This is a genomic window from Pseudomonas sp. NPDC077451 (genome assembly GCF_044543345.1).
Lineage (GTDB): Bacteria > Pseudomonadota > Gammaproteobacteria > Pseudomonadales > Pseudomonadaceae > Stutzerimonas.
On record NZ_JBITVX010000003.1, the window covers coordinates 230685 to 346027 of the forward strand.

The following is a 115343-nucleotide window of genomic DNA, read 5'->3' on the forward strand; positions in this document are numbered from 1 at the left end:
GTAGCCGAGCATCTCGACTTCGTTGCGCTGCTGACCGTCGCCAAGCAGTGCGGCAACCGGCACGTTGAGGTGCTGGCCGAGCAGATCGAGCAGCGCCGACTCGATCGCCGTGATGGCGTGGATGGCGATGCGCAGGTCGAAGGTCTGCAAGCCGCGGCCCGCGACGTCGCGGTCGGCGAATGCTTTGCGCGCCTGGTTCAGCAGCCCATTGAAATTGCCGACCGATTGCCCGATTAGAATGGCGCGAGCGTCATCCAGCGTCTTGCGGATCGCCTCGCCACCGGGGACCTCGCCGACACCTGTGTGGCCGGCGCTGTCTTTGAGAATGAGGATGTTGCGGGTGAAGTACGGACCATGAGCGCCACTCAGGTTGAGCAGCATGCTGTCTTGCCCTGCGACCGGAACCACTCGAAGTTCGGTGATGACCGGAGCACCTTGATTCGTAGAATCGTTCATATGCGTCTCTCTTTTGTTCTTATGGTCCGCGTTGCGGTGTAGCGATCTGTTTGCCGCCGACGCGAACCGCCGAGCCGCTGAGCGACTCGGACGGATTGCGCGTCATGGATGACTCGGCCGATCAGCCGATGTAGGTGGTCTTCACCGTGGTGTAGAACTCCTGGGCGTAGCGACCCTGCTCGCGTGGGCCGTAGGACGAGCCTTTGCGACCGCCGAACGGCACGTGGTAGTCCACGCCAGCGGTGGGAAGGTTGACCATCACCATCCCGGCCTGGGAATGACGCTTGAAGTGATTGGCGTACTTCAACGAGGTGGTGCAGATGCCCGCCGACAGACCGAACTCGGTGTCGTTGGCCATGGCCAGCGCTTCGTCGTAGTCCTTGACTTTCACCACGTTGGCGACCGGGCCGAAAATCTCTTCGCGGCTGATGCGCATGTCGGCGGTGCTGTCGACGAACAAAGTCGGCGCCAGGTAGTAACCTTCAGTGCCGCAGCTGACGCGCTCGCCGCCGCAGGCCAGGCGTGCGCCCTCTTGCTTGCCGATCTCGATGTACTTCAGGTCCTGATCGAGCTGCGCCTGCGATACCACCGGGCCGACGTCCACGCCCTGCTCCAATGCCGAACCGACCTTGATCTTCTTGATCCGCTCGATCATGGCCTCGACGAAACGGTCGTAGATGCCTTCGGTGACGATGATGCGGCTGGATGCGGTGCAACGCTGGCCGGTGGAGTAGAACGCGCTTTGCGCCGCCAGCTCTACGGCAGTGTTGAGGTCGGCATCGTCCAGAATGATCTGTGGATTCTTGCCACCCATTTCCAGCTGAACCTTGGCCTGACGCCCGACACAGGTCGCCGCGATGCCACGGCCAACGCCGACCGAGCCGGTGAAGCTGACGCCATCGACGCGCTTGTCGTTGACGATGGCTTCGCCGACTTCCCGGCCCTTGCCCATCACCAGGTTGAACACACCAGCCGGGAAGCCGGCGCGAGAGATGATCTCGGCGATGGCCCAGGCGCAACCGGGCACCAGATCGGCAGGCTTGATCACCACGCAGTTGCCATAGGCGAGCGCTGGAGCAATCTTCCACGCCGGAATGGCGATCGGGAAATTCCACGGGGTGATCAGGCCGATCACACCCAGCGGCTCGCGGGTAACTTCGACGCTAACACCCGGACGTACCGACTGCAGCGTCTCGCCTGCCTGACGCAGGCATTCGCCGGCGAAGTATTTGAAAATATTGCCGGCACGGGACACTTCACCGATGGCTTCCGGTAGCGTCTTGCCTTCTTCACGAGCCAGCAGTTTGCCCAGCTCTTCGCGGCGAGCCAGGATTTCCAGACCTACTTTTTCCAGCGCATCGGCACGCGCCTGGATGCCAAACGTGGCCCACGCCGGAAAGGCTTTGCGTGCCGCGGCGATGGCGGTTTCAACCTGTGATGCGTCCGCCTGGGCATATTCGCCGATGACGTCCGACAGGTCGGATGGGTTGATGTTGGCCTGGTAGTTTTTGCCGGCTACCCATTGGCCATCGATGTAGTTGTCATAACGCTGTGCGTCTGCCACGTAACGCTCTCCTTCGTGAGGTCCGCCGCCGGTGCTCGACATAAGCGAGGGCACCCTTTTAAGCGACGGGTGGGGCGAGTGATAGGTCGGGCGTGCTGTTATTGCGCGCCCTGCTTCTTGATCAGCTCGGCGAGCATCTCGTACTCGTCCGGAAGCAGGTCGGTCAGCGGTGCGCGGACGGGGCCGGCGTCATAACCGGCGATCTTCGCGCCAGCCTTGACGATGCTGACCGCGTAGCCTTTGCAACGGTTGCGGATATCAAGATAAGGCAGGAAGAAATCATCGATCAGCTTGCCGACGGTTTCGTGGTCATCGCGAGAAATGGCACCGTAGAAGTCCATGGCCAACTTCGGCACGAAGTTGAAGACGGCCGATGAGTACACGGGTACGCCCAGCGCTTTGTAGGCCGCGGCGTAGACTTCTGCAGTCGGCAGGCCGCCAAGGTAGGTCAGGCGCTCGCCCAGGCGACGACGGATGGAAACCATCAGCTCAATGTCGCCTAGGCCATCTTTGTAACCAATCAGGTTCGGGCAGCGCTCGGTCAGCTGCTCGAGCAGCGGCGCGGTCAGGCGGCAGACGTTGCGGTTATAGACCACGACGCCGATGTTGACCGACTTGCACACCTCTTCCACGTGCCGAGCGACGCCTTCCTGGCTCGCTTCGGTCAGGTAATGCGGTAGCAACAAAAGCCCTTTCGCACCGAGGCGTTCAGCCTCTTGAGCGTAGGCGATCGCCTGACGGGTCGGACCGCCTACACCCGCGAGGATGGGCACCTGACCGGCACAGGTATCGACGGCAGTCTTGATAATGTCCGGGTATTCCTGCGGGGTCAGCGAGAAGAACTCGCCCGTACCGCCCGCGGCAAACAGCGCTGTCGCGCCATAAGGTGCCAGCCACTCGAGTCGCTTGATGTAGCCGGCACGGCTGAAGTCGCCCTGCTGGTCAAAGTCAGTGACCGGGAAGGACAGCAAACCAGAAGAGAGGATGGCCTTCAGTTCTTGTGGGTTCATTGTTCGAGCATCCTGTGAAGCTAAGAGTAGATGAAGTAGGGCCTTGGCCTTGGAGATACGTTATCGTACAACTTATGGCTGCGCTACCTCTTTATCGAAGATTATTGCCCCGCCGTCTCGTTCCTCATGTGTCTCAGGCTTCTTTCTTGCGCTGCCAAAGCTAGCCGATGAAATGCCACGATGTGGATCTGGCTCGACCCTATTGAAACAAATAAATGACCGGCCGGTCATACGGGGCCGATTAGTTTGTTTCACCGATTTGACAACGATGAAACGCGCTGATAAAAATCTCAGCAAGTCATACGACAACGTATGACATCTACAACAACCAGAGCCTGAAAGCCATGGATCAATCAGCGGTATGCCGCCTTGCAAACTCCCCGCTCTGCCGCACCCTGGTGCATTCATCGAACGTAGTCGGCACGGCGGCCGGTCAGCGTCACCGCGCCGTTGTCTTCGACCGCAGCCGCTGCAGGCCGCGGCACCCGCGACCAAACCCTCCCTTCGTTGCGGGTCTGTTGATCATGATCCGCCAGCCTGAGCAGGCCATCGACCTTTAGAGAACCCGTCCCGCCGATAGGCGCTGATACCTACATTCGCTCATAAAAACAATCAGGAGCAAGACGACAGATGCAAGACACTCGAACGGCGACGTCACCAGTAGTGAGGGAGATGCAAGTCATCCCGGTTGCGGGTTACGACAGCATGCTGCTGAACCTGTGTGGTGCCCACGCGCCCTACTTCACTCGCAATCTGGTGATCCTCAAGGACAGCGCCGGCCGCAGCGGTATTGGCGAAGTGCCGGGTGGCGAAGGCATCAGGCAAGCCTTGGAGCGAACCAAGGGTCTGGTTATTGGCCAGCCGATCGGCCGCTACAACGGGATACTCAACGCATTGCGTCGCGGCATTGCTGGCGGGTCAGCGACGGGCCCGCAGGCTACGCAACACGAGGTGACCTCCGAAGCGGAAGCGGCAGTCCTCAAGCAGCCGCATGAGATCAATCTGCGCCTGGACAATGTCATCACAGCGGTGGAAGCCGCCCTTCTCGATCTGCTCGGTCAACATCTCGATGTGCCGGTCGCCGAGCTGCTCGGCAGCGGCCAGCAGCGCACCAGCGTGCCAATGCTGGCGTACCTCTTCTATATAGGAGATCGCAACCGTACCGACCTGCCCTACCTGGCCGGTACCGGTTCGGCGGATGACTGGTACCACATTCGTCATCAGGAAGCGGTGACTCCGGCCTCCATCGTCCGGCTGGCTGAGGCCGCTACCGCGCGCTACGGTTTCAAGGATTTCAAACTCAAGGGCGGTGTAATGCGTGGTAGCGAAGAGATGCAGGCGATTGCCAGCATCAAGTCGCGCTTCCCTGATGCCCGCGTCACGCTTGATCCCAATGGGGCCTGGTCACTGGCCGAAGCCGTTGAACTGTGCAAAGGCCAAGGCCATATCCTGTCCTACGCAGAAGACCCGTGCGGCGCAGAGAACGGCTACTCCGGTCGCGAGATCATGGCCGAGTTCAAGCGCGCTACGGGCATTCCCACCGCCACCAACATGGTCGCCACCGACTGGCGTCAGATGGGCCATTCGCTGCGCCTCGAAGCGGTCGACATCCCATTGGCCGATCCACATTTCTGGACCATGCAGGGTTCGGTACGACTGGCGCAAATGTGCGAGCAGTTCGGCCTGACCTGGGGTTCGCATTCGAACAATCACTTCGACGTCTCGCTAGCGATGTTCACCCATGCTGCGGCCGCAGCACCGGGCAACATCACGGCCATCGACACCCACTGGATCTGGCAGGAAGGCCAGGAGCGTCTGACCCGTGAACCGCTGCAGATCGTTGGCGGCGCGGTTCAGGTGCCGGACAAGCCGGGCCTTGGCATCGAACCGGATATGGACCGGATCATGGCCGCCCATGAACTGTACAACAAGGTCGCGACCGGCGCCCGAGACGATGCCATGGCCATGCAGTACCTGGTCCCTGGCTGGAAGTACGACCCCAAGCAACCAAGCCTGGGCCGCTAACAAGAAGATCAAAGAAGCGCCGCAACCCCAACCACCGGAGAGACATACAATGAAAAAAGCTATCAGCGCCTCCCTCGTTTCCGCCCTTCTCGCCACTGCCGTCAGCAGCGCCTTTGCTGCTGAAACCGAATGGCCCACTCGCCCGGTACAGGTCGTCGTCATCGCCAACGCTGGCGGCGACACCGACTTCAACGCCCGCACCATGGCCAAGTACTTCACCAAGCTCACCGGCAAGGCGATGGTCATCACCAACGTCGCTGGCGGTGGCGGAACGCTCGCAGCCGAACAGGTCAAGCAGGCCGATCCGGATGGCAACACCATCCTTTTCACACATACCGGACAGATGATCGTCAATGAGGTAGCCGGCCTGACCGAGGACAGCCTGGACGCCTTCGATATCTGCTGTATCGCGGGTGTGGACAAAGGCACCGTGTTCGTTGCGTCGAAAAGCTCAGGCCTGAAGACGCTAGAAGACCTGATCTCCAAATCCAAAGCCGAGCCGAGCAGCGTCACCTACGGCACCGAGATGGGCAGCTACTCCCACCTGCAGGGTCTGATGTTCGAAGGCCTGACCGACACCAAGCTGAAAATGGTCGACGCTGGCACAGTTTCCGAGAAAGTCGTCGCCCTGCTGGGTAATCGTATCGACCTCGCTGCGATCAGCTACGGCTCGGTGCAGGATTATGTGACCAGTGGCGACATGGTTGCCCTGGGCCAGCCCAACGAGGAGCGCAATCCACTGCTCGGTGACGTGCCGACGTTCAAGGAGCAAGGCGTCGACTTCGTCATGGAGAAGCCCTACATCGTGGCGTTCCCGGATGGTACTGATCCGGCAATCATCGAGAAGATGTCAGGCATCGTGAAACAGATCACCGAGATGCCTGAGTACGAGGAAGAGCTGCGCAAGACCTTCAAGCAGCCGGTCAGCTATTTCGATACCAACCAGTCAATCGACCGCCTGACGAACACCCGCGAAGACTTCATGAAGTACAAGGACGAACTGCGTCAGAGCAAGTAACGCCCGCGGCACGATGCCGGGCGTAGCCGCTGCGCCCGGCAGCCTTCCCTCTGAATCGAGAGCAGTCCCATGGATACCTACAAGAGAAAGGAGTTACTGGTCGGAGCCCTGATGCTGGGTGCCGGCCTGTTCTACCTGTTCCTGACGATCAATCTTCCGCGCAAAGGTTTTATCGACGCCTCCACCGTTCCCTATGTTCTATCCGTTGGGCTGTGCCTGCTGGGCGCGCTGCAGTTGCTGACCGCGACCAAGGCAACCCAGCTTCCCGCTGATCCCGATGCGGATGCTGACTCATCGGCTGCAACGCCGCCGGACTATCCAACGGTATTCAAAACGCTCGGATTGATCGCGGTCTATGTTGCCCTGCTGCAAAAGGTCGGCTTCCCGATCATGACCGTGCTCTATCTCTACGCGCAGTTCATCGTCATCACACCGCGCGAGCAGAAGGTCAACCACATCACCTACATCATCATCGCGGTGGTGACCTCCGCTTTGATCTTCTTCACCTTCCGGCAGGGCTTCGATCTGATGCTCCCGACCGGCTTTCTGAAAATCTAGGAGGCGGCCATGTTCGAATTACTGCAGGCCGGCTTTGGCGCGGTTTTCTCGCCCTATATCTTTATCCTGATTACCCTTGGCGTTGCCGTGGGCATCGTCTTCGGTGCGGTTCCTGGGCTCTCGGCTACCATGGCGATCGCGCTGTGTTTGCCGCTGACTTACACCATGGGCCCTGCTGCGGGCCTGTCGTTATTGGTGGCCTTGTTCATCGGCGCGACCTCCGGCGGCCTGATCTCCGCCATCCTGTTGAAGATTCCCGGCACGCCCGCCTCCATCGCGACGACGTTCGACGGCGCCCCGATGATGGAAAAAGGCGAAGGGCTGAAGGCGCTGGGCGTCGGTGTCGTGTTTTCCTTTCTCGGCACCATCTTCAGCATCGTCGCGCTGATGTCCATTGCGCCCTCGCTGGCAAAAATTGCCTTGCGCTTCGGGCCCCATGAATACTTTTCCATCGCAATCTTTTCACTGACGCTGATCGCCACGCTGTCCACCGGCTCGCTGCTTAAAGGCATATACGCTGGCACGCTTGGCTTTGCGTTCTCGACCGTGGGCATCGCCCCGGTGGACGCCATCCGCCGCTTCACATTCGATTCACCGAACCTCAACGGCGGTTTCGCCATGCTGACGGTGATGATCGGTATGTTTGCCGTGGCGGAAGTGATCAAAATCGCCGAGACCGGCAGAGCGGCACACAAAAGCAAAATCGCCTCGGTGAGCATGAAAGGCGTGAAAGGCTTTGGTTTCTCCCTGAAGGAGTTCTTCGGGCAGATTCCCAACGCGTTTCGCTCTGGACTGATCGGTATCGGGATTGGCATCTTGCCGGGCATCGGTGCGGGCACCTCGAACATCGTGTCCTACATCATCGCGAAGAAGCGTTCCAAGCATCCCGAGCTGTTCGGCAAGGGGGCCGTGGAAGGGGTCGTCGCCAGTGAAACCGCCAACAACGCGGGCATCGGTAGCGCCATGATTCCGCTGATGACGCTCGGCATTCCGGGCGACACCGTGACCGCGATTCTCCTCGGCGGCTTCATGATCCATGGCATCCAACCGGGCCCGCTGCTGTTCATCAGCCAGGGTGCATTGGTGTACACCATCTTCGCCGCGCTGATTCTCGCCTCGGTGATGATGCTGGTTCTGGAGTTCTACGGCCTGCGCATCTTCATAAAGCTACTGGCGGTGCCCAAGCACATCCTGCTGCCGATCATCCTTGTGCTTTGCGTCGTGGGTGCGTTCGGTCTGAGCAGCCGGGTGTTCGACGTATGGACCATTCTGCTGTTCGGCCTGATTGGTTACGGCTTCGTCAAGGGAGGGATGCCGGCCGCGCCGTTCATTATCGGCTTCATCTTGGGGCCAATGGCTGAAACGAATCTGCGGCGTGGCCTGATGTTGTCTGACGGCAACTTCATGGGCTTTCTCAGCAATCCCATTTCCGCGACATTCCTGTTCCTGGCGCTGGCGTCGGTGGCCTGGCACCTGTTCAGCGCACTGCGTAGCCGAAAAAATACTGCGGCCAGGCTGCAGGAAACCTGAGTCAGCGCTGCCTAGCCCGCTACGCTGGGCTAAGCGGTACTCAAGAGGTTTCGAGACCGCGCCTGAGGGCGCGGTGTTTCGTTCAGGCGCGCTTGCCGATCTCCACTTCAGCCAGCGTCCAACCCGCGATCTGGTCGCTCAGGCTCAACCCCAAACCGGGTCGGTTCGGGACGATCATTTTCCCGTCGCGGATCTCCAGACGCTCATTGAATGCCGGCTCCAGCCATTCAAAGTGCTCCACCCAGGTTTGGTGCTCATAGGCAGCCGCAAGATGCAGGTGAATTTCCATGACGAAGTGTGGGGCCATAACCATGCCGCGCTGCTCGGCCGCATGCGCCACCTTGAGAAACGGCGTGATGCCGCCCAGGCGTGGGGCGTCATGCATGATCACGTCCACCGCGCCGGTGTCGACATAGCCCAGCGCTTCGGTAGCGCTTGTGAGCATTTCGCCCGTACCGATCGGCGTGTCCAGCTGTGCAGCCAATGCGGCGTGACCGGCGACGTCGTGCGCATCTAGCGGCTCTTCGATCCATTCGAGCTGGTACTGCTCGAGCTCGCGCCCCATTCGCAGTGCAGTGATGCGGTCCCATTGCTGGTTGACGTCAACCATCAGCGGTACGTCTTCGCCTAGATGCTTACGTAAGGCCTCGACGCGCTGCAGATCCAGACGTCGGTTCGGCTGGCCGACCTTCATCTTAATGCCGCCAATGCCGCGCTCCCGCGACTGGGTAGCCTTGTCGAGCACTTCATCGATAGGTGCCTGCAGATAGCCACCCGAGGTGTTGTAGCAAGGCACGGCATTGCGGTGCGCGCCAAGCAATTTGGACAGTGGCAGCGCTGCACGCCGTGCCTTCAAATCCCACAGCGCCGTGTCGATTGCGGCAATCGCCTGCGCCGCAACGCCGCCACGACCAACCGATGCGCTGGCCCAGATCATTTTGCTCCAGAGTCGGGAAATGTCGTTGGGGTCTTCCCCGAGCAGAAGCGGCGCGATTTCCTGAGCATGGGCATATTGCGCCGGGCCTCCCGTACGCAGGCTATAACTAAAGCCGAGCCCGCGATGCCCCTGGCTGGTTTCAATTTCCGCAAACAGCAAGCTGACGGACTCAAGGGGCTTCTGCCGCCCGGTCAAAACCTTTGCATCGCTGACGGTCTTGCGCAGCGGCAAGGTTACTGTCCTCAGCTTGACCCAGCAGATGCCATCATCCGCCAGCACCGTGTTCGGTTGAATAGCCATCGGTTGTCCTCGTTCAGGTTCGGAATGCTTGCCAAACGTGCCCCTTCGCACTGCGTTCCACTCTAGAGGACGGTCAGGCTAGCGTCGCAATGTCATCATACAACTTCAATCCCTGCGGCTGTCAGGCTCGGCCCCATTAGTGAACGGCGCCACACTCGACTTTAGTGGTATGTGAATAGACCCACGGGCTCGCTAGCGTGACCTTTTCATGGCGCTAAATAAGTACTTTAAGCGGCGAAACCAGTGGCTTTGGGGGCTATTTCCAGACTCGATACCGCCGAGTAAAACGACTTGCGCAAGCTCGAAACAATCGACTTGTCAGGTTGACAAAAGCCCATAACCGCAGAAATAATCGAGTCAAGTCATCTGACAACCGATGACACCAAAAACAATAAGCGATGGGCAGACCTCAATGACAAGCACGACGACCGCTCCCACACCCTTGAATCGCCTCCTGCTGACAGGCGCCGCAGGAGGATTGGGCAAGGTATTACGTGAAACGCTTCGCCCCTATGCCAAGATCATCCGCCTCTCCGATATCGCCCCCATGGATGCTCCCACCGGCGATCACGAAGAAGTGGTGCAGTGCAATCTTGCAGATAAAGCCGCTGTGCACGCCCTCTGCGAAGGCGTTGATGCAATCGCCCACTTCGGTGGCGTTTCGGTAGAGCGTCCTTTCGAGGAAATTCTCGAAGCTAACATCAAGGGCGTATTCCATATCTACGAAGCGGCACGCAAGCACGGCATCAAGCGTGTGGTCTTTGCCAGCTCCAACCATGTGATCGGGTTTCACAAGCAGACTGAAACCATCGATGCCAACGCTCCCCGTCGTCCTGACAGTTATTACGGGTTGTCCAAATCTTATGGCGAGGACATGGCGAGCTTCTACTTCGATCGCTACGGCATCGAGACCGTCAGCATCCGCATCGGCTCCTCGTTCCCCGAGCCACTCAACCGCCGGATGATGGCCACCTACCTCAGCTATCGCGATCTGACCAACCTGATCGAGCGCTCGCTGTTCACCCCGAACGTGAAGCACACCGTTGTCTACGGCGCCTCGGCGAACCGTGACCTGTGGTGGGACAACCACATGGCCACGCACCTGGGTTTCGAGCCGCAGGACACCTCCGAAGTGTTCCGCGAAAAAATCGAACAGCAACCGCCCTATGCGCCCAATGATCCAGCCCTGATTTACCAGGGTGGCGCCTTCTGCGAAGCAGGCCCGTTCGACGACTGATTCCCGCCACGCCGCGAAAATAACAAGAGAATCGCCATGGCAAACTCAGCAGAACTGATAGTCGACGCACAGAACGCAACGGGCGAGAGCCCGGTCTGGGTGGCCTCCGAGCAGGCGCTCTATTGGGTTGATATACCCAACAGGCAGCTGCTTCGCTGGAAGGCCTCAGATGCTTCTGTGACGCGCTGGACCGGTGATCAGATGATCGCCTGTATCGCTCGCCGCGAAGGAGATGCGAATCGTTGGGTTGCCGGTATGGAAGACGGCATTTTCGAAGTCGCCCCGCAGAATAACGGCACACTCGGCAGCACTCGCCTTGCTGGCGTGCAGCATGGCGCGAGCAACATGAGATTCAATGACGGGCGCTGCGACCGTCAGGGCCGCTTCTGGGCTGGCACCATGGTTATGGATATGGCCGCTGGCACTCGAACCGGCGCGCTCTACCGGATCGATGGTTCGACTGGCCGCGAATCGCTCGAGGCTCAGCTGCAGGATTTCATCGTACCCAACGGGCTGGGATTCAGCCCCGACGGGCGCACCATGTACCTTTCCGACTCGCACCCCAGCGTGCAGGCCATCTGGGCCTTCGATTACGACATCGACAGTGGCACGCCGAGCAACCGCCGGCTGTTCGTCGACATGAACCAACATCCCGGCCGACCCGACGGCGCGGCGGTTGATGTTGATGGCTGCTACTGGATTTGCGGTAACGACGCCGGCCTTATCCACCGTTTCACCCCGGATGGACGCCTCGATCGCTCGCTGGAAGTGCCAGTGAAGAAGCCAGCCATGTGCGCCTTCGGTGGCTCCGGCCTGGACACCTTGTTTGTCACATCCATCCGCCCGGGCGGTGATCTCTCCGATCAACCCTTGGCAGGTGGTGTATTCGCCCTGCAACCCGGCGTCGCCGGACTGGAGGAGCCTCGCTTCCGATAACGCTTCACCCACAAGGACGGGCACCCAGTGTCCCGGTCTTGTCGCTTGCAACGCTGCATACCAACAAAAACAAGACGGAGATTCACATGGACTTCAAACGCAAGTTGCTCATCGCTGCACTCCCGCTAGCCTTCTGCCTGTCGAGCACCGCCTACGCGGAGATGACGCTGAAAATCGCTGAGATCCACCCTGCCGGTTATCCGACCGTGGTCGCTCAGGAAAACATGGGCAAGAAAATTGAAGAAGCCACCGACGGTGAGCTCAAGTTCCGCATGTTCTCAGGCGGCGTGCTGGGTTCGGAGAAAGAAGTCGTCGAACAGGTTCAACTCGGCGCGGTGCAGATGACCCGTGTCAGTCTGGGCACACTCGGCCCGGTCGTTCCGGACGTCAACGCCTTCAACATGCCGTTTGTGTTCCGCGATCACGAACACATGCGCAAAGTTATCGATGGTGATATCGGCCAGGAAATCCTCGACAAGATCACCAACTCCGATTTCAACATGGTCGGCCTGGCATGGATGGACGGTGGCGTACGCAACCTCTATACCAAAGAGCCCGTGCGGAATCTTGAAGACCTCAAGGGCATGAAAATCCGCGTTATGGGCAACCCATTGTTCATCGATACGCTGAACGCCATGGGTGCCCAGGGCGTTGCGATGAATACCGGTGAAATCTTCAGCGCCCTGCAAACCGGTGTGGTCGATGGTGCTGAGAACAACCCGCCAACCATGCTTGAGCACAATCACTTCCGTGCTGCGAAGAACTATTCGCTAACCGGTCACCTGATCCTTCCCGAGCCGATTGTGATGTCGAAGACGACCTGGAACAAGCTCACCCCGGAGCAGCAGGAAATCGTCATGAAATACGCCAAGGAAGCGCAGATGGAAGAGCGCAAGCTGTGGGACGAGAAGACCGCTAGCAGCGAAGCCAAGCTCAAGGAAGAAGGCGTCACCTTCATCGAAGTCGACAAGAAGCCCTTCTACGATGCGACCGCCCCGGTTCGCGAAAAGTACGGCGCACCTTACGCCGAGCTGATCAAGCGAATCGAAGCCGTTCAGTAATCCGTTCCCTCTGAAAAACCTCGCGGCGACGAGCTTCGCTCGCCGCCGCGCCTGTGGTGAAGTCTGATGAAAAACACGCTGCTGCGCGTCAACGACGCGATCTACAAGACCTGTGTTTGGGTCGCGGGGCTGGCCATCGTGGTCATGTCCATGATCATCCCCTGGGGGATCTTCGCGCGCTACGTGCTGGGCTCTGGTGGCGGCTGGCCTGAACCCGTGGCCATCCTGCTTATGGTGATCTTTACCTTTCTCGGCGCTGCGGCGAGCTACCGCGCCGGCGCGCATATGGCGGTGACCATGTTCACCGACCGCCTGCCTGAGCATCTGCATCGGCATATCGAACTGCTGGTACAGATCCTGATGGGCATCATCTGCCTGTTCATGACCCTCTGGGGCATCAAGCTGTGCATCGCGACCTGGAATCAGTTCATGAGCACGCTGCCGACCCTTCGTGTTGGCATTACCTACTCACCCATCCCAATCGGTGGCGCTATCACGCTGTTGTTTGTCATCGAACGCATTATCTTCGGCGACCAGAGCCACCGGCGTGCGGTCAATTACGAGCTGGTCGAAGACAGCAAGGAGGCCGTGTAAATGGACGCGCTGATTCTACTCGGCAGCTTTGCCGTACTCTTTCTTCTGCGGATGCCAGTGGCATACGCGCTGGGCATGTCAGCGCTGATCGGCGCCTGGTGGATTGATATCCCGTTCGATGCGGTGATGATCCAGGTCGCTGGCGGCGTCAACAAGTTCTCCCTGCTGGCAATTCCATTCTTCGTTCTGGCCGGTGCGATCATGGCCGAGGGCGGAATGTCCCAGCGACTGGTGGCTTTCGCTGCGGTACTGGTTGGCTTCGTGCGCGGCGGCCTGTCCTTGGTGAACATCATGGCGTCGACCTTTTTCGGCGCGATCTCCGGCTCGTCACTGGCGGACACTGCTTCGGTAGGTTCGGTGTTGATCCCGGAAATGGAGAAAAAGGGCTACCCTCGCGAGTTTTCCACGGCCGTTACGGTCAGTGGCTCTGTCCAGGCGCTGCTGACTCCACCCAGCCACAACTCGGTGCTGTATTCGCTGGCCGCTGGCGGTACCGTTTCGATCTCGTCACTGTTCATCGCGGGTATCGGGCCTGGTTTGTTGCTCAGCGCCGTGATGATGACCATGTGCCTGATCTTTGCCCGGATACGCAACTACCCTAAGGGCGAGGTCGTCCCGCTCAAGCAGGCGTTGAAGATCTGTGTCGAAGCGCTGTGGGGCCTGATGACCATGGTCATCATCTTGGGCGGCATTCTTTCGGGTGTATTCACGGCAACCGAATCAGCGTCCATCGCGGTGGTATGGGCCTTCTTCGTCACCATGTTCATCTACCGTGACTACAAATGGCGCGAGCTGCCAAAGCTGCTGCACCGCACCGTTCGTACCCTTTCGGTGGTGATGATCCTGATCGCGTTCGCGGCAAGCTTCGGCTACATCATGACGTTGATGCAGATCCCGTCGAAGATCACCACAATGTTCCTGACCCTGTCAGACAACCGCTATGTGATCCTGATGTGCATCAACATGATGCTGCTGGTCCTTGGCACGCTGATGGACATGGCGCCGCTGATCCTGATCCTCACGCCGATTCTGATGCCTGTCATCACCGGTATTGGTGTCGATCCAGTGCACTTTGGCATGATCATGCTGGTGAACCTCGGCATCGGTCTGATCACACCACCGGTAGGTGCGGTACTCTTCGTCGGCGCCGCGATCGGCAAGGTCACCATCGAGAACACCGTCAAGGCACTGCTGCCCTTCTATGTGGCGCTGTTCATGGTGCTGCTCGCGGTTACCTATATCCCCGCGATCTCGCTCTGGTTGCCCAGCGTGGTGCTCTGATAGGCCCGTAACGCAAACTTCGACGCCGCCCACCCGGGCGGCGTTTTTGCTTTGCAGGCCCGAACGATCAAGCAATGAAACAACTGCCACTGCCGTTGCAGACGGCGCCCGAACACCGTGATGCTGCTTAACACAGGATTGACCCGATGCAAGCTGCTACACCGTTTCCACGTCATATTGCCGTACTGATTCTGGCCACCTTGGCTTGCTCGTTCGCTGCCAACCATATCGCCGCGCGCATCGCGTTCGATCACGATACTGGTCTGTTGCTGGCCATGCTCTGCCGCGCCGGCGTGACACTGCTGGCTTTGGCTGCGCTTGTATTCTGGAGGCGCGAGTCCCTGCGCTTGAGTCGCACCACGTGGCGTTGGCAGATCCTTCTTGGGCTTCTGATCACGGTTCAGAGTTTTTGCATCTACTCAGCGGTGGCGCGCATTCCGGTTGCGCTGGCTCTGCTGGTCGTCAATCTCTCGCCCATCCTGCTTGCACTGCTCACATGGGCGCTGGGCGGTCCGAGACCGACACGCCACGCGTTGGCGATCATGGGACTGATCCTGGTCGGCCTGGTACTGGTTCTGGACGTTCCCACACGTCTAATGACCAGCGAGGCGCCTGACGCTCAATGGATCGCTGGCATCCTGTTCAGCCTTACCGCAGCCGGGGTATTCGCGCTGGCGCTATGGGTCACCGAGCATAAGCTATCGGGCATGGCCGGCTCGGTGCGAAGCATGCTGACACTAGTTGTGGTGTTTGGCGCCTCCGCCCTGCTCGGCGCAAGCGGCGTTATACCAGGTGGCCTGGGCCTGCCCAGCGCAACGGCTGGTTGGATCGCATTGGGTTGCCTGGTGCTTCTCTATGGCGCGGCGTTTTCCACGCTCTTCATCTGCATGCCGCGGCTTAACATTGCTCGCAATGCACCCGTCATGAACATGGAGCCGGTCGCTGGAATGCTGCTTGGCTGGTTGGTGCTTGGCCAGTTGCTGGCCCCCATGCAGATACTGGGTGGCCTGATTGTGGTCGGAGGTATCGTCCTGCTGGCGTACCGCAAGAACTGAGCAAGCCAACCCGAGGTGAGTTGGCGCACTTGCGCCAACCGGTGACGTTCAATCAACAAAGCTCTATTGGCAGAGTCCGAAAGCGAAGCACGAGGTCGGCGGCAGGTTCGGATTCTGAGAGTCGGTGTCAGCTGACCTTGTCCGTCTCCGCCTCTTCATGAGCCTGACGCAGTCGCTCGCGGCTATTGGTCAAATGCAGACGCATTGCAGCTCGAGCTGACTCTGCGTCCTGACGAGCGATAGCGTCGTAGATCTGCTCATGTTCGCGGCCCAAGCGCTGCTGATAGTGCGGTTGGTCATCATGAGCCAGGCGCGCGGAGTTGAGCCGGCTGCGAGGAATGATCGCCGTGCCCAGGTGATTCATGATGTCCGTGAAGTAGCGGTTGCCGGTTGCTTCAGCAATCTGCAAATGGAACTGGAAATCCGACACGGCCGCTTCACTGGAAAGCGCTGCACTTCGCTGTAGTGAGTCCAAAAAGTCGCGCATTGCCGCCAATTGCTCGGGCGTCCGTCGCTGTGCCGCCAACCCGGCGGACTCGACTTCTAGGCTGATCCGCAGCTCCAGTATCGACAATACGTCGCGAAGCGTCCCGATAGTGGCTGGGTCGATGCGCAGGCCGGTGGTGCTCGGAGTATCGAGCACGAAAGTGCCAATGCCATGGCGAGTCTCAACCAAGCCAGACGCCTGAAGACGCGAGATTGCCTCACGCACAACCGTCCTGCTCACGCCCTGGGCCTGCATGATCGCTGACTCAGTCGGCAACTTGTCGCCGCGCTTGATGACGCCGTCGCGGATCTGCTGCGACAGCTCGGTCACAAGTTCCTGTGCGAGGCTGCGGTGCTTACGGCGAACGCGTGGCTGAGCGATCTCGTTTTCCATGGACACATCGATCTCTATGAAGCGGACTGGGACATATCATAGCCCAGCAGTTGTACGATAACTATCGCAACGCTCACCAATTGAGCGCTCCACAACCTTATATCGAAAAGCCGCACGGTTTCCACACCGCTCCTATACTCACGACTGCCACTCAACCGGAGATAAGATAATGCGCCGCTTACTCTTATTCATCGCAGCAGCCGCTCTTGCTGCGCCAGTCTGGGCAATGCACTGCCCAATGGACATGGCCAAGATCGACAAGCAATTAGAAAGCAATCCGCCAAGCGATCCGGCAACGCTGGAGAAGGTAAAGGAATTACGAGCGGAAGGAGAGCAGCTGCATAAAGCGGGAGATCACACCCAGTCACTCCAGGTTCTTGAACAAGCACAGGCGTTGCTCGACTCTGCTCAGTAATCGTCGCTAGTGAATGGCCAGCCCATGTGCTGGCCGTCTTCGCTACGGCGGGTTGACGCCGCCTAGGCATCTGACTCGCATTTCCTTTCGTTCAAAATCTTCCTCACTGCTGAGCGTGTCGTAGCCTCCTGGGCAGATTTCATCCGCGCGAGTCCTGCAGCCTGCTTGGCCGGCCTTGTCGCAGGCGAAAACGTACTCATCGGATGGCTGCGCTGGCGATACGGTCTCAAAACCACTGCAGCCAACCAGTGTCAGTACGGTTCCTACGGTAAGGCAGATGCGAACAGTGTTTTTGAACATTGGCTGAATGTCTCGCTCGATTTGCTACACCGATGCGTTGATCGCCTACTGCGCGTAAGCTTTGGCTGACCCACAGCGGTGAAGTTAGATGATTTCGCTTTGCACGTGCCTCCCCTACTCTGTTCACCAGTAGCGCAGGAGGCGCAGCGGGACAGGGAGGCCCTAAAAGGATCATTCGCAGGCATGCGAATCAAAGGACAACGGAACGACTGGCTAGACGCCTACAGCCCCGCCTCGTGCGGGGCTTTTTATTGCGCGATTACTAGCGTGGGTTCGGCGCGTCATCCAGTTCTGCACTATCTGGTTCGATGTCAGGCACACCGTCCATCACCTGCCCTTCCTTTGGATTGTTTCGTGGCGTGGTGCCGTCATTTTCCGGTAGCTCGTCCACTCCGGCTTCGCCGCCTGGGCTGACATCCGTCCGCTCGGATCCTAGTGGCGGTGGCGAGCCGGGGATGATTACGTCATCTGTGCCCGCACGTTCGGCTCTTGATGCATCGTTATTCTGGGTCGATAAATCATCTGGTTTGTTGCCCATCGCTTGATCTCCTCCGCGCAGCGAATGCTTACAGATAAGAGGAATGAGGCGGCCCTGCGTTCACGAAGATGCGTTGCCACTGGTCACATGCAATGCGCCAATGATGTCGAGGATTGAGGCTCAAAACGAAAAAACCGGCTGCGACGGCCGTTTAGATACCAAGGTATCAGTGTGTCCCGATGGTGCCCGGAGCGGGAATCGAACCCGCATACCCTTTCGGATGAGGGATTTTAAGTCCCTTGCGTCTACCAGTTTCGCCATCCGGGCGGGACGGTGATGCGCGATCACAATCGCGGCGCAGGACTATAACGAGGCTCTGGTCGAGGCGCAACCCGAACGGCACTACGGCGCGTCTATATAGGGCCTAGCGGGCACGGACCAATAGCTCAACGTCATCAATTCAATGCCGATGGCGATGGCGATGGCGAACACCGACGATTAGCCAGAACACCAATCCGAGTATCGGAAAGATAGCGATGCCCAGCGCCCATAGTGCTTTCGCCCCTACGCTTCTATCACTTTTGAATACACTGATGATTGCTAACAGATCCAGCACGATAACGATGCCGGCAAGCGCAATGGCGAGGTAGCTCATTACATCTGACATAGACGCCCCCTAAACAGACTCTCTATGTTTCAGTCACCGCCCGAGCCGCTACAGTTCCGAGTTAGAGCGGATGCGTTTCGCCAATGACACTAATCAGATAACGCGAAAGTTTTGGCGAGCCACAAATTGAGCGCATAAAAAAACCGCAAGCTTTCGCCTGCGGTTTCTTTATTACTGGAGGCCGATGTCGGAATCGAACCGGCGTACACGGATTTGCAATCCGCTGCATAACCACTCTGCCAACCGGCCTCAAACGATAACGCCGCATACAGCGGCGTCATCGTCAACAAACTGGAGCGGGAAACGAGACTCGAACTCGCGACCCCGACCTTGGCAAGGTCGTGCTCTACCAACTGAGCTATTCCCGCATCGTCTTGGTGACGGGCGCCATTTTATAGTTTCAGGACGCCCCGTCAAGCCCTTGATTAAAAAAGTTTTTATTTCTTTTCCGTAGGACTGAGATGGGGCCAGGCGGCCATCAGGTAATTCACCATCGACCACAGCGTCAGGCCCGCGGCGACTATGAGCAACGCATACCCCAATCCAACCCAGACGGTCGTCAGCGGAGGATTGGCGAGCAGGATGATGAGCGCCACCATTTGTGCTGCTGTCTTCCACTTGCCCAAATTGGACACCGCCACCTGCGCTCGAGCGCCCAGTTCTGCCATCCATTCGCGCAGCGCTGAAATCACGATCTCCCGGCCGATGATGATCGCGGCCGGCAGGGTCAGCCAAAGGTTCGAATGCTCTTCGACCAGCAGAACCAGGGCCACGGCAACCATCAGCTTGTCCGCGACCGGATCAAGAAAAGCGCCAAAGGGCGTGCTTTGTTGAAGTTTACGAGCGAGGTATCCGTCCAGCCAGTCAGTGACGGCGGCGATGGCGAAAACGGCGCTTGCCGCCAGATAACTCCACTGAAAAGGCAAATAGAACAACAGGATGATGATCGGTATCAGCAGTACGCGTAGCACGGTGAGAATGTTTGGGATGTTCATCGATACCACTGGTCCGCGGATTTAGGAGGGGATTCTACTCACTGTGCAGAGCGGCATAAATCGACTCGGCAAGCTTTTTACTGATACTTGGAGCCTTGGCTATTTCGTCAAGGCTCGCACGGCTGAGTTCTTGAAGACCACCGAAGTGCTTGAGCAGTTCTCGGCGGCGTTTCGGTCCGATGCCAGGCACACCTTCCAAAGTCGAGGTTGTACGCGCTTTTCCCCTCCGCGCTCTGTGACCGGTGATTGCGAAACGGTGGGCTTCGTCGCGCACCTGCTGGATCAGATGGAGCGCAGGTGAATCGCCCGGCAATGTAAATTCATGTGCTGCATCGTTCAGGTACAGCGTCTCGAGACCCGGCTTGCGGGTAACGCCCTTCGCCACACCTAACAAAATCAAGTCAGGCACTGCCAGCTCCTGTAGCACTTCGCGAGCCATTTTCATCTGGCCCTTACCGCCGTCCACCAGCAGGATGTCGGGCAGCTTGCCCTCCCCCTCGGCTGCTTTCTTAAAGCGGCGCGAGAGCGCCTGGTGCATCGCCGCATAATCGTCGCCAGCAGTGACGCCTTCGATGTTGTAGCGCCGGTAGTCGGACTTCAGTGGCCCTTCCGGGCCGAAAACCACACAGGATGCGACGGTCGCTTCGCCACTGGAGTGGCTGATGTCGAAACATTCCAGCCGGCTCGGCTGCTCATCCATATCCAACGCCTCAGCCAGTGCCTGGAACCGTGCAGCCAGATGCTGACGGCTCGCCAGTCTCGCGCCGAGCGCTTGTTCGGCGTTGGTCAGCGCCAGCTGTTGCCAACGCGCCCGAGTACCGCGAACTCGATAGGTGATGATCAAGTCGACGTCACGCAGCTCAGAAACCGCGCTAATCAGGGTTTCGAAGTCTTCATGTACCGCATTGACGATCAGCTCGGAGGGCAGATCGCGCTCCATGGAGCTGAGGTAATACTGCTCCAGGAACGCCTGGAGCACGTCGCTGACGCTTTCTTCGATGGCAACCTGAGGAAAGAAATTCTTGCTGCCCAGTACTCGACCGCTGCGCACGCTGATTAGATGAACGCAGGCGCCACCCGGGCTCACTACGGCGGAGACGATGTCAACGTTGCCGCTGCCACCCTCCATGCTCTGCTGGTCCTGGACGCGTCGCAGGATGCCAATCTGGTCCCGTATCTCCGCGGCACGCTCGAAATTAAGCTCCATAGCGGCCTTTTCCATGTTCTTGGAAAGCTCCTCCGCCAGGGCATTGCTGCGCCCTTCCAGAAACATGACCGAATGACGAACGTCTTCGGCATATTCTTCCGCGTCAACGAGGTTTACGCATGGAGCCTTGCAACGCTTGATCTGATACTGCAGGCATGGACGGGTACGATTTCGGTAATAGCTGTCTTCACACTGGCGTACGAAAAAAGCTTTCTGCAACAAGCTCAGGCTTTCACGAATCGCTCCGGCGCTGGGATACGGGCCGAAATAGCGGCCGATCTCTTTCTTGGCGCCTCGGTGGATGCTGAGCCGAGGAAAATCGCCACTTGAAAGAAATACATAGGGATACGACTTATCGTCGCGTAGCAGGATGTTGTATGGCGGCCGCCATTGCTTGATGAGCGTTTGCTCGAGCAGCAGCGCTTCGGTTTCGTTGGCCGTGATCGTTGTTTCGACCTGGGCGATCCTGGCCACGAGCGCGGCCGTTTTCGGCGCTTGCCCGACCTTACGGAAATAACTGGCCAGGCGCTTCTTGAGATTCTTCGCTTTCCCGACATAGAGCAGCTTGGCTTCGGCGTCGAACATCCGGTAGACACCGGGACGCCCACTGCAAGAAGCAAGGAACGCTGAGGAATCAAAGCCACTCATCAATTGATGGTGTCGACCATGCCGTGTCGAACAGCCAGCAACGCCAGCTCTACATCACTGGTGATCGAGAGCTTTTCGTAGATGCGATAGCGATAGGTATTGACTGTCTTAGGCGACAAACAGAGCTTGTCGGAAATAGCCTGGACCTTCTGACAGTTCGCGATCATCAGTGCGATCTGGATCTCCCGTTCGGACAGAAGGTCGAAAGGAGAACCGTTAACCTTGGGCTGAAAGGACTTCAGTGCAAGTTGCTGGGCGATCTGGGGGCTAATGTAGCGCTGGCCCGCAAAAACCATGCGAATCGCCTGGATCATTTCATCCAGCGCGGCACCTTTGGTCAGGTAGCCGGCTGCACCGGCTTGAAGCAGCCGTGTTGGAAACGGATCTTCCTCGCAAATGGTGACCGCTATGACCTTGATGTCCGGGTGGCTACGCAGTAGCTTGCGTGTCGCCTCGAGGCCGCCGATGCCTGGCATCTTTACGTCCATCAAAACAACGTCCGGCTTGAGGTCGCGGGACTTCTTGATCGCCACCTCACCGGATTCCGCCTGACCTACCACTTGCAGGCCGTCGATATCGGCAAGCATGCGGGAAATGCCTGTGCGTACCAGATCGTGGTCATCGACCACAAGCACCCTAATCAAGCAGACACCTCGTTCTGTACAAATCTGAAGCTGGCTGACTGCTCGCTTCGTAAGCGGCGAACTTTAACAAAAAATTTGCTGCGTTACCCAGACCATACATCGCAGAGTGGCACAGAGCCACCACCGATACCACCTAACGGCGCGACATTAAGGTGAACGTGTGCCGGTGGACCGAAGTCTGTCTTATTGATCGAAACCTTATCAATAGGCGAATCGCTCTTGATTAGCAGCTTAGTCGCAGCCTTCGTTTTGGCGTCCGTTCATGTGTTTGCTGGACGTCTGCGTCAGCTCAACCGTCTTCCTCGCAGCCGATGGCTCTCCATGGCTGGCGGAGTTTCGGTGGCTTACGTGTTTGTTCATCTGCTGCCGGAGCTGGCTCGTGGCCAGGAAGTGCTGGGCGGAAGCGACTGGTGGTTGCTCAGCTATCTTGAGCATCATGTCTGGCTGTTGGCGTTGCTTGGGTTGGCCACCTTCTATGGCGTCGAGCGTGTGATCAAGGTGCATCGCCGTCGTCTCCCTGCGGATCAGGAGCCGCATGCCGGTGTGTTCTGGCTACACATTGGCGCGTTTGCGATATACAACGGGTTGATCGGCTACCTGTTGATTCATGGTGAGAACAGTAGCCTGACGACACTGATGCTCTATTGCGTCGCGATGAGTCTGCATTTCCTAGTCAACGACTTCGCCCTTCAGAGTGACCATAAGGGTTTATTCAGGCGTCGCGGTCGCTGGCTCCTCGCTGCCATGCCGCTTGCCGGCTGGACGCTGGGCCTTGCTAGCGAGGTTTCGGAGCTTGCCGTTTCGGCACTGACGGCATTCGTAGGTGGATCGATCATACTGAACGTTCTGAAAGAGGAACTACCCGAAGAGCGCGACAGCCGCTTCAGTGCCTTCCTGCTCGGCTCGGTGGGCTATTCGGTCCTGCTGCTCAGCGTTCAGGGCAGCTAACTGTGGCTCAGACGGGTCGCACGACCCGCGAGGTAAGGAGGGAGAACGCTCAAATCAACCATGAGCAACTCCTCAGCTCAGCGAGCCTTCAGCAATCGCTCGATTTCCCCTGGTGTCAGCACCTTCCCCATCGACACCACTTTATCGTCAACGGCCAGGGCTGGAGTCGACATAACTCCGTGCGCGGCTATCTCCGCTATATCGGTGACCTTGACGATCTGTGCTTCGATCCCGAGGTTGCTGACGGCTTGGTGAGTATTTTCGGTGAGTGCAACGCACTTCTTGCAGCCGGTACCAAGGATTTTGATGATCATGGAATGATTCCTGGATGGGGTCAGAGGAGCAGGTAACTGAAGCTGTTGAAGAGATAGCCGATTAGCATAATTCCGACTATCACAATGCCGAAAAAAAGTGCCAGCAGCGGCGCCTTCACCACCTTTTTTAGCATGATGAGGGACGGCAGAGAGAGCGCCGTAACCGCCATCATGAACGCGAGCACAGTGCCAATTCCGACACCTTTACCGACCAGCGCCTCTGCAATAGGCAGGGTGCCAAAAATGTCGGCGTACATCGGCACACCGACGAGCACGGCCAGCGGCACCGACCACCAGTGGTCCTGGCCTATGGCGGCAGTGATCACGTCTGCTGGGATCCAGTTGTGTATCGCCGCGCCAACGCCGACCCCAAGCAGTACGTAAAGCCAGACTCTTTGAGCGATTTCGCTGACCTGATCACGTGCATAGGCGAGCCGATCGCGCAGTGTCAGTTGCTCTCCCGGAAGCTCGAGAACCTTGTGCTGGGTTACGAAGGCTTCGACGTACTGTTCCATCTGCGCCTTACCAATCAGCGTCCCGCCAACTACCGCCAGGATGATGCCGACCACTACGTAGGCCAGCGCGATGGACCAATTGAACACGCTTGCCAGCAGGATCATCGAGGCCAGATCCACCAGCGGCGAGGAGATGAGAAAGGAGAAGGTCACGGCTAGCGGCAGCCCCGAGCTGGTAAAGCCGATGAACAACGGGATCGAGGAGCAGGAGCAAAAAGGCGTGACCGTCCCAAGCAATGCCCCTGTGAGGTTTGCCTTATAGCCATGCATGCTGCCGAGAATCCGCCGGGTGCGTTCCGGTGGAAAGTAACTTTGTATCCACGAAATCAGGAAGATCAACGCTGACAGCAAGATGAAAATCTTGATTACGTCATATATGAAGAAGTGCAGGCTGCCGCCCACACGGCTAGCCAAGTCCAAGCCAAACACATCCTCGACCAATAAGCGCACCAGGTTGACTTCCATCAGCCTTATCCTTTAGCGCTGCGGCAACGCCCGTTCATACCAGCCACGGCTCTTGTTCACGGTACGAACCAGCCAAAGCATCACCGGCACTTCGATGAGCACACCGACGACCGTCGCCAGAGCGGCACCCGAGTTGAAGCCGTAAAGCACGATGGCGACCGCCACCGCGAGCTCGAAAAAATTCGACGCGCCAATCATGGCGGACGGCCCCGCAATGTCATGACGCACTTTCAGCTGTCGGTTGAGCCAGTAGCCCAATGCGGCGATCACGAGCGTTTGCAGCAGGATCGGCACGGCCAGCATGGCGATCACCAGTGGTTGTTCGACAATTGCTTCGCCCTGGAAAGAGAACAGCAGCACCAGCGTCGCCAGCAGTGCCATGATCGAGAACGGCTGGATCCGAGCCAAGGCTACCTGGAACTTGACCTCACCATGCCTGCGTAGACGGCTGCGAATGAGCTGAGCAATCGTCAGCGGGATGACGATGTACATCACCACGGAAAGGATCAGCGTGTCCCAGGGCACAGGAATCGAGGAGACGCCCAGCAGCAACGCCACGATGGGCGCAAAGGCGAACACCATTATCAGGTCGTTGACTGCCACTTGCGTAAGGGTGAAGTTGGCGTTGCCGTTACACAGGTTGCTCCAGACAAACACCATGGCCGTGCAAGGCGCCGCACCGAGCAGAATTAGCCCGGCAACGTAGCTATCGATCTGGTCTGGCGGTAGCCAGTCGGCGAAGACATGCCGCAGAAACAGCCAAGCGAGAAACGCCATGGTGAACGGCTTGATTGCCCAATTCACGAGTAAGGTCACACCCATTCCCGCGCGGTGCTCAAAGACTTCATGGAGCGCACTGAAGTCGATCTTCATCAGCATCGGGATGATCATGACCCAGATCAGCACCCCAACCGGGATGTTCACATTGGCCAGCTCCATTGCGCCAACCGTCTGCGAGGCCTCCGGGGCAAATAGACCAATGAGCGTCCCAGTGATGATGCAGAGAAAGACCCAAAGGGTTAGGTAACGCTCGAAGAAACCGATCGGCGCACCCGCGGCTTTTTTTCCTATGGTTTCGCATTGGGTAGACATGAAGCGTCTCTTTATCTCATTTGAGAGGGTTCTAAGGCACCGGCAGCAGGTAACGGCTCTGCCAGCATCTGATCAATCTGCTCGACGGTGGCTCGCGCATAGCGCGTCACCCCTATCAATGTGGCTGACGCGGGCCCTGTCCAGTCGCCATAACCCATTAGCCACAGGTTGGGTTGCTTCACCGATCGGGTTCCGTCTACCTCAACTCTGCCATCCGGTTCGATGACGCCCAGGCCGTCGAGGTGGGCTAACGCGGGTTTGAAACCGGTGCACCAAACTACCGCATCGATCTGCTCGTAATGCCCGTCATCCCATTCGACCCCGCTTGCCGTAAAGCGAGCAAACGGTCGCTGCGCCGCTAACACGCCCCGTGCGCGGGCGTCTTTGACCGGCTCGACCATGACAATCTCACCAAACCCGCCGGTTGGATCCTCAACGCTGCGACCTTCTTGCTGTGCTCTCCAGCGTTCGGTGGCGCGCTCGAACAGAACGCGTCCATCAACGTCATCAGGCAGGAATGCGGGCTCCTGCTGGGTAATCCATATCGTTTCGGCTACGAGCGATAGTTCGGCGAGAATCTGCGCGCCGGAATTGCCGCCTCCGACCACCATTACCCGCTTGCCCGCAAACGGCTCAGCATTCACATAACGGGCAGAGTGTATCTGCAGCCCCTGATACAGCTCTCGGCCCGCATATTCCGGCACAACAGGCTGGCGCCACGTGCCGGTCGCGCTGACCAGCGCTCGGCAGCGCCACGTTCGATCCTCAGCACGCACTTCGAGCTGATCACCGATCCTGGTAACCGATCTGACATGGACGGGGCGCACGATAGGAAATTGGTACCGCTGTTCATAGCGCGATAAATAGTCGATCACGTCGTCGCGGGTTGGTGTATCCGTCTGCGGGGTCGGCATCTGCCAGCCCGCAATCGAGCTCCAGGCCGCAGGCGAGAACAGCCTTAGCGACGACCAGCCATGCAGCCAGGCACCGCCAGCCCGCTCTTGGTCGTCCAGGATCAAGAACGATCGGTTCGTGCGGCGCAGGAAGTACGCTGTTGCCAAAGCTGACTGCCCGCCTCCGATCAGGATTACGTCAGGGCTGCTCGACGATGAGCCATCTGCCTCCATACCAACCACTCCTAATATTCGATTTCCCGAATATGAACCCATGAAATCCCTTCGGCAAGTATGTTTTTAAATCTCCTAAGCTAATATCTGCGAAGGATATATTCGCTTTACAGGATATTCGCTAAACAATATATTCGGCCTTCGTTTTTATGGAGGCTAGGCCAATGTCCACCAAGTCCCGCGTGCTGTTCGTCTGTGTCACCAATGCTGCACGCTCGCAAATGGCCGAAGCCCTTCTTCGGCATACCGCGCCCGATCAGTACGATGCATTCAGCGCCGGCACTAAGCCTGGTGCGGTGGACCCATACGCTCAATCGGCGCTGGATCAGCTTGGGGTCTCGACTGAGGGCTTACGAAGCAAGTCAGTCGATGAGTTTGCAGGGCAGACTTTCGATTTCGTCATCACGCTTTGTGATAAAGCGGCACTTGAGTGCCACGCTCTTCCAGGAGCCGGAGAATTCATCACGTGGAATTTCCAGGATCCAGCAGACAGCCCCCAACCCGACGCCTACCGGCACACCCTTCACGAAATTCACGAGCGGATCAAAATGTTCGTGCTCGTAAAGCGCAAGCGATAAACAACTGATGATCGAACATCTGACGCCAGACACGGTTTTCAAATGTCTTTCCGATGAAACCCGAGCGCGCATGACGCTGCTTATCGCTCGCGAGGGTGAATTATGCGTCTGCGAGCTAACCACCGCGCTTGAGGAAAGCCAGCCCAAGATTTCGAGGCATCTCTCCCAGTTGAGAAGCTGCGCGATCCTTGAGGATCGACGCAAGGGTCAATGGGTGTATTACCGCTTGCACCCGCACCTGCCGGACTGGGTACACGAGATGCTGCAGGTCACTCTGAATGCCAATAAACGATGGCTAAGTCCTGACGCTGACCGCCTTGAACACATGCGTGATCGGCCTGGCCGAGCGACAGCCTGTGGCTGAACTGGAGAGATCAATGAACATTCTCTTTCTGTGCACGGCTAACAGTTGCCGAAGCATTCTCTCGGAGGCTGTTTTCAATCACCGTGCGCCGGATGGCTTGCGCGCGTTCAGCGCCGGGAGCACGCCACGGGGAGAGGTCAACCCGCTGACGCTTGCTGCGCTGCGTCGTCATGGAATCAGTTGCGATGGCTTGGCCAGCAAATCGATCGACAGCCTGGTCGAACTGCACCCCGACATCGTTATCACCTTTTGCGATAAAGCTGCCGGTGAGGCTTGCCCCGTCTTCTTTGGAGCCTCTACAACGTCACATTGGGGTCTTGCCGACCCGTCAGAACTCGACGCGCCGGAAGCCGCAGTGGCGCGCGAATTCGACGACACGCTGTCGATCATCGAAGCGCGAATTGCGGCATTCCTCGCACTCCCCCTCGGCCAGCTCGATGCAAACGCCTTCAAAGATGAGCTGGCGCGTATCGGCACCCTGATGCGAGAACACACATGAACGACGATTTGCCCAATACCGATTCCGAGCGCCTCGACCTGCCCAGCCTGGATAAGCTCGGCCTGCCGAGCGATCTGGAACACAAGCCACGCATCCTGTTGCTGTATGGCTCGAACCGTGAACGCTCATTCAGCCGCCTGATGAGTCAGGAGGCCGCGCGCTTGTTGGAGGCAATGGGTTGCGAGACACGGATCTTCGACCCCTCCGGCCTGCCACTGCCTGACGACGTCCCGGAGTCTCACCCCAAGGTCCAGGAGCTTCGCGATCTGGTTGTTTGGTCCGAAGGCCAGGTGTGGTGCTCGCCGGAACGTCACGGGGCGATGAGCGCGGTCTTCAAGGCGCAAATAGATTGGGTGCCGCTTAGCATGGGGGCGGTCCGCCCGACGCAGGGCAAGACGCTTGCGCTGATGCAGGTCTGTGGTGGCTCGCAATCCTTCAACGCGGTGAATCAGATGCGCGTTTTGGGCCGCTGGATGCGGATGGTCACCATCCCCAACCAGTCATCGGTACCCAAGGCGTTTCTGGAGTTCGACGACGCCGGTCGAATGAAACCGTCGGCCTATTACGACCGGGTCGTAGACGTGATGGAGGAACTGGTCAAGTTCACGCTGCTGATACGTGGGCGCGGCGGCTACCTTGTCGATCGCTACTCGGAGCGCAAGGAATCGGCCGAGGCCCTGTCTGCACGTGTGAATCAGCGCTCGATTTGAAACAAGGAAAAGCAACCATGTCGCACCCCTATGACCTTCTCAATATCCCAGGTCACGCAGGCCGCTTAATGTTCACGCCATGCCCAGGCACCAAGGGCACCCGCGTAAGCGAAGCGCTGACCACAATCGAATCAGCCGGTGCGCAGGTGCTTGTCACGCTGATGCCGGACACCGAGCTGACAGCCAACCAGGCGGATGATCTTCCGGCGCGCTGCGCCGAACGTGGTATTGAATGGTTGCAGCTGCCGGTGGCCGACGAACAGGCCCCGCTGGCTGATTTCGATACTGCCTGGCGGCGCCACCGCGACACTATCCTTGCGCGGCTTGCCGACGGCGCCACGCTAGCGATCCACTGCAAGGGCGGTTCCGGACGCACCGGGCTGATTGCCGCGCGCATCCTCATTGAGCTGGGCATCCCCCGGGAGGCGGCCGTGAATCAGGTCCAGGCGCTTCGGCCCAAAGCCATTCAACACCCAGCTCATGTCGGCTGGCTCGCACAGTTTGGCGACTGATCTGATGCTGAAGACCTTTGGCTTGTTCGCCATCACGGCACTCGCCGAGATCGTCGGCTGCTATCTGCCATACCTGTGGCTTCGTCAAGGCAAAAGCGCCTGGCTGCTGGTACCTGCCGCGGTATCACTGATGCTGTTTGCCTGGTTGTTATCGCTGCACCCGACAGCCGCAGGACGCGTGTATGCCGCCTATGGCGGCGTTTACATCGGCGCTGCAATCGTCTGGCTGTGGATCGTCGACGGCATCAGGCCTACCGGCTGGGATTTGCTGGGTTCGGCCGTCGCACTGCTAGGCATGGCCATCATCATGTTCGCGCCTCGCGGCGCCTGACTTAGGGAATCACCATGACAATCAAAGTTGGTATCAACGGCTTCGGCCGGATTGGACGTCTGGCACTGCGCGCAGCCTGGGATTGGCCAGAGCTGGAGTTCGTCCAGATCAACGATCCCGCCGGCGATGCAGCCACCCACGCTCACCTGCTGAACTTCGACTCGGTGCACGGCCGCTGGCAGCACGAAGCGAGCAGTGACGGCGACTGCGTTGTCGTCGATGGCAAGCGCGTCCGAGTCACTGCAAACAAAGCCATTGCAGATACCGACTGGTCCGGCTGCGATCTGGTAATCGAGGCCAGTGGCAAGATGAAGACTGTGGCCGTGCTTCAGGGCTATCTGGACCAGGGAGTCAAGCGTGTTGTTGTCAGCGCGCCGGTCAAGGAAGCCGGGGCGCTCAATATCGTCATGGGTGTTAATGACGCGCTGTTCGATCCGGCACAGCACCGTATCGTCACGGCAGCCTCCTGTACCACCAATTGTCTGGCCCCGGTCGTCAAGGTGATCCATGAGCAGCTGGGAATTCGCCATGGTTCGATCACAACCATCCATGACCTGACCAACACCCAGAGCATCCTCGATCAGCCACACAAGGATCTGCGCCGCGCCCGAGCCTCGGGCATGAGCCTGATCCCGACTACTACCGGTTCGGCGACGGCGATCGCGGAGATATTCCCCGAGCTACGCGGCAAGCTCAACGGCCATGCGGTGCGGGTCCCGCTGGCTAACGCCTCACTGACCGACTGTGTTTTCGAAGTCGAGCGAGCCACCTCTGTCGATGAGGTCAATCAGCTACTGAGCGCCGCGGCCAGCGAAGGTCCGCTCAAGGGCATTCTCGGTTACGAAGAGCGCCCACTGGTTTCAATCGATTACCGCACCGACCCACGCTCCTCGATCATCGATGCCCTGTCGACCATGGTCGTCAACGGCACGCAGGTGAAGCTCTACGCCTGGTACGACAACGAGTGGGGTTACGCCAACCGCACTGTGGAGTTGGCGCGCAAGGTGGGCCTTGCTGGCTGAACCCGCACGAATGGCCAGATGGATGCCGCCAAAGCTTGCAAGCTAGGGTTGGCCGCCTAAACGGCGGCTGATCCGCTGCAGATGTTCGTGTGCCGACTTTTCTCACGCTGATCAAATTATCACGGGACTCGACCGATGAACGCCCTCTCCCGCCTGTCTCCGGAAGTTCGCCAATACCTGGTGGTGACTGCCAACTATTGGGCCTTCACCTTGACCGACGGCGCTTTGCGCATGCTCGTGGTATTGCACTTCCACCAGTTGGGGTATTCGCCGCTGCAGATCGCGATGCTGTTCTTGTTCTACGAGATCTTCGGCGTCATCACTAACCTGGTCGGGGGCTGGCTGGGGGCACGGTTGGGCCTGAATCGGACAATGAACATTGGTCTGGCGTTACAGGTCGTGGCGTTGCTGCTGCTCACCGTTCCCAGCACTTGGCTGGTGGTGCCGTGGGTGATGGCCGCGCAGGCGCTGTCCGGCATTGCCAAGGACCTCAACAAGATGAGCGCCAAAAGCTCGATCAAGTTGCTGGTCCCTGCTGATGCGCAAGGGACGCTCTACAAGTGGGTGGCGCTGCTTACTGGCTCGAAAAACGCACTCAAGGGCGTCGGCTTCTTTCTCGGCGGTCTGCTCCTGGTGTGGCTGGGGTTCCGTGGCGCGGTGTTGGCAATGGCGGCTGTGCTGGCGATGATTTGGATTGCCAGCCTGATACTGTTGAAAAAGGACCTCGGCAAGGCGAAAGCAAAACCGAAGTTCAAGGAGATGCTGTCCAAAAGCCGCGCTATCAACATTCTGTCGGCAGCACGACTGTTCCTGTTTGGCGCGCGAGATGTCTGGTTCGTGGTAGCGCTGCCAGTTTATCTGGCGAGCACCTTTGGCTGGGACCACTGGCGTGTGGGGGGCTTTCTGGCAGCGTGGATCATTGGCTACGGCATCGTGCAGTCCTTCGCGCCATTGTTCACCGGACGCGCGCAGGGCCAGATGCCGGATGGCCGTGCTGCGCTGGTGTGGGCTTTGCTGCTGGCTGGTCTACCTGCAGCCATAGCGTTGGGCCTGGGCACTTCGCTCTCGGCGCAATGGGTGTTGCTAGGCGGGCTGATGGTGTTCGGCGTGCTGTTTGCGGTGAACTCATCCCTGCACAGTTACCTGATCGTCTCCTACGCCAAGGAGGATGGCGTATCCCTTGATGTAGGGTTCTACTACATGTCCAACGCTATGGGCCGGCTGCTCGGCACTGTGCTGTCCGGCTGGATGTACCAGTCTTATGGCATCGAAGCCTGCCTCTGGGTTTCCAGTCTCTTCGTATCGCTCGCGGCACTCATATCGGTAGGCCTGCCGCGTCATATTCAGGCAGGTACTGCGGGCGGTTGAGCGTGCCGGAGGTAACACAACATCGGGGCCGGCACCGCGGGGGCGCCTCCATGGCCTCGCCCGCTAGCTGTCGGAGCTTGCGCGCGGGTCATTGAGCAAATGACTCAGAACTGATCGCAGCTTCCCGGCCTTGACGGGTTTGTTCAGCACCGGGACACCAAACCCTTGCAGCTGGCGGCGACATTGGTCACTGCGATCGGCCGTCACCATGACCGCTGGGATCACCTGCGCAAAGTGTTTCCTCAGCGCTGTGACTACGTCCCATCCCGTCACACCCTGATCAAGGTGGTAGTCGGCGAGAATCACCTCCGGCGGCGATCCGCCGAGCACCGCCAACGCCGCTTCCTGGTCGGTGGCTGTCAATACCTCGCAGCCCCACTGCCCTAGCAACGCGGCCATGCTGTGCAGGATGCTCAGCTCGTTATCCAGGACCAGCAAGCGACGGCCCGGTAACGGATTGCCAAGTACCGGCATCAACATTGGCGCTTCGGCAGGTGTCTGCTCAGGCATATCGGCCAGCGGCACATCAATGCTGAACACTGAGCCTCGCCCCAACTGCGAACGCACCTGAATCGGATAAGCCAGCATCGAGGCAATGCGATCGACAATGGCCAGGCCGAGCCCGACCCCAGCGCGTTCGGTGGCGCGCTGCACACCCAGCTGATTGAACTCGAGGAAGATCGACTGCATCTGATCTGACTCGATGCCTCGCCCCGTGTCCCAGACCTCGATTCGCAGGTGTTCGCCGCGCTTGCGCGCGCCTAGCAGCACTCGGCCTTGGTCGGTGTAGCGGCAGGCATTACTGAGGAAGTTACGCAAAATACGCGTCAGCAGCCGAAAATCGCTGCGTAGCGCATACGCTGGGATGTAATGATCGAAACCGAGGCCTGCGGCTTCGGCTACTGACTGGAATTCGGACACGAGTGGCAACAGCACTTCGTCGAGGCGATAAACCTCGATGTCGGGCTTGATCGCCTGTTGATCCAGTTTGGAGATGTCCAGCAAATCAGTCAGCAAGTCTTCGGCGCCCTCGAGTGCCTGATGTGCTCGCTCCACCAGGTTCGCTTCAGCATCCGGTAAGCTGCGCTCACGCAATGTCGAGATCAAAAGGCGCGCCGCATTGAGCGGCTGCAACAGGTCATGGCTGGCAGCGGCTAGGTATTTGTCTTTGCTGTGGTTGGCTTGCTCGGCCGCGTCGCGGGCCTTGCGCAGCTCGCAGGTGCGCTCGGCGACCCGGTGTTCCAACTGTTCGTTGAGCTGTAGCAAGCGCATCTGCGCCAACTTGCGCTCGGTGATGTCGGCAACGAAGCCTTCAACCAGGCCATCTTCATCCGGCTTGAGCAGCAGGTTCATCATGACGTCGATGGGACTGCCGTCCTTGCGCCGCAGACGGGTCTCATATCCGAACAAGCCTTGCTGGGTAGTCAGGGTACGCCGAATCTGCCGAAGCTCGTCTTCGCCACCAATGAACAGGTGATGTGACAGGTCGGTCAGGCGCCACAACGTTTCGTCTGGGCTTTCGTAGCCGAGCATCCTTGCCAGCGCCGGGTTGGCTGCGCGAATACCTTCCTGCAGGCTGGCCTGGAAAATGCCATGTACGGCGTGTTCGAACAGCCATTTGTATCGGTTGCGCTCGGCTTCCAGCTCTTCGAGGCGAGCGACCAGTTCCGGGTAGTGGCTTTTGCGGGCCGAATGAGTGCCTAACCCGAGCAGCCCGGCAAGAGCATCGTCCTGTTCAGAGTGCTTCGGCATAGACCACTTCGACGTCGCGCTGGGTCGACGAACGGGGATTAGTCAGAATGCAAGGGTCTTGCATGGCATGCTGCGAGAGGAACGGGATGTCAGAGAGATTCACCCCGTGCAAGCCGAGCGTTTCGCTGAAGCCAATGGCCTGCTTGAGGCTGATCAGATGTTGCATGAGTCGTTCACGAATCTGTCGATGGCTCAGCCCGCGGCTGTCTATGCCCAGGGTCTCCGCCACCACTTTGAAGCGATCCGGCGCCGAATCGTAGTTGAACGCCACTACATGTTCGACCAATACCGCATTGCACAGGCCGTGCGGCAGATCCAGATAACCGCCAAGGCTGTGAGACATCGCATGCACTGCGCCGAGAATCGCGTTGGAGAAGGCCAGGCCGGCCTGCATGCTGCCGAGCATGATCTTTTCGCGCAGTTGAATATCGGCCGGATTGGCGATCATTTCCACCAGATGGCCGTTGATCAGCCGCATCGCTTCCAAGGCGTGAGGATCGGTCAACGGGCCATGGCCCGTCGAAACAAAGGCCTCGATGGCATGCACCAGCGCATCAATACCCGTACAGGCAGACAGGAACGGATCCATGCTGAGGGTGGTTTCCGGATCGATCAGCGAGACGTCCGGTACGGCACCCTTGCTGACGATGGAGAACTTCATCCGTTCGGTCTGGTTGGAAATGATCACGAACTGCGACACATCGGCCGATGTGCCGGCAGTCGTGGGGATCAGGATCAGCGGCGGGCTGGGCACCCGTAACGTATCGACACCCTCGAACTCAACGATGTTGCGACCGTGGGCCACCGCGATGCCGATGCCCTTGGCGCAATCCATCGGGCTCCCGCCACCGACCGCCACGATGACGTTACAACCTTCGCTGCCATACACCTCGGCGCCGAGCATCACTTCCTCGGAGCGAGGATTGGCCGAGACCTGAGTGAACAAGTGAAACTCGATGCCCTGTCGTGCCAGGCTCGCCTGGACATCGCCGACCCATCCGGCAGCGACCACCCCCGGATCGGACACCAGCAGCACCTTGCGCGCGCCAAAATTCTTCGCATAGTTGCCGGCGCTATGCCGACAGCCTGCACCAAACACGATCTCGGGCGACACAAACTTACGGTGCAAGCTCAGATTAGGGCTCATACGGCGGCCTCTCGTTATTATTTGTTACTTTGGGCAAGCCTACTGCTTTCCCGCACCAAAGCAATCAACAAAAAGGCGCATGTCTCGACCATGCAGCGGGCACGGTCTTTCGATCAGCCAAGCAGGCCTTGATAGAAGCGACATTCGCGCTGCAGCGCATCGGACAGGTTGCTTGCCTGGCGAAAGCCGTGGCGCTCGTCTGGATAGAGGCAATACTCTACCCGCAGGCCCTGCTCGCGCAGCGCTGCAACCATTGACTCGGTCTGCTCAGGAAGCACCACAACGTCCTGACCGCCTTGCAGGAAGATCATCGGAACCCGAATCTGTGCCGCGTTGTTTAGCGGCGTGCGTTCCCGGTATCGCTGGGCGTCGCGTACCGGATCACCGATCAGCCAATCCAGGTAGTCCGCTTCGAATTTGTGGGTTACCCGACGCAACGCCAGTGGATCGCTGACCCCGTACAGGCTGGCGCCGCCAGTAAATCCGGCATCGGCGACCAATCCGCAGAGTGCGCTGTAGCCGCCGGCGCTGGAGCCACGAATGAAGGTCCGCGCGGGATCGATCTGGCCGCGCACGGCCAACGACTGCACCGCCGCGCAGGCATCCTCGACCTCCACCACACCCCAGTTGCCGCGCAAGCGCTGCCGGTAGGCACGTCCAAATCCGCTGCTGCCTCGGTAATTGATGTCGGCAACGGCAAAACCGCGTTGGGTCCAGTACTGAATGCGCGGATCGAAGACCGGATAGCTGGCCGAGGTCGGCCCGCCGTGCATGAACACAACCAGCGGTGGCTTCTCCCCGGGCAAGCCGCCGTAGTCCGCATTACAAGGCGGATAGAAGAAAGCATGCGCGACTTCCTCCTGCCCGGTGGCAAAACTGAACGGCTGTGCACGAGACAGCTGCTCGGTCGGCAATGGCTGCTCGCCGCCGGCCAGTATCGTGATCTCGCCGTTGAGACGGTTGATTGCCAGCACGGCGGGCGCCCGGTCCGGCGCTCCGGCAAGGCAATAGTAATGGTGGTCATCTACGGCCACTTGGCGACAACGGCTGTACTCGGGTGCGAGCTGCCGCTCGTTGCCCTCAGCGTCATGCTCGAACAGCAAGCCGTACCCGTCCACCAGTCGGGTCGACAACCAGCCACCTTCGGTTAGCGGAAGGTAGCTGACGGTCGCTAATTGCCAGGGCGCGGGAGCGTGGTCGAAGCGATGGCGGACAAAGCGCTCCACCGGCACCATTGAAAAGCCGTGGCTCTGCCAGGGTTGCCACCAACCGGCGCGGTCGGTCAGGCAAAACAGCGTGCCGTCACCGGCGAAGCGAGGCTGTTGCAGCGATTCCGTACCCTCGGCACCAGCCAGACACACCGGCTGATAGAGCCGCCCGTCAGGCAGGTAGTCGGCCATCCAGAGGCTGGTGGCCGTCCAGGGCTGCTCGGGGCGATGCCACTGAATCCAGGCCAAACGCTCACCAGAGGCATCTAGTGTTGGCGAGGCATAGAAGTCAGCACCCTCGGCAAGCAGCGCTTGTTCGCCTAGAAGCGAAACGCTCACCAGTCGATGCTCGACGCCCTTGTCATGGTGGGTTTCCTCCACCGCGACGATTGCACCTCGACGGTGGTCGTATTGCAGGTCGCCGTAACGGCAGCAAGGACGCGAGGTGAGCGCCATCGGCTGGCCAGCCCCCGTACCGGCAAGCGGTTGCAGATAGATCTGCTGGTCGCGTTCGTTAACGAAAGCAACACCTTCATCGGTGAGGCAAAGCGCACCGCCACCGTATTCGTATACCCGACTGCGCAGGGAAAACTCAGCGGGTGTCAGGCATTGCGCCGTGCCGTCGCGCCAGTACCAGAGGGTGCAACGCGCATCGGCGGGATCGTACTGGATCCAGAACAAGCCGCCATGCCCGGCACGCAGCTCTGCGAAGTCGCGGCTGGCCGAGGCGGCTTTTTCAGCGGTCCAGTCGCTACCCCAGAAGCCATACGGCGTTTCGGTTTTGCTCATATCGATCGGTTCCGGTCGGTCAGGCATGCCCCAAACGGACCTATACCTTGAGAATCAGCTTGGACGCCTTTTCGTTACGGAAAGTCAGCTCATCCAGCCCGCGCGGGGCCTGCTCGGCCTCGATGCGTGCAGCGAGAATCTTGTCATGATGGGCGGATTTGCTGCATACCGGATCCGCATTGGCGGCATCGCCGGTGAGCATGAAGGCCTGGCAGCGGCAGCCGCCAAAGTCCTTTTCCTTTTCATCGCAGGATTGGCACGGCTCGGGCATCCAGTCGAAACCGCGAAACTTGTTGAAGCCCATCGAGTGCTTCCATATCTGCTCGATGCTTTGCTCACGCACGTTGGGAAAGGTGATGGGCAGTTGGCGTGCGCTGTGGCAAGGCAGCGCCGTACCGTCAGGGGTGATGTCGAGAAACAGATTGCCCCAGCCGTTCATGCAGCCCTTGGGACGCTCTTCGTAATAATCGGGCGTGACGAAGATCAGCTTGCAGGGGTGATTCTCGGCGGCGAGCTTGTCACGCCATTCATTGGTGATCCGCTCAGCACGTACCAGTTGTTCCTTGCTAGGTAACAGCCCGGCGCGGTTGAGCTCGGCCCAGCCATAGAACTGACAGGTCGCGAGTTCGACGAAGTCGGCTTCGAGCTCCAGGCAGAGCTGGATGATGCGGTCAATATTGTCGATGTTGTGCCGATGGGTGACAAAGTTGAGCACCATCGGATAGCCGTGCGCCTTGACCGCCCGCGCCATGGCAAGCTTCTGGGCGAACGCCTTTTTCGACCCGGCGAGCAGGTTGTTCACTTCCTCGTCAGCGGCCTGAAAACTTATCTGAATGTGGTCGAGCCCAGCGTCGGCGAACGAGGCGATTTTTTCCTCGGTCAGGCCGATGCCTGAGGTGATCAGGTTGGTGTAATAGCCCAAGTCCCGTGCCGCCTTGATCAGCTCGGCCAGATCCTGACGGACCAAGGGTTCGCCACCGGAGAAACCCAGCTGCGCCGCGCCCATCTCGCGCGCCTGGCGGAACACCTCGATCCACTCGGCAGTGCTCAGCTCATCGTGGCTGCGAGCGAAATCCAGCGGATTGGAGCAATACGGGCATTGCAGTGGGCAGCGATAGGTCAGCTCCGCCAGCAGCCACAGCGGCGGGCCTGGCTCGAAACCTGGTTTAGCGAAGCTCGATCCAGAACCGTTCAACGGCGACCTCCAGGAATGCAACGATGTCTTCCTCGATGCCCTCGGCATCGGGGAAGCGGCTCTGCAGGATAGCGACAATTGCACCCACACTCCGGGTGCCATCCACTTCGCCCAGGACCGCCGATGCGCTCTCGTTCAGCTTGATCATGCCTTCGGGATACAGCAGCACATGGCAGTTCTGCGCCGGTTCCCATTGGAAGCGGAAACCGCGGCGAAAAGCCGGGATCTGGGTCAGTTGGATATCGCTCATGGTCCTCTGTCTCGCCAGTGAAAACATCATCGGTAAGGGCTGGTGGGCTGAAGCCCACCCTACAGCTCATATGCGAGGGCTGCCGCCACTCGATCACAGGTCGCTCAGTCAACAGTCAGAACGTGATGCCCTTGTGCCAGACACGCTCGTTCGTCACCGTATGGTATGGCGGACGATCCAGCTCGTAGGCCATGCTCATGGCATCGAGCATGCTCCACAGAACGTCGAGTTTGAACTGAAGAATGTTCAGCATGCGCTCCTGGCTTTCCCGCGTCTTGTAGTGTTCCAGCGTGATCCGCAGGCCGTGCTCGACGTCGCGTCGTGCTTCCTTCAGGCGTTTGCGGAAGTAGTCGTAACCGGATGCATCTATCCAGCTGTAGTGCTGGGGCCAGGCATCCAGACGCGACTGATGGATGGTTGGGGCGAACAGTTCGGTGAGCGAGCTGCTGGCAGCCTCCTGCCAGACGGCGCGGCGGGCGAAATTGACATAGGCGTCTACGGCGAAGCGCACGCCTGGCAGCACCAACTCCTGCGACAAGACCTGCTCACGGTCCAGGCCCACGGATTCAGCTAGGCGCAGCCAGGCTTCGATACCACCCTCCTGGCCTGGGCTGCCATCATGATCAATGATCCGCTGGACCCATTCGCGGCGGGTATCGCGATCCGGGCAGTTAGCCATGATGGCTGCATCCTTCACCGGAATGCAGACCTGATAGTAGAAGCGGTTCGCGACCCAGCCCTGAATCTGCTCACGGGTCGATCGGCCTTCGTACATGGCACGATGGAATGGATGATGGATATGGTAGTAGTCGCCCTTCGCGCGTAGCGCTGCTTCGAACTCGGACGGAGTCATGGCTGGCAGGGTCATAAGAACTTCCTTACGGGTTGTGCGGGCTGTTCCTCCAGGCACAAGTGAGCGCCTTCAGCCACTGATTTCGGTGAGCTGCGGGTCGTTCTACCCTACAGCTCGATACTCATGCCATCGAACGAGACTTCAATCCCGTGCTCGTCGAGCACCGCCCGTTCGGCAGAGTCCTCGTCGAGGATCGGATTGGTGTTGTTGATATGGATGAGAATCTTGCGCGCAGCCGGCATGCCGTCGAGCACCTCGATCATGCCGCCTGGGCCGCTCTGATGAAGGTGGCCCATTTCGCTGCCCAGTTTGGTGCCGACTTCGCGCACGCGCATTTCGTCATCGCGCCACAGGGTGCCGTCGACGACCAGGCAATCGGCACTGCGCATCAGTTCCAGCAGTTCAGGGCTGACCTGGCCCAGACCCGGCGCGTAAAACAGCGTGCCGCCGGTTTTACGGTCTTCGATCAACAGACCGATGTTGTCACCGGGATGCGGGTCGTTGCGGTGCGGCGAATACGGCGGCGCTGAACTGCGCAGCGGAATCGGGGTGATGTTCAGGTTTGGGCAGGTCGCGATGGTGAAACTGCCTTCCAACGCGATCGGATTCCAGCGCAGACCGCCGTTCCAATGTTCAAGCATCTTGAACAGTGGAAAGCCGGTGCTCAGATCCTGATGAACCATCTCGGTGCACCAGACTTCGTGTGGGCAGCCCTCACGCAGCGTCAGGAGGCCGGTAGTGTGATCGATCTGGCTGTCGAGCAGGATGATCGCACCAATTGCGGTGTCTCGGGGGCCGCGAGCCGGTTGTAGCTTAGGGAAGGACTCAAGCTGAGCACGGATATCCGGCGAGGCGTTGCAAAGTATCCAGTTCTCGCCGTCATCGCTGATTGCAATCGACGATTGAGTGCGGGCTTTGGCACGCAAGCTACCGTTGCGCAGCCCGGCACAGTTGACGCAATTACAGTTCCACTGAGGAAAGCCGCCGCCAGCAGCCGAACCTAAAATCTGGATGAACATGGGCAGCTCCCAAAAAAACGGAGCCCCGACCGGGGCCGGGGCCGATCAATCAGCGATTGGCGAAGTACATGGTGACTTCGAAACCAATGCGCAGGTCGGTAAAAGCAGGTTTAGTCCACATGGCTGATTCCTCTCTTTTGTGATGACGGAAGTATTCCGACAACTCATTAAGCACCCTACTCCGTCAAAAGCGGAATGGTACTTTGGAAGGAGACAGCGCTCTGCATTGGTAGTGCCTTGGCTGTCGCCGGTTTTCAAGCAACGTGAGATGACAGGTGCACTCAGCGGCGCACAGCGGAACGACCATGGGTGCCCCGCCAGGCCAGTTCGTTGGTGATGGTCGCCATTGGCGAGAACATCTCGTAGTCGAATGTGCTCAGGGGCGCCTTTTCCTGTACGCGCAACGGCCAATCATGGTTTGCCAGCGCCGCCTTGCCGATCGCCAGGAAATCCAGCACGCCGGCGTCGAGCAATTGCTGCGCCTGTTCGCCCGTGCCGATGGCGCCATTGCCGATGATCGGGATCTCGACGGCACCTTTGGCGATTGCCGCCAGGCTTTCGCCCTCCTCGAACGCCGGTGCACTTATGTCGCCTTCGGTCACGTGGATGTAGTCGAGACCCGCGGAGGCTAGCGTGGCGAAACGATAGCGCGCCGCTTCAACCCCACCGTCCCATTTAAGCTGGCTGTCCGTGACCATGCTTTGCGACAGCCGCATACCGACGACGAACCCCGCCCCGACCGCCTCGCGTACCGCACGGATGATGTCCAGCGGCAGGGCCAGTCTGGCCTTGTAGTCACCGCCCCAGCGGTCGGTGCGCTGATTGAACTCGGCGGTCATGAATTCGTGCAGCAGGTAGCCATTGGCGCCATGCAGCTCCACCCCATCGAAACCGGCATCACGCGCATGTTTCGCAGCCTGGACGAAGCCGGCAATCGCTTCATGGATTTCCGCTTCGGTCATCTCTGCCGGTGTCGCATAGGGGCCATCGCCGCCGTAGAAGCTCAACTGTCGCCCGCCCGGCTGAACCGCCGACGGCGCGACGTGGCGGGCGTGATGGATATTGCCTTGAGTCTGCGCGCCGCCATGCATCAGCTGAGCGATGATCGCCGCTCCCGCCTGGTGTACCGCGCTGACGATCGGCACCCAGCTGTCACGCTGAACCTCGGTGGCCAGGCCCGGCTGGTTCAGATATCCCTGACTGTATGCTGTGTCCGTATAGGTGCCTTCGGTAATCAACATGCCGAAGCCGCCCTCTGCGAATGCCTGGTAGTAGTCGCGCATCAGTTCGTTGGATTGCCCTTCGGGTTCGGCGCTGACGCGAGTCATCGGAGCCAGCACGGCGCGGTTGCGTAGGCGCAGCTGATTCAGCTGGACGGGTTCGAGCAATTGTGGCATCAGCAAGTCCTCATGAAACAGGGGTCGTGCTGAATCTGAGGTGCAACGGGCGTTGGAGTTCGCTGCGTGCGATCGCTGGGCTTTGGCCACGCATAAAAAAACGCAGCCTTTGGGGCCGCGTTGCGTTGATGGACCACCGCCCGAACCCGATCGGTCAGTGGTCCCCGCACTGATAGCGTGCGAGCAAGTCAGCCGGCGCGCTGGAGCGAACGCGCCGGGTCCTACGAGTTGCAGTACCGGGCTTAGAAGAAGCCCAGCGGATTGATGTCGTAGCTGATCAGCAGGTTCTTGGTCTGCTGATAGTGGTCGAGCATCATCTTGTGGGTTTCGCGGCCGACGCCGGACTTCTTGTAGCCACCGAAGGCGGCGTGCGCCGGGTACAGGTGGTAGCAGTTGGTCCACACGCGACCGGCCTTGATCGCCCGGCCCATACGGTAGGCGCGGTTGATATCGCGGGTCCACAGGCCGGCACCCAGGCCGAACTCGGTGTCGTTGGCAATGGCCAGGGCTTCTGCTTCGTCCTTGAAGGTGGTGATACCCACCACAGGGCCGAAGATTTCTTCCTGGAACACGCGCATCTTGTTGTTGCCCTTGAGCAGGGTCGGCTGGATGTAATAACCGCTGGCCAGATCACCTTCCAAACGCTCTGCCGCGCCGCCGGTAAGCAGCTCGGCCCCTTCCTGCTGGGCGATTTCCAGATAGCTGAGGATCTTGTCGTACTGCTGCTCTGAGGCCTGGGCACCGACCATGGTTTCGGTGTCCAGCGGGTTACCACGCTTGATCACCTTGATCTTCTTCATCACCTCGACCATGAAGGCGTCGTAGATCGACTCCTGCACCAGGGCGCGGGATGGGCAGGTGCACACTTCACCCTGGTTGAAGAACGCCAGCACCAGGCCTTCGGCGGCTTTTTCGATGAACTGCGGTTCCGCGTTCATGATGTCTTCAAAGAAGATGTTCGGCGACTTGCCGCCCAGCTCCACGGTCGACGGGATGATGTTCTCGGCGGCGCACTTGAGGATGTGCGAACCGACCGGAGTGGAACCGGTAAAGGCGATCTTGGCGATACGCTTGCTGGTGGCCAGGGCCTCACCGGCTTCGCGGCCGTAGCCCTGCACTACGTTGAGCACGCCTGGCGGCAGCAGGTCGCCGATCACCTCCATCAGCACGGTGATCGACAGCGGGGTCTGCTCGGCCGGCTTGAGCACGATGCAGTTGCCGGCGGCCAGGGCCGGGGCGAGTTTCCAGGCGGCCATCAGCAGCGGGAAGTTCCACGGAATGATCTGCCCGACCACACCCAGGGGCTCATGGAAGTGATAGGCGGCGGTGTGTTCGTCGATCTCGGCGGCGCTGCCTTCCTGGGCGCGGATGCAACCGGCGTAGTAACGGAAGTGGTCGGCGGCCAGGGGCACGTCAGCGTTAAGGGTTTCGCGCACGGCCTTGCCGTTGTCCCAGGTTTCGGCCACGGCCAGCAGTTCGAGGTTGGCTTCGATACGGTCGGCGATTTTCAGCAGCACCAGGGCGCGGTTCTGTACCGAGGTTTTGCCCCAGGCATCGGCGGCGGCATGGGCGGCATCCAGAGCATGCTCAACATCCTCGCCCCCGGAACGCGGGAATTCGGCGATGACTTCACCATTGACCGGCGAGGTGTTGACGAAATACTCACCCTTGACCGGCGGGACAAACTCACCGCCGATGTAGTTGCCATAGCGTGGCTTGAAGGAAATGACGGAGCCTTCCGTACCGGGTTGGGCGTAGATCATGAGCGGCCTCTCTAGTTTTTCTGCTTGTCGGAGCCTGACCGGACATGGACAGGACATGGAACGATCTTAGGCAGCCAAACCGCTTGCCCGGAATGCCCCCAAGGGACAGATGCGCTCCTCATTTGGTAGTAGATGCCAAAACCGGTGCGCCGCCGCCACAGGTATCTGAGCGCCCCAAAAGGCGCGCCATGTGCCTGAAAAAAACCGTCAGATTAGGCCGCCCCAGCTCACATGCAATTGACCATGCGCAAGGACGGCCGATGGTCTCGCCAGGCTGTCGCCTGTAAAGCATGGTCAAGCACGTCTAGGCCTGAACCTGACTCTGGACGCCCGCCGATCTTGGACTGAGACCTGCGCCCTGCTACAGACTGCCTGGCCGCTGGCGGACTATCTGGTGCTCAATCTGATCGGCCCTGCCAGCGTCCGGCTGGTCCAAGACCCCGATCGGTTGCACCGACTGCTCTCGTTGTTGCGACATCAGCAACACGCGCTGAACACAGCGGGAAATCGCTGCGTGCCACTGGTCGCAAAGTTGCGCTGCCTGCCGGAACAGGTACCTGAGTACCTAACCGAAGTGCTGCTGGAGTTGGGTTTCGACGGCCTGATCGCTGCGCATGACCCAGGGCCGCCAGCGACACGGCAGCGTTACCACGCCTGGCAGGATGACCGACAACAGATGCAAGCCTGCATGCAGATCGAACAGTTGCACCGCCTGTGCGGCACCGATCTGGCGCTGATCTCGGTCGGAGGAATACAGACCGCAGGCCACCTCCAGGCGCGCCTCGACGCAGGGGCTCAGCTTATCCAGGTGCATGGAGCCCTGATGCGTCAGGGGCCATGGCTTGCTCGGCGGCTATGCGGATGAGTCCGAGCTAAGCAAAGCCGCGCAGGAGCTTGGCCATCCGCGAAACTTGGCTGTTCGAGGATCAACTCTGCCGCCCAATACCCATAAATTTCCCATAAAAAAGGCCGGCATAAGCCGGCCTCGTTTTCTTGGCGCTTAATCAGCGCTTGGCGACTACCTGCTCCTTCGGCAGTTTGAAGGTCCAGACCATGCCGCCCTGGTTGAAGTCTTTGATGCGCTTGGCAACCTCGCCACCCCACAATGGAACTGCACCGCCCCAGCCAGAAAGGACCGATACATACTGTTCGCCGTCCATTTCCCAGGTAACTGGCGAGCCGATCACACCGGAACCGGTGTTGAATTCATACACCTTCTCGCCCGTTTTGGCGTTGAACGCCATCAGGAAGCCTTCCGGGTTACCGGTGAACACCAGATTGCCCTTGGTTGCCAGAACGCCGCCCCACAGTGGCGCGTAGTTTTTGTAACGCCAGACTTCCTTGCCGGTTTTCGGGTCAATGGCGCGAAGCACGCCAATGTATTCCTCGTTCAGCGGGTGGATGGTGAAGCCAGCGCCCAGGTAAGCCGCGCCTTTCTTGTAGGCGACGCCTTCGTTCCAGATGTCCATGGCCCATTCGTTGGACGGCACGTAGAACAGTCCGGTGTCCTGGCTGTAAGCCATTGGCATCCAGTTCTTACCGCCGAGGAAAGACGGTGCAACAGTTACGGACTTGCCCTTGTCGGCATCGCCTGGTGCGCCAGGACGGTTGGCGTCGTCATAGATCGGACGTCCATCCTTATCCAAACCCTTGGCCCAGGTGATCTTGTCCACGAACGGGAAGCCGCGAATGAATTTGCCGTTAGTCCGATCGAGCACGTAGAAGAAGCCGTTACGGTCCGCGGTACCAGCGGCCTTGATGGTCTTACCACCGTCCTGGTAATCGAAGGAGATCAGCTCGTTGACACCGTCATAGTCCCAGCCGTCATGCGGCGTAGACTGGAAGTGCCACTTGATCGAGCCGTCGTCCGGGTCCAATGCCAAACGCGAAGACGAATACAGGTTATCGCCTGGGCGCAGGTGCGAGTTCCACGGTGAGGGGTTGCCGGTACCGAACAGCAGCGAATCGGTGTCCGGATCGTAGTAACCACCCAGCCAAGGCGCTGCACCGCCGGTCTTCCACAGATCGCCCGGCCAGGTTTTACCGGCTTCGCCGCCAGAGATGCCGTTTTCGACCTTTTTGCCATCCTTCATCACGTAGCCCATGTGGCCTTCGACGGTCGGACGGGTCCACAGCAGCTCGCCATTCTTGGGGTTGAACGCCTGGATCATGCCAACTACGCCGAACTCACCGCCGGCCAGGCCAGTGATCAACTTGCCTTTTACCACCATCGGCGCGGCAGAAATCGAGTAGCCAGCCTTGTAGTCAGCGACGGTCTTTTTCCAGACGACCTTGCCGGTGTCCTTGTTCAGCGCGACCAGCTTGGCATCCAGCGTGCCGAAGATCACCAGGTCGTCATACAGCGCCACGCCGCGGTTGATCACGTCACAGCAAGGCATGATGCCGTCCGGCAGGCGGGCGTCGTACTGCCACAGTTCCTTGCCGGTACGGGCGTCGATCGCAAATACGCGTGAGTAGGAGCCGGTGACGTACATCACACCATCTTTAATCAGCGGCTGCGCTTCCTGGCCACGTTGTTTTTCACCCCCCAGGGAAAAACCCCAAACCGGGCGCAGCTGGCTGACGTTCTCAGTGTTCAGTGCATCGAGTGTGCTGTAGCGCTGGCCTTGCAGCCCCAGGCCGTTAGTAACGATCTGATCGGTGGACTTGGCGTCATCGAGGATTTCCTGATCGGTGACTGCCCATGCCGACACGCTGGACAATGCCATGGCGGCGCAAAGCGCTGTCAGGGCGAAGGGCTTGCGAAGACCGGTGTGCTTCATTGCGGCTACCTCTACGGGTTCATTGTTATCGTCGCCGGGAAGTTTTCCCGGTCTAGTAGCGATTCTTGGATCTAGCCGCTCCTGTAACAATTACACGCAGTACCGATTTTCCTCCTCCCTTGGTAGCAATACTCCTCGAAGGGCCCGTCATCCTTGCGTCATGATGGCCAAGCCGGGCTACCGCACCGGCACCGAAGTTGAAGCCGGTGTGCCCGAAAAGACAATTCCTAGCGCAATGCTCGAGCCTTACAACGGACGCCCCTCCGCTCACAAGGACACGAGCCATGCGCCGCCTGATGATCTGCAGCTTCCTGATGGTATTGGCCGCCACTGCCAACGCCGCCCAGCCGATTCGGCTGGGCTTGAATTACCCAAGCACCGGTAACTACAAAAGCGAAGGTCTGGAGCTTCGCCGCGGCGCCTTGCTCGCTATCGAGACCCTCAATCGACAGGGCGGCGTACTGGGCCGGCCGCTCGAGCTGATCAGCCGCAACACGGCCGCCCGCGAAGAGAAGGCGCGAGCCAACATCGAAAAATTCGCGGCCGAGGGCGCCGCGATGGCATTCGGCGGCGCTACCAGCGAAGAGGCCATAGCCGCCGGCCAGCGCGCCCGCGAGCTGGGCCTGCTGTTCTTCCCCACGCTGGGTTACGCCAACGCAATCACCGGACACGACGGCCAGCGTTACCTGTTTCGTGAAACCAACAGTGCCTGGATGAGTGCGCGCGTGCTTGGCGAGTACCTCAGCTGGCATCTGCCGAACCGTCGCTACCACTACGTCAGCCTCGACGACAACTGGGGCCACAGCATGGAGCAGGCACTGCGCGAAGCCACCCGCAGCCGTGACCGAGCACGCCACGGATTCTCGCGGATCAGCGCCAGGGGTGCGCACCATGAGGAGTACCTCGCCGCGCTGAAAAAAGCCGCCTCCAGCGACGCGGATGTATTGGTCATCGTCTTGCTCGGCCAGGATCTGGTGCAGACCATGCGTCTGGCGCATGACCTCAAGCTCGACCAGCGGATGCAGATTATCGTGCCCAACCTGACCGGCAGCATCGTCGAGCAGGCCGGCCCGCAGGTGATGGAGCATGTCATTGGCACGGCAGCCTGGACCTGGCGCGTTCCTGCGCTGGTTAAAAGTGAACAGGGCCAAGCATTCGTCGATGCCTATATCGCTCAGCATCAGCGCTACCCGGACAGTACTGCCGCCTCGGCCTACGCCATCGTTCAGCAATGGGCCGCAGCCGCTAACCGCGCTGGCAGTCTGCACAGCGAAAAGATCATCAAGGCGCTGGAAGATCACCGCTACAGCCTGCTCAAGGACGAACAGTACTGGCGCAGCTTCGACCATCAGAACGTACAGAGCATCTATGCGGTACGGGTCCGGTCGCGTAGCGAAATCATGCAGGACAGGTTCAAGCAGGATTACTTCAACATCATCCATCGCATGGACGGCGAAGCGGCGGCCCCGAGCCTTGACGAGTGGCAGGAGGAACGCGGTGACGAGCTGAGCTTGCGCTAGCAATAGCACCGAACCGTCTGTCGAAAGAGGGCTGCGGGTCGGCGCGCCTGACCCAATGGGTTGCTAATCACGAAACGAATGACTGCGCGGAGATCACGCCGAGCCGATACAGTAGGCACCTAATGACCAGGGCGTCATGCCGCCACGCTAGGCAATACTGATGACGCCATTCTTTCGTCAAGCTGGGTTCTTTCAATGAAACAAACGTGGTCCCCGTTTCCCTGGGTGTGCTTCGCCATGTGCGTCGGTGTCATGGGTACGGCGCTCATTTCCCCGTTGTATCCGCTCTATCAACAAGCGTGGCAGCTTCGTACCAGCGACATCTCAATGATCTATGTCGTCTACATGGCGGGCGCGCTGTTCGGGCTGTTGTTCATGGGCCGCCTGTCAGACACCCTGGGCTTTCGCAAAGTAATGCTCACCGGCTTGCTGCTTGGCTGGGCCGGGACCCTGGTGACGATGCTGGCGTGGAACCTGCCTAGCCTCAACATCGGTCGTTTTGCAGTCGGCCTCTCTTCCAGCCTGATCGTGACCAGCGCGTCGGTCGGCCTGGTACAGATTTCCCGGGACGGAGCATCCCAGCGGATATCGATGATCACCAGCTTTCTGCTCGCCTTTGGCTTCGGCCTCGGCCCGCTGACCGGAGGCGTCATTGGCCAGTGGCTGCCGTTTCCGCTGACGGCCACTTACGTGCCCACCCTGATCCTCGGCGTGCTGGGGGTATATGCCTTGCTGCGCGTGCAGCTCAAACCGCATCCCGAACTCAGCGCAGCTGCACCGCTCGGTTTGCGTACGTTCATCCCGCGGCTGACCTGGGCCACCCGCCCTGATTCGCTGGCGTTCCTGCTGACGTGTGCCTGTCCGTTCTTTGCGTTTGGCGTGTTCGGCATCTACGCGTCGATGGCGCCGCTGTTCCTGGAGAAAATGCTGCCCTGGCATGGACCGGTAGTGAGCGGCACGTCCATCGGGGTCATTCTGCTAGCTTCGGCCATGATGCAGTTGGCCTGTGCCCGGATGAGTCTGCGCTGGTGCGGCTTGCTCGGCCTGCTGTCGGTTGTGTTGAGCAACGCGATGCTCGTACTCAACTTTACCGCTGGCTCTTCGCTGGTGTTCATCATCGGCGTCTGCGCTGCAGCGGCGGGACATGGCATGTGTCTGTTGGCCGGCATCAGCATGGTCAACCGTATCGCGAGCCCCGCCGAGCGTTCGGGCCTGATTTCAACCTACCTGGTGTGCGGCTACGTTGGCAGCATCGTGCCGTTGCTCGGCGTCGGCTGGGTCGCCGATCACTATGGCCTGCCCGTCGCAATCAGTTTGCTCGGCTGGGTAGTCATCGCACTCGCCACGCCATTGGCGTTTTGGTTTTTCCGGCATCCGCGGATGCAGGCCTTCGATCATCGGGGGTTAGAAGGCTGATTCAGCGGTCGGCCGGAGCACAGCGTACGACAGCCGTTCGGCGTGAAAACATCCCAGCATGCAGCTGATACCTGCGGGATACGCGCTGTGATCAGTTCTCTCCCAGCTGTACCTGGTACAGCTCCGGCAGCTCATATTGCAGCCCGTAACCTTCATAGATGGTTTCGACAGTCCCCGCCTTGATCAGGCCTTCCAACTCGCCTTCCAGCGCGTAAGCCAGCTGACGGTTAGATTCATGCACGGCCATGCCAAGCTCCCAGACCTGTTTGCCCATGTTTGGATAGGCGTTCTGTGCGGCCTTGAGATGACTGTCGTTGGCCTGGCCCAGCATCCAGTCGATCTCACCGCGCATGGCCATTGTCGCGTCAACCTCCCCCGCCTGCATCGCGGCAAATGCGGCCTGCGCAGTTGGGTAGTGATGCAGCATCTTGGCGATGCTGCCGTTGAATACCGACGACAGATAGAACGAGGGGACACTTTCCACTTCCACCCCGACCGGGTGGTAGCGGAACACGGCCACGCTGGAAAGCTCTTCGAGGCGTCGATCATCGTAGGCGGACTGCCAGCGCTCGCGCTGGTATGGGCCGAACATGACCACCAACTCGTTGATCAGCTCGCCCAGCTCGTTCTGCTTGTAGGAAAACTCGCGGTCGTAGGGCACACGCATCATCACGTCGGCCAATACGTTCGGTCGCAGGTAATGCCCTTTCCAGATGAAGTTGCGCAGGTCGTCATCCAGAGTCTCGTCAGGCCTTACCCACAACACCTCGACCTTCAGCCCGAGTTCCGACGCCAGTTTTTGCGCGAGCTCGAAATCGACCCCGCGCGGCTTGCCATCGGCCATGAAGCTGTAAGGCGGGAAGTTCTCGTACATCGCCACCTTGAGCACGCCCGAATCGATGATGTCATCGAACGCGCGCACCTTGACCACCTCCGCCTGTACCAGCGCGCAGGCCAACCACAAACAAAGCCCGGCAAGCAACTGGCGCATCGTAATCACCGCTTGGCAGCTTCGCTTTCGATGTAGGTACGGATGGCCCAGAGCGCTTCCTGGCTGAGGTAATCGGCCATGCGGGGCATGTAGACGGCGCCATCGCGAACAGCACCGTTGATCACGCGCTCCTTGTACCACTCGTCGCCGTCATAGCTGGCTTCCAGTTCACGCAGATCCGGTGCGATGCCGCCAGAGATTGCCTCAAGGCCATGGCAGCGGGCGCAGTTCTGGTTGTAGGCCGATGAGCCAATTTCAACGGCCCTGTCATGGTCTTCACTGGGCGCCCGGTACGGGTTTTCATCGACCCACTCTTCACCCAGCGGGGACAACCCTTTGGTCTCCACCTTCTGCGGCGTGACGTCACCGTGGGCGAAGGCAAAGCCGGCGAAGCCGAGCAGACCAGCAGCAAAAAGCGCGCGCAGTTCAGTTTTATTATTCATGACTACCACCGTTGTTTTCGAATACCTGAGCAAGGCAGCCCCAGTTGGAGCGCATGGTGGTCATCTTGGGCATTGCGCCCACCTGGCAGAATCGTGCTTTGGTTGTCGGAATCTCCTCCCTTGGTAGTAGGGCCTCATGCGGCATCGGCGCAGCACCCAGGTAGCAGACCGAAAACACAGGCGGATTGGGAAGTTTTCCCTGAATCAGCGGGAGCTTTTCCGTATCAGCCATCGCGATCCCATCCCAATAATCGAATCGCCTGACCAGCCCCTCGCACAACCCATGTAGCGAGCACAGCAACTGGCCTCGTCCGAATCGACCAAGGGAAACCAACCATGACAACAACAGCCCCCCTGGGCAGCAAACGCCCTCTCGCCATTGCCGTTCTGATTGGCAGTCTCTCACTCAGTGGCTTGGCAGACGCCAAGAACGTCACCTGGGACGACATTGCCAACGACCATCTTTCCACCGAAAACGTATTGCAGTACGGCCTGGGCACCAATGCCCAGCGCTGGAGCCCGCTGAATCAGGTGAATGATGAAAACGTCTTCAAACTGACGCCGGCCTGGTCCTTTTCCTTTGGTGACGAGAAGCAGCGGGGACAGGAATCCCAGGCCATCGTGCATGACGGTGTGATCTACGTGACAGGTTCTTACTCCCGCGTGTTCGCGCTCGATTCGCGCACAGGCAAACGGCTTTGGAGCTACGCGCACCGGTTGCCTGCGGACATTCGTCCCTGCTGCGACGTGGTAAATCGAGGTGCTGCGATTTATGGCGACAAGATCTACTTCGGCACGCTGGATGCGCAGGTGGTCGCACTTAACAAGGACACCGGCAAGGTCGTCTGGAAGAAGAAGTTCGGTGACCACGGCGCGGGCTACACCATGACTGGCGCACCTACCCTGATCAAGGATCAGAAAAGCGGAAAAGTGCTGTTAATTCATGGCAGCTCGGGTGACGAATTCGGAATCGTCGGCAAGCTGTTCGCCCGCGATCCAGAGACCGGTGAAGAGGTCTGGATGCGTCCCTTCGTCGAAGGGCACGTAGGGCGCCTGAACGGCAAAGAGAGTACGCCGACCGGCGATGCCAAAGCGCCGTCCTGGCCGGATGATCCCAACTCGCCCACTGGCAAGAAAGAGGCCTGGAGCCAGGGTGGCGGCGCGCCTTGGCAGAGTGCGAGCTTCGATGCCGAGACCAACACCATCATCGTCGGCGCGGGAAATCCGGCGCCCTGGAACGGGTGGGCGCGTACCGCTGATGGCGGCGAGCCGAAAGACTACGACAGCCTCTATACCTCCGGGCAGGTGGGTGTTGACGCCACCACGGGCGAAGTGAAGTGGTTCTATCAGCACACCCCCAACGATGCCTGGGATTTCTCTGGCAACAATGAGCTGGTGCTGTTCGATTACAAAAATAAGGATGGAAAAACCGTCAAGGCGACGGCTCACGCCGACCGCAATGGCTTCTTCTACGTAGTCGATCGAGAGGATGGCAAGCTGCAGAACGCCTTCCCTTTCGTCGACAACATCACCTGGGCCAGCCACATCGACTTGAAGACCGGACGACCTGTCGAGAACGAAGGTCAGCGTCCACCGCTACCGGAGCCAGGCGAAGCACACGGCAAGTCGGTCGAGGTTTCACCGCCCTTTCTGGGCGGCAAAAACTGGAACCCCATGGCCTACAGCCAGGACACCGGGCTGTTCTACGTTCCGGCCAACCATTGGAAAGAGGACTACTGGACCGAAGAGGTCAGCTACAAGAAGGGTAACGCCTATCTCGGTCAGGGCTTCCGCATCAAGCGCATGTACGACGATCACGTCGGCATTCTTCGCGCCATGGATCCCACCACGGGCAAGGTCGCCTGGGAGCACAAGGAGCCGCTGCCGCTCTGGGCGGGTGTGCTTGCCACCCAGGGCAACCTGGTATTTACCGGGACTGGGGACGGCTACCTGAAAGCCTTCAACGCCAAAACCGGCGAAGAGCTGTGGAAATTCCAGACCGGCAGCGGAATCATCGCCCCGCCCATCACCTGGGAGCAGGACGGTGAGCAATTCATCGGAGTGACCGTCGGCTACGGTGGCGCCGTGCCGCTGTGGGGCGGCGACATGGCAGCGCTGACCAAGCCTGTTGCGCAAGGCGGCTCGTTCTGGGTGTTCCGGATCCCGAGTTGGGACAACTCGACCGCCAAACGCTAAGGCGAGGCTGCGCCGTGATGCGGCGCAGCCTCCCACGTTGGACAGCTGGCGTAGCCAACTCGGTAGAACCGCAAGGGTTGGCGCTCTCCGGTTCACCGGCCCGTCACATGCCGGCTGTCCTATTCCCTTCGAATACGGAACTGCCATGAACCCGACTCTTCTTTTGCTGCCCCTCGCATTGCTCGCCAGCGCGTCGCTCCTGGCTGATGACGATCAACCGACCATCATCAATGGCTGCGTCATCCAGCCGGAAAGCAGATGCCGCAACGCCGACCTCCGCAATGCCGACCTGAGCAATCAGGACATGCGCAAGATGGACCTGGCCGGTGCCAATCTGTCCGGTGCCAACCTGCGTCATGCGAATCTGGATCTGGCCAATCTGGAAAAGGCAGACCTGACCGGCGCCACCCTCACCCGCGCCAGCCTGCAACAAGCCAACCTGCGGGTGGCGAATCTCACCAATGCCCACCTGGTGGCAATTCAGGGATGGGGCCTGTTCGCTCAGGCCGCACGCTTCAACGGGGCCAACCTGACCGCAGCAAACCTTGAGTTTGCGCGTTTGAGTGGGGCGAAAATGCAGGGCGCAAATCTAACCGCAGCCAACCTTGAGATGACCTGGCTGAGCAAGGCCGATCTCGCACGCGCAACGCTGACCGACGCGAACCTGCAAGAAGCCAAGTTCAACGATGCCAACCTCGCGGAGGCCGCCCTGACCGGGGCACGCCGCCACTATGCAACCTTTCAAGGCACCCACATGGATAGCTGCATCGATTGTCCGGTGGATTGGGAGAAATAAGGGATACGCCGGCCTCGTCATCCGCATCAAACATGCGTCTGGGGGCGTTGTGCGCTAGTCTCGCCTGCATTAACGACACCACTGCACTTTGCTGCTCTAGTTAGCGCTCGCCGGAACCCCTCATGACCATCATCCGTATCCCACAGGTCGTCGAACTGGACGCCCTGCCCCGCTTCGATGGCCTTCACCTGGACCAGATCATTACCCCCGAAACCCCCGAAGCCTTCAGCCAAGCCAAGGACGAGCTGCTCGGTTGGCCGCAGGTTGGCTTCGATACCGAATCCAAACCGACCTTCAAGGTGGGCGAGGTATCGACGGGGCCGCATTTGATTCAGTTTGCCAGCCCCGAGAAAGGCTACCTGTTCAAGGTCGGCTCTGATGGCTGCAGCGAAGCCGTCAGAGCAGTTCTCCAGTCAACACGGGTGTTGAAGGTGGGATTCGGGCTGAGCACCGACCGCAGCCGATTGCGCAATCGCCTGGGTATCGAGATGGTGCACTTCATCGACCTGGGCACAACCCTGCGCTACCAGGGCAAAAAGGGACAGGTCGGACTACGCGGCGCGGTTGCGGCCGTACTGGGTGCGCGAGTGAGCAAATCGCGCAGCGTGTCTACGTCGAACTGGAGCAACCGTTCTCTTACCGATGCGCAGCGGCTGTATGCGGCGAACGATGCCTACGCCGCACTTAGAGTATTCCTTGCCTTGGGCGACGACGCCGAACGCGTTCTGCATGACCGGATCGTCCCGGCCAAACAGCTGGACAGCTGACAGCGCAGCTGGTCGATACGAAGGAATAGCCTCTTCCTCCTACTGAAGGTGCAACCCATCTACCTCAGTGGCGTCTACCAAGGGCAGACTCCAAAGGAGATAGATGTGGAAGGTATGTTCTTCAGCGGCTGGTCGACACTGGTCCGCACCCTGGTCATTGGCATCCTGGCCTATATCAACCTGATCGTACTGCTGCGTATTTCCGGCCGCCGTACGCTCTCCAAGATGAACGCGTTCGACCTGATCGTCACGGTAGCCCTGGGGTCGACGTTCGCTACCATTTTGCTGAACCGCGATGTATCGCTTGCCGAAGGAACCCTGGCATTGGCGCTGCTGATCGGATTGCAGTACCTCGTCACCTGGTCCAGCGTAAGAGTCGGTTGGGTACGCAAGCTGGTCACTGGCGAACCAGCGCTGCTGCTATATCAAGGGCAGATGCTAGGCAGTGCCATGCGCGTGGCTCGGGTCACTGAAGATGAGGTCCGCTCGGCGATACGCTCTAGCGGATTCTCTGCTATCGATGCGGTTGAAGCGGTCATTCTGGAAACCGATGGCAGCTTCAGTGTGATCAAAAAAGGTTCTGGCGATAGCCGTTCGAGCCTATCCGGGGTCATGACGCCGGGGCCCCGGAACATTGAGCTTTAGGCCATCGGAGCTTTGCGATTGACGCACCGCCTCGTCAGTCGCGCGGGCAAACGTGGTGCCATCCCCAGCCATCCGCTTCCAGTAAAGCGCCCAACAACCGGCGCCGCTCCGGTGCGTTGAGCATTTGAGCCGCATTCGATTTAAGCGGTATTCCGGCATCGCTCAGCGACGCGAGATCCATGATCGGAGACTGGGCGTGGCTATTCACCTGGCCGAGGTAATTGGAACGCTGCATCTCAAGATGCTGGTCCAGCGCCGACACGAGCATCTTGTGTTTCAGCGTGTCCTGCGGTACGTCTTCAGCGACCTCTTCAAGCAACTGCAGCACCTCGTTCAGGCTCGCCACTGCGGGTATGACGTTCTTTTCTGCTTGCTTGTTATGAAAGCAACGAATCACCGGATAGGCGTGATGGTTGAGGGTGTGCTCGACCAGCATCTGCCGTATGTCGCTGGCATTGTCATAAAAACGCGAAAAATCAGACCCGTTCCAACTGTTAATAACGATCTCCTGCGGCGTCCGACCCATGCTCGTAATGAGCAGACTGAGCTGGTTTTGCAGGCTAACAGCCGAGAGGACCGGAACGATGTAGGTGATTGCAGCCGTGATTAATGTCAACCCACAGAAGGCTGCGGCACTGGTCACTACTCGCCAGGCGTCGTTTGAGGCCGCGAAATCGCCTACGCCCAACGTCGAAAGTGTGAAGCCTGCGTAGTAGAAGGTTTCCCAGAGGTCCGCCGCTGCCTTGGTCGTGCCGTTGATCACCGAGGCCGAGTCCGACGCAAGCATCAGGAACAGGCTGAACCATAGACAGGCAATCCAAGTCAGCAGCACCAACAGCAGCACGCATTGGCCTGCATACTCCAGCAGCTTCGCCTCCCCCCGCCGGCCGGCTGCGGCGAAGAAACAACGCCATACGCTCTTGGAAACGATATTGGTGATAGTCCCACCACCGCGCGTCGACAGCGTGGTTTTGGTGATATCAGTCGCCGTGAACAGAAAAAGCAAAATTCCCAAGACAAGAAAAACCATAGGGCCGCCGTATTGCTCCATCGCAGAGTGTTCAGAAGTTATGAAGTAGCCAGCCGTTGTTAGTTCAGAGCTGGTTAGCGTTTTCCAGTGGCTGACCAACAAATGTCCGCGCGCTGGAGCAATGGCCCTATATAGGCGACACGATGGACGGCCTCATGCAGCACGCCGACAGGCAGCTTTACCTGGCCAAGGACGGCGGACGGAACCGGGTCATGGCGATGCCCGGCGCTGTCCAACAAACCGTCAGTGCCCTACCACTACCTCGCTGATCTGCCGGACCGGCGTCAGGTCGGTGTAATTGGCGATGTCCGCAACAATCTCCTCGGCATGAGGACCGATACCCGCCAGAAAGGCTTCTACCGATTCGCTGAAAATGTGGCACATCGCAACGTAGGGAGCCGGTTCATCTGGGGTACGCCCGGAAATGGCCTTATCGATCGTGTAATAGAGGCAGGCATCGCCCATACGGGCCTTGAGCAACGGTAGGTGCTTGTCGCGATAGTATTCGTGATCGAACCTCGCACCAGGGGTATTGGGGTACATCACGCTGACTTTGATCATGCTCAATTGCCTCTATCTGGGGAGTTGGGGACATGGGATCGCTTGCTACCGTTTCCGAAGCAGCATCGTCGGCCAGACACGACACCGAGATGCCCGTGCTCTGACAATCGGAGCGGTTTAAGGTTTTTTTCCAGAACGCACTGTCAGCCCCCATCGTTACCAGCGAAGTCAGTCCCATCAAAACGCTGCAGACCGAGCTAACTGGCTGCTCGATCACCCACCCGCACAATACCGGTGTCGATGGCCAGATGAACCAGCTCCGCATGCGAGCTGACCTGCAGCTTGCTCTTGAGGAGCGTCAGGTAGTTGGACACCGTCTTACCACTGATGCAAAGCCGTTCGGCGATCAGTCGCGCCGGTGTGCCCTTGGCGAGCATTACGAAGATTTCGAATTCACGCTGAGTCATTCCTTGCAAGCGTGGATCCTGCGCATTGGCTGCCACCGGGTTGCGTGCCAATTGGATGGCCAGGGGCTGTTCGATGTAGGCATGACCGGCCAAGGTTCGGCGTACCGCGTCCAACAGCACCTCCGGCGATGAGCTCTTGGTGATATAGCCGGCGGCTCCAGCATCCAGTGCCTGGCGCACCAGCGGTAATTCGTCGTGCATGCTAAAGAACAGCACACGCAGTTGTGGCAGCCGCTGCAACAGACGCCGTGTGGTTTCGACGCCGCTGATGCCGGGTAGTCCGACATCCATGATGACCAGGCTTAGGGCCACCTCCAGAGCTTTGGCCATGGCCTCCTCGCCGTCGCAGGCCTCAATGACCTGAACTTCAGGTAGCAAGACGCGTAGCAGCGCAGCGTAGCCCTGGCGGACCACGGCGTGATCGTCAACGAGAAGGATCTTCATTGGAGCATGACTCCCTGATCGGAATGTCCAGATAAACCACCCAGCCGTAACCTGCTCGCCCGCGCGCGACCAACCGGCCATTCAGCGTCCGTGCGCGTTCATGCATCGAACGCAGGCCAATGCCGAGCCGTCCGGGTGCGTCGTGGCCGTGGCCATTGTCACGCACGAGCAGCCGCAGCCGACCGCCGTTCATGCGCAGGCGAATGAACACGAAGCTGGCACAGGCGTGCCTTGCCACGTTTGTGAGCGATTCCTGCAACAAGCGGTACAGCTGTTCTTTCTTGTTCAGCGCAAGGCATGGAATGCGCCGGTCGATCTGTACGCGCAACTTGATTCCTTGCGCGCTTTGCCACTGCTCGGCCAACAGCTGTATTGCTTCAGGCAATTCCAAATAGTCAAGCATCACGGGATAGAGCTCGCGAGTCAGCCTGCGAAAACCGTCCTGCAACTGTTCACAGTGATCATCCAGAGTGCGTGCGGTTGTGCTGACCAGTTGCGGCTGGTCTTTTATCGCTTGTAGCAAGCAGGCCTGGGCGCGGATACCGGCCAGGTATTGCCCAAGATCGTCATGCAGCGCCTGAGCGAGCTGTGTGCGCTCACGCTCCTGCAGCTCCAGTAACGAGCGCGTCAGGTCATCGTTTTCTCGCCGGGTGTACTCCAAGGCGCTGACCATGCGGTTGAAATGCCCGGATAACTGCTGTGCCTCCAGCAGCGAGTGGCTCGGCAGACGCGTGTCGAGGCGGCCGTGGGAAACCTGGCCAAAGGCTGCAAGCAATTCGTTCAGCACGCCCAGCGCCGGCCTGACAGCCCATCGGATCGCCAGCAGGCTCAGCAATAACGCACTGCCGAACCATGCCAGTAGCTGTAGCAGGGATTCCTCGACTTCCTCGATCTCGTCTCGGGGATCGACGCTCAGTTGCAAGGTTCGACCCTCTGGCATCTGCACAGTCAGCGGCGCGGGCAGCTCGGCGGGATACAACAGAGTCTCGAGCCAAGTGCTTCGCTGCGGGCGGACCTCCCGGCTTGGGACGCCTGGGCCCAGCCAGCGAACCTGAACATGCCGCAAGTGCCGCGTCAGCTCAGGCTGGAGTGCAGCGGGATCGCGCTCCGCTACATCGCTGAGATAGCTGAGCACGGCACCCGCCGCCGCCAGTTCACGGCTTACGTCTTGACTGGCCTGACGCAGCAGTACAGCCAGGCAGACGGCTGCAACCAAGCTAAAAAACAGCGAGACCAGCAGGCTGATACGCCAGAGTGCTGACATGCTCACCGTCCGTTTTAAGGGCAGCAGGTTATGCGCTACTTGACCACGAAGCTTCCTTCCATGCCCTTGTTCTGCAGCCCCTTGCAATAGAAGGGATAACGGCCAGGCTTGATCGGCAGGAAGAAGATTTCCGCCTCACCGGCTTCTTCGAATTCAAGCTCGACCAAAGTCACGGCCTTGATTTCCACGCCACCCGCTTCAACCTTGCGCAGGAAGATTGCCTGCGAAAACTCCGGTGCCTGAAAAGCGCATTCTTTCTGGCCTTCGGCGATGACCTTGAGTTGATAGGCAACGCCGGTCTCGAGTTGGTACTCCTTCTGCGAGACCGCGTAATCGCTTTCTTCGGAACCGAATGTGAGATCCGGCAGCGATTGCGTGCGACGGGTAAGGTCACCGGCGGCAAGCACCTGGTCAAAGCCGATCAGGCTGGCAATCAACAGAATGTTGAGGGTAAGGGCTTTATGGATGGGCATAGGAGCGGTCTCGTTCTTGTTGTTGAACGTCATCCTAGGGTCCTGACCCGCTGACTGGCTTCCTACCTTAGTCGGGCTGTTCAGCGCCCGGCGCTCAACTGATCACTGTTACGGTGGGGCTTGCTGCGCTCGCTCATACCGGCTTACTCCCCCGCAAGACAGGCGTCACGCGCCTTGTATCCACGGCGAACAACGCTCCGCTGCGTAGCTAGACGGGCCGACCGGTACTTAGGTAGCAGTACCAAGGTACCTGTCATGTTCCGCCACGCTCAGCCGCCATAGTCAGCATCAAGCAATGATGCCATCGAGACATCATTCGGCGCTCTGCTGCTGCCTGAACACAACCCGGTTCCGGTGCACCTGCGCATCGTTTCTTTCGCGTTATCAGGAGTAGGAACCGTAATGTCTCTTAAATCCATACAGCAACGCATCGCCCTCACTGGCGGCTTATGCCTGCTGGTAACGGCCGGAATATTGATTGGCTACAGCGTGTATCTAGCCAGTTCGACTCAGCAACTCGTTGCCAGCCGGGTCAGTCAGCAGGCGCAGGAAGAGGCACTGCAAAGCCTGCAACACCTTGGCGGAAAGTACGCGGGAGAAATCCGCTCGGAATTTACCGAGGCGCTTGAGGCTGCGCGCGTCATGGCGACAACGTTCGCAGTGGGCAAATCGAATCCTGCGGACAGCGGCGGCCTGCAGATCGGTCGCGATGAAGTCAATGCGGTTCTTCTTAATGTGCTTAAGCGATACCCGGATTTCAACGGCACCTACTCGTGCTGGGAGCCGAACGCTATTGACGGCCAAGACGCCTTGTTTACTGGAGGGCTGAACGGAAACAACGCCCAGACTGGTCGCTTCACGCCTTACTGGACCCGAGGTGCAGACGGAAAAATCGACGTGCAACCGCTGGTGGAATACGACACGCAGGACACGCATCCCAACGGCGTACTCAAAGGCGGCTGGTACATCGGCCCGAGGGATAACCTGAAAGAAAGCGTGCTGGGACCACTCCCTTACATCGTGCAGGGTAAGCAGGTCTGGCTGGCAACGCTGTCGGTTCCAATTATTGTCGACGGCCGCTTCATGGGCGTAGCCGGTACCGACTACAACCTCGACTTTGTGCAAAAGATCAGCGAGGAAGTGTCTCGCAAGTTGTTTGATGGCCAAGGTGAAGTTGCAATCATCAGTGATCAGGGGCTGATCGTTGCTGAGAGTCTCAACCCCACGCTAATCGGTCAGCACTTTCAAAAGGTGCTGCCCAATGATTGGCAGTCGGCGTTAAGTTCCATTCAGAGAGGGGAAGAGCAGGCGCGCCTGGACGATAACGGCATGGTGACCGTGCTCGCCCCTATCGAGCTGGGTCGCACCGGAAAGCCGTGGTCGATGATGCTCAAGATCGACAAGAACATCGTACTGGCGCAGGCCGCCGCGCTTCAGGCAGACATGGATGCCCGGGCCGAGCGGAGCGTGTTCCAGCAAATAGGCGTGGGCGTGCTGATCTCGCTACTCGCTGTCGTTGCCCTGTGGATTTCGTCGCGCTCAGTGTCTATGCCTATTCGCAAGGCGGCTCAATTGGCCAGTGCCATCCAGCAGGGCGATTTCTCGCAGCGCCTCGGGCATCAATCCGCCGATGAGGTGGGGCAGTTGTCGGCCAGCCTTGATCGCATGGCTGACAGCCTTCAGGAACAGGTGCATGTAGCTGAGCGGATTTCGCAAGGCGATCTGACCGTCGAGGTACGACTGGCTTCCGAGCACGACCAGCTGGGGCTCGCGCTTCGCAGGATGGTGGAGAACCTCAACGAGCTAGTCTCTCAGGTGCAGCACAGCTCGGAGATGTTCAGCGGAAAAGCCGGACAGGTCACGCGTTTGAGCCAGGAACTGTCCAACGGCGCAACGGATTCAGCCTCTGCGGTCACAGAGATCAGCGCCACCATCAGCCAGATGGCGTCACAGATTCGTCAAACGTCTGAGTACGCCACGGAAGCTAACGCGTTGTCACGTGACTCCGAGCATTCTGCGCGAGGTGGCAACGAACTGATGGTTACCCTGAAAGCTGCAATGCATGAGATCAACCAGTCAGGGCTGGACATCACCAACATCATCAAGGCAATCGAAGAAATCGCCACGCAAACCAATCTGCTGGCGTTGAACGCAGCCATCGAGGCGGCCAGGGCAGGCGAACACGGTCGTGGCTTTGCAGTGGTTGCCGACGAGGTTCGCCAACTGGCAGCTCGCAGTGGTGAAGCTGCGCAGCGCTCGACTCGATTGATTCAGGAGTCAAACGCTCGAACCATCAAGGGTATGGAGCTCACCGATGACACAGCACGGGCCCTCGAGGCGATCGTTCTCGGCGCTGCGCAGGTGTCACAACTGGTCGACGAGATTGCTTCCGCCTCAAGCCAGCAAGCTTCGGGGATCGAACAGGTCAGTCAGGCTATCGGCCAGATCGACGAAGTGGTCCATCACAACAGTACGAATTCAGAGCAGTCGACCCAGACCGCACAGGAATTGATGGAACAGGCCCAGCAGATGATCGTGCAAGTCGGGCGGTTCAAGGTAAAACGCTCACGGTAATGAGCTGGCGGCATCGCTTACGGTGCCGCCCTCTCGCCCATCGTGCTACTACCTTCGTACACGTCGACCTGTACCTTCTTCATATTCCCCCCGCAGCAGAAGGCTTCCTATGCTGGCGGCAACGCCACAGGAGCCGTCCATGCGCCCGCACCTATTTCGCACTGGCAGTCTGATTTTCCTCAGCTGCTGCGCTTTGAACGCCAACGCAGCACCCGAGCCGAAGCCGGTCCTGTCCGTGGATATTGGCTACCTGGGTTATCGGCCCGACCCGGGGCCCCTGCTGTCCAACGTAATTCCTGAACCCGAAGATGCGGGCTTGAGCGGTGCCGAACTGGCCATTGCCGACAGCAACAGCACAGGCCGTTTCCTCAAGCACAGCTATGCCTTGAATAGCGTCACGGCCGAAACGCCGGAACAACTCCAGAACGAGGCCCGGCAGCTGCATGAACAGGGGGTGCGCTTGTTCGTCGTGAATGCTCCCGCGACGAGCCTGGAAGCGCTAGCCGCCGCCATGCCGGACAGCCTGCTGATCAACGCCGGCAGCCCAACGGACGAACTTCGCACGTCCCGCTGCCTGGGTAACGTGCTGCATACCCTTCCAAGCCGCAGTATGTTGGCCGACGCGCTGGGTCAGTTCCTTGCCGTGCGCCGTTGGAACCGCTGGCTGTTGATCAGCGGGCCGACCGAGGAGGACCAGGCCTATGCCGAGGCGATCAAGCGTGCCGCCAAACGGTTCGGCCACAAGATCATTGAAGAGAAGCCCTGGACCTTCGATAACGACCAGCGGCGCACAGCTCAAGCCGACATGCCCCTGTTCACTCAAGGTGGCGAGTACGACGTCGTCGTGGTGGCTGATGAGCGCGGCGACTTCGGCGAGTACGTGCCCTACCACACCTGGCTGCCGCGGCCGGTAGTGGGCACGCAGGGCCTGATTCCGACAGGCTGGCATAAAACGGTCGAAACCTATGGTGCTGCGCAGCTGCAGAAGCGTTTCGAAGCGCATGCCAATCGCTGGATGAACGACCGCGATTTCGCCGCCTGGATCGGCGTGCGCAGCCTCGCCACGGCAATCACCAAGCTCGGCGCTATCGACGCGGATGCGATACGCCAGGTATCGCTGAGCGAGACGCTACCGGTCGATGGTTTCAAAGGCCGCAAGCTGACGTTCCGGCCCTGGAACGGCCAGCTGCGCCAGCCGATCCCGCTCGTGCACCCACGCGGCCTGGTATCCAACTCGCCCCAGGAGGGCTTCCTGCACCCCACCAGTGAACTGGACACCCTGGGCTTCGATCGGCCAGAGAGCCAATGTCGGCTGAGCGAGGCGAAATAATGAAAGCCATTATCCGCAGAATCTTCGGCCTGCTTCTGATCTGCTTGGGGCCAGCCGCGAGCGCCAGTGAGCTGGGGTATGACGCCTACATCGACAGCCCGAAGCGGATCAAATGCATGTACGGCTACGTGACTGCCAAGACCGGAAATTTCGACGTTGCCAGGCAGATATTCGAGGACTGCATCGCGCGCTGGAACGACGTGTATTCGATGATCTGGCTGGCGCAGATGTACGAGTCTGGCTCGGGCGTGCCGGTGGATCTGGACAAAGCCGCTGCGCTCATGGAACGCGGCGCCAATCAGCCCGACGAGGCCAGCTATGTGAGCCTGGCCCGCTACCACTGGGGCACAGCGCTAGCCGAAGGGCGCGGTGTTAAAAAAGACCCGAAGGCTGCGCGAATGTGGCTGGAACGTGCATCCGAAGGCGGTCAGAGCGAAGCGGACGAATACTTGCTGCGTATGGATTAGTCACCGAATCAAATTGCCCGCTGAACAATTCACACAACAACAAGAGAATCTATACATGACCCGAACACTCCTTGCTGCTGCCATTTCCTGCACGCTCGCCTGCGCCAGCGCATCGGCTCTGGCGGCCACTGCCTATGTGTCGAATGAAAAAGACGACACAGTTAGCGTGATCGATCTGGATACGCTGGAAACGGTCGAGACGCTCGAGGTTGGCCAGCGTCCGCGGGGGCTGACGTTGTCACGCGACAACAAGCTGCTCTACATCTGCGCCAGCGACTCGGACACGGTTCAGGTCATGGACCTGGCGACCCGCAAGATTATCAAGCAGCTGCCGTCCGGCGCAGATCCCGAGCAGTTCGCCCTGCACCCGAACAACAAATGGCTGTATATCTCCAACGAGGACGATGCGCTGGTAACGGTGGTCGACGTCGACAACGAGGAGGTACTGGCGCAGATCGATGTCGGCGTCGAGCCAGAAGGCATGGGCGTCAGCCCGGATGGCAAATGGGCGGTGAACACCAGCGAAACCACCAACATGCTGCACTGGATCGACACCAGTACCAACCAACTGGTGGACAACACCCTGGTCGACCAGCGCCCGCGCCATGTTGAGTTCAACAAGGACAGCACGCTGCTCTGGGCCTCGTCGGAAATCGGCGGAACGGTAAGCGTCGTTGACGTCGAAAAGCGCGAAATCATCAAGACGCTGAACTTCAAGATCAAAGGCGTGCATCCGGACAAGGTCCAGCCGGTCGGCATCAAGCTCAGCTCGGACGGCAAATACGCGTTCGTCGCGCTCGGCCCGGCCAACCATATCGCCGTGGTCGATGCTAAGACCTATGAGGTGCTCGACTACTTGCTGGTGGGGCGTCGGGTCTGGCACATGGCGTTCAACCTCGATGAGAGCCGGCTGCTGACCACCAATGGCGTCAGCGGCGATGTTTCGGTGATCGATGTGGACTCGCTCAAAGTGATCAAATCGATCAAGGTCGGACGCTATCCCTGGGGCGTGGTGGTTGCGCCATGACCGCGCTGCGGGTTGAGCGCATCAGCTTCGCCTACGGGGAACGTCAGGCGCTGCACGACGTGAGTTTCAACACGGCGGCCGGAGGCTTTACCGCCCTGCTCGGGCCCAACGGAGCTGGGAAATCGACGTTGATCGCGCTGCTGACGCGCCTGTACGACGTGCAGCAGGGCGACATTCAGGTGGCCGGCTTCAGTCTGCGCAGCCAGCCGCGCGAAGCCTTGCGGCGACTTGGGGTGGTCTTCCAGCAAAGCACGCTGGATCTCGACCTCAGCGTCGAGCAGAACCTGCGCTACCACGCGGCGCTGCATGGCATGCCGCGCAAGGTTGCCAATGACCGGATCGAGGTGGAGCTGGATCGCCAGCAACTGGCCGAGCGCCGCAAAAGCAAGGTGCGCGAACTCAATGGCGGCCATCGCCGAAGGGTGGAAATCGCCCGAGCGCTCCTCCACAAGCCGAGCCTGCTGCTGCTCGATGAAGCTAGCGCAGGGCTCGATCCGGCCAGCCGCCAGAACCTCAACGATCATGTGAGATCGCTTTGCAACGAGCAAGGCATGAGCGTGCTCTGGACGACCCACCTGCTCGACGAGGTCCAGCCAGGTGACGAGCTGATCATCCTCAATCGGGGGAATCTCGTAGCGCAGGGGCGCGCTGATGAGCTGGCTGCTGCCGATGGCAGCCTGCAGCAGACCTTTGCCCGTCTCACTCGCAACGCGGTGCCGGCGTGATGTGTCCCTCTCAAACCTTATGCCCCGCCTCAGTTCAGGAATCCCGGCCATGACTCCCTACTGGGAATGCCTGCGGGCAATCGTGTTTCGCGAGTGGCTGCGCTTTGTTCAGCAGCGCTCACGGTTCTTCAGCGCCCTGGTGCGCCCCCTGCTCTGGCTGGTGGTGTTCGCCGCCGGATTCCGTGCCGCATTGGGCATCGCGATCATCGAGCCCTACGAGACCTATATCACCTACGAGACCTGGATCGTACCGGGGCTGGCGTGCATGATCCTGCTGTTCAACGGCATGCAGGGCTCCCTCTCTATGGTGTACGACCGGGAGATGGGCAGCATGCGCGTGCTGCTTACCAGTCCGCTGCCGCGCAGTTTTCTGTTGGCGAGCAAGTTGTTAGCGACTGCGCTGATCTCGCTGCTGCAGGTCTACGCGTTCCTACTTATCGCTTGGTTCTACGGCGTCCAACCGCCCGCAGCTGGCTTGCTAACAGCGCTACCAGCCCTTTTACTGGTGGCGCTGCTGCTGAGCGCACTGGGGCTGTTGTTGTCCAACGGCATTCGGCAGCTGGAAAATTTCGCCGGGGTGATGAATTTCGTCATCTTCCCGATGTTTTTCCTGTCGTCGGCGCTCTATCCACTCTGGAAAATGCGCGAAGCCAGTGAATGGTTGTTCTGGATCTGCTCGTTTAACCCCTTTACCTACGCTGTGGAGTTGGTTCGCTTTGCACTGTATGAACGTCTCAATCCGCTGGCGCTGGCGGTGTGCCTTGGCCTAACGCTACTGTTCAGTCTGCTTGCGGTGCTCAGTTTCAATCCGCAGCACGCCGCGCTACGCCGGGCTACCTGAGCCGTTCTCTACTACTTTAGTGCTGGTTTCCCTGTCGATTGTAGGATTTCAAACCGCTGCACTTTGCACTGTAATGTGGCCGACCGAAGTACTGAAAAGCTGGGCATGCCAAAGCCAACCGGGTTCGCTGCAGATCGGAGGGGCTTGCAGTGCAGAAGACACCAAGGCTGTTTGCGCCGATGGTTTTCTTTCCCCGGACTGGGCAAGCTTATGGGTGAACAGCTTCTGATCGACTAGGCGCCGGACCATGGCTGCCATTATCGATCGAAGCCGCGCACACCAAAGGTCTCTTCCGATCTACCCCACCATAATCACAACAATGAGGTGACCGGCCATGTACAAGATACTGATCGCTGATGACCACCCGCTTTTTCGTGAAGCCATCCATAACGTTATCCAGGACGGCTTTCCAGGCAGCGAGATCCTCGAAACCGCCGATCTGGACAGTGCGCTGGCGATGACGCTGGAAAATGAGGATCTCGACCTGGTGCTGCTCGATCTGAATATGCCCGGCATGCACGGCCTGAACGGCCTGATCAACATGCGCAACGAGGCGCCGACCATTCCAGTGGTGATCGTGTCGGCCGAGCAGGACAAGCAAGTGGTGCTGCAGGCCATCACCTACGGCGCGTGCGGCTTCATCACCAAGTCATCGCCGCGCGCGCAGATGACCGAAGCCATCGAGCAGATCCTCAATGGCAATGTCTACCTGCCTTCGGACATCATCCGCAGCCAGAAAGCCAATACCCGTCGTTCCCAGCATAACGAACAGAGCATCGCGCCCGAGCTGTTGCAGGCACTGACCCGCAAACAGCTACTGGTGCTCGAACGCATGACCAAGGGCGAATCCAACAAGCAGATTGCCTACAACCTCGATATCGCCGAAACCACGGTCAAGGCTCATGTATCGGCCATCCTGCGCAAGCTCAACGTGCACAACCGCGTGCAGGCCATCCTCTCGGCGGGTGATATCGACTTCACCGCGTATCTGCGCAGGTGATAACCAACACCCACGCAGCTACGCTCGCCTCTGCGATAAACCTAATCCCTTGTAGGACCCGGATCACTGGCTGACGCCGCATCCCGTAGGAGCTAGCTTGCTGGCGATCAAGGGGATCCCGCGTAGCAGCGGATCGCGAGCAAGCTCGCTCCTACGAGACTGCGCCTACCGTCTGCTTTGTGCGTGACGTTCACCAAGTCGTAAACGCAGGACCTCCCGTAATACGATACGGCCTCCACCACCCTATGTAGGAGCCAGCTTGCTGGCGATCACGGGGCTCGCGCCTAGCGATTGGCTAACGGCGTCAGCGACGCCGAGCACTTGTCGATCGATCCTGGCGCTGTTCTAAGAATGGCCGTGTTCCATCATGTGGCACATGGCAGTCTTCAGCTTCATCGGCCGCACCGGCTTGTGCATCAGCATGTGGCCCAACTCCCGCACCTGCTGTTTGAGTTCGTTGCTGTAGTTGGCGGTAATCATCAGCGCCGGTAGTGGACTGGCACGCCGCGCGTTGACCGTCTCGACCACATCGACGCCGTTGCAGCCGTTGTCGAGGTGGTAGTCGGCGATGATTAGATCGGCATCGGCATGAAAGTTATCGACCTGCCCGGCCAAATCCTGCTCTGACAGCGCGGTGACAACATGACAGCCCCAGCCCTCCAATAGTGTGCGCATGCCGGCACAGATCGCGGTGTCGTTATCCAGCACCCAGACCCGCGCGCCTTTGAGCCGTTCGAGTAGCAGATCCGTAACAGACGGCTCCACGCTGGCCTTCGGTGCCCGCTTGGCCAGCGGCACTTCGATAGCGAATTTGGACCCCTTCCCCGGAACCGACTTCACCTGAATCCGATGACCGAGCATGCGCGCGATCTTCTCCACAATCGCCAGACCCAGACCAAGCCCGCGATCCTGCTGAGGACGCACGCCCTCGCCGCGTTTGAATTCGTGAAAGATCTCTTCGAGCTTGTCCTCAGGAATGCCGATGCCGGTGTCCCACACCTCGATCGACAGACTCTGCTTGCGCCTGCGGCAACCCAGCATCACGCGGCCATGCGGGGTGTAGCGAATGGCATTGGTCAGCAGGTTGCGCAGGATCCGCGCCAACAACTGGATATCACTGCGCACCAGCGCTGAACAGGGTATGAAGTCCAGCTGCAGCTGCTCGCTACCTGCGATCTGGTGAAACTCCGCCGCCAGGTTTTCCAGCAACTGGCTGACGGCAAACGGGGCTATATCCGGCTTGATCACGCCGGCATCTAGCTTTGATATATCGACCAGCGTGCCAAGCAGGTTTTCAACGTCCTCCAGGGAATTGCTGATGTTACGGATCAGCCCGCCACTGGGTGCGGTGGGTTGCTCCAGCAATGCGCTGGTGAACAGCCGAGCGGCGTTCAACGGCTGCAGCAGGTCGTGACTCACTGCGGCAAGAAACTTGGTTTTCGACAGGTTGGCCAGCTCTGCCTCCCGCTTGGCTTCACGCAGCCGCGCCTCGGCATGGGCGCGTTCGTCGATTTCGCACAGCAGCTGGTCGTTCAGGCTGGTGAGCTCAGCCGTGCGCTCCCGAACTCGCTGTTCGAGGTTCTGGTAGGCTTGGTGCAGCGCCTCCGCGGTGCGCCGGCGATCCGTGATGTCTTGAATCAGCACGAAGATGCCGACAACCTCGCCGCTGGCCTGCCGGTTCGGCACATAAGAGCGCAGCATGTAGCGCTGCAGGCCGGAACGATTGTGTTCGGCCATCTCGAAGCTGACGCTTTCGCCGCACAAGGCGCGGTCGATATAGGGTTCGAGCTGCTGCCAGTGCTCACCGCTGTGGATGTCCCGCAGGGACTGGCCGAGCATGCCTTCGCTGGGCCAGCGATACCATTCCTCGTAGACCTTGTTGGTGAATTCGTAAGTCAAGTCAGCCGAGACATAGGCGATCAGCGCCGGCACATGGTCGGTAATCAGGCGGATCCAGCGCTCGCTCTCGCGCAGCGCCTCGGCGTGGCGGTAACGCTCAGTGATGTCAGTGAAGGTGTTGACGAAGCCGCCGGTGGGAAGCGGATGGGTGCGGACCTCAAGCGTGCGCCCATCGAACAGGTGCTGTTCGAGCTCAGTCAGAGGCTGACCATCGGCGTCCCGAGTGTTAGGTGTCAGCAGCTTCAGCTCGCTGTCTGCCATCACCTCATCAAATGGTCGGTGCGCCTCGATGGGCGCCAGGCCGCAGAGTTCCAGGAAGCGGCCGTTCCACAGCTCCAGCCCCCCATCGGCGCTGACCATCGCCACGCCCTGCGAGAGGTTATCTACGGCACGCTGCAACAAACGGGACTTCTGCGCCAGGGCCTGCTCGCGACGCATCGTCTCGCTGATCTTCACCTCGGTGATATCGGTGTAGAGCATCACCAGGCCACCTTCGCGCGTGGGACGCTCGCTGACCTGCACCCAGCGGCCGTTCTGCAGCCGGTAGACGGTGGGCTCATTAGCCTTACCGCGATGTTCTTCGGCGATCAGCCCGCTGCTTTCGGCCAATCGTTTGAGCTCCGACAGCCGCGTACCGCTGTTGATGCGCGCGTGCGTTCGGCTCCAGAGCGACTTGAAGCGCTTATTGAATAGAACGATGCGCTGGTCCTTGTCGAACAGCACGAAGGCATCGGAAATACTCTCGATCGCGTCGACCAAGTGCTGATGGGCGGTTTCCGCCCGCAGGCGGGCGTCGCTGAGCAAACGGTTGCTCGCCTTCAGTTCGGCCATCGCCTGATTCAACGCATCGGTGCGTTCGCGCACTTGTTCAGCCAGTTCGACTGAATGCTGGAAGGCGGCGTATGACGCATCGCGTCCGGTACTGCTGGACTCGATGCGCTCGATCAGCGCCGCATTGATCCGCCGCAGCTTGTGGTTTTCGCGCTCAAGTTCGGCCTGCCGATCGAGTCGCTCAACGAGCACCTTTTTCTCCAGCGCGTCCACCTGGCCGTCCGATGGCGACGCCGGTGAAGGTCTGGTTGATATGCATGCCATTGAACTGCTCTCCATAGGTGTTAAAGCCAATCACCTGCTGGCGTCGTAGGAAGGCCGAGATGTCGTCGCTGGAGCCGTTACCGTCGATCTCCAGTCGCCGCAGAAAGCAGTCGCAGCCGATGGTCAGCAAGGGCGCGCCGAGACGCTGTTCGAGACGTTCAAATACGGCCTCGAGGTTGGGCATCAGCGGGCCAGGGCGCATCGCGGTCATCACGATGCCGTTCTCCACGGCGCAGTAAAACGTCAGGCTGAGGTCATCGTTGACCTTCTGGATTGAGCGGACGTAGTAGTGCTCGTTGATGCGCACTGCCAGCGGATGCGCAGCGAACAGTTGGTGATCGAGATCGCTGACCTCGACGCCGATCAGCCGTGCATATTCCTCGGCAGCGGGTTCTGCGTTCAATTCGTAGACGCGACGCGCGTGACTGTCCACGCGCGTCACCACCAGCTTCTCGGTACGCGGCAGCATGTGATGTGTGGTGAACACCTCGAAATCCAGCCAGGTGTTGATCAGCACGACCGCCGCCGCCCCGCTGTGAAACTTGCCGTCGTAATAGACGTGAGTGTCGGTCAGATGATTGTCATCACCGGCCGAGCCGCCGAAATGCGGAATGCTGCCAAAGGCGGCACTGAGCGCCGACAGCACGATCTCCTCGCGACTGGACAGCCCATCAAGCAGGGTCAGGGCAAAACTGTGATCCTTGATCGGCGCCAGCGAGTTGCTGCGGCAATCGCTGCCCAGCCGTTCGACCAGTTGCTGCGCATCGGTGAGGCTGAAGCGGTCCATCTCGTCGATCAGCTCGCAGGCGATGGAAAAGTTGCGGTGATCGAAGCCGACCGCCGTTACGCAGCTGCGGCCGTAGCCTTGCGAGGTGATCTCTCCAGCCGATGTACAGCCCACCATGCGTACGCCACCGAAGTACTGGTGCAACGCACTGCCCAGTGCTGGCAAATCGTACTCGGCAGAGCAAAAAAACAGGACGAAGCCAAGATGCGGATGGATCAGCTGACGTGCCAGATCCTGAGCCACCGTTTCGGCGTCCCGGGCTTCGGACATTGCTGTGCGTACCGCTAAGGATTCTTGCTCGATCACGCACCCCACCCCATACACCGTTATCGTATGACCCCATTCTTGGTCAGGGCATAGGGCACGAACATGCTACTTCAGTACCGCCTGCGGCCTGCCAAGGTAGCAAAGCGACGAAACAGCACGGGTTGGTTGCCGAGACAGCAGGTGAGGCATCGAACGAAAAAAACGGATGCCCCAAAAAGGCATCCGTCTGGTTGTCGCAGGCTGGGTTAGAAACTTAGCGCGGCGCCAATGGCGTAGGTACGCGTGTCCTCGTCAATGGCGCTCGTGTCCCGTCCGGTCAACTCGAACTGGTTCACTTCAGCGACCAGCTTCAGGTTGTCATTGATGGTGCGGAAATAGGCGATGCCACGGGTTTCGTAATCGGCCGCCGTTCCCAGGCCATTGCCGTCATCCTTGGTCTTGCCGGATGACAGCGCGATGCGGTTCTTGCCGAACGTGTAGGAGCCTTGCAGCAGGTAGCCGTCGCTGTCGACGTCACGCAGCTGCGCTTCGCCTGCGTTGTTGGTATAGAACGGATTGATACCCTCGGCCTGGAAGCCTGACGCAGTGACAGAGAACCCGCCCATCTTGGCCTGTACGCCGTAGCCGACGCCTTGGGAATCAACCTCGTCCACGGTGCTGTCGGTGTTCTTAGAGGTCTGCTGCATGCCGTTGACCCAGGAATAGATCTGAGCACCGGCAACCTCGAACTGGTAGGTAATCTCGGTTTCGAAGCGCGGGCTATCCTGATAGGCCTCGTCCAGGGCGCTGCTGGCGTCGTTCGTAGTATCGACCGGGTCCATGATGCCTACCGCCACACGGAGGCCGCTCATTACCGGCGAGCGATAGGTGACCTGGGAGGTCGGGAACGGATAAGGGTAACCCGTGCCGATGTTGCCGAAGGACACGCCGCCGAAATCAACCAAGCCCAGGGTGTCGCTAACCTGGCCGTATCCGGTCAGCATCTCGTCAAGGAATATGTTGGAACGGCCGAACAAGCCGAAATCCTTACCGAAGAGCACCTCGCCCCACTGATCGTTCGACGCCGTGCCGTAGAACTGGCGCACGTCGATACCGGTCTCGGTGCCGTTGGTGTCGCTGTCGTTGATCGTGACCCAGAAGGAGGAGCGACCGCCGACCTTGAGTTCGTCGAGCTGCTTGCCGAAGTTGAAACCGATGTAGTTAGGCAGGAAACCCATCTTCACGCGGGACTGGTCCCGGTCGAACTGCTCCCCGGCACGATCGACATCGCTGCTGACGTAGAAGGTGTTGAAGTAGCCGTCGACGGTAAAGGTGGTGTCATCCTTGTCATAAAGCATGATTTCGGCAACGGCCGACTGGCTAAGGGTCATGCCAATCGCGCTGGCTAAGGCCAACGGCAGTAAGGTGGTAACCGCTTTCTTCTTGTTGTGCATGGCGCTCTCCGCTGATGTGACGACAGGCAGTCGTGTCGATGCGGATTATCGAAAGCACAACCGATGGGCCATACGCTCCAATAGCGGCGACTGGCTACTACTTTCGCCACGACCACTGATGCGAGCGGAAAGGCCCTCCCTGCCGTTCCGTTCGGACTAGCGCTTAGGTCGTACACCGTTACGCTTAGGTCGATCATCAGACGCAAGACAACAGCTCCGAAGCCGCCGGAGGCTGGTCAGAAAGCGAAACTGCCGAGTGAAGTTGCGGTGGGATTGGGCGTCAGGTCCAGCCTGCATCAGGCGCCGACGCATTGGCGACAGCCACCCAGCCCGCGCGGGCCAAGCGCAGTGCTTCCAGGGCTACCGTCAGATCCTGTCGCTGAAGGGTGCGCATCGCGGCGGCGACCTCGATGGGTCGATCAATTTCATGCCCAGCCTGCAGGCTCTGCCATGCCTGTTCGGCCTGGGCGCGGAAGTCCGATGCGCTGGCTACATGACGGTCGCTGGCTTGGCGTGCGGCTCGCTCGATCACATCGTCATCTTGTTCGGCCAGTTTCACTGTGCTGTCGCTCAGGAATTGCTCGACGTGATCGAGAATCTCGTTGGCCGAGGCGGTCGGTGACTGCACGGCGAACAGCATTCCGGCCTCCTCGCCGAACTGACAGAAGCGACTGAACACGGCGTACCCGAGTTGCAACTCGCTCCGTAACCGTCGGAAGAAGTCGGCTTCGATCAGCCGCCCCAACACACGCCAGGACGCCTCGCATTTGGCGGTACGGTCCGGCAACGGGCAGAACAGCAGAAATGCTGTTTCGGGCATCGCGGCGGCGCCACTGACGTCATGCCAGCGTTTCACCGTTACTGGCATGCTGCGAGCGACCGGGACTAGCATGGGCGTTCCTGGCAGCGTGTGGACCGCATCGGTCAACGGTCCGCTCATGGACGACGCGAAGCCGATGGCCAGGCCTTGCCACTGTGCCGTTTGCCACAGCCGAGCCAGCGAGGATGAGGCTGCGGTCAGGCCTGGGACCGCAGTCGGATCCGTTAGCAGGCGAGGCAGGCGGTTGAGCAGCTGACGGACCAGCATTACATCGCTGCTGAGTGCCGCGTCGCGGTCAGCCAGTGCTTGGCCTTCGGTAAACGCCGCGGCTGGCGGCGCGCTAAGCACGGCCATGATGTCGCTCAGAATTGCCGGTATGGCCTCGGCAAAGCCTTCCAGCCTGAGGCACCAGGCATCCCCGAGATCCTCGAAACGCAGCGCTACACCAGCTTGTTGGGCAGCCCACGCAACTGACTGCAGCGCATGCATCAGGGTGTGCGACAAGGCGGGGAAAGACTCGCCTCGCATGAACTGCCAGCGTAAAAACAAAGCGCCCTGTCCGCTCATGTCTTCCGGACCCTGCCAACGCAGTGCAGGCGAGGTATCAGCCGCTTCATAGCGCAGTAATTCGGGTTTCAACCAGGGATTCACAGCTGGCTGTTGCCAGCCCCAGTCGGTGGGCACTGTCTGCTGCGGCGGTTCGGACTGCAGGCACAGCGGAAAACCGCTGGTTTCAATGGCCGGGCAGCTGGTCTTGTCGGTGATAAGGACCAGCGGCGCGCAGCCGAGCATCTGCGCTGTGAGCAATGAAAGCGCCTGTTTAATCGCAGCTTCTTCGCTGTTGAGGCTCCAGGCCAGCGGATCCACCCAGTACCGTAGCCGTGTCAGCGGTTCGGCGTTCTGCAGGCTTCGATGGCGGATGCGCTGATATTCCTCATGACATGGCTGCCAACGTGCATCGTCGGAAAAGAAACGCAACCAGTCGAGCACGGCTTCGACCAGCTCGGCCGGTGCCGCCATTCCGAGTTCCGTCGGTAATAACTCCACGACCACAACGCCCTGCCCCGCATACCAATAAGGAATGCGCAGCTTCACCGATTGACACAATTCGGCATCACGCAGGCGTTGGGTAAGCCCTCCTGGCGCTTCAGACGCGAGCCAGGTGGACAGGTAATCCAGCGCCGGTACGGCGTGCTCCGGCAATCCGTCAAGCGCGAACGCCAGCAGATGGCGTGGCTGAGCATTGCTGAGCTGCAAGCGAAACCAGCCGTTAGCCTTACAGCGCATAGGCGGAACTTCGCGCCGCACCAAGGGATGACTGGCGAGCCCAGCGTCCATTTGCTCGGCGAGACACTGCAAGACCTCTTCGTGCTGAGGCCCGGCCAATAGCAGCTCGATCTGGCCGGCGTGGTAAAACCGCCGATGATAGCCAAGCAGCGCCTCCTGAAAGGCTACGTCCTCTACCGGGAGCGTGTCGCGGTTGCCAGCATGAAAGCCCGCGAACGGGTGGGTGGGGTCGAGCGCGTGTCCCAGCGCCGCATCGCATAGCGTTTCGGCGTCCTGCGCACGCGCTTGGTATTCGGCCTGCAGCACCTCGCGTTCACGCAGCTGCGCACCAGGGTCCAGCAGCGGATTGGCGAGCATATCTACGAGACGACGCAAGCCCTCTTCGAGCTGGTCGGCTGGTAACTGAAAGAAGAAGTCGGTATGTCGTTCACGGGTCGATGCGTTCAGCTGCCCTCCACATCCTTGAACGAAGGGCATCAGACCTTCGGCCGCAGTGTAATTCCGGCTGCCGAGAAACAGCAGATGCTCAAGAAAATGCGCCAGCCCAGGATAGGCACTCGGTGCGTCATGCGAACCGGCGTGGACTCGCACCAGTGCTGCGGCCTGCGAGCTGCCGAGCAACGGAATCAGGCGCACGCGCAGCCCATTGGGAAGAATAGTTTGCGACGGTTGCTGAACAGGATCGGCTGACGAGTGCATTGGGCGACGTGTTCCGGCTGTGAGTCTGGAGGATCGCGCCGAGGTTCGCTTGGCACAATGATGCTTAAGCATCAAACCCTGGAGTCAGCTCGGCAAGTCCGGCCGTCTTCAGGTGTCCAGATGCCCATCGAGGAACTGCAGCAAACGGCGCTGCATCAGCTTGCCGGTATTTCCCAGGCAAGCAATGGGCGATCCGCGCAGCCCTTCCTGGGAAAATTCGGCGGCCTCACCCGCCATGGCCAGAGGGCAGTCGAGGCTGAGCGCAAGCTTCGCAAACTGCTTGAGCAAGGCTGCGTTGGGCGGAACATTGGAATACAGCACCAATGCGCGCGGACGAACCTTTTCACAGATCAGGGTCAGCTCATCCAGCGGTTGCCCGATAGCCAGCACGTTGACGGCAACCTCGTCACTGGAAAGCAGCAGGCCGGCAATCAACAACTCCAGCTCGCGACATTGTCCTGGGACAGCCGCCAGCAGCACGCGATCTTCCGCCTGGGCTCGCGCAAGTTGCAGCCGCTGCAGCACGCGGGCACGCAAGAAATTGTCAAAAAAGAGCCACTCGCTGGTCTGCCCGAACTCATCCTGGCGCACCAGTAACTGCTGCCACAACGGCAACAGCACATCCTGAAAAACGACCGGTAATGGATAGGTCGAGAAGATCTGTCCATAGACCTGATCGAGGCGGCTCTCGTCGAAACTGCTTATTGCCCGCTGCACCTGAGCCTGCCATTCGCCCCATTCTCCAGCGACGGCTTCCTGCTGCTCGGGCGGCACCGCCGCTCGGGTTGCGGCACTGCGCGACAGAATGCTGCCCACCTTGCTTACCGCCACGCCGCGCTCCGTCCATGCCACGATACTGCGCACCGCTTCGACATCGGCCATCGAATACAGACGATGGCCGCTCTCGGTGCGGGTCGGTTGGATCAAGCCATAGCGGCGCTCCCAGGCACGCAGGGTGACCGGATTGACACCGGTCAGGCGTGATACCTCTCGGATCGGGAACAACTCTTCCTGCTTGAGCGATGAAGACGAAAGCAGCGAAGAAGCACGGGCAAATTCAGTCATGACGCGGACAGCTCATGCAAGGGAATGGGCGCATTGTAACTCAGGGTCTGCAGGCATAGGCTGTACAGAGGTTATACAAGTACAGGATTGTGCAATGTCTCCGAAACTGCCGCTTACGCTCTATGTCGACGCTGCCTGCCCGCTCTGCGCCCGCGAGATCATCTGGCTGCGGCGTCATGCCACGCAGGAGTGCCTGCAGCTGGTGGATATCAGCACGCCTGGTTTTGTCAGCGAGGACCGATCCCTCGATCAGCTGCGCAGTAAGCTACATGCGCGCAGTGCCGACGGCCACTGGCTGACTGGCCTCGACGCAACCTACTGGAGCTGGCGCGCGGCAGGCCTCGGGAAATGGGCCGCGCCGCTGGGCTGGCGGCCGTTACGGCCATTGCTCCTGCTTGCCTATTGGCTGTTCAGCCTGGCGCGGCCTCATCTCGGCTGGCTCCCCCATCCCGACGGCAGCAGCCGCTGCACGGACCGTTGCGGTCCTCGTTGACTACTGCCGATGCACAACGAAACTTCTACAGCCTGCAAGCTCGCTTAGGCCCGCACCGTTCGTCCTACTTTTGCTCGGAATCGCCAGCCGTCCCGTGAACAAAGGTCTTCAAGAAACCTGGCGATAGTTCCAGCGCGCCAGATTTTCGCTAATTCTTGTACAGCTTGAATATTTGGTATAGCTTTGCATCAACCAGTGACGCGGCTCAGATCCGCGCTCAGCTGGCGCCTTTGCCACGAATAACACGCATGGTTTGCCTATGGACGGCTTCCCAGAGGATCACTCATGAACGAACTACCCGGCCATTTTCACCAAATACTTTTAGGGGTTGGTGAAGACCCGCAGCGCGAAGGCTTGCTCGACACCCCGAAACGCGCCGCCAAGGCCATGCAGTACTTGTGTAATGGATATGGCAAGAGCCTGGAGGAAGTGGTCAACGGTGCCCTGTTCGCCTCGGACAGCGACGAGATGATCATCGTCCGAGACATCGAGCTGTATTCACTCTGTGAACACCATATGCTGCCCTTTATCGGCAAAGCACACGTGGCTTACATCCCGACCGGCAAGGTGCTCGGATTGTCCAAGATTGCACGCATCGTCGACATGTATGCACGCCGCCTGCAAATTCAGGAAAACCTCACTCGCCAGATCGCCGAGGCGATTCAGGAAGTGACGCGTGCAGCTGGCGTTGCGGTGGTCATCGAAGCCAAGCACATGTGCATGATGATGCGTGGTGTTGAGAAGCAGAACTCGCTGATGAACACCTCGGTGATGCTGGGTGCGTTCCGCGAATCCTGTACCACCCGGATGGAGTTCCTTCAGCTGATCGGAGGAAATCGCTGATGCCTCGGCTGGAACCCGGTTTGGCGCGTATCCGGGTCAAGGATTTGCGTCTGCGCACCTACATCGGCATCAACGAAGATGAAATCCTCAACAAACAGGACGTGCTGATCAACCTGACAGTGCTCTACAAGGCAGTCGATGCGGTACGCGACAACGACATAGACACTGCACTGAACTATCGGACCCTGACCAAAGCGGTTATTGCCCACGTCGAAAGCAATCGGTTCAGCCTGCTGGAACGCATGACTCAGGAGATCCTGGACTTGGTCATGAGCCGGCCCAGCGTCGAGTACGCTGAGGTCGAGGTCGACAAGCCGCACGCACTGCGGTTTGCCGAATCGGTTTCGATCACACTTGCCGGCAGCCGCTGAGCCCGCTTGATAGCTGAATGAAAACCTGCGGCTGACCCTCTATTAGATACGCGCCGATGCCTTTTCGTTATCAACATGCTTGCTACCGTTCTGGCTCGGCGCCGGCATGCTGCCTGGGCCCGCGCCGAGGGCCCGACATAAGATTGACCGCCCCGCTTCTGCCGACGGCGGCCACGTCGTAACGAGCAGTTCCGCGCGTTTCGCGAACACCTCTTTCGCGGCAAGCTGTTTCGGCAGCCAATGGTTGCTGCCAGAGGGCAGAACCGCCTCACTACAAAAAGCCTTGTGCCAGCCTTCAGGTAGTTGTTCTAGAATGCCGTGAAACGCACAAGAGACACCCTGATGATCAATGCCAAGCTGCTGCAACTGGTAATCGAAGCCTCCAACGACGGTATCGTGGTAGCCGAGCAGGAAGGTGACGACAATATCCTGATCTACGCCAATCCCGCATTTCAGCGCCTGACGGGCTACGAGGTCGACGACATCCTTTACCAGGATTGCCGCTTCCTGCAGGCGGGTGACCGCGACCAACCAGGTCTTGCGGCGATACGCGAAGCGGTTCGCAACAACACGCCGTGCCGCCAGATCATCCGTAACTACCGCAAGGACGGCAGTGCGTTCTGGAATGAACTGTCCATCACGCCCGTATTCAACGAAGGTGACCAGCTCACCTATTACATCGGCATCCAGAAAGACGTCACCCCTGAAGTCGAAGCCAAGCAGCGGGTCCGCGAGCTTGAAGCCGAAGTCCAGCAGCTCCGAGAGCAACTTGCGGCCCTGCAGGGCTAACCAACTTACCGCAGGTCAGTTATCACCCGACGACGCTTCAGCCTGCTTCAGGGGTGCCGATAAGGCTTTGTATAAGCCACACCCTAAGGTCGCGGCTACTTGTTTGTGACCGGCAAGTGCATTTTTGATGCAGACTGCCGGGAAAACACGAATAATTGCCATCTGCCACTACATTCCCGCCAACTTGGACGGCGGCTGAATCCGGATCCGCTTCCTTGACTTCCTATGCTTTCGTTGAAAACGCAACGGTGCTCCTTGCGCTTTGCTGGCTGCTTTCCGTTACAGCGCGTCATTGGGGGCAGAGCCATCAGCTATGGGCGCAGTGCACTGCTGGAATCTGGTTCGGCGGTGCGTGCATCGTCGGCATGCTGATGCCTATTTCCGTGCAGGACGGGGTCATCTTCGATGCACGCACTGTCGTGCTGAGCATGGCAGCCTTGTTCGGAGGCCCGATCGCTGCGGGTATCGCGGGGCTGATTGCCGGCGCGTATCGGCTTTGGGTCGGCGGCCCGGGCGTCTGGGTCGGGTTGATCAACGTACTGCTGCCGATCGTCTTGGGCCTTGTCTATCGCCATTTCCACCGCCGGGGCCAGATCGGGATTGGTGCCTGCCAGTTATTACTTTTTGGCCTGCTGTTACATGGCGGTGTTGTAGCCTCGCTGCTGCTGTTACCCGCACAGCTGGTGGCTCCTACCCTTGAGCAGGTCGCGGCGCCTATGCTGCTGGTGCTGCCAGTGGCGGTAATGCTATTGGGTCTGCTGCTGGCCGATCTGCTCAAACGCGACCAGATCGAACGTGCAATGCATCTCAGTGAGGCGCGTTTGAGGGCCATCACCCAGGCGATTCCCGACGTGCTGTTGGTGCTCGATGAGGATGGCCGTTACCTGGAAGTGATCTCCAACGGGTCCGCGCCGCTTCAGGAAGGCGACCAAAGCCTGATCGGAAAGACAGTGGAGGACGTACTCCCGCCCCGCCATGCAGAACGCTTCCGCGAACTGATTCGTGAAACGCTCTCCCGCGGCGCGCCTGGCCTGCTTGAATATTCCACCCAGACCGTGAACGGCCTGAAGGTATTTGAAGTGCGGGCCCAGCGCTTGCAATTGGCGCAACCGTACAAGCCAGCGGTGGTGTGCCTGAGCCGGGATATCAGCGAGCGTGCCAGCGCCGAACAGGAGCGTCGCATCGCCTCGATCGCGTTCGAGTCACAGCAGGGCATGATCATCACCGATGCCAAAAACCGCATCTTGCGGGTCAACCAGGCATTCACTGAGATCAGCGGCTACAGTGCAGACGAGGCCATCGGACAGGACACGCGCCTACTCGCCTCGGGTCGCCACTCGCCCGATTTCTATCTGGCCATGTGGCGCAGCATTCAGCAAACCGGCGCCTGGCAGGGTGAAATCTGGAACCGTCGTAAGACCGGCGAGGTGTACCCTGAATGGCTATCGATCAGCACCGTGCTCGACGCCCAGGGGGCCGTCTCCAACTACGTGGCCGCCTTTACCGATATCACCGAGCGCAAGCAAGCCGAAGAGCGCATCCATAACCTTGCGTTCTATGACCCCCTGAGCGGCCTGCCCAATCGCCGGCTGCTGCTCGATCGCCTCAAGCAGGCCCTGGCCGCCACTGTACGCAGCCAGCAATACGGCGCGTTGATGTTCATCGATCTTGATAACTTCAAGAACATCAATGATCTTCATGGCCATCAGGCCGGCGACCAGTTGCTCTGCATTGTGGCCGAACGACTGAGCGGTGAAGTCCGCGGCGTCAACACCGTTGCCCGCCTCGGAGGTGATGAGTTCGTGGTCATGCTCGAGGACCTGGATGCCAACGCAGAATATGCAGCAGCCCAGGCCGAGCAGATTGGCGAAAGGATCCTTTCGGCCCTTGGTCAGCCTTACCGACTGGGCTCGCTACTGGTGCATAGCAGCGCCAGTATTGGCGTGGTACTGCTCAACAGCAACGACGGTGACGCGGAAGAGCTGATGAAGCGCGCCGACATGTCGATGTACGAAGCCAAACAAGCCGGCAGAAACGCCCTGCGCTTCTTCGACCCGCGCATGCAGCAGGCCGTGCAGGAGCGCCTGCGCCTGGAAGACGAAATCCGGCGTGGCTTGACGGCCGGCGAGTTCGTGATTCATTTCCAGCCCCAGATCGAACGCCATCGTGGACTCGTCGGTGCTGAAGTGCTGGTGCGCTGGCAACATCCGCAACGCGGCTTGCTCACCCCGTTCCACTTCATCGGCCCAGCCGAACGTGCCGGGCTGATCGAAGCACTGGATTTCGTAGTCCTCACCCAGGCCTGCGAGCAGCTCGCCACGTGGGCCAAACAGCCATCCCGGGCGGCACTGACGCTCGCGGTCAACCTCAGTGCGAGCCTGCTCTATCAAGCCGACTTCGTCGACCGGGTGCTAGCCTTGCTGAAGCGCACCGGTGCCAATCCGCGACTGCTGAAGCTCGAAATCACCGAGTCCCTGTTACTCGATGACATGGAAGAAGCGGTGGTTCGGATGAGGACCCTGAAGCAGCACGGCATTCGGTTTTCGATTGACGACTTCGGCACAGGTTACTCATCAATGGCCTACCTGCAGCGACTACCACTCGATCAACTGAAGATCGACCAGTCGTTCGTCCGTCAGCTGGTCGAAGATGCCAGCAGCCAGACCATCATCCGAGCCACCTGTGCGCTCGCGTCCGGGCTCAAGCTGGAGGTGATTGCCGAGGGGGTCGAGACGGAGGAACAGCGGACATTGCTGATCGCCAATGGCTGCGACATGTTTCAGGGGTACCTGTTCAGCCGCCCCGTTCCGCTGGAAGCATTCGAAGCGCTCGAGCTAGAACCCGTGACGTGAGGGTAGCGTCCGCACCCACACGCCGAGACGGGCCGCTTACAACGCCAGTGGCGCCCGCCGGCACAGAGTAATTAAAGCCTGCACCCACTGCTCATGAGTGTTCAGGCAAGGGATCAGCTGCAGATCCATGCCTCCGGCCGCCACAAACTGTTCGCGGCCTCGATCACCGATTTCCTCCAGCGTTTCGATGCAGTCGGCCACGAACGCCGGGCACATCACCAACAACTTCTTCACTCCCTTGGCAGCCAGCTCTTCCAGGTGCGCCTCGGTATAGGGCTCAATCCACTTGGCACGCCCCAGTCGCGACTGAAACGATACCGACCACTGTTCGGGCTGCAAGCCGGCGCGCTCGGCGAACGCAGCGGCGCTCTGGATGCACTGCGCGCGGTAGCAACTGGCGAGGACGGCACCTTCGGCACGCTGGCAGCAATCAACAGTTTTCAGACAATGCGCGCCGGTTGGATCCGTCTTGCGCAGATGCCGTTCAGGCAAGCCGTGAAAGCTCAGCAGCAGGTGGTCGAAGGGTTGTTCCAGGTGCGGTTGGGCACTCGCAACCAGCGCATCGAGGTACTCCGGCTGGTCAAAAAACGGCTGCAGGATCGACAGCTGAATGTCCAGGTTTCGATCACGAATCACCCGCCGCGCCTCTTCGATGACGGTCGTCGTGGTGCTGTCAGCGAACTGTGGATACAACGGCGCCAAGGTGACCTGCCGGATGCCCTGCCCAGCCAATTTCAGCAGCGAGCGCTCGATGGACAGCTCGCCATAGCGCATCGCCAGTTCCACCGGCCCCTCTTTCCAGTACGGGCGGACGGCGTCGGTAAGGCGTTGACTGAGCACCACCAGTGGTGATCCTTCCGGCCACCAGATGGACGCGTAGGCATGTGCGGACTGTTCTGGCCGTTTGATCAGGATCAGCGAGACCAGCAGCCGGCGAACAGGCCAAGGCAGGTCGATGACATAGGGATCCATCAGAAACTGATTGAGATAGCGGCGTACATCCGCCACTTCAGTGGACGCCGGTGAACCCAGATTGACCAACAACAACGCCTGCTCTGACATGCACATTTCCAACTACTGATTTAATGGAGCGCGCCGCAACCCGTTGGCCGCGGTGCTATTTTCACATAGCGACTACGCCTTGCGCAGGTCCGCCAATGCCGCATCCAACGTCACGAAGCGAAACTGGAACCCCGCGGCCTGCAATCGCAACGGCTGGGCTTTCTGACCGCCTAGAATCAAACCCGACAGCTCACCCAGACCGACCTTCAAGGCCAGCGCCGGTACCGGCAGAACTGCTGGTCGCCCCAAACTCGCTGCGAACGCCTTGGCAAAGTCGGCATTACGCACCGGCTGAGGTGCGCAGGCATTGTAGGGCCCAGCAGCACCTGGCTGGTGCAACAGAAAATCTATCAAACCGATCTGATCGTTGATGTGGATCCACGGCATCCACTGACGACCACTACCCTGCCTGCCTCCCAGCCCGAGCGCGAACAAGGGTCTGAGCCGTTGTAGGAATCCGCCATGAGCTGCCAACACCAGGCCGGTCCGAATCAGTACTACGCGGATGCCCAACGGCTCAGCTCGCATGGCACTTTCCTCCCAGGCGGCACAGAGCTGGCTAGCGAAATCGTTGGTAACCGGACTGTCATCCTCGCTCAGTTCCCGTTCACCACCGTCGCCATACCAGCCGACGGCCGAGCCGGAAATCAGCAGGGCAGGCTTTTGTTGCCTCGTTGCAAGCCATTCAACCAACTGCTCGGTTAGCTTGATACGGCTGTTCCAAAGCAACAGACGGCGGGATTTGGTCCAGGGACGATCAGCAATCGGCGCACCTGCAAGATTGATAACCGCGTCAAGCTGGACCTGATCGAGCTCGACCAGATCGGCGATGCCCGTTACCAACTCGCCGCAGCGGTCCGCCACCTGCTCGGGTGACCGACTCCAGACCCAGAGCTGATGGCCCTGAGACAACCAGTGTTTGCATAGTGCGCGACCGATCAGGCCGGTCCCGCCGGTGAGCAATATGTTCATTGCGGCCTCCGCAAGTCAGCTGTGGGCCCGCGCCTAATGACTGCGCGAGCTGCTACGTTCCGATGTTACACCTATACAGTCATCGATTGCTGTATAACTTAGTAACGCAAGCGTAGTCTATGTACAACTTGGCAAACAGGTGGCCAATGCACATCCAGTCTCTCTCCGGCGTCCAGTCGCTATGAATCGATTCAATCCAGACAAGCTGCTGCTTTCCAAATGGACAGCTACTCGACCACAGAACAAGGAAAAGCACTTTCTCGTCACGGAACTCCTACGGGATGAAAATGACGTTTTGCTGCAGGTGGAGCTGCAGGCCGTCCTCACTCGACGCAGCCAATGGATAGATTGGCACGCGCTGCACGACGATCAGCAATGGCTGTTTGGCTGGCGGTAACGAACCGTCGCGCTCGCTAGGCGATAGCCGCATCAACATTTCTTGTACACGGGGTATTGACTTGTACAAGTAAGCGCTTATGATCTCCACATATTGTACAGAACCTCTTATCTGTACAGGAATACAGTGAGGTCATCCCCATGCCCAATGCCTCTCGTCCCGCAATCAAAGTCGGTATCAGTGCCTGCCTGCTCGGCAGCCCGGTGCGGTTCAATGGCGGCCATAAGGAATCGCGGCTATGCAGCGAAACGCTGGCCAAACATTTCGAGTTCGTGGCGGTCTGCCCGGAGGTCGCCATAGGTCTCGGTACGCCACGTGAGCCAATCCGCCTGGTCGGCGATCCCGACAGCCCTCGCGCAGTCGGCACCGTGCACCCGGAGCTGGATGTCAGCGAAGCCCTGACCGCCTACGGCAAGCAGATCGCCCGCGAACTGCGTGATATCAGCGGCTATATCCTGATGCAGAAATCCCCCTCCTGCGGAATGGAGCGGGTCAAGGTCTACCAGGCCAATGGGCATCCCATCGATGGTGGCGGCTCCGGCCTTTTCGCTCATGCACTAATGGAAGCGCGGCCGGACCTGCCCATTGAGGAAGATGGCCGGCTAAACGACCCTGTGCTGCGGGAAAATTTCCTTACCCGAATCTTTGCCTACGCCGAATGGCAGCGTTTGCTCGAAGCCGGGCTGACCCGCAAGGCGTTGGTCGAATTCCATTCGCGACACAAGTACCAGCTGATGGCGACCAACCCCTTGCAATACAAAGCCCTCGGTCAGATGGTCGCGACGGTTGGCATAAAGCCGCTGGATGAGTTCGCACCGATCTATTTCAGCCGCCTGATGGCAGCGCTCAAAACCACAGCTTCGCGCGGCACGCACAGCAACGTCTTGCAGCACTTGAGCGGGTATCTGAAGAACGATCTTTGCGGCGACGACAAGCAGGAGCTGCAACGTCTCATCAGCCAATACCGCGAGGGCATCGTGCCCCTCGTCGTACCGATGACGCTGCTCAAGCACCACTTCCGCCGTCATCCGGACCGTTACGTGGCCAGCCAGGTGTATATGCAGCCGCATCCAGAAGACCTCAGCCTACGCAACGGCATCTAAACATGACCCTGACTATTGATGATGAGATCGATCCCAGCCGTGAAGACGGCTGGTTTCCGATCAGGGAGGTAGCGCGCCTCACTGGAGTCAATCCAGTCACCCTGCGGGCTTGGGAGCGTCGTTACGGGCTGATCGTGCCGCGTCGCACGCCCAAGGGCCATCGGCTCTATGACGACAGTCACGTCAAGCGCATCCAGAGCATTCTCAAGTGGCTCGACCGCGGCGTTGCAGTCGGTCAAGTCAAGCCGTTGCTGGATGCACGCCAGAGCATCAATCCCACCGAGCACAACCAGTGGGCCGGAATGCACGACCAGATGTATCAGGCTGTCACCGACCTTTCCGAGCGACAGCTCGATGACAGCTTCAACCGTGCGCTGTCTCTATATCCACCACTTACCCTGTGCAAGCACCTGCTAATGCCCCTGCTGCTGAGCCTCGAACAACGCTGGACCAGCTCGTTCGGCGCGGAGCTCGAGCGTGGATTGTTCTGTTCATGGCTGCGAACCAAGCTCGGCACCCGCATCTATCACAGCAACCGCCAGTACAACGGCGCTCCGCTGTTGTTGATGACCCTATGCGAGCAGCGCTTCGAGCCGGGCTTGTGGCTCAGCGCCTGGCTGGTCTCCAGCGCAGGTTGCCCTGCCGAGGTAATCGAGTGGTCGGTGCCACTGGCGGAACTGCCGCTGGCCCTGGAACGGATCAAACCGCGTGGCCTGCTGCTCTATGCCAGCCAGTCGCTGGATAGTGGCTACCTCAAGCGTCAACTGCCGCGCCTGGCCGACCCGCACGGTATGCCGCTGCTGTTGGCAGGGCCTGCAGCCAGCATTCACCTTGCCGAACTGCGCGACGTGCCGGGTCTGACCCTCGCCATCGACCCCCTAGCCGCCCTCGAAGTCCTGCAGGATGGGCCGCTGCTTGAAAATCCCAAAGGGTATCGGGAATGAACCAGGTTCTCTGGCTACGCACCGATTTGCGCGTCAGTGACAATACCGCCTTGGCTGCCGCGATGAGCACCGGTCCGACCGTGGCGCTCTATCTGATTACACCTGGGCAATGGCTCGCCCATGACGATGCGCCGTGCAAGGTCGATTTCTGGCTACGCAATCTGGCCGAACTGTCGATACGCCTCTCGGAACTGAACGTCCCGCTGCTGATCCGCACCGTTGAAGACTGGCAGGCAGTGCCGGCGTTGATTGCTGATATTTGCCGCACCCATGAGATCAGTACCCTGCACGTCAACGACGAATACGGTGTGAACGAGCAGCGCCGTGACGAGGCGGTCGCCGAAGCGCTGCGAAAAACGCCCACCAGCATGCGTCGCCACCTTGATCAGCTGTTGTTTGCACCAGGGACCATCACGACGCTGTCGGGTGGTTACTTCAAAGTCTTCAGCCAGTTCCGAAAGGTGTGTTATGCCCGGCTGACACAGTCACTTCCGGCGTGCCTCCCCGTCCCGGATCGCCAGGCATCGCTGCTGATTGTCAGCGACTCGGTGCCGCAGGCAGTCAATGGTTTCGCCCAACCCAGCGACTATCTGCGTTCGCTGTGGCCGGCTGGTGAAGACTTTGCGCAACTTCGCCTTGCTAAGTTCGCCGAGGACGATCTAGCGGACTATCAACAACGTCGCGACTTCCCTGCCGAGCCTGGTACCAGCCAGATTTCCGCCTATCTGGCTGCAGGCGTCATTTCCCCTCGGCAATGCTTGCATGCCGCCTTGAGAGCAAATCGGGGCGAACACGACAGCGGCAATCCGGGTGCGGTCACCTGGATCAATGAACTGCTCTGGCGCGAGTTCTACAAACATGTACTGGTCGGCTATCCACACGTCTCGATGGGCCGGGGGTTCCGGCGAGAAACCGATACCCTGCCCTGGCGTCACGCACCGGATGAGCTGGCCGCCTGGCAGCAGGGCCGCACCGGATTTCCGATCATCGATGCCGCCATGCGCCAATTGCTGGCCACGGGGTGGATGCACAATCGCCTGCGCATGATCGTCGCCATGTTTCTGAGCAAAAATCTGTTGATCGACTGGCGCGAAGGTGAGCGTTGGTTTATGCAGCACCTGATCGATGGCGACCTTGCCGCCAATAATGGCGGATGGCAATGGAGCGCCTCGACGGGGACCGATTCGGTGCCCTATTTCCGCTTGTTCAACCCGCTCAGTCAGTCGGCCAAGTTCGACCCGGACGGCCGGTTCCTGCGGCGTTGGCTGCCCGAGCTGGCCGAATTGGACAAACGCGGAATCCACAACCCAGCGAAGCTGAACGGGCTGTTCGCAGGCGTCGAGTACCCGTCTCCTATCATCGATCTGCCGATGAGCCGAGAGCGTGCGCTTTCAGCATTCAGGCAATTGGGAGAGGCGCTGTGAGCGGCTTTCTGCAGCAGTTTTCGGCCAACTTCGCGCAGCTCGATGCACACAATCTCGACCGCCTTGCCGAGCTCTATGCCGACAACATCCATTTCACAGACCCGTTGCATGAAATCTGCGGGCTAACCCAGCTGCACGATTATTTTGCAGAGCTGTACGCCGGCCTCACGTCACTCGACTTCGAGTTTTTTGCCTTCGACGAGGTGCGGGAAGGTGAAGGTTATCTCCGCTGGATCATGAGCTTTCGCCATCCCCGCCTCAATCAAGGTCAACTCATCAGCTTGGAAGGCTGCACGATGTTGCGCTGGAACACGGCTGGCAAAGTGGTGCGTCATCGCGATTACTTCGACGCAGGCGCCCTGCTTTATCAACACGTTCCCGTTGTCGGATCGATGATTCGCTGGTTGCACCGAAGAATCGCATGAGTCCATCGCAATGCCTTTGGCTGACAGCGCGAGCCGCGGGCCTGGTCAGGCATTGGCCGGTCAGCAGGGCTTCTCGATGCCCAAGCGCTGGCCAGCAGAACGGGCAGCACGCCATATCGCCGGCACGCTTGATCGGCAACCACATGGCCTCGTCTTTCTGGCGGCGTCTTTCGCTGCCCTGCGTTTCACCTCTCTACTACCGGCACGCCTGCAGTACGCACTGGGCCAGCGCATGGCGCGCCGTTGATCAAGGAAAATAGTCATGAAAGTGGCGATCATCGGAGGCGGTATCTCCGGCCTGACGAGCGCGCACCTGCTGCATCGCGAGCACGACATCACCCTATTCGAGGCAGCTGGCTGGCTTGGCGGACATACGCATACGGTAGACGTCAGTCTGCTGGGTCGCGATTACGCAATCGATACCGGCTTTATCGTATTCAATGAACGGGCCTATCCTAACTTCATCGAACTGATCGAGCGTCTCGGCGTGGCTTTCAAACCGACCGAAATGAGCTTCTCGGTCAGCGATCCGTTATCCGGCTTGGAATACAACGGCAATAACCTGAACACTCTTTTCGCCCAGCGCAGCAACCTCTTGTCGCCCTCCTTCTGGAACATGGTTCGCGACATTCTGCGCTTCAACAAGGAGAGCCTCGACGACTATGCCAATCAACGCATAGCCCCGCACGTCACGCTCGGCGAATACCTGCGTTGGGGCGGCTATAGCCAACGTTTAATCGATCACTACATCGCGCCCATGGGGGCTGCAATCTGGTCGATGTCGCTGCATGAAATGCTCGGTTTCCCGTTGCTGTTCTTTGTTCGTTTCTTCAAGAACCACGGGCTACTGCCGGTCAGCCAACAGCCCCGGTGGTATGTGATCGAAGGTGGATCAAGCGCCTATGTCGAACCGCTGACACAGGGCTTCAGCCAGCGCGTCCGGCTCAACTGCCCGGTATTCGAAGTGAACCGCGATCGCCTAGGCGTGACGGTCGTCAGTGCGCAGGGTGCCGAGCGTTTCGACAAAATCATCTTTGCCTGTCACAGCGATCAGGCGTTGAGGCTGCTAAATGCACCGACCCCGGCCGAACAGCAGATTCTGGGCGCACTTCGTTATGCCGATAACGACGTGGTGCTGCACACCGATACCCGGCTGTTGCCAAAGCGCCCGCTGGCGTGGGCCAGCTGGAACTACCGCCTCGGCAGTCCGGGCGAGCAGCTGGCAGCGGTCACCTACAACATGAACCTGCTGCAGGGTATCGAAGCGCCGGAAACGTTTTGCCTCAGCCTGAACCAGACCCGCTTCATCGACCCTTCGCGGATTCTCGGGCGCTACACATACGCTCATCCGCAATACAGCCTGGACGGAATCGCTGCACAAAATCGCGCCGATGAACTGTGCGGCCCGAATCACAGCTACTTCTGTGGCGCCTACTGGGGTGATGGCTTTCATGAAGACGGCGTGGTCAGTGCGATGCGGGTAGCCGATGCGCTGGGCAACTGGGGTTGAGCGCCAGCCACACAGCACCCCGAGTCTTCCATGCCACGAACCGGCCATGAGCCGATGAGCGGTCTGAGTTCCAATTCAAAACCAGCCGATATAGCGATGCGCGCCCGAGCGCTTTACGAGAGGTATCCGATGAACAGCCCGACCTTCACCATGCAAGACCACTACCGCAAGGCCGATCGAATCATGCTTGGCGTGCTGTGGTTTCTCTTCGTCTACGCGCTCGGTTTGGCAGCAATGAGCGGCAGCTGGGCACAGGCCATCGTCGTGGGTGGCGGTACCGCACTCGCGATGACAGTGCTCAACGCACTGATTTCAGGCGAGCGGCTGATGCGCTGCCTCATCGGCGCTGCGTTCATGGTCATGTCAGCGCTGCACATCAACCAGGAGCACGGCATGCTGGAGATGCACTTCGGCATCTTCGCCCTGCTCGCGTTCCTGGTGTATTACCGGGACTGGCTGCCCATCGTCGTGGCTGCTGCAACCATCGCGGTGCATCACCTGGCGTTCTTTGCACTACAGCAGCAGGGTGCCGAGGTGTTCCTGATGCCCCATGGCACCTGGGGTGAAGTCTTCCTGCATGCGTTTTATGTGGTACTTGAGAGTGCCATCCTCATTTATCTGGCGATACGCGGCAACGCCGAAGCGCGCGAAGGCGAAGCGCTGCTGAGCGCTGCGGCAGAGATCACCCGCAACCCTGAACGGATCGACCTCCACCATCGCTCCGCAGCCAGCGGACCGGTAGGCGAGCGGTTCAATCAGCTGCTTGATCAACTGTCCGAATTGGTCAGTGCGGTCGTAATCGATGCGCGCGGCCTCGACGGGACGGCTGGCAGCCTGAGCGCCGCAACCCGGCAAATGCGCGACGGTGCCGATCTACAACTGGGCGAAACCGCACAGATGGTCGATGCAATGCAGCAGATGTCGACCGCCATCGAAGAAGTTGCCGGTCATGCCGATCGGGCGGCACAAGCGGCACAAGCCGCAAACGCGAAGGCGGGACAGGGCCGGCAGTCGGTCGCGACCAGCCGTCAGGAAATCGTCCAGCTGGCGCAGCGCATCGACGGAACCGACGAGGTCATGCAAGACCTGGCCGTCCAGTCCGAGCAGATCGGGCGCGTGCTCGAAGTGATCCGTAGCATCGCCGAACAGACCAACCTGCTTGCCTTGAACGCCGCCATCGAGGCCGCTCGGGCCGGGGAACAAGGTCGAGGCTTCGCGGTGGTTGCCGATGAGGTGCGTAACCTCGCGCAAAAAACGGCGACTTCTACTCGCGAGATTCAAGAGATCATCACGCGCCTGCAGCAAAGCAGCCGCAAAGCCGCCGATTCGATGCAGGTCAGCCGGCAGAGCGTGGCCCGTTGCGTCGAAGACAGCCAGCACACAACGGTTCTGCTGGAATCCATGGCGCAGGAGATCGAATCCATCAGCCATATGAACGAGCTGATCGCCGCCGCAACCCATGAGCAAACTGCGGTTTCTGCGGATATCGCCAGCCACCTGCAGAGCGTTCAGCAGATCGCCGAGCAGAACGCTGTAGATGCCAGCAAGCTGGAGCAGGACAGCGTTGGCTTGACAGCGCTGGCCTCACGACTGGGCACGCTCAGCGGACGCTTCGCCGTTCGTTCATAAATGAAATCAGGGCTTCGGTTATACACCGGAGTCCGCGGCCTTGCCTGCTATCAGTCCCTCGGGAGTGACTACAGTCCGGCACATCAGCCGTACGAAGCCGCCATCAAACCTCAGGGAGCGGTCATTCCCGAACAGTGCGTGAGTCCAGGTCCGCGACGCTTACCTGGTCCGGTCCTCTACGTTTGGCGACATACAAGCGACGGTCCGCAGCATCTACCAACGATGCAGTCGTCTTGCCTATGCCTGCGCCCATAGCGATTACCACGAGCGTGGCGACGCCGATACTCTGAAACGTTGGAGCTTGAGTAACGAATGGCCTCACTGGCAGTCGCTATGGAGTGACCGTCTTTTTTTTGGCACCTGGGTGCCTTGAATGGTATTGGTCGCTTTCAGCTCATTGCCGCACAGAGGAGTCAGCTCATGATCCCAGCCTCATTGGTCGACGCGCTGCGCAGCGCCAGGCACGTTGTGGTTTTTACAGGCGCAGGCGTGTCGGCAGAAAGTGGTATTCCGACCTTTCGCGACTCGCTCACCGGGTTATGGGAGCGCTTCGACGCGGCATCGCTGGCAACGCCCGAAGCCTTCCAGGCCGATCCGCCTCTGGTCTGGGGTTGGTATGAGTGGCGTCGGATGAAGGTGCTGCAGGCCCAGCCGAACCCTGCGCACGTGGCCATTGCCGAACTGGCCCGCCACGTCCCTCGCCTTACGCTTGTCACCCAGAACGTCGACGACCTCCACGAGCGCGCGGGCAGCACCGACGTCATTCACCTGCATGGCAGCCTGCATCAGCCACGTTGTTTCAGCTGCGGTGAGCGCCCCGACACACCGTTGGGCATGCCGGACGAGCCAGAAGGTGGACGCCGACTGGAGCCGCCGAGCTGCAATGCCTGCGGCGCAAAGCTGCGCCCCGGCGTCGTCTGGTTTGGCGAAAGCCTGCCGACCGAAGCACTGAATACCGCCTTCGCTGCCGCAGAGAACTGCGATCTGCTCATTTCGGTCGGCACTTCCGGGATGGTCTACCCCGCTGCTGAAGTCCCGGGACTGGCCTGGCGGGCCGGAGCCGTAGTGGTCCACGTCAACCCGCAGCCAAATACCGATCAGAGCGAGCGGGAATTTGCGTTGGCAGGGCTTGCTGGTGAGCAGCTGCCACAACTGGTCGATCTAGCCTTTGGTGACCGCTGAGCGCCGTGCCTGCCTGGCTGCAGATCCACGCGTTTCAGGTCAGTGGCGTGACCACCGCCGCCTGATAGGCCGGCCGCTCTAGCAGTCGCTCATACCAGCTGCGCAGGTGCGGTAGGTCCGGGCGCTCGATGGGCATCTCGAACCAGGCGTAGGCGAAGCAGCCCAGCGGGATGTCGCCCATGCCGAACGAGGCGCCACCCAGATAGGGTTGTTTTGATAGGGTCTGGTCGGCGATAGCCAACAACCTTGCGCACTCGCCGATTGCCGCCTGTACTGCTGGCATATCACGTTGCTCCGGCGCAGTGCGCACCATGTTCCAGAACACCGTGCGGAAGGGAGCGGCCAGCGACGAGGTGACCCAGTCCATCCATTTGTCCGCCTCCGCGCGCTCGGCAGGGTCTGCGCTCCAGAGCGCTCCTTCCCCATAACGAGCGGCCAGATAGCGAACTATGACATTGGATTCCCACAGCACCAACGCGCCGTCTTCCAGGCATGGCACCAGCTGGTTGGGATTCTTGTCGATATAGTCTGCGTCGCTTACGACCCCGAAGGCGCCGCCTGCATCGATTCGTGTGTAGGGAACATCCAGCTCTTCAAGGCACCAGAGCGCCTTCTTCACGTTGGTCGAGTTCGCTCGGCCCCAGAGTTTCAACATGCGATTCGCTCCTGTTCTTAATCGATCAGTCAACGCTCAACCCTAGCTGTAAATTGCCGCTGCTTAACGGGCCTTACCTTTGTCAGCAAGCAGCCGCGTCGCACCCTGCGCTTTCTGCGTGTACCAGAACACCCGGCTTACCCCGCGAGTGATTGCCACGTACGCCAGCCGTAGGTTTTCATCCGCCATGGCCTGGTCATAGCTGTTCCGAAAGAAGCCGCTGTAGGCGTACAACGCACTGCGCAGCGGGTGGCGTTCACTCGGCAGGCAGTCATCGACGATGATCGCAACTTCCGCCTGCAGGCCTTTGGCGCGGTGGATGGTGTATGCCTTGACCGGCAGCTTGCGATCCAGCTGCGCCTCGATGGCACGCAAGGGCTCGTTGCGACGGCTGAGAACCAGTACGGCATTGCGGTCGGGGTTTGGCAGCCCGGCGACGTGCTCGCACTGGGTCTGGATATCGCGGATCAGATCGGGCAGACGGGTCTTGATATCGAAACGGGTAATCAGCTTCACGCCGTGATCGCCTGGCTGCGTTGGGCGGCTCGCCTTGCTGGCTTTCGCCTGTTTGACCGCAACGCCTGCCAGCACGGCTTCGCCGTCGCGGATTACCGGTTCGATGGAACGATAGTTGGTTTCCAGCACCAACGTCCGACTTTGCTTCGCCCCACCCTTGGCCGGGAAGTACTTGTCGAAGTCCATGAAAAGCTCCGGCGAACTGCCCCGCCAGCCATAGATCGACTGCCAGTCATCACCGATTGCCATCAGGCTGACTGTTTCACCCTGTCTCGCAAGGGTGCCGTGCAACGCCTGCAGCCACTGAACGATCTGTGGCGATATATCCTGAAACTCGTCGATCAGCAGATGGCTGAACGGCGCCAGCGCATCGTCGGAAACCTTGCCACCGCCGTTCAGCTGCTGAGTGAGGGCTTGGAAGGCACCGTTGAACGTCATCAATCCCTGGGCTTCCAGAGCGCTCTGGAATTGCCGCCAGAACAGCTGCAGCGCTTCGATGAAGTTACGCTCGGGTTCCTTGCACGCCAGCCGTGTCAGTTGAATCTGGTCGATGCGAATGCCGATGCTTTCGATGAAGCCGGCTTGGGCATAAAACGCCTCGAACAACGGCGCTGTTCTGAACTCACCGGCCAGCTTGCAGCCGTCCAGGGGTGCACGCGGAACCGCTCGCCGGGTGCCGGACTCAGGCGGCGGAGCGAGACCTAGCAAGGCATGCACAAGCTCTCGGAAACGTTGGTCTTCGGCGTAACAGCGCTGGTACGCCTCTTTCAGCAACCGCAACTGGCCGGCCCGTAAGCGCGACGCGGTGAGCGGGTTGTCCAGCTCTGTGGGCGAAGCCCCCTTCTCGTCCAGTTGTTCGAACCACTGCGGCTTGCCGAGCAGGTCCTTGGCCAGCACTGCCATGGCCGAGTGGAAGGTACGAACGCACTGACGTGCGCGGGCCGGATCAAAGTCGAAATTCCAGAACCCCAGCACTCGGACCAGTTGCTCGCGCAACTCGGCGCAGGAGGCATTGGTGAAGGAAATCACGGTGAGCCGCTCGGGCGGGATGTCCAGGTGGCAGAGCATGAACACCACGCGCAACACCAGCGTCGTGGATTTGCCCGAGCCCGCCCCGGCGAATATCCGCGTTGCTGGCGACTCTTCAAGAATCATCGCCCATTGCTCGTCGGACGGCGCTCGGATCACGCCAGCGTCCACCGCCCGCCCTACTCGCAGGCGCATGGCCTGGATCTGTTGTTCGTTCACGGAGAGTTTCGCAGGGCCGTAGATACCGTCACCGGCCGGCTTGCGCGCCTTCGTTCGGGGCTTGGACGCAACCTTGGGCGCGGTACTGGCAGCCGCATCTGTACGGCGCGTTGGCTTAGCGGCTGACTTGGCTTTCCTGACCTTTTTGCCTGGATGCCCCGACTTGCCGCCGGACTTCACCCCGGCGTCCGGCCAGCGACGCAGAATCAGATCATCTTCGGACTGAACGTACGCAGAGGTACGCGGAAAACAACGCGCGAGCGCACTGGAAACCAGCAGCTTGTAGCGCTTGACGGCAGACAGCATGAACAACCAACCGGAGCTAGACAGGTGGCCGATATGGTACGGCTTTTTGCCTTGGGGCTGGGCTCCAGGCGACAAGCCCGCCAAGTGTTCCCGCAGTACCGGGTCAGCTTCGAGTGATTCCGTACTTGCGCAGTTTTCGGTACAGCGTGTTACGGCTGATCCCCAGCTGCTGCGCAGCACGACTGACATGCCACTGGCGCGCGTCGAGAACCGTTAACAAGGCCTCGCGCTCGGCCTGACCCAGCGGATCCTGGGCTGGCTCGTGCAGCGTCAACGGCGGGTATGCAGGAAGCACAGCCTCAACGTCAGCGCCGCCGATAAAACCGTCCTCGGCCAAGGCGATCAAGGTTCTGAGCACGTTGCGCATCTGCCGAACGTTTCCAGGCCAGCCATAAGAAAGGAGCAGCTGACGCGCCCTGTCGTCCAGCTGTACAGCCTCCCCTCGTGCTTCCTTCTCGGTAAGGTGATCAAGCAACGCGTCACGATCGCTGCGCGCTCGTACCGGTGCAAGCTCCACGGTCAGTCCATTAAGACGATAGAAAAGGTCTTCGCGAAAGCGCCCTTCGGCAACCAATCCTTGTAGGTCGCGGTGACTGGCGCTGATCAGCCGCACGTCCAGCGGCGTCGGCACGACAGCGCCCAGTGGTACGACTTGGCGCTCCTCCAATACACGCAGCAACCGGGTTTGCAGGGCCAGCGGCATGTCACCGATCTCATCGAGAAAAAGAATGCCACCGTTGGCCTGCTGTAGCTTGCCCGCCATGCCTTCCTTGCGTGCCCCGGTGAAACTGCCGCCGCGATAGCCGAACAGCTCGCTCTCGATCAGCGTTTCCGGAATAGCGGCGCAGTTAAGCGCAACGAACGGCTTTTGCGCCCGCGAACTGGCGCGATGAAGAGCGGCGGCGAACGCCTCCTTGCCCGTTCCAGTCTCGCCGTGCAGAAGCACCGGCACGTCCCGCTCCATGACCTTTAGCGCTCGTTGAAAGCGGTTTCGCAGAGACGGGTCCTCGAGGCACAACCCCGCTGTTTGTGGATCCGCGCGTTGGCCCCGAGCCTGGATTACGCGCATCTTCGGACCGCGTAGCTGGCCGTGCAGCAGCTGGCCGTCCAGTGTGCGAAGCGGCCAACAGGTGCCTGGCTGCGGCGTGGCGCGTTGCAGCAGTTCGTCCAGGCGAATATCCAACACCTGCTCCAGCGACATCCCCAGCAAGGCGTTACGACGAGCACCAAGCAACCCCAGTGCCGTATCGTTGGCGGCGCTTATTCGGCCGCCGCCATCGAACGCCAGCAGCCCTTCGCTGAGCAGACCGATGTATTCGGGCTGGGCGTGAAAGCGCAGCAGATAGGCGCCCTCGCAATGCTGCAGAAAAAAGCAGCTTTCGATCAGCTTCGCCGACAGATTGGTCAGCGCCATGGTGTGAAAACGCTGCTGGTGCGACAGCTCTTCACGTGCCGATGACACGTTCAGTACCGCCAGTAATTCGCCCTGCGGATCGAACACCGGGCTGGCCGAGCAGGTCAGCGTGGCATGACGGCCACGAAAGTGTTCGTCACGGCAGATGGTCAAGGCCTGGCGTTCGAGCAGGCACATTCCGACGCCGTTGGTGCCCTCGACCGCCTCGTCCCATACAGCTCCGAGCCACAGGCCGGCGCGCTGGAATTCCGTGCGCTCCGCCTCGCTGGAAACGCTGTCGATCACTACGCCACGCGCATCCGTCAGCAGGACCGCATGACCAGCGCCGCCCAGTTGCTGATGCAGGCTGTTCATCTGCCAGTGCGCCACACCCACCACCTGCTGCAACTGTTCGCGGTGCTCGCGCAGGCGCGTCTGCTCGACTACGCAGGTTGCGCGTGCGCTCGTTGGGTCGAGACGGTGCTGATCCAGGCAGCGCCGCCAGGAACGAGCGATGGCGGGGTCGGAAGCAGGCCCATGGGCCGCGCTCAGTCCTTCACCGAAACTGAGAACCTGATGGGCATGCCGAGCGATGTGCGGTGACGTCATTGTTGTTTTTCTCCGCGCTGTTTCATGAGCGGTTTGCGCCAGCATAGGCCAATCGGTCACGCGGCGCATGCCGTCCCAAACATGAGACAGACTGTCACCGCCGACTGTGTCAGATCTGACACAGCCACGCTCCATCAGCGACGTGGTCCGTGCAACGAAGCCGTCTACAACGCGCGTTCCCGATCCCTGGCCCGGCCTTTGCTCTGATCGATGTGGTATCCGACCACAACAACAATGATCAGGAGAATCCCATGCCCCTTTCGCTTCCCGCCCCTGAACGGGCCATCGACTGACCCAAGCGGACACCGCGCGGTTGCGCTAGCAGCATCCAGCTTCAACGCATGCCAACCGGCTTCGTGGAAACGCTGAACGACTGCACGCTGCATAGATAACAAGAACCTTCGCAAGGACATACCCATGAACATCAGTATCGACTCTATGACCCCTGCCGAGACGCCCACTGCCCAGCTCGCCGCTTGGGTCGAACGCCTCGGCCAACGCCTCGCGCAACGTGACATCGACGGCGCACTCGATCTCTTTGCCGAGGACTGCCATTGGCGGGACCTGGTCCTGTTCAGCTGGAATCTGGTCACGCTCGAGGGCAAGGCCGATATCCGCGACATACTTGAAGCCCGTCTTGATGAGACCAAACCGGAGAGCTGGAAACTTGAAGGTGAAGCGACATTTGCTGACGGTGTGCTGGAAGGCTGGATCAGCCTGGAAACCGAAGTCGCGCGCGGCAAAGGTTATGTGCGACTGAAGGACGGCCTGTGCTGGACATTGCTCACCACCATGCGTGAGCTCAAGGGCTTCGAGGAGCCGACCGGGCGCCGCAGGCCGATGGGTGCCGAGCACGGCCATGGCCGTGTCGACCGGCGCAACTGGCTGGAAAAGCGCCATGATGAAGAAGCCGCAATCGGCATCACCGAACAGCCCTATTGCCTAGTGATCGGAGGCGGTCAGGGCGGGCTGGGGCTGGGCGCACGGCTCAAGCGACTGGGTGTACCCTCGCTGATCATCGACAAAGCCGAGCGGCCCGGCGACCAATGGCGCGGTCGCTACAAGTCGCTGTGCCTGCATGATCCGGTCTGGTACGACCACATGCCTTATCTGCCGTTTCCGGAACATTGGCCGGTGTTTACACCGAAGGATCAGATCGGCGACTGGCTGGAAATGTATGCCAAGGTCATGGAGCTCAACTACTGGGCCAAGACCGAGTGCGTCAGCGCCAGTTTCGATGAAAACGAAGGTCACTGGACCGTGCAGGTGCTGCGCGACGGCAAGCCGCTAACGCTCAAGCCCACTCAGCTGATCCTGGCCACCGGCATGTCCGGTGTACCCAATGTCCCGGTGTATGCCGGCGCGCAAAGCTTCGCAGGTCAGCAGCACCACTCCAGCCAGCATCCGGGCGGCGATGCCTGGCGCGGCAAGCGCGCCGTGGTCATCGGTGCGAACAACTCGGCACATGACATTTGCGCCGATCTGGTGGAAAACGGCGCTGAGGTAACCATGGTGCAGCGCTCCAGCACTCACATCGTGCGTTCCGACTCGCTGATGGATATCGTCTTCGGCCCGCTCTACTCCGAGGATGCGCTGGAAAGCGGGCTGACCACCGATAAAGCCGACATGCTCTTCGCATCCATCCCTTACAAGGTTCTGCCCGAGTTCCATCGCCAGGCCTTCGACCAGGTAAAAGAGCGCGACAAGGCGTTCTATGATCGCCTCGCCGCTGCCGGCTTCATGCTCGACTTCGGTGACGATGAGTCCGGCTTGTTTCTCAAGTACGTGCGTCGCGGCTCGGGGTACTACATCGACGTTGGCGCCTCTGAGCTGATCGCCAACGGCACCATCAAGCTGAAGAGCGGACCAGGGCTGAACGTCGAGCGGATCGAGGCGGACGCCGTGCTGCTCAGCGATGGCAGCCGCTTGCCGGCAGATCTTATCGTCTATGCCACGGGCTACGGTTCGATGAACGGCTGGGCGGCCAAGCTGATCTCTCAGGATGTCGCTGACAAGGTCGGCCGTTGCTGGGGACTGGGGTCCGGCACCACCAAGGACCCGGGCCCATACGAAGGCGAACTGCGCAACATGTGGAAGCCCACGCAGCAGCAGAACCTTTGGTTCCATGGCGGCAACCTGCACCAGTCACGGCATTATTCGCTATATCTGGCGCTGCAATTGAAGGCCCGATTCGAGGGGCTGGACACTTCGGTCTACAAACTGGCGCCGAGCTACCATTGCGGTTGATGCAAACCTTGCAACGGGGCCTTCGAGCCCCGTTTCTTTTTCAGCCATAATCACCGCGCGTCTACGTTCGTCTGATCCATGGCACGCCTCACGGGCGTCGCACACTAAGTTGATTGAACAGTCTTCTGCAGTGCCGACTCGTTTGGCGCTGCCCTGCACAGGTCGTTTATGCACAGAATCGGTTTCGCCTGCATGTACCGTCACCCGGGGCACAGCGAGTCGCTGAAGGAACTGGAAGCCATCGAGCGTGCATTCAATCCGCGCTCGACCACGCTTCGCTGGCTCAACAGCGTTTCCGGAGATGTCGCACGGGAGAAGCTGAACGGCATCATCAAGCACAACCTGGAAGCCCAGATGCGGCTGCTGAACTATGTCGGAACGCTGCCTGACGCGCTGCGAATGCTGCGTTTGAGCAGTGACCTGCTGCCTTTCTACAGCCATCCGGAAGCAATGGAATTCTACCTTCAGCCCGAAGTACGCGGTCTGATCGAAAAGCATTTTGCTCGAATCGGCAATCGCGCCAGAGCGCTCGGCATCCGTCTGTCGTTTCATCCGGGCCAATACTGCGTACTTGGCTCGGACAAACCACAGGTTGTAGAAAACAGCCTGGCTGAGTTCGAATACCACGCGGACATGATCCGCATGATGGGCTTCGGCCGGCAGTTCCAGGACTTCAAGTGCAACGTGCACATCGCGGGTCGTCTCGGCGCGGAGGGCATTCGCGCGATCTGGCCGCGGTTATCCCAGGAAGCACGCAACTGCATCACCTTCGAAAACGAAGAAAAAACCTACGGTGTCGATGATTGCCTTCAGCTCGCGGACCTCGCGCCGGTGGTGCTGGACATACATCACTGCTGGATCAATGAAAGTCACTACATCGACCCGCATGCGCCCCGTGTGGCGCAGATCATTGATAGCTGGCGCGGCGTAAGGCCAACGATGCATTACTCCCAGCCGCCCGAAACCCTGATGGCGTTAGGTTTCGCGGCTGAAGAGAAACTTGAAATGCCAGCCCTGCTCGAAAAGGTCAGCAAGCGCGACCTCTACAGCCACAGCAAGCGCATGTGGAATCGCTGGACCAATCTCTACGCCCGTGAATTTCTCGACCGTTTCGACATGATGTTCGAAGCCAAGGACAAGAATCTCGCCACGCTGGACTATTACCGCGAGTACCTAGAGGGGCGCGCCGCCTAGCGGTCTCCCTGCCGCGTCATGCAGCGGCTGTGATTGCAATTCGCGCAGTGGTTCAGGGCGCCCACTTGAACCACAGCCACACCGCAAACAGTACGCCCCCGGCGATGCCTATCGGCTTGGCATGGCGATTCCAGATATCCAAAGCCGCTCTGCCCGCCACCGCGATCAACAGTGCAAGGCCGTAGTATCGGGCACCCCGGGCGATACAGGCGGCTGCCAGAAACAGGAAGATCGGATAGGCGCTGGCGCCCGCCACGAGCATGGCGATCTGGAAGGGTATTGGGATGATGCCAATCGCCAGGATTGCCATGAAACCATCCTCCCGGAACTGCTGATCAAACGCGTCGTAAGCTTCCTGTCCGCCAAACAGTCCAACCAGCGTATCGCCCCACTGATCCATCGCAAATACACCCAGGTAGTAACCCAGCGTGGCGGCTGTGAGATTTCCGGCCAGCGCGACCGTTGCGATCCGCCATTTACGGTCAGCGTGACAGAGCATCCAGGGGATGAGAATCACCTCGATGGGAATCGGGATGAGCAGCGTCTCCATCATGGACGCCGCAAACAGCAGCGGCATGGCGTGACGGGAATTATCCAGGCGGTCAAGCCAGGCTCGTGCGGAGGTCAGGCGGGGTTGGGACATAGAGGAACTACCGGGTTGAATAGGCAGGACGACGGCCCTGCTGCTGCGCTTATTCATCGGAGTTCCAGGCAGGCCACCCGTTCCTGAACCGGCGTGATTTCCAGGCCCGTAACGCCGGCTACACTGCAGAGAACCAATACCCTACTCCCCCGCTGCACTTTCCCTGCCGCGCCGAGTCAGTATTAATCCAAAGGGGCCCAATCGTTTCGAGTGCACCTAAGCCCGAGGTCGCTAGCATGGTTAGCCGATGACTGACGATAAATATCGTACTGCTGTAGACGCAGCAGCGATCTATTCAGAGACGGATCTCCGCGGGACCATTACTCATATCAATGATCAGTTCTGTGCAATATCTGGCTACACCAAGGAGGAACTGATCGGCACGAACCACCGCCTTCTCAATTCTGGTCAGCACCCTCCCGAATTCTTTCGGACGTTATGGCGCACCATCTCAAGTGGCCATATCTGGAAGGGCGAGATATGCAACCGCCGCAAGGACGGCTCGCTCTACTGGGTCAATAGCACCATCGTCCCAATCAAGGACGACCTGGCGCAACACGTCGAGAAGTACATTTCGATCCGGTTCGATGTGACGGAAAAGCAGGAGTTACTCGAGGCCATGCGGTGGCGTGCGTCCCACGACGTGCTCACTGCACTCCCGAACCGAGTCTATCTGCACGACCGGCTCCATCAAGCCATCTCGGCAGCGCAGCGTCATGGGCGTTCGCTTGCGGTATGCATTCTCGATCTCGACGGCTTCAAAGCGGTGAACGACCGCTACGGGCACGCCACGGGCGATTTGCTACTCGTCGAAGTGGCGAACCGGCTGACGCGGGAACTGCGCACGGAAGACCTTCTGGCGCGTCTAGGCGGAGACGAATTCGTGTTGCTGCTGGATCAAGTCAATGAAACGCTGCTTCCTGCTGCGTTGCAGCGCGTCCTAGACGTCATCGCCGTGCCCTTCCACATCGACGGATACGTTATGAAGGTTGCCGGCTCTCTCGGCGTAACCATCTACCCACAGGACAACGAAGGCCCCGACACCTTGTTGCGCCATGCTGATCAAGCGATGTACGAAGCCAAGCAAAGCGGTCGTAACCGCTTTCGCTTCTTTGACGTGTCGATCAGTCAGAAGACGCAGGAAGCCTTCAAGAACATAGAGTCCGTGAAACAAGCGTTGGAGAACAATGAGCTGCGCCTGCACTACCAGCCCAAGGTGAACCTGCGCAACGGCATGGTAATTGGTTTCGAAGCACTGCTGCGGTGGCAGCACCCGGCGCTGGGTCTATTGCCACCTGACGCGTTCCTGCCTGCGGTGGAGCGGACCGATGTCATCATAGATATCGGCGACTGGGTGATAGAACAGACGTTATGCCAGCTGCGCATCTGGAACGCAGAAGGACATCATTGGCCGACGAGCGTGAACATCGCGGCGCGGCATTTCCAGCTACCCAATTTTGTCGATCGATTGCAGCGCCTGCTTGCCAAGCATTCGGATGTCGAACCGCGGTTACTTGATCTCGAGATTGTCGAGTCCACGGCCATCGACAATCTTGAGCACGTCAGCCAATGCCTGATCGACTGCCAGCAGATGGGGGTCACCTTTTCGCTGGATGACTTCGGCACGGGCTTCTCATCACTCAACTACCTCAAGCGATTACCGGCTCAAACGATCAAGATCGACAAGTCATTTGTGCGTGACATTCTTCACGACAAGGACGACCTCGCTTTATCCGAGGCAATCATCAACCTCTCGCGGACGTTCGAACGCGAAGTGATTGCGGAAGGCGTAGAAACGGACCTGCAAGAAAAAATGCTACTGGCGATGGGGTGCTATCTGGTCCAGGGATACGGTATAGCGCCACCCATGCCGGCAGAACAGGTGTCTGACTGGGCGACCCTTTACGAGTTAACGCACCGATAACAAACAAGGATGGCAAACGTGCCCGCGATGATGATCTTGAATGATTGAATATCCTACGCGAACCTCCACCAGCTCGCGCAGGATGGCAGGTGGTCAGGAATTCCTTAGTTGAATGTCATGCTCCCGCCGTCTGGCCAAGATGTCCGCTGCAACGAGTGCAAGTAACGGCAAGACACCGACCTTGAGGCCCAGCTCCCATGATCCAAGGAACCCAATCAGTACCGCTCCTACAACAACGATGGCAGCAACGCAGTGAGCGCAAAAGCGCCACAACTCGAGTGCAACGACCTGAGCATTCTGGTTGTTGGTCATAGTTAGCCCCTCTTTCTTGTTGTAATAAGCTTTGTACAATTCCAGCGTAGCCAGCATAACGGTTCGTGCAAACACATTTTTGTTTCAGGAATGTGTCTAGCTCGCAGGTTCTAGCACCTCTTACCCCTCGCTATGACCCTAATCGCAAGCCCTCTCGCGCGTCACGCACCGAAACGACCGGCTTGCGAATCAGTCGCAACGCCCCCGATTGTTCGACGAGCGGTCTAGATTTCGCCTGCCCGTTGTACCCGCACGGGCCTAGCCGGCGACGATTTGCTCGAGGGCGCCCTGCAAGATATCGATGGTCCGGTCGACGTTTTTTAACTTCTCGAGCCCAAACAGCCCCATGCGGAAGGTCTGGAAGTCCGCAGGCTCATCACACTGCAGCGGGACACCGGCGGCAATCTGCAGACCTTGCTCGGCAAATTTGCTGCCGTTCTTGATGCCAGCATCGTCGGTGTAACAAACCACCACCCCAGGCGCTTCGAACCCAGCGGCAGCCACGCTCTTGAAGCCCTTCTGCGCCAGCAATGATCGGACTCGCTGCCCGAGCTCCAGCTGCTGCGCACGAACGGCTTCAAATCCGTAGTCTCGAGTTTCCAACATGACATCGCGAAAGCGCGCCAAGGCGTCGCTCGGCATGGTGGCGTGATAGGCGTGACCGCCCTGCTCGTAGGCCTGCATGATCTGCAGCCATTTCTTCAGGTCGCAGGCGAAGCTGCTGCTCTGAGTCGCCTCGATGCGTGCCTGGGCAGCCTCGCTGAGCATCACCAGTGCGCAGCACGGTGAAGCGCTCCAGCCTTTTTGAGGCGCACTGATCAGCACATCCACACCGCTCGCCTGCATATCAACCCAGAGCGCACCGGAGGCAATGCAATCGAGCACAAACAGGCCACCCACCGCATGCACAGCATCGCCGATTGCGCGCAGGTAGTCGTCCGGCAGGATGATCCCGGACGAGGTTTCCACATGGGGAGCAAATACCAGGTCCGGCTTGTTGGCTGAAATGCTCGCAATCACTTCATCTATAGGCGGCGGCGTGAACGCAGCTTGCGCAGTCTGATCCAGTGGTCGCGCCTTCAGCACGGTTGACTGCGCCGGAATCCGGCCCATGTCGAATATCTGCGTCCATCGATAGCTGAACCAGCCGTTGCGAATCACCAGACAGTTGCGGTCGTGGGCCAGCTGACGTGCCACCGCTTCCATTCCGAAGGTGCCGCTGCCCGGCACCACTGCAACCGAGTGGGCGTTGTAGACAGATTTCAGTGTGCTGGAGATGTCGTTCATCACGCTCTGGAACGACCGGGACATGTGGTTCAGCGATCGGTCCGTGTAGACGACCGAATATTCGATCAGCCCATCGGGATCAACGCGAGGGTATAGCTCCGACATGGAATGACTCCGCAGATAGAGACCTGACTTTGACCCTGCCCGAACCTCGAGCGCTTTACAACAACCAAAGCGTCCTCCCAGCTCGGCCGCCTGCAGCGAAACGCTTCGAACCCAGTGCCGCTTACATACAGCTGCCGTTGCCCTGAAACCCAGCGCAACCAGCAACCGGAATTTCAGAATAGTTCAACAAATAACTTACCGTTTATCGGATTACTTCCTTAGCTAGAAGGGAGACAGCGTTAACGGTTAATTCAAAAAAATGACGCCATCATCCGCGCAGCCCTTACAACTGAAGGGCTCCAGACCGGCACGCATGGACAACAGCGTGGCGACTTAATATCAAACTGCTATTAATTACTGAGATAGTCTATTTATTGGCGCCAATACACGATCGTTAAAAGTTTTAGCGATTGTCAAAATAAATTATAAGTACGCAAACGAAACGGGAGCTTTCACAGCCCTGGTCGTTTTACTGATTGGTTCGTTCTGTTTGTGGAATACCGCCTGCCTTTGCAGCGCCGCTTATTGATCAACCTCCCCTTGTCGCTACACCGAAACCTAGTTCGGTGTTCATGATCACGGTGAGCCGATGTTTAACCATTTTTCCCCGAGGCCCAGTAAAGGCCTCATTCCTGCAATGGCCCTGGCCACGCTGTTGGGCTTTTTCCCTGTAGGCGACGCTTACGCTGCGAATGCCGTGGATACGAGCGTGTCGAGCCTGTCTTACTCGGCATTGATCAATAAGTTCACCAACAGCTACTGGCAGAACGGCTCCTGGCGCAGCTCGGCGGGCGTTTCGGTCGCCGCGACTCAACAGAACATGACAGCGTTCCGAGTCGGCACCTCGGTACGTACGGCAGATGGGCAGATTCGTACGGTCACCGCGCTGAAACCGGCCAGCGGCGCCCTGACAGTATTCCTGAATGGTCCGGTGCTCGACGGCAATCTGGTCGGTTATCCCAACAGGCTCCGCGTGAGCACCGTGGCGAGCACCGTACCCGTGCCAGCCGAGCCGAGCCCCGCGCCGGTTGCCTCGTCGAGCCATGCGGCGCTGATCAACAAATTCACCAACAGCTACTGGCTGAACGGCTCCTGGCGTGCGTCGGCGGGCGTTTCGGTCGCTGCAACCGCGCAGAACAAGGCTGCCTTTATAGTTGGCGCATCGGTACGCACGGCCGACGGTCAGGTGCGCACCATCACCTCGGTAAAGCCCGCCAGCGGCGCCCTTACGGTGTTCATGGATGGTCCCGTGCTCGATGGCAATCGCATTGGTTATCCGAACAAACTCAGCCTGGTAGTGGCTCCGGTCATCCTGCCCGCCGCGCCTTCGGCGCCGATTGCGGAGGTCACGCTGCCGGCAATCGAGCCGGTACGCCTTGTCGGTGTTGCGCTGTCTGGCGCCGCCTTCGGTCCTTCGGTCTTGCCGGGTAAACACGGGACCAATTACATCTACCCAGCCGAGTCCTACTACAAGAAATACGCCGAGCAGGGTTTGAAGCTGGTGCGTCTGCCCTTTCTCTGGGAGCGCATTCAACCGAAGCTGGACACCGAGCTCGATACAGCGCAACTGGCACTGCTCACCCAATCGCTCGACTTTGCCCACAAGCATGGCGTGAAGGTCGTGCTGGACATGCATAACTACTATCGTTACTACCGCCAGCCGATAGGCTCCGAAACGGTATCGATCCAGTCGTTCGCCAATACCTGGAAGCGTATCGCGCTGAAAGTCGGCAAACATCCAGCACTCGGCGGCTACGGTCTGATGAACGAGCCGAACACCAAAGGGCTCTGGCCGCAAGCTGCGCTGGCAGCTGCAAAGGAGATCCGCAAGGTTGACCGCACTAACTGGATCTACGTTGCCGGAGATCGGTTCTCCAGCGCCTGGCACTGGCCGCAATCGAACACCCAGCTCATCACCGATCCCTGGATGCGCGACCCGAACAATAACCTGATCTTCGAAGCCCACATGTACCTCGACCGGGATACGTCGGGGATGTACGTGGACAAGACCGAAACCTTCGCACCGGAGCTCGGCATCAATCGCGCCAAACCTTTCGTGGACTGGCTGAGGACCAACAACCTGCGCGGCTTCATCGGCGAGATGGGCGTACCGAACTATGCGCCCGATGCGATCGTCGCGATGGATAACCTGCTCGGCTATCTGCGCGAGAACTGCGTTCCGCTGACCTACTGGGCCGGTGGTCCATGGTGGGGCAACTACATTCTTGCACTCGACGTAGCGGGCGGCGCGGAGCAGCCGCAGCTAGCGGTGCTGAGAAAGCATGCCGCGACTCCGAACAGCTGCGCAGCCATTGGCGAACCGCTGTAACCTCAACCGGCCGCCACTCTAGCGAAGGCCTGACATGTTTTACGTGTCAGGCCTTTTTTTGTTGGCTCTCGTTGCTCAGCGGGCCCGCAGGATGCCGACGCGCTCTCCATCCCTTCATCACAAAACAAGCGGAACCAATCAAGGCGTAGACGGGACGAATTCGTTATGCCTGCTTACAGCTACCCGAACGGCCGATATGACGTCGCGCCGAATAGCACCGAGGATCGGTCATGACGGAAGAAATCCTGTTGGCAGCGACTGGTCTGCTGGTCGTGCTGACCTTTCTACCACTCTGGAAGAACCCCGTCTGGTGGGTACGCGGGCTCGATTTCCCCCGCTTGCAACTGTGCGTACTCGCCTTTGCATTGCTATTGGCTCAGGCGCTATTGCTGTCTTACGCCAAACCGCTTCAAGTCCTGATCAGTGCTCTGTCGATCCTGTGCCTTGCCTACCAGGCCTGGTGGATCATCCCGTACACCCGCTTGTGGCGTCCCGAGGTGAAAACAGCCGTTCCTGACAGCGAAAAACCCCGCATACGCGTTATGGCGGCGAACGTCCTGACGCCGAACCGCCAGACCGACAAGCTCAAAGCGCTGGTCCGCGAGCACCGGCCCGATATCTTGGTGACGCTGGAAACTGATCAATGGTGGGAGGATCAGCTCGAGGAACTGAGCAACGAATACCCCTACTCCTGCCGGTGCCCGCTGGACAACCTTTACGGCATGCATGTCTGGTCCCGTTTGCCGTTGGAAAATGCGGAAACCCGTTTCCTGGTCGAAGACGATGTGCCCTCTATGCACGCCAAGGTCCGTCTGAATGATCAGTTGGCAATCCGCATGCACTTCCTGCACCCCGCCCCGCCTAGCCCCACGGAAAACGACGAATCAACCGAGCGCGACGTCGAACTGCTGGTGGTAGCCGAGAGCGTTCGGGACGATCTGGAAGACATTCCGGTCATCGTCACCGGCGACCTCAACGATGTAGCCTGGTCACCCAACACACGACTGTTTCGCAAGATCAGCGGCCTGCTGGACCCACGCGTCGGTCGCGGTATGGTCAACAGCTTCCACGCTCAGCACTGGTTTCTCCGCTGGCCGCTGGATCACTTGTTTCACAGCCATCACTTCCAGCTGGTACGCATCCAACGCCTGCCCGAGTTCGGTTCCGACCATTTTCCTGTATTGGTCGAATTGCAATATGACCCAGCGCCCGAACAACAGAGCCTGCAGGGCGACGCAGAAGATGAGGATGAAGCAGAGGAAAAGATCCGCAAAGAAGGGGTCAGCGAGTCCGACGTGCCGGAGCCGGAAAAACACTGAACCCAGCGACGCGTGTGCTGGCTTCGAGCAGCGCCCCGGAGACCGGTCCGGCATCGGTGGAGGCGCGGTCGAGCGCTTTCAGATCTCATAGACGCCAGTCGCATTGTTTCGTGAGAGTCCAGCGCCAGCAATCATCGGCGAGGCGTCATCTGCCGGATGCGCCAGATCAACGCACAGCGAAGGTCTACGCTGAGGAGATACAGATGGATAAGCCGCACGGGCTTGTCTATTGGTAAAGATGACAGATCGCAGATTGCTGCGCAGCCGCCGAGGTATCCCGCCTACCTCACCACGGAGGACAGCCACATGGTCACCAGTACACTCGGCATCACGCTCGACGAGGCAACTCGCGATCGGCTCGAGGACGCAGCCAGACGGATCGAGCGCCCGCCACAGTGGTTGGTCGAGCAGGCACTGCTCCGCTACCTCGAGGAGGTCGAACGCGTCACGAGTCAGCCCGAGACTGAGGAGGTGTCGCGCATCGGCGAGGGTCAAACGGCCAATCTCGCACCTGACAGCCAGCCGTTTATCGAGTTTGCACAGAGCATTCTGCCGCAGTCGGTGCTCCGCGCAGCCATCACCGCTGCCTATCGCCGCCCTGAGCCGGAGGCGTTGCCGATGCTGTTGGAGCAGGCGCGGCTGTCGCCGGAAAAGGCCGAAGCGACCCACCGACTTGCGCTACGCATCGCCGAGAAGCTACGCAACCAGAAAAGCGCCGGTGGACGGCAAGGTCTGGTGCAGGGGTTGCTACAGGAATTCTCATTGTCATCCCAAGAAGGCGTCGCCTTGATGTGCCTGGCTGAGGCCTTGCTGAGAGTGCCGGACAGGGGCACTCGGGATGCGTTGATCCGCGACAAGATCAGCACCGGCAACTGGCAACCGCACCTGGGCAACAGCCAGTCGGTGTTCGTAAACGCCGCCACCTGGGGTTTGATGCTCACCGGCCGGCTGGTGGCCACGCATAACGAAACCAGCCTTTCATCATCACTGAACCGCCTGATCGGCAAAGGTGGCGAGCCGCTCATCCGCAAGGGCGTGGATATGGCGATGCGGTTGATGGGCGAGCAGTTCGTCACCGGCGAAACCATCAACGAAGCGCTGACCAATGCCCAAACCATGGAAGCCAAAGGGTTCAGGTATTCCTACGACATGCTTGGCGAAGCTGCGCTCACCGCCGCAGATGCCCGGCGCTATCTGGCCTCGTACGAACAGGCGATCCATTCCATCGGCATGGCTTCGCGCGGTCGTGGCATATACGAGGGCCCAGGTATATCGATCAAACTGTCGGCTCTACACCCGCGCTACAGCCGTGCACAGTACGACCGGGTGATGGATGAGCTCTACCCTGTCCTGGTGTCACTGACTGAACTGGCGCGGCGCTATGACATTGGCATCAACATCGATGCCGAGGAAGCGGATCGCCTCGAGTTGTCCCTGGAACTACTCGAACGGCTTTGCTTCGAGCCGTCATTGGCCGACTGGAACGGCATCGGTTTCGTCATCCAGGCTTACCAGAAGCGCTGCCCCTACACCGTGGATTTCCTGATAGACCTGGCCAAGCGCAGCCACCATCGGCTGATGATCCGCCTGGTCAAGGGCGCTTACTGGGACAGCGAGATCAAGCTGGCGCAGCTCAATGGCCTTGAGGGCTATCCGGTCTATACGCGCAAGGCCTATACGGACGTGTCGTTCATTGCTTGCGCGCGCAAGCTGCTTGCCACGCCCGAAGCCATCTATCCGCAATTCGCCACACACAATGCGCATACCCTGGCCGCGGTTTATCACCTGGCCGGGCAGAACTACTACCCCGGTCAATATGAATTTCAGTGCCTGCACGGCATGGGCGAGCCGCTTTACGAGCAGGTCGTGGGCAAGGAGGACGGACGTCTCAACCGCCCTTGCCGCATCTATGCACCCGTTGGCAGCCACGAAACCCTGTTGGCCTATTTGGTCCGCCGGCTGCTGGAAAACGGCGCCAATACCTCCTTCGTCAACCGCATCGCAGACAAGAGCATCTCGCTCGAAGAGCTTGTCGCAGACCCGGTGACGACGGTTGAACTGATGTTCGCCTCGGAAGGCACACTCGGCCTGCCGCACCCTCGGATTCCGTTGCCCCAGCACCTGTATGGGCCCGGTCGGCTCAACGCCTGCGGCCTTGATCTGTCCAACGAGCAACGGCTGGCCTCGCTTTCGTCCGCCTTGCTTGCTGGCGCACGCCAACGCCTGACTGCTGCTCCACTACTTGGCTGTGACCCCGTTTCGACGAATCCCGCCGCGCCCGTGCTCAACCCAGCTGATCATCGGGATGTGGTAGGTCACGTGCAGGAAGCCACCGAAGCGGATGTCGACAATGCCCTGCGCTGCGCCCTCGACAGCGCCAGCGCCTGGAGGAGCACCCCGCCCGCAGAGCGCGCAGCTGCATTAGCAAAGGCCGCGGACTTAATGGAACAGCGCATGCAACAGCTGCTGGGCGTACTTATCCGCGAAGCAGGTAAGTCCTACGCCAACGCCATTGCGGAAGTGCGCGAAGCCGTCGATTTCCTGCGTTTCTACGGCGCCGAAGTGCGCGACAACTTCCACAACGACACCCATGTACCACTCGGCCCGGTGGTCTGCATCAGCCCGTGGAATTTCCCGCTTGCGATCTTCACTGGCCAGATCTGCGCCGCGCTGGGCGCCGGCAATACCGTACTGGCCAAGCCGGCGGAGCAAACACCCTTGATAGCCATGCTGGGCGTGCAGATCTTGCAGGAAGCTGGCATTCCCAAGGGCGCCGTACAACTGCTGCCAGGGCGCGGCGAAACCGTCGGTGCTCAGCTGGTCGCTGACGAACGTATCCGCGGCGTGATGTTTACCGGCTCCACAGCTGTCGCCTCGATCTTGCAACGCAGCATCGCCGGACGCCTGGACGAACGTGGACGTAGCATTCCGTTGATCGCCGAAACCGGCGGTCAGAACGCGATGATCGTTGACTCCTCGGCGTTGGCCGAACAAGTCGTCATGGATGTGATGGCGTCGGCCTTCGACAGTGCCGGTCAACGCTGCTCCGCCCTGCGGGTGTTCTGCATACAGGAAGATGTCGCTGAACGCGTCATCGGCATGCTCAAGGGCGCCATGGCCGAAGCACGCATGGGTAATCCGCAGCGCCTGTCAGTGGATGTAGGCCCGGTCATCGATAGCGAAGCGCGCGACACCATCGAGCGCCACCTGCAGGCCATGCGCGACAAGGGGCGTCGCGTGCATCAGCTGGCGCGTGTCGACGAGAAGGAATGCGCCCATGGCACCTTCGTGACGCCCACGCTGATTGAACTCGAACGTCTTGATGAGCTGCAGCAGGAAGTCTTCGGCCCGGTGCTGCACGTATTGCGCTATCGCCGCACGGAGATGGACCAACTGCTGGACCAGATCAACGCGGCGGGCTATGGATTGACCTTGGGCGTGCATACCCGCATTGATGAAACCATCGCCAAGGTGATCGACCGTGCCAAGGTCGGCAACCTCTACGTCAATCGCAACATTGTTGGCGCAGTAGTAGGGGTGCAGCCGTTCGGCGGTGAAGGCCTTTCCGGTACCGGACCCAAGGCTGGCGGCCCGCTGTATCTGTATCGCCTGCTATCGGAGCGGCCACACGACGCGCTGTTGCGCGCACTGAATTTCGGCGGTACGCAGACGCTACCCGAGGTGCGTCGCGCCCCCGCCCAGGCCGATGCCGCCAGGCAATTCCAGGACTGGGCCCGGACAACCGGCCGGGAATCGCTTGCGGAGCTGTATGACCGTTACGCCAGTCAATCTCAGAGCGGAACCACACGCTTGCTCAACGGCCCCACCGGTGAGCGCAACAGCTACAGCCTGCTGCCGCGCGAGCATGTGCTGTGTCTGGCAGACAATGAAGGTGACCTGATGATCCAGCTGGCAGCGGTACTGGCCGTTGGCAGCGAGGCCGTGCTACCTGATGTTCCTCCGGCGCAAGCGCTTCACGCCTCGCTTCCTCAGGCGGTCCAAGCCAGAACCACCTTGACCTCGGACTGGACCAGCGACGCGACGCGTTTCGATGTCGTGCTGTACCACGGCGGACCCGACCAGCTGCTCGACGTCAGCCAGCGGCTATCGCAACGCAGCGGTCCGATTGTCGGTGTGCAGGGAATGGCCAGCGGCGATACCGACATCCCTCTGGAGCGGCTGTTAATCGAGCGAGCGTTAAGCATCAATACCGCTGCGGCAGGCGGCAATGCGAGTCTGATGACCATCGGCTGACCGAACTGGTTGTCAGCTTCAAACCGTGCGGATCACACTCTGTCGCTCGTTGGGTCTCAATTTGCTGGTCGGCCCGACCCGCCCACTACGCCCCAGAATAGGCCGCAGCAACTTCAACGGATTGCCATCTATGGGCTGCTGTTCGGGCGCGTTGCTTATGTTCCTTGTTGAATCTGAAAGCGACTACCGGCAACGCTCGATTATGCTAATGCGAACGATTTGTGTTTGATATAGCTTTCAGCTTGACTTAGGATGCAGCCGCCTGCCAAACCGAGCGTGCCGCAATCCAATGAAAGTTGCCGTCCAGACGAGGATCTCTGTTCACCTAGCGATGCTGATCAACATGCTGTCCATTGGCAGCCTGATGATGGTCATGCCGCTGGGGCCGGACCTTGTGCGCGAGCTCGGCATGGAGGCCAGCCACGTTGGCTACATCAGCGGCGGCGCAACCTTGGCTGCCGCGCTAAGTGGGTTCGCCAGTGCACCGTGGCTCGATCGTTTCGACCGCAAGCGCGCGCTGGTCACCCTCCTCGTCCTGCGATTTGCCCTGCTGCTGAGCTGTGCCTGGGCGACCGGACCCAACCAGCTGATTGCAATCTTCGTGCTGTCCGGCCTGGTGGCGGGTCCGATGGGCGCGATTCTGATGGCCACCATGCTCGACCTGATACCGCCTGCGGAGCGCGGCCGCCAGCTTGCCTATGTCGGGATGGGCTTTTCACTCGCGGCAATTCTGATCATTCCGCTGGCTTTGGAATGTTCGATTCGCTGGAACTGGACGGCGCCTTTTTTCCTGCTGGGCGGGACGGGGCTGCTGCTCGCGCTGCTGTGCCAGTTGTTGCTGCCCAAGCCTGCGGTCGTGGAACGGCCAAAAGCCTCGATCCGATCACTGTTGGGTTCGCGCCTCTGCCTGGTCGCACTCGGCATCACGTCATTGCAGATGTTTGGGCACTTTTTACTGGTGCCCCATTTCGCCACTTACTTTGAATTCAACCTGGACTTTCCGCGCTCGCATTTGGGTCTGCTGTATCTGCTCGGCGGCGTCGCCAGCCTTGCGGCCATGCGGATCGGCGGCGCCTGGATCGATCGCGGCAGCGCTGTAACAGTGGTGCTTGTCAGCAGCGGCTGCCTCTCGCTGGTGACCTTGCTTGGGTTCGCCGCCCCGGTGGGCATCTCCCTCTACGTCATCTTCACGCTGTTCATGGCGCTGAGTGCCGTGCGTACCAACAGCACCATGACCATTGCCGCCGGCGTTCCCCATGCTCACCAACGCGCAGCATTCATGGCGTTTCAAGGAACGGTTTCGAATGTCGCAGCCGGACTCGGCAGTTTGTTTTCAGCGCGCTATCTGAGCGAAGGCCCTCAACACCAGGTGATCGGCTTCGAACACCTAGCCGCCTTCTATGCCGTAGCGGGCGTCGTGGCGGGTCTCGGCGTGCTTTATCTGCTTCATGGCATCAGACAGCGCGACATGTGCCTCACCTCAACCAAACAACAGGCGGGCTAACCCGTCGCGGATACGTGATCAGTCCTTTCGACCCTCGAGCAGCAACGGAGCATGCTATGTCAATCGCACTAAACCGGGGTATCAGCCGTCCCCGTCACCTATCCCTGACCATGCTGGCCAGCCTTATGCCGCTTGCCGCACTCGCGGCCGAGCCTGTTGCTCTGGAGCAACAAGTCATCACCGCCACCCAGACGGCACACAGCGAGCTCAGCGCGCCGGCCAGCGTGTCGGTGGTGACCCGTGAAGAGCTTGAGCAGAGACCGGTTTACAACCTGGCCGATGCAGTGAAGTACCTGCCTGGTGTGCAAATTAACCCCTCCTCAACCTACGGACGTAAAGAAATCAAATTGCGTGGTCTGGATGCGGACTACACGTTACTTCTTGTCAACGGCCGCCGGATCAACTCACGCGATGTGTTGACCTCTGAGTACGCGAATGATTTTGACTTGTCGTCGATCCCAATTGCGGCAATTGATCGCATCGAAGTAATCCGCGGGCCGATGTCTTCGCTTTACGGCGCCGATGCGATCGGGGGCGTGGTGAACGTTATCCTGCTGCAACCCAGCAACCAAACCAGGGCTGGAATCGCCTATACCTATGAGGCGCCAACCGTGGGCGACTCAGGCGACAGCCACAAGGCCAGCGGTTACATAAGCGGCGCGCTGATCGAAGACAAGCTCTTAGGTAACTTGATTGTTGAAGGCGTCGACCAAGCTGCTTGGCGCTCTGACCAGACCGTTTCTTCAGATGCAGATGCTGCAGAGCACCGCCAGGCCGGAAGTATTTACGGCTCGCTAAGCTGGTTGCTTGACGAGCGGCAAACCATAGACGTCGATATCACCCACCGGCAGGATGATCGCGTTGCAAACTGGTATCCCGGCCTGCGTTACGGCGTGGTTCAAAACGATCAAGAAATGGAGCGCACCAGTTTTGGACTCGCACACAGCGGTCGCTGGGACGGCATCAACAGCCGACTGCGCTACTACTATGAAGATGTCGAACTAACCGATGGATCCGAACTGATGACCCGATTCAACGGTAACGTGGTCGGTCAGGCGGAACAGCAGAATCATACGGTCGATGGTCAGTTAAGTGGAATCGTTGCCGGCCAGCTGTTGACTGTTGGCGCCGAGCGCCGTCGAACCGAGTTCAGCCACAACCAGAACCTCGGAACAGAGACCAACGTAGATCAGTATGCAGTCTTTCTTCAGGACGAGTTTTCTCTGGGTAATTTAGACGTGACGCTCGGAGGACGCTGGGACCATCACGAGGCGTTCGGTAGCGAGTTCAGTCCGCGCGCATACGGTGTCTATAACCTAACCGACAACTGGGTCATCAAGGGCGGGGTCGGCAAGTCTTTCAAGGCGCCTGCGATTTATCAGTCTGATGAGACCTACAGCGTCGCAGCATGCCAAGGTTTCTGCCGCGTCAAGGGC

101 protein-coding genes and 3 tRNA genes (2 of these 104 cut by a window edge) are annotated in these 115343 nt (G+C 59.6%); 56 read left to right on the plus strand and 48 right to left on the minus strand.

Annotated elements, in window-relative coordinates; genetic code table 11:
- From gudD to kdgD, 3 genes are all read right to left on the minus strand, one after another.
- Positions 1-456, minus strand: partial view of a glucarate dehydratase gene (gene gudD / locus ACIGHL_RS07535; protein ID WP_128121997.1) — the 5' portion only. Its footprint begins 888 nt before the window's first position; the window shows 456 of its 1344 coding nt (coding positions 1-456); its start codon is at positions 454-456; its stop codon lies beyond the left edge, outside the window.
- A gap of 121 nt (positions 457-577) precedes the next feature.
- Positions 578-2020 carry an aldehyde dehydrogenase family protein gene (locus tag ACIGHL_RS07540; RefSeq protein ID WP_128121998.1) on the minus strand — a complete coding sequence of 481 codons (1443 nt, stop codon included), beginning with the start codon at positions 2018-2020 and terminating at the stop codon, positions 578-580.
- A 98-nt stretch (positions 2021-2118) separates the two neighbouring features.
- Positions 2119-3030, minus strand: coding sequence for a 5-dehydro-4-deoxyglucarate dehydratase (gene kdgD / locus ACIGHL_RS07545; RefSeq protein ID WP_128121999.1), 912 nt, complete (start codon positions 3028-3030; stop codon positions 2119-2121).
- A 630-nt stretch (positions 3031-3660) separates the two neighbouring features.
- On the opposite strand from kdgD, the gene ACIGHL_RS07550 reads away from it, so the two are divergent.
- The 4 genes from ACIGHL_RS07550 to ACIGHL_RS07565 all read left to right on the plus strand — a co-directional run bounded on the left by ACIGHL_RS07550 (position 3661) and on the right by ACIGHL_RS07565 (position 8161).
- The gene (locus tag ACIGHL_RS07550) at positions 3661-5055 is read left to right on the plus strand and encodes an enolase C-terminal domain-like protein (protein ID WP_128122000.1); all 1395 of its coding nucleotides are present in this window, start codon (positions 3661-3663) and stop codon (positions 5053-5055) included.
- 49 nt (positions 5056-5104) lie between these two features.
- A complete protein-coding gene (locus ACIGHL_RS07555) occupies positions 5105-6073 on the plus strand; it encodes a Bug family tripartite tricarboxylate transporter substrate binding protein (RefSeq protein ID WP_128122001.1) in 969 nt (322 codons plus the stop codon).
- Positions 6074-6142: 69 nt separating this feature from the next.
- Positions 6143-6631 (plus strand): tripartite tricarboxylate transporter TctB family protein, encoded by a 489-nt coding sequence (locus ACIGHL_RS07560; RefSeq protein ID WP_128122002.1) that lies wholly within the window; start codon positions 6143-6145, stop codon positions 6629-6631.
- A 9-nt stretch (positions 6632-6640) separates the two neighbouring features.
- The gene (locus tag ACIGHL_RS07565; protein WP_128122003.1) at positions 6641-8161 is read left to right on the plus strand and encodes a tripartite tricarboxylate transporter permease; all 1521 of its coding nucleotides are present in this window, start codon (positions 6641-6643) and stop codon (positions 8159-8161) included.
- An 82-nt stretch (positions 8162-8243) separates the two neighbouring features.
- Here ACIGHL_RS07565 and ACIGHL_RS07570 read toward each other — a convergent pair whose 3' ends face one another.
- The gene (locus ACIGHL_RS07570) at positions 8244-9398 is read right to left on the minus strand and encodes an L-talarate/galactarate dehydratase (RefSeq protein WP_128122004.1); all 1155 of its coding nucleotides are present in this window, start codon (positions 9396-9398) and stop codon (positions 8244-8246) included.
- 412 nt (positions 9399-9810) lie between these two features.
- On the opposite strand from ACIGHL_RS07570, the gene ACIGHL_RS07575 reads away from it, so the two are divergent.
- The 6 genes from ACIGHL_RS07575 to ACIGHL_RS07600 all read left to right on the plus strand — a co-directional run bounded on the left by ACIGHL_RS07575 (position 9811) and on the right by ACIGHL_RS07600 (position 15562).
- Entirely contained in the window at positions 9811-10635 is an 825-nt protein-coding gene (locus tag ACIGHL_RS07575; protein WP_128122005.1) for an NAD-dependent epimerase/dehydratase family protein, read from the plus strand.
- Positions 10636-10671: 36 nt separating this feature from the next.
- On the plus strand, positions 10672-11571 hold the full coding sequence (locus ACIGHL_RS07580) for an SMP-30/gluconolactonase/LRE family protein (protein WP_216706835.1): 900 nt from the start codon (positions 10672-10674) through the stop codon (positions 11569-11571).
- Between the two features lie 86 nt (positions 11572-11657).
- Positions 11658-12632 (plus strand): TRAP transporter substrate-binding protein, encoded by a 975-nt coding sequence (locus tag ACIGHL_RS07585; protein WP_216706834.1) that lies wholly within the window; start codon positions 11658-11660, stop codon positions 12630-12632.
- Positions 12633-12698: 66 nt separating this feature from the next.
- The gene (locus ACIGHL_RS07590; RefSeq protein ID WP_216706833.1) at positions 12699-13226 is read left to right on the plus strand and encodes a TRAP transporter small permease; all 528 of its coding nucleotides are present in this window, start codon (positions 12699-12701) and stop codon (positions 13224-13226) included.
- Positions 13227-14507, plus strand: coding sequence for a TRAP transporter large permease (locus tag ACIGHL_RS07595; RefSeq protein WP_128121440.1), 1281 nt, complete (start codon positions 13227-13229; stop codon positions 14505-14507). It begins immediately after the preceding gene.
- Positions 14508-14653: 146 nt separating this feature from the next.
- Positions 14654-15562, plus strand: coding sequence for an EamA family transporter (locus ACIGHL_RS07600; RefSeq protein WP_064482291.1), 909 nt, complete (start codon positions 14654-14656; stop codon positions 15560-15562).
- A gap of 127 nt (positions 15563-15689) precedes the next feature.
- Here ACIGHL_RS07600 and ACIGHL_RS07605 read toward each other — a convergent pair whose 3' ends face one another.
- Positions 15690-16442: a FadR/GntR family transcriptional regulator gene (locus tag ACIGHL_RS07605; protein WP_045427263.1), complete on the minus strand. Its 753-nt coding sequence runs from the start codon at positions 16440-16442 to the stop codon at positions 15690-15692.
- A 169-nt stretch (positions 16443-16611) separates the two neighbouring features.
- Between ACIGHL_RS07605 and ACIGHL_RS07610 the strand changes: the two genes are divergently transcribed.
- Positions 16612-16857, plus strand: coding sequence for a PA2433 domain-containing protein (locus tag ACIGHL_RS07610; RefSeq protein WP_128121439.1), 246 nt, complete (start codon positions 16612-16614; stop codon positions 16855-16857).
- Between the two features lie 562 nt (positions 16858-17419).
- Here the strand turns inward: ACIGHL_RS07610 and ACIGHL_RS07615 are convergent.
- From ACIGHL_RS07615 to gacA, 8 genes are all read right to left on the minus strand, one after another.
- Positions 17420-17695 (minus strand): hypothetical protein, encoded by a 276-nt coding sequence (locus ACIGHL_RS07615; protein WP_128121438.1) that lies wholly within the window; start codon positions 17693-17695, stop codon positions 17420-17422.
- Positions 17696-17875: 180 nt separating this feature from the next.
- Positions 17876-17962 (minus strand) — tRNA-Leu (locus tag ACIGHL_RS07620).
- A gap of 133 nt (positions 17963-18095) precedes the next feature.
- Positions 18096-18302: a PLDc N-terminal domain-containing protein gene (locus tag ACIGHL_RS07625; RefSeq protein ID WP_128121437.1), complete on the minus strand. Its 207-nt coding sequence runs from the start codon at positions 18300-18302 to the stop codon at positions 18096-18098.
- A gap of 175 nt (positions 18303-18477) precedes the next feature.
- Positions 18478-18551: transfer RNA gene (locus ACIGHL_RS07630), tRNA-Cys, on the minus strand.
- A 43-nt stretch (positions 18552-18594) separates the two neighbouring features.
- Positions 18595-18670 (minus strand) — tRNA-Gly (locus ACIGHL_RS07635).
- Positions 18671-18739: 69 nt separating this feature from the next.
- Entirely contained in the window at positions 18740-19297 is a 558-nt protein-coding gene (gene pgsA, locus ACIGHL_RS07640) for a CDP-diacylglycerol--glycerol-3-phosphate 3-phosphatidyltransferase (RefSeq protein ID WP_064482294.1), read from the minus strand.
- A 34-nt stretch (positions 19298-19331) separates the two neighbouring features.
- Positions 19332-21152 (minus strand): excinuclease ABC subunit UvrC, encoded by a 1821-nt coding sequence (gene uvrC / locus ACIGHL_RS07645; protein WP_413818131.1) that lies wholly within the window; start codon positions 21150-21152, stop codon positions 19332-19334.
- Positions 21152-21796 (minus strand): response regulator transcription factor GacA, encoded by a 645-nt coding sequence (gene gacA, locus ACIGHL_RS07650; protein WP_181690034.1) that lies wholly within the window; start codon positions 21794-21796, stop codon positions 21152-21154. Before gacA ends, uvrC begins: the two co-directional genes overlap by 1 nt.
- 222 nt (positions 21797-22018) lie before the next feature.
- On the opposite strand from gacA, the gene ACIGHL_RS07655 reads away from it, so the two are divergent.
- Entirely contained in the window at positions 22019-22744 is a 726-nt protein-coding gene (locus ACIGHL_RS07655; protein WP_128121448.1) for a hypothetical protein, read from the plus strand.
- Between the two features lie 77 nt (positions 22745-22821).
- Here the strand turns inward: ACIGHL_RS07655 and ACIGHL_RS07660 are convergent, their stop codons facing one another.
- Genes ACIGHL_RS07660 through ACIGHL_RS07675 form a run of 4 tightly spaced genes read right to left on the minus strand, consistent with a single transcriptional unit; the run spans position 22822 to position 26257 of the window.
- On the minus strand, positions 22822-23058 hold the full coding sequence (locus tag ACIGHL_RS07660; protein WP_128121434.1) for a thioredoxin family protein: 237 nt from the start codon (positions 23056-23058) through the stop codon (positions 22822-22824).
- A gap of 20 nt (positions 23059-23078) precedes the next feature.
- Positions 23079-24038 (minus strand): permease, encoded by a 960-nt coding sequence (locus ACIGHL_RS07665; RefSeq protein ID WP_128121433.1) that lies wholly within the window; start codon positions 24036-24038, stop codon positions 23079-23081.
- A 12-nt stretch (positions 24039-24050) separates the two neighbouring features.
- On the minus strand, positions 24051-25130 hold the full coding sequence (gene arsB, locus ACIGHL_RS07670) for an ACR3 family arsenite efflux transporter (RefSeq protein WP_216706832.1): 1080 nt from the start codon (positions 25128-25130) through the stop codon (positions 24051-24053).
- 11 nt (positions 25131-25141) lie between these two features.
- Positions 25142-26257 carry an ArsO family NAD(P)H-dependent flavin-containing monooxygenase gene (locus ACIGHL_RS07675; protein WP_128121447.1) on the minus strand — a complete coding sequence of 372 codons (1116 nt, stop codon included), beginning with the start codon at positions 26255-26257 and terminating at the stop codon, positions 25142-25144.
- Positions 26258-26421: 164 nt separating this feature from the next.
- Between ACIGHL_RS07675 and ACIGHL_RS07680 the strand changes: the two genes are divergently transcribed.
- From ACIGHL_RS07680 to arsJ, 8 genes are all read left to right on the plus strand, one after another.
- Positions 26422-26835: an arsenate reductase ArsC gene (locus ACIGHL_RS07680; RefSeq protein WP_128121432.1), complete on the plus strand. Its 414-nt coding sequence runs from the start codon at positions 26422-26424 to the stop codon at positions 26833-26835.
- Between the two features lie 7 nt (positions 26836-26842).
- Positions 26843-27199 carry a metalloregulator ArsR/SmtB family transcription factor gene (locus ACIGHL_RS07685; protein ID WP_128121431.1) on the plus strand — a complete coding sequence of 119 codons (357 nt, stop codon included), beginning with the start codon at positions 26843-26845 and terminating at the stop codon, positions 27197-27199.
- 13 nt (positions 27200-27212) lie between these two features.
- Entirely contained in the window at positions 27213-27698 is a 486-nt protein-coding gene (locus ACIGHL_RS07690; protein ID WP_128121430.1) for an arsenate reductase ArsC, read from the plus strand.
- A complete protein-coding gene (gene arsH, locus ACIGHL_RS07695) occupies positions 27695-28408 on the plus strand; it encodes an arsenical resistance protein ArsH (protein ID WP_216706831.1) in 714 nt (237 codons plus the stop codon). Before ACIGHL_RS07690 ends, arsH begins: the two co-directional genes overlap by 4 nt.
- Before the next feature lie 17 nt (positions 28409-28425).
- Positions 28426-28920 carry a phosphatase domain-containing putative toxin gene (locus ACIGHL_RS07700; RefSeq protein ID WP_128121429.1) on the plus strand — a complete coding sequence of 165 codons (495 nt, stop codon included), beginning with the start codon at positions 28426-28428 and terminating at the stop codon, positions 28918-28920.
- 4 nt (positions 28921-28924) lie between these two features.
- The gene (locus ACIGHL_RS07705; protein ID WP_216706830.1) at positions 28925-29251 is read left to right on the plus strand and encodes a YnfA family protein; all 327 of its coding nucleotides are present in this window, start codon (positions 28925-28927) and stop codon (positions 29249-29251) included.
- Between the two features lie 14 nt (positions 29252-29265).
- Positions 29266-30273, plus strand: coding sequence for an ArsJ-associated glyceraldehyde-3-phosphate dehydrogenase (locus ACIGHL_RS07710; protein ID WP_128121428.1), 1008 nt, complete (start codon positions 29266-29268; stop codon positions 30271-30273).
- A gap of 135 nt (positions 30274-30408) precedes the next feature.
- Entirely contained in the window at positions 30409-31641 is a 1233-nt protein-coding gene (gene arsJ, locus ACIGHL_RS07715; protein WP_128121427.1) for an organoarsenical effux MFS transporter ArsJ, read from the plus strand.
- Between the two features lie 63 nt (positions 31642-31704).
- On the opposite strand, the gene ACIGHL_RS07720 is transcribed toward arsJ, so the two are convergent.
- The 10 genes from ACIGHL_RS07720 to exaC all read right to left on the minus strand — a co-directional run bounded on the left by ACIGHL_RS07720 (position 31705) and on the right by exaC (position 43014).
- Entirely contained in the window at positions 31705-33393 is a 1689-nt protein-coding gene (locus ACIGHL_RS07720; protein ID WP_128121426.1) for a PAS domain-containing hybrid sensor histidine kinase/response regulator, read from the minus strand.
- Positions 33377-34540, minus strand: a complete 1164-nt coding sequence (gene ercA / locus ACIGHL_RS07725; RefSeq protein ID WP_128121425.1) for an alcohol dehydrogenase-like regulatory protein ErcA — start codon at positions 34538-34540, stop codon at positions 33377-33379. Before ercA ends, ACIGHL_RS07720 begins: the two co-directional genes overlap by 17 nt.
- A 113-nt stretch (positions 34541-34653) precedes the next feature.
- On the minus strand, positions 34654-36537 hold the full coding sequence (locus ACIGHL_RS07730; protein ID WP_128121424.1) for an alpha/beta hydrolase family protein: 1884 nt from the start codon (positions 36535-36537) through the stop codon (positions 34654-34656).
- A 40-nt stretch (positions 36538-36577) separates the two neighbouring features.
- On the minus strand, positions 36578-37732 hold the full coding sequence (gene pqqE / locus ACIGHL_RS07735) for a pyrroloquinoline quinone biosynthesis protein PqqE (RefSeq protein WP_128121423.1): 1155 nt from the start codon (positions 37730-37732) through the stop codon (positions 36578-36580).
- Positions 37704-37982, minus strand: coding sequence for a pyrroloquinoline quinone biosynthesis peptide chaperone PqqD (gene pqqD / locus ACIGHL_RS07740; protein WP_128121422.1), 279 nt, complete (start codon positions 37980-37982; stop codon positions 37704-37706). Before pqqD ends, pqqE begins: the two co-directional genes overlap by 29 nt.
- 115 nt (positions 37983-38097) lie before the next feature.
- The gene (gene pqqC / locus ACIGHL_RS07745; protein ID WP_128121421.1) at positions 38098-38850 is read right to left on the minus strand and encodes a pyrroloquinoline-quinone synthase PqqC; all 753 of its coding nucleotides are present in this window, start codon (positions 38848-38850) and stop codon (positions 38098-38100) included.
- A gap of 92 nt (positions 38851-38942) precedes the next feature.
- On the minus strand, positions 38943-39854 hold the full coding sequence (pqqB, locus tag ACIGHL_RS07750) for a pyrroloquinoline quinone biosynthesis protein PqqB (protein ID WP_128121420.1): 912 nt from the start codon (positions 39852-39854) through the stop codon (positions 38943-38945).
- 49 nt (positions 39855-39903) lie between these two features.
- Positions 39904-39975: a pyrroloquinoline quinone precursor peptide PqqA gene (gene pqqA, locus ACIGHL_RS07755; RefSeq protein ID WP_003253598.1), complete on the minus strand. Its 72-nt coding sequence runs from the start codon at positions 39973-39975 to the stop codon at positions 39904-39906.
- A gap of 160 nt (positions 39976-40135) precedes the next feature.
- The gene (locus ACIGHL_RS07760) at positions 40136-41251 is read right to left on the minus strand and encodes an oxidoreductase (RefSeq protein ID WP_128121419.1); all 1116 of its coding nucleotides are present in this window, start codon (positions 41249-41251) and stop codon (positions 40136-40138) included.
- A gap of 242 nt (positions 41252-41493) precedes the next feature.
- A complete protein-coding gene (gene exaC, locus ACIGHL_RS07765; RefSeq protein WP_128121418.1) occupies positions 41494-43014 on the minus strand; it encodes an acetaldehyde dehydrogenase ExaC in 1521 nt (506 codons plus the stop codon).
- Positions 43015-43408: 394 nt separating this feature from the next.
- Between exaC and ACIGHL_RS07770 the strand changes: the two genes are divergently transcribed.
- Complete coding sequence (locus ACIGHL_RS07770) at positions 43409-43879, plus strand: dihydroorotate dehydrogenase (protein WP_241509253.1); 471 nt, start codon at positions 43409-43411, stop codon at positions 43877-43879.
- Between the two features lie 139 nt (positions 43880-44018).
- Here the strand turns inward: ACIGHL_RS07770 and ACIGHL_RS07775 are convergent, their stop codons facing one another.
- Entirely contained in the window at positions 44019-45797 is a 1779-nt protein-coding gene (locus ACIGHL_RS07775) for a PQQ-dependent methanol/ethanol family dehydrogenase (protein ID WP_128121416.1), read from the minus strand.
- 284 nt (positions 45798-46081) lie between these two features.
- On the opposite strand from ACIGHL_RS07775, the gene ACIGHL_RS07780 reads away from it, so the two are divergent.
- Together ACIGHL_RS07780 and ACIGHL_RS07785 are read left to right on the plus strand one after the other, a co-directional pair.
- A complete protein-coding gene (locus tag ACIGHL_RS07780) occupies positions 46082-47317 on the plus strand; it encodes an ABC transporter substrate-binding protein (protein ID WP_128121415.1) in 1236 nt (411 codons plus the stop codon).
- Positions 47318-47512: 195 nt separating this feature from the next.
- Positions 47513-48733, plus strand: coding sequence for an MFS transporter (locus tag ACIGHL_RS07785; protein ID WP_128121414.1), 1221 nt, complete (start codon positions 47513-47515; stop codon positions 48731-48733).
- Positions 48734-48824: 91 nt separating this feature from the next.
- Here ACIGHL_RS07785 and ACIGHL_RS07790 read toward each other — a convergent pair whose 3' ends face one another.
- Genes ACIGHL_RS07790 through ACIGHL_RS07800 form a run of 3 tightly spaced genes read right to left on the minus strand, consistent with a single transcriptional unit; the run spans position 48825 to position 50399 of the window.
- Positions 48825-49724, minus strand: coding sequence for a substrate-binding periplasmic protein (locus ACIGHL_RS07790; RefSeq protein WP_128121413.1), 900 nt, complete (start codon positions 49722-49724; stop codon positions 48825-48827).
- A gap of 5 nt (positions 49725-49729) precedes the next feature.
- Positions 49730-50167, minus strand: a complete 438-nt coding sequence (gene pedF / locus ACIGHL_RS07795; protein WP_045427171.1) for a cytochrome c-550 PedF — start codon at positions 50165-50167, stop codon at positions 49730-49732.
- The gene (locus ACIGHL_RS07800) at positions 50160-50399 is read right to left on the minus strand and encodes a hypothetical protein (protein ID WP_128121412.1); all 240 of its coding nucleotides are present in this window, start codon (positions 50397-50399) and stop codon (positions 50160-50162) included. The genes pedF and ACIGHL_RS07800 overlap by 8 nt, the downstream gene beginning before the upstream one ends.
- A 104-nt stretch (positions 50400-50503) precedes the next feature.
- Between ACIGHL_RS07800 and exaA the strand changes: the two genes are divergently transcribed.
- The 4 genes from exaA to ACIGHL_RS07820 all read left to right on the plus strand — a co-directional run bounded on the left by exaA (position 50504) and on the right by ACIGHL_RS07820 (position 54571).
- Positions 50504-52363: a quinoprotein ethanol dehydrogenase gene (gene exaA, locus ACIGHL_RS07805; RefSeq protein ID WP_128121411.1), complete on the plus strand. Its 1860-nt coding sequence runs from the start codon at positions 50504-50506 to the stop codon at positions 52361-52363.
- 145 nt (positions 52364-52508) lie between these two features.
- Entirely contained in the window at positions 52509-53159 is a 651-nt protein-coding gene (locus ACIGHL_RS07810; protein ID WP_128121410.1) for a pentapeptide repeat-containing protein, read from the plus strand.
- A 122-nt stretch (positions 53160-53281) separates the two neighbouring features.
- Positions 53282-53926 (plus strand): 3'-5' exonuclease, encoded by a 645-nt coding sequence (locus ACIGHL_RS07815; RefSeq protein ID WP_128121409.1) that lies wholly within the window; start codon positions 53282-53284, stop codon positions 53924-53926.
- 105 nt (positions 53927-54031) lie between these two features.
- On the plus strand, positions 54032-54571 hold the full coding sequence (locus ACIGHL_RS07820; protein WP_128121408.1) for a DUF421 domain-containing protein: 540 nt from the start codon (positions 54032-54034) through the stop codon (positions 54569-54571).
- Between the two features lie 34 nt (positions 54572-54605).
- Here the strand turns inward: ACIGHL_RS07820 and ACIGHL_RS07825 are convergent, their stop codons facing one another.
- The 5 genes from ACIGHL_RS07825 to ACIGHL_RS07845 all read right to left on the minus strand — a co-directional run bounded on the left by ACIGHL_RS07825 (position 54606) and on the right by ACIGHL_RS07845 (position 58750).
- Entirely contained in the window at positions 54606-55622 is a 1017-nt protein-coding gene (locus tag ACIGHL_RS07825; RefSeq protein ID WP_241509251.1) for a potassium channel family protein, read from the minus strand.
- 222 nt (positions 55623-55844) lie between these two features.
- Entirely contained in the window at positions 55845-56162 is a 318-nt protein-coding gene (locus ACIGHL_RS07830; protein WP_128121407.1) for an EthD family reductase, read from the minus strand.
- Positions 56163-56359: 197 nt separating this feature from the next.
- Positions 56360-57013, minus strand: a complete 654-nt coding sequence (locus ACIGHL_RS07835) for a response regulator (protein WP_128121406.1) — start codon at positions 57011-57013, stop codon at positions 56360-56362.
- The gene (locus tag ACIGHL_RS07840) at positions 56994-58277 is read right to left on the minus strand and encodes a HAMP domain-containing sensor histidine kinase (protein WP_128121405.1); all 1284 of its coding nucleotides are present in this window, start codon (positions 58275-58277) and stop codon (positions 56994-56996) included. The genes ACIGHL_RS07835 and ACIGHL_RS07840 overlap by 20 nt, the downstream gene beginning before the upstream one ends.
- Before the next feature lie 35 nt (positions 58278-58312).
- Positions 58313-58750 (minus strand): cupredoxin domain-containing protein, encoded by a 438-nt coding sequence (locus ACIGHL_RS07845; RefSeq protein ID WP_128121445.1) that lies wholly within the window; start codon positions 58748-58750, stop codon positions 58313-58315.
- A 402-nt stretch (positions 58751-59152) separates the two neighbouring features.
- Between ACIGHL_RS07845 and ACIGHL_RS07850 the strand changes: the two genes are divergently transcribed.
- The 7 genes from ACIGHL_RS07850 to ACIGHL_RS07880 all read left to right on the plus strand — a co-directional run bounded on the left by ACIGHL_RS07850 (position 59153) and on the right by ACIGHL_RS07880 (position 66714).
- Positions 59153-61324, plus strand: coding sequence for a methyl-accepting chemotaxis protein (locus ACIGHL_RS07850; RefSeq protein ID WP_216706829.1), 2172 nt, complete (start codon positions 59153-59155; stop codon positions 61322-61324).
- Between the two features lie 139 nt (positions 61325-61463).
- The gene (locus ACIGHL_RS07855) at positions 61464-62654 is read left to right on the plus strand and encodes an ABC transporter substrate-binding protein (protein WP_128121403.1); all 1191 of its coding nucleotides are present in this window, start codon (positions 61464-61466) and stop codon (positions 62652-62654) included.
- On the plus strand, positions 62654-63121 hold the full coding sequence (locus tag ACIGHL_RS07860; protein ID WP_128121402.1) for a tetratricopeptide repeat protein: 468 nt from the start codon (positions 62654-62656) through the stop codon (positions 63119-63121). Before ACIGHL_RS07855 ends, ACIGHL_RS07860 begins: the two co-directional genes overlap by 1 nt.
- Before the next feature lie 55 nt (positions 63122-63176).
- Positions 63177-64148 carry a YVTN family beta-propeller repeat protein gene (locus tag ACIGHL_RS07865; RefSeq protein ID WP_128121401.1) on the plus strand — a complete coding sequence of 324 codons (972 nt, stop codon included), beginning with the start codon at positions 63177-63179 and terminating at the stop codon, positions 64146-64148.
- Positions 64145-64873, plus strand: a complete 729-nt coding sequence (locus ACIGHL_RS07870) for an ABC transporter ATP-binding protein (RefSeq protein ID WP_128121400.1) — start codon at positions 64145-64147, stop codon at positions 64871-64873. Before ACIGHL_RS07865 ends, ACIGHL_RS07870 begins: the two co-directional genes overlap by 4 nt.
- A gap of 49 nt (positions 64874-64922) precedes the next feature.
- On the plus strand, positions 64923-65714 hold the full coding sequence (locus ACIGHL_RS07875; protein ID WP_045427139.1) for an ABC transporter permease: 792 nt from the start codon (positions 64923-64925) through the stop codon (positions 65712-65714).
- A gap of 334 nt (positions 65715-66048) precedes the next feature.
- The gene (locus ACIGHL_RS07880; RefSeq protein WP_128121399.1) at positions 66049-66714 is read left to right on the plus strand and encodes a response regulator transcription factor; all 666 of its coding nucleotides are present in this window, start codon (positions 66049-66051) and stop codon (positions 66712-66714) included.
- 345 nt (positions 66715-67059) lie between these two features.
- On the opposite strand, the gene nahK is transcribed toward ACIGHL_RS07880, so the two are convergent.
- The 5 genes from nahK to ACIGHL_RS07905 all read right to left on the minus strand — a co-directional run bounded on the left by nahK (position 67060) and on the right by ACIGHL_RS07905 (position 76066).
- Positions 67060-69708, minus strand: a complete 2649-nt coding sequence (gene nahK / locus ACIGHL_RS07885) for a hybrid sensor histidine kinase/response regulator NahK/ErcS' (protein WP_241509249.1) — start codon at positions 69706-69708, stop codon at positions 67060-67062.
- Positions 69626-70765: a nitric oxide-sensing protein NosP gene (nosP, locus tag ACIGHL_RS07890; protein WP_413818130.1), complete on the minus strand. Its 1140-nt coding sequence runs from the start codon at positions 70763-70765 to the stop codon at positions 69626-69628. The genes nahK and nosP overlap by 83 nt, the downstream gene beginning before the upstream one ends.
- Before the next feature lie 242 nt (positions 70766-71007).
- On the minus strand, positions 71008-72195 hold the full coding sequence (locus ACIGHL_RS07895; RefSeq protein ID WP_128121397.1) for a porin: 1188 nt from the start codon (positions 72193-72195) through the stop codon (positions 71008-71010).
- Positions 72196-72475: 280 nt separating this feature from the next.
- Positions 72476-75001 (minus strand): pyrroloquinoline quinone biosynthesis protein PqqF, encoded by a 2526-nt coding sequence (pqqF, locus tag ACIGHL_RS07900; protein WP_128121396.1) that lies wholly within the window; start codon positions 74999-75001, stop codon positions 72476-72478.
- A gap of 108 nt (positions 75002-75109) precedes the next feature.
- Positions 75110-76066, minus strand: coding sequence for a MerR family transcriptional regulator (locus tag ACIGHL_RS07905; protein WP_128121395.1), 957 nt, complete (start codon positions 76064-76066; stop codon positions 75110-75112).
- A gap of 94 nt (positions 76067-76160) precedes the next feature.
- Here ACIGHL_RS07905 and ACIGHL_RS07910 point away from each other — a divergent pair, with 94 nt between their 5' ends.
- The 5 genes from ACIGHL_RS07910 to ACIGHL_RS07930 all read left to right on the plus strand — a co-directional run bounded on the left by ACIGHL_RS07910 (position 76161) and on the right by ACIGHL_RS07930 (position 81414).
- Positions 76161-76559, plus strand: a complete 399-nt coding sequence (locus tag ACIGHL_RS07910) for a thiol-disulfide oxidoreductase DCC family protein (protein WP_128121394.1) — start codon at positions 76161-76163, stop codon at positions 76557-76559.
- 285 nt (positions 76560-76844) lie between these two features.
- Positions 76845-77402: a GTP cyclohydrolase I FolE gene (gene folE, locus ACIGHL_RS07915; RefSeq protein WP_045427123.1), complete on the plus strand. Its 558-nt coding sequence runs from the start codon at positions 76845-76847 to the stop codon at positions 77400-77402.
- Positions 77402-77773 (plus strand): dihydroneopterin triphosphate 2'-epimerase, encoded by a 372-nt coding sequence (gene folX, locus ACIGHL_RS07920; protein WP_046161352.1) that lies wholly within the window; start codon positions 77402-77404, stop codon positions 77771-77773. Before folE ends, folX begins: the two co-directional genes overlap by 1 nt.
- Before the next feature lie 342 nt (positions 77774-78115).
- Positions 78116-78562 (plus strand): PAS domain-containing protein, encoded by a 447-nt coding sequence (locus tag ACIGHL_RS07925; RefSeq protein WP_128121393.1) that lies wholly within the window; start codon positions 78116-78118, stop codon positions 78560-78562.
- Positions 78563-78777: 215 nt separating this feature from the next.
- A complete protein-coding gene (locus ACIGHL_RS07930) occupies positions 78778-81414 on the plus strand; it encodes an EAL domain-containing protein (protein WP_128121392.1) in 2637 nt (878 codons plus the stop codon).
- Between the two features lie 36 nt (positions 81415-81450).
- Here ACIGHL_RS07930 and ACIGHL_RS07935 read toward each other — a convergent pair whose 3' ends face one another.
- Positions 81451-82476: a ferrochelatase gene (locus ACIGHL_RS07935; protein WP_128121391.1), complete on the minus strand. Its 1026-nt coding sequence runs from the start codon at positions 82474-82476 to the stop codon at positions 81451-81453.
- A 72-nt stretch (positions 82477-82548) separates the two neighbouring features.
- Positions 82549-83448: a TIGR01777 family oxidoreductase gene (locus ACIGHL_RS07940; protein WP_216706828.1), complete on the minus strand. Its 900-nt coding sequence runs from the start codon at positions 83446-83448 to the stop codon at positions 82549-82551.
- A 181-nt stretch (positions 83449-83629) separates the two neighbouring features.
- Here ACIGHL_RS07940 and ACIGHL_RS07945 point away from each other — a divergent pair, with 181 nt between their 5' ends.
- The 9 genes from ACIGHL_RS07945 (at position 83630) to ACIGHL_RS07985 (ending at position 92062) form a co-directional block, all read left to right on the plus strand.
- On the plus strand, positions 83630-83845 hold the full coding sequence (locus tag ACIGHL_RS07945; RefSeq protein WP_128121390.1) for a TIGR02450 family Trp-rich protein: 216 nt from the start codon (positions 83630-83632) through the stop codon (positions 83843-83845).
- A 140-nt stretch (positions 83846-83985) separates the two neighbouring features.
- Positions 83986-84948 (plus strand): YbgA family protein, encoded by a 963-nt coding sequence (locus tag ACIGHL_RS07950; RefSeq protein WP_128121389.1) that lies wholly within the window; start codon positions 83986-83988, stop codon positions 84946-84948.
- Positions 84949-84950: 2 nt separating this feature from the next.
- Positions 84951-85892, plus strand: coding sequence for a MerR family transcriptional regulator (locus tag ACIGHL_RS07955; protein WP_128121388.1), 942 nt, complete (start codon positions 84951-84953; stop codon positions 85890-85892).
- Entirely contained in the window at positions 85889-87316 is a 1428-nt protein-coding gene (phrB, locus tag ACIGHL_RS07960) for a deoxyribodipyrimidine photo-lyase (protein ID WP_128121387.1), read from the plus strand. The genes ACIGHL_RS07955 and phrB overlap by 4 nt, the downstream gene beginning before the upstream one ends.
- Positions 87313-87741 (plus strand): nuclear transport factor 2 family protein, encoded by a 429-nt coding sequence (locus ACIGHL_RS07965; RefSeq protein WP_128121386.1) that lies wholly within the window; start codon positions 87313-87315, stop codon positions 87739-87741. Before phrB ends, ACIGHL_RS07965 begins: the two co-directional genes overlap by 4 nt.
- A gap of 10 nt (positions 87742-87751) precedes the next feature.
- Positions 87752-87988, plus strand: a complete 237-nt coding sequence (locus tag ACIGHL_RS07970) for a Rossmann-fold NAD(P)-binding domain-containing protein (protein ID WP_128121385.1) — start codon at positions 87752-87754, stop codon at positions 87986-87988.
- A 15-nt stretch (positions 87989-88003) separates the two neighbouring features.
- Positions 88004-89251: an NAD(P)/FAD-dependent oxidoreductase gene (locus tag ACIGHL_RS07975; protein WP_128121384.1), complete on the plus strand. Its 1248-nt coding sequence runs from the start codon at positions 88004-88006 to the stop codon at positions 89249-89251.
- Positions 89252-89380: 129 nt separating this feature from the next.
- Positions 89381-90880 (plus strand): methyl-accepting chemotaxis protein, encoded by a 1500-nt coding sequence (locus ACIGHL_RS07980; protein WP_128121383.1) that lies wholly within the window; start codon positions 89381-89383, stop codon positions 90878-90880.
- 420 nt (positions 90881-91300) lie between these two features.
- Positions 91301-92062, plus strand: coding sequence for an SIR2 family NAD-dependent protein deacylase (locus ACIGHL_RS07985; RefSeq protein WP_128121382.1), 762 nt, complete (start codon positions 91301-91303; stop codon positions 92060-92062).
- A 34-nt stretch (positions 92063-92096) separates the two neighbouring features.
- Here the strand turns inward: ACIGHL_RS07985 and ACIGHL_RS07990 are convergent, their stop codons facing one another.
- The 3 genes from ACIGHL_RS07990 to ACIGHL_RS08000 form a co-directional block, all read right to left on the minus strand.
- The gene (locus ACIGHL_RS07990; RefSeq protein WP_128121381.1) at positions 92097-92717 is read right to left on the minus strand and encodes a glutathione S-transferase family protein; all 621 of its coding nucleotides are present in this window, start codon (positions 92715-92717) and stop codon (positions 92097-92099) included.
- A 63-nt stretch (positions 92718-92780) separates the two neighbouring features.
- Positions 92781-94787, minus strand: coding sequence for a DEAD/DEAH box helicase (locus ACIGHL_RS07995; protein WP_128121380.1), 2007 nt, complete (start codon positions 94785-94787; stop codon positions 92781-92783).
- A 103-nt stretch (positions 94788-94890) separates the two neighbouring features.
- On the minus strand, positions 94891-96789 hold the full coding sequence (locus tag ACIGHL_RS08000) for a sigma-54-dependent Fis family transcriptional regulator (RefSeq protein ID WP_216706827.1): 1899 nt from the start codon (positions 96787-96789) through the stop codon (positions 94891-94893).
- 417 nt (positions 96790-97206) lie between these two features.
- Here ACIGHL_RS08000 and ACIGHL_RS08005 point away from each other — a divergent pair, with 417 nt between their 5' ends.
- Together ACIGHL_RS08005 and uvsE are read left to right on the plus strand one after the other, a co-directional pair.
- Positions 97207-99036, plus strand: coding sequence for an NAD(P)/FAD-dependent oxidoreductase (locus ACIGHL_RS08005; protein ID WP_128121379.1), 1830 nt, complete (start codon positions 97207-97209; stop codon positions 99034-99036).
- 168 nt (positions 99037-99204) lie between these two features.
- Complete coding sequence (gene uvsE / locus ACIGHL_RS08010) at positions 99205-100230, plus strand: UV DNA damage repair endonuclease UvsE (protein ID WP_128121378.1); 1026 nt, start codon at positions 99205-99207, stop codon at positions 100228-100230.
- A gap of 52 nt (positions 100231-100282) precedes the next feature.
- On the opposite strand, the gene ACIGHL_RS08015 is transcribed toward uvsE, so the two are convergent.
- The gene (locus ACIGHL_RS08015) at positions 100283-100873 is read right to left on the minus strand and encodes a YqaA family protein (protein WP_128121377.1); all 591 of its coding nucleotides are present in this window, start codon (positions 100871-100873) and stop codon (positions 100283-100285) included.
- 247 nt (positions 100874-101120) lie between these two features.
- Here ACIGHL_RS08015 and ACIGHL_RS08020 point away from each other — a divergent pair, with 247 nt between their 5' ends.
- Positions 101121-102797, plus strand: coding sequence for a putative bifunctional diguanylate cyclase/phosphodiesterase (locus tag ACIGHL_RS08020; protein WP_128121376.1), 1677 nt, complete (start codon positions 101121-101123; stop codon positions 102795-102797).
- A 570-nt stretch (positions 102798-103367) separates the two neighbouring features.
- Here ACIGHL_RS08020 and ACIGHL_RS08025 read toward each other — a convergent pair.
- Complete coding sequence (locus ACIGHL_RS08025; protein WP_128121375.1) at positions 103368-104501, minus strand: aminotransferase class V-fold PLP-dependent enzyme; 1134 nt, start codon at positions 104499-104501, stop codon at positions 103368-103370.
- 709 nt (positions 104502-105210) lie between these two features.
- Here ACIGHL_RS08025 and ACIGHL_RS08030 point away from each other — a divergent pair.
- From ACIGHL_RS08030 to ACIGHL_RS08050, 5 genes are all read left to right on the plus strand, one after another.
- Positions 105211-106830, plus strand: coding sequence for a glycoside hydrolase family 5 protein (locus tag ACIGHL_RS08030; protein WP_320415309.1), 1620 nt, complete (start codon positions 105211-105213; stop codon positions 106828-106830).
- 230 nt (positions 106831-107060) lie between these two features.
- On the plus strand, positions 107061-108149 hold the full coding sequence (locus tag ACIGHL_RS08035; RefSeq protein WP_046161374.1) for an endonuclease/exonuclease/phosphatase family protein: 1089 nt from the start codon (positions 107061-107063) through the stop codon (positions 108147-108149).
- A gap of 306 nt (positions 108150-108455) precedes the next feature.
- Positions 108456-112403: a trifunctional transcriptional regulator/proline dehydrogenase/L-glutamate gamma-semialdehyde dehydrogenase gene (gene putA, locus ACIGHL_RS08040; RefSeq protein WP_128121451.1), complete on the plus strand. Its 3948-nt coding sequence runs from the start codon at positions 108456-108458 to the stop codon at positions 112401-112403.
- A gap of 289 nt (positions 112404-112692) precedes the next feature.
- The gene (locus ACIGHL_RS08045; RefSeq protein WP_181690035.1) at positions 112693-113907 is read left to right on the plus strand and encodes an MFS transporter; all 1215 of its coding nucleotides are present in this window, start codon (positions 112693-112695) and stop codon (positions 113905-113907) included.
- 56 nt (positions 113908-113963) lie between these two features.
- Positions 113964-115343 carry the 5' portion of a TonB-dependent receptor domain-containing protein gene (locus tag ACIGHL_RS08050; protein ID WP_216706826.1) on the plus strand. It continues 594 nt past the right edge of the window, so 1380 of the gene's 1974 nt are visible here — the first part of the coding sequence; the start codon lies at positions 113964-113966; its stop codon lies off the right edge, out of view.

Bases quoted from the DNA above. Each gene is read 5' to 3' on its own strand.
- kdgD (WP_128121999.1), bottom strand. From the start codon at position 3,030: ATGAACCCACAAGAACTGAAGGCCATCCTCTCTTCTGGTTTGCTGTCC.
- ACIGHL_RS07550 (WP_128122000.1), top strand. From the start codon at position 3,661: ATGCAAGACACTCGAACGGCGACGTCACCAGTAGTGAGGGAGATGCAA.
- ACIGHL_RS07555 (WP_128122001.1), top strand. From the start codon at position 5,105: ATGAAAAAAGCTATCAGCGCCTCCCTCGTTTCCGCCCTTCTCGCCACT.
- ACIGHL_RS07560 (WP_128122002.1), top strand. From the start codon at position 6,143: ATGGATACCTACAAGAGAAAGGAGTTACTGGTCGGAGCCCTGATGCTG.
- ACIGHL_RS07565 (WP_128122003.1), top strand. From the start codon at position 6,641: ATGTTCGAATTACTGCAGGCCGGCTTTGGCGCGGTTTTCTCGCCCTAT.
- ACIGHL_RS07570 (WP_128122004.1), bottom strand. From the start codon at position 9,398: ATGGCTATTCAACCGAACACGGTGCTGGCGGATGATGGCATCTGCTGG.
- ACIGHL_RS07575 (WP_128122005.1), top strand. From the start codon at position 9,811: ATGACAAGCACGACGACCGCTCCCACACCCTTGAATCGCCTCCTGCTG.
- ACIGHL_RS07580 (WP_216706835.1), top strand. From the start codon at position 10,672: ATGGCAAACTCAGCAGAACTGATAGTCGACGCACAGAACGCAACGGGC.
- ACIGHL_RS07585 (WP_216706834.1), top strand. From the start codon at position 11,658: ATGGACTTCAAACGCAAGTTGCTCATCGCTGCACTCCCGCTAGCCTTC.
- ACIGHL_RS07590 (WP_216706833.1), top strand. From the start codon at position 12,699: ATGAAAAACACGCTGCTGCGCGTCAACGACGCGATCTACAAGACCTGT.
- ACIGHL_RS07595 (WP_128121440.1), top strand. From the start codon at position 13,227: ATGGACGCGCTGATTCTACTCGGCAGCTTTGCCGTACTCTTTCTTCTG.
- ACIGHL_RS07600 (WP_064482291.1), top strand. From the start codon at position 14,654: ATGCAAGCTGCTACACCGTTTCCACGTCATATTGCCGTACTGATTCTG.
- ACIGHL_RS07605 (WP_045427263.1), bottom strand. From the start codon at position 16,442: ATGGAAAACGAGATCGCTCAGCCACGCGTTCGCCGTAAGCACCGCAGC.
- ACIGHL_RS07610 (WP_128121439.1), top strand. From the start codon at position 16,612: ATGCGCCGCTTACTCTTATTCATCGCAGCAGCCGCTCTTGCTGCGCCA.
- ACIGHL_RS07615 (WP_128121438.1), bottom strand. From the start codon at position 17,695: ATGGGCAACAAACCAGATGATTTATCGACCCAGAATAACGATGCATCA.
- ACIGHL_RS07625 (WP_128121437.1), bottom strand. From the start codon at position 18,302: ATGTCAGATGTAATGAGCTACCTCGCCATTGCGCTTGCCGGCATCGTT.
- pgsA (WP_064482294.1), bottom strand. From the start codon at position 19,297: ATGAACATCCCAAACATTCTCACCGTGCTACGCGTACTGCTGATACCG.
- uvrC (WP_413818131.1), bottom strand. From the start codon at position 21,152: ATGAGTGGCTTTGATTCCTCAGCGTTCCTTGCTTCTTGCAGTGGGCGT.
- ACIGHL_RS07660 (WP_128121434.1), bottom strand. From the start codon at position 23,058: ATGATCATCAAAATCCTTGGTACCGGCTGCAAGAAGTGCGTTGCACTC.
- ACIGHL_RS07665 (WP_128121433.1), bottom strand. From the start codon at position 24,038: ATGGAAGTCAACCTGGTGCGCTTATTGGTCGAGGATGTGTTTGGCTTG.
- arsB (WP_216706832.1), bottom strand. From the start codon at position 25,130: ATGTCTACCCAATGCGAAACCATAGGAAAAAAAGCCGCGGGTGCGCCG.
- ACIGHL_RS07675 (WP_128121447.1), bottom strand. From the start codon at position 26,257: ATGGAGGCAGATGGCTCATCGTCGAGCAGCCCTGACGTAATCCTGATC.
- ACIGHL_RS07680 (WP_128121432.1), top strand. From the start codon at position 26,422: ATGTCCACCAAGTCCCGCGTGCTGTTCGTCTGTGTCACCAATGCTGCA.
- ACIGHL_RS07685 (WP_128121431.1), top strand. From the start codon at position 26,843: ATGATCGAACATCTGACGCCAGACACGGTTTTCAAATGTCTTTCCGAT.
- ACIGHL_RS07690 (WP_128121430.1), top strand. From the start codon at position 27,213: ATGAACATTCTCTTTCTGTGCACGGCTAACAGTTGCCGAAGCATTCTC.
- arsH (WP_216706831.1), top strand. From the start codon at position 27,695: ATGAACGACGATTTGCCCAATACCGATTCCGAGCGCCTCGACCTGCCC.
- ACIGHL_RS07700 (WP_128121429.1), top strand. From the start codon at position 28,426: ATGTCGCACCCCTATGACCTTCTCAATATCCCAGGTCACGCAGGCCGC.
- ACIGHL_RS07705 (WP_216706830.1), top strand. From the start codon at position 28,925: ATGCTGAAGACCTTTGGCTTGTTCGCCATCACGGCACTCGCCGAGATC.
- ACIGHL_RS07710 (WP_128121428.1), top strand. From the start codon at position 29,266: ATGACAATCAAAGTTGGTATCAACGGCTTCGGCCGGATTGGACGTCTG.
- arsJ (WP_128121427.1), top strand. From the start codon at position 30,409: ATGAACGCCCTCTCCCGCCTGTCTCCGGAAGTTCGCCAATACCTGGTG.
- ACIGHL_RS07720 (WP_128121426.1), bottom strand. From the start codon at position 33,393: ATGCCGAAGCACTCTGAACAGGACGATGCTCTTGCCGGGCTGCTCGGG.
- ercA (WP_128121425.1), bottom strand. From the start codon at position 34,540: ATGAGCCCTAATCTGAGCTTGCACCGTAAGTTTGTGTCGCCCGAGATC.
- ACIGHL_RS07730 (WP_128121424.1), bottom strand. From the start codon at position 36,537: ATGAGCAAAACCGAAACGCCGTATGGCTTCTGGGGTAGCGACTGGACC.
- pqqD (WP_128121422.1), bottom strand. From the start codon at position 37,982: ATGAGCGATATCCAACTGACCCAGATCCCGGCTTTTCGCCGCGGTTTC.
- pqqC (WP_128121421.1), bottom strand. From the start codon at position 38,850: ATGACCCTGCCAGCCATGACTCCGTCCGAGTTCGAAGCAGCGCTACGC.
- pqqB (WP_128121420.1), bottom strand. From the start codon at position 39,854: ATGTTCATCCAGATTTTAGGTTCGGCTGCTGGCGGCGGCTTTCCTCAG.
- ACIGHL_RS07760 (WP_128121419.1), bottom strand. From the start codon at position 41,251: ATGCCACAATTGCTCGAACCCGTCCAGCTGAATCAGCTGCGCCTACGC.
- exaC (WP_128121418.1), bottom strand. From the start codon at position 43,014: ATGATCTACGCCCAACCCGGTACGGAAGGCTCCGTCATTTCCTTCAAG.
- ACIGHL_RS07775 (WP_128121416.1), bottom strand. From the start codon at position 45,797: ATGAAGCACACCGGTCTTCGCAAGCCCTTCGCCCTGACAGCGCTTTGC.
- ACIGHL_RS07780 (WP_128121415.1), top strand. From the start codon at position 46,082: ATGCGCCGCCTGATGATCTGCAGCTTCCTGATGGTATTGGCCGCCACT.
- ACIGHL_RS07785 (WP_128121414.1), top strand. From the start codon at position 47,513: ATGAAACAAACGTGGTCCCCGTTTCCCTGGGTGTGCTTCGCCATGTGC.
- ACIGHL_RS07790 (WP_128121413.1), bottom strand. From the start codon at position 49,724: ATGCGCCAGTTGCTTGCCGGGCTTTGTTTGTGGTTGGCCTGCGCGCTG.
- pedF (WP_045427171.1), bottom strand. From the start codon at position 50,167: ATGAATAATAAAACTGAACTGCGCGCGCTTTTTGCTGCTGGTCTGCTC.
- ACIGHL_RS07800 (WP_128121412.1), bottom strand. From the start codon at position 50,399: ATGGCTGATACGGAAAAGCTCCCGCTGATTCAGGGAAAACTTCCCAAT.
- exaA (WP_128121411.1), top strand. From the start codon at position 50,504: ATGACAACAACAGCCCCCCTGGGCAGCAAACGCCCTCTCGCCATTGCC.
- ACIGHL_RS07810 (WP_128121410.1), top strand. From the start codon at position 52,509: ATGAACCCGACTCTTCTTTTGCTGCCCCTCGCATTGCTCGCCAGCGCG.
- ACIGHL_RS07815 (WP_128121409.1), top strand. From the start codon at position 53,282: ATGACCATCATCCGTATCCCACAGGTCGTCGAACTGGACGCCCTGCCC.
- ACIGHL_RS07825 (WP_241509251.1), bottom strand. From the start codon at position 55,622: ATGGAGCAATACGGCGGCCCTATGGTTTTTCTTGTCTTGGGAATTTTG.
- ACIGHL_RS07830 (WP_128121407.1), bottom strand. From the start codon at position 56,162: ATGATCAAAGTCAGCGTGATGTACCCCAATACCCCTGGTGCGAGGTTC.
- ACIGHL_RS07835 (WP_128121406.1), bottom strand. From the start codon at position 57,013: ATGAAGATCCTTCTCGTTGACGATCACGCCGTGGTCCGCCAGGGCTAC.
- ACIGHL_RS07840 (WP_128121405.1), bottom strand. From the start codon at position 58,277: ATGTCAGCACTCTGGCGTATCAGCCTGCTGGTCTCGCTGTTTTTTAGC.
- ACIGHL_RS07845 (WP_128121445.1), bottom strand. From the start codon at position 58,750: ATGCCCATCCATAAAGCCCTTACCCTCAACATTCTGTTGATTGCCAGC.
- ACIGHL_RS07850 (WP_216706829.1), top strand. From the start codon at position 59,153: ATGTCTCTTAAATCCATACAGCAACGCATCGCCCTCACTGGCGGCTTA.
- ACIGHL_RS07855 (WP_128121403.1), top strand. From the start codon at position 61,464: ATGCGCCCGCACCTATTTCGCACTGGCAGTCTGATTTTCCTCAGCTGC.
- ACIGHL_RS07860 (WP_128121402.1), top strand. From the start codon at position 62,654: ATGAAAGCCATTATCCGCAGAATCTTCGGCCTGCTTCTGATCTGCTTG.
- ACIGHL_RS07865 (WP_128121401.1), top strand. From the start codon at position 63,177: ATGACCCGAACACTCCTTGCTGCTGCCATTTCCTGCACGCTCGCCTGC.
- ACIGHL_RS07870 (WP_128121400.1), top strand. From the start codon at position 64,145: ATGACCGCGCTGCGGGTTGAGCGCATCAGCTTCGCCTACGGGGAACGT.
- ACIGHL_RS07875 (WP_045427139.1), top strand. From the start codon at position 64,923: ATGACTCCCTACTGGGAATGCCTGCGGGCAATCGTGTTTCGCGAGTGG.
- ACIGHL_RS07880 (WP_128121399.1), top strand. From the start codon at position 66,049: ATGTACAAGATACTGATCGCTGATGACCACCCGCTTTTTCGTGAAGCC.
- nahK (WP_241509249.1), bottom strand. From the start codon at position 69,708: ATGGCATGCATATCAACCAGACCTTCACCGGCGTCGCCATCGGACGGC.
- nosP (WP_413818130.1), bottom strand. From the start codon at position 70,765: ATGTCCGAAGCCCGGGACGCCGAAACGGTGGCTCAGGATCTGGCACGT.
- ACIGHL_RS07895 (WP_128121397.1), bottom strand. From the start codon at position 72,195: ATGCACAACAAGAAGAAAGCGGTTACCACCTTACTGCCGTTGGCCTTA.
- pqqF (WP_128121396.1), bottom strand. From the start codon at position 75,001: ATGCACTCGTCAGCCGATCCTGTTCAGCAACCGTCGCAAACTATTCTT.
- ACIGHL_RS07905 (WP_128121395.1), bottom strand. From the start codon at position 76,066: ATGACTGAATTTGCCCGTGCTTCTTCGCTGCTTTCGTCTTCATCGCTC.
- ACIGHL_RS07910 (WP_128121394.1), top strand. From the start codon at position 76,161: ATGTCTCCGAAACTGCCGCTTACGCTCTATGTCGACGCTGCCTGCCCG.
- folE (WP_045427123.1), top strand. From the start codon at position 76,845: ATGAACGAACTACCCGGCCATTTTCACCAAATACTTTTAGGGGTTGGT.
- folX (WP_046161352.1), top strand. From the start codon at position 77,402: ATGCCTCGGCTGGAACCCGGTTTGGCGCGTATCCGGGTCAAGGATTTG.
- ACIGHL_RS07925 (WP_128121393.1), top strand. From the start codon at position 78,116: ATGATCAATGCCAAGCTGCTGCAACTGGTAATCGAAGCCTCCAACGAC.
- ACIGHL_RS07935 (WP_128121391.1), bottom strand. From the start codon at position 82,476: ATGTCAGAGCAGGCGTTGTTGTTGGTCAATCTGGGTTCACCGGCGTCC.
- ACIGHL_RS07940 (WP_216706828.1), bottom strand. From the start codon at position 83,448: ATGAACATATTGCTCACCGGCGGGACCGGCCTGATCGGTCGCGCACTA.
- ACIGHL_RS07945 (WP_128121390.1), top strand. From the start codon at position 83,630: ATGAATCGATTCAATCCAGACAAGCTGCTGCTTTCCAAATGGACAGCT.
- ACIGHL_RS07950 (WP_128121389.1), top strand. From the start codon at position 83,986: ATGCCCAATGCCTCTCGTCCCGCAATCAAAGTCGGTATCAGTGCCTGC.
- ACIGHL_RS07955 (WP_128121388.1), top strand. From the start codon at position 84,951: ATGACCCTGACTATTGATGATGAGATCGATCCCAGCCGTGAAGACGGC.
- phrB (WP_128121387.1), top strand. From the start codon at position 85,889: ATGAACCAGGTTCTCTGGCTACGCACCGATTTGCGCGTCAGTGACAAT.
- ACIGHL_RS07970 (WP_128121385.1), top strand. From the start codon at position 87,752: ATGCCTTTGGCTGACAGCGCGAGCCGCGGGCCTGGTCAGGCATTGGCC.
- ACIGHL_RS07975 (WP_128121384.1), top strand. From the start codon at position 88,004: ATGAAAGTGGCGATCATCGGAGGCGGTATCTCCGGCCTGACGAGCGCG.
- ACIGHL_RS07980 (WP_128121383.1), top strand. From the start codon at position 89,381: ATGAACAGCCCGACCTTCACCATGCAAGACCACTACCGCAAGGCCGAT.
- ACIGHL_RS07985 (WP_128121382.1), top strand. From the start codon at position 91,301: ATGATCCCAGCCTCATTGGTCGACGCGCTGCGCAGCGCCAGGCACGTT.
- ACIGHL_RS07990 (WP_128121381.1), bottom strand. From the start codon at position 92,717: ATGTTGAAACTCTGGGGCCGAGCGAACTCGACCAACGTGAAGAAGGCG.
- ACIGHL_RS07995 (WP_128121380.1), bottom strand. From the start codon at position 94,787: ATGCTGTCTGCCGTCAAGCGCTACAAGCTGCTGGTTTCCAGTGCGCTC.
- ACIGHL_RS08000 (WP_216706827.1), bottom strand. From the start codon at position 96,789: ATGACGTCACCGCACATCGCTCGGCATGCCCATCAGGTTCTCAGTTTC.
- ACIGHL_RS08005 (WP_128121379.1), top strand. From the start codon at position 97,207: ATGAACATCAGTATCGACTCTATGACCCCTGCCGAGACGCCCACTGCC.
- uvsE (WP_128121378.1), top strand. From the start codon at position 99,205: ATGCACAGAATCGGTTTCGCCTGCATGTACCGTCACCCGGGGCACAGC.
- ACIGHL_RS08015 (WP_128121377.1), bottom strand. From the start codon at position 100,873: ATGTCCCAACCCCGCCTGACCTCCGCACGAGCCTGGCTTGACCGCCTG.
- ACIGHL_RS08020 (WP_128121376.1), top strand. From the start codon at position 101,121: ATGACTGACGATAAATATCGTACTGCTGTAGACGCAGCAGCGATCTAT.
- ACIGHL_RS08025 (WP_128121375.1), bottom strand. From the start codon at position 104,501: ATGTCGGAGCTATACCCTCGCGTTGATCCCGATGGGCTGATCGAATAT.
- ACIGHL_RS08035 (WP_046161374.1), top strand. From the start codon at position 107,061: ATGACGGAAGAAATCCTGTTGGCAGCGACTGGTCTGCTGGTCGTGCTG.
- putA (WP_128121451.1), top strand. From the start codon at position 108,456: ATGGTCACCAGTACACTCGGCATCACGCTCGACGAGGCAACTCGCGAT.
- ACIGHL_RS08045 (WP_181690035.1), top strand. From the start codon at position 112,693: ATGAAAGTTGCCGTCCAGACGAGGATCTCTGTTCACCTAGCGATGCTG.